This window comes from Neoroseomonas eburnea, assembly GCF_018129005.1.
GTDB classification, from domain to species: Bacteria; Pseudomonadota; Alphaproteobacteria; order Acetobacterales; family Acetobacteraceae; genus Neoroseomonas; species Neoroseomonas eburnea.
The window spans coordinates 57,672-171,424 of the sequence record NZ_JAAEDL010000006.1; the positions used below are offsets into that span (position 1 = coordinate 57,672).

The 113,753-nt window shown below is 70.9% G+C and carries 99 protein-coding genes and 1 tRNA gene (2 of these 100 cut by a window edge); 54 read left to right on the forward strand and 46 right to left on the reverse strand.

Annotation, left to right across the window (positions count from 1 at the left end; all coding sequences use genetic code 11):
- The 5 genes in view from GXW74_RS07830 to GXW74_RS07845 are tightly spaced (at most 26 nt apart) and all read left to right on the forward strand, a layout consistent with a single transcriptional unit that may run on beyond the window.
- A protein-coding gene (locus tag GXW74_RS07830; RefSeq protein WP_338148176.1) for an ABC transporter ATP-binding protein crosses the window boundary here: on the forward strand, positions 1–827 show its 3' portion. 196 nt of this gene lie to the left of the window's left edge; the window shows 827 of its 1,023 coding nt (coding positions 197–1,023); its start codon lies off the left edge, out of view; the stop codon is at positions 825–827.
- Positions 820–1,791 carry an ABC transporter ATP-binding protein gene (locus GXW74_RS07835; protein WP_211845929.1) on the forward strand — a complete coding sequence of 324 codons (972 nt, stop codon included), beginning with the start codon at positions 820–822 and terminating at the stop codon, positions 1,789–1,791. Before GXW74_RS07830 ends, GXW74_RS07835 begins: the two co-directional genes overlap by 8 nt.
- Positions 1,788–2,741, forward strand: a complete 954-nt coding sequence (locus GXW74_RS27915) for an ABC transporter permease (protein ID WP_246523052.1) — start codon at positions 1,788–1,790, stop codon at positions 2,739–2,741. Before GXW74_RS07835 ends, GXW74_RS27915 begins: the two co-directional genes overlap by 4 nt.
- Complete coding sequence (locus GXW74_RS27920) at positions 2,738–3,613, forward strand: ABC transporter permease (RefSeq protein ID WP_338148177.1); 876 nt, start codon at positions 2,738–2,740, stop codon at positions 3,611–3,613. Before GXW74_RS27915 ends, GXW74_RS27920 begins: the two co-directional genes overlap by 4 nt.
- A gap of 26 nt (positions 3,614–3,639) precedes the next feature.
- Entirely contained in the window at positions 3,640–5,265 is a 1,626-nt protein-coding gene (locus GXW74_RS07845; RefSeq protein WP_211845930.1) for a peptide ABC transporter substrate-binding protein, read from the forward strand.
- Positions 5,266–5,333: 68 nt separating this feature from the next.
- On the opposite strand, the gene GXW74_RS07850 is transcribed toward GXW74_RS07845, so the two are convergent.
- The 3 genes from GXW74_RS07850 to GXW74_RS07860 are packed head-to-tail and all read right to left on the reverse strand — an operon-like array spanning position 5,334 to position 8,690.
- Entirely contained in the window at positions 5,334–6,461 is a 1,128-nt protein-coding gene (locus tag GXW74_RS07850) for an NAD(P)/FAD-dependent oxidoreductase (protein ID WP_338148178.1), read from the reverse strand.
- Positions 6,458–7,813, reverse strand: a complete 1,356-nt coding sequence (locus GXW74_RS07855; RefSeq protein ID WP_211845931.1) for a (2Fe-2S)-binding protein — start codon at positions 7,811–7,813, stop codon at positions 6,458–6,460. Before GXW74_RS07855 ends, GXW74_RS07850 begins: the two co-directional genes overlap by 4 nt.
- A 52-nt stretch (positions 7,814–7,865) precedes the next feature.
- Positions 7,866–8,690 carry an IclR family transcriptional regulator gene (locus tag GXW74_RS07860; RefSeq protein ID WP_246523078.1) on the reverse strand — a complete coding sequence of 275 codons (825 nt, stop codon included), beginning with the start codon at positions 8,688–8,690 and terminating at the stop codon, positions 7,866–7,868.
- Between the two features lie 158 nt (positions 8,691–8,848).
- Here GXW74_RS07860 and GXW74_RS07865 point away from each other — a divergent pair, with 158 nt between their 5' ends.
- The 14 genes from GXW74_RS07865 (at position 8,849) to GXW74_RS07930 (ending at position 26,771) form a co-directional block, all read left to right on the forward strand.
- Complete coding sequence (locus tag GXW74_RS07865; protein WP_211845932.1) at positions 8,849–10,918, forward strand: hydantoinase/oxoprolinase family protein; 2,070 nt, start codon at positions 8,849–8,851, stop codon at positions 10,916–10,918.
- On the forward strand, positions 10,915–12,564 hold the full coding sequence (locus tag GXW74_RS07870) for a hydantoinase B/oxoprolinase family protein (protein ID WP_211845933.1): 1,650 nt from the start codon (positions 10,915–10,917) through the stop codon (positions 12,562–12,564). The genes GXW74_RS07865 and GXW74_RS07870 overlap by 4 nt, the downstream gene beginning before the upstream one ends.
- Positions 12,565–12,603: 39 nt before the next feature.
- The gene (locus GXW74_RS07875) at positions 12,604–14,133 is read left to right on the forward strand and encodes an ABC transporter substrate-binding protein (protein WP_211845934.1); all 1,530 of its coding nucleotides are present in this window, start codon (positions 12,604–12,606) and stop codon (positions 14,131–14,133) included.
- 4 nt (positions 14,134–14,137) lie between these two features.
- On the forward strand, positions 14,138–15,091 hold the full coding sequence (locus GXW74_RS07880) for an ABC transporter permease (RefSeq protein ID WP_338148179.1): 954 nt from the start codon (positions 14,138–14,140) through the stop codon (positions 15,089–15,091).
- Complete coding sequence (locus GXW74_RS07885) at positions 15,091–16,947, forward strand: dipeptide/oligopeptide/nickel ABC transporter permease/ATP-binding protein (RefSeq protein WP_211845935.1); 1,857 nt, start codon at positions 15,091–15,093, stop codon at positions 16,945–16,947. Before GXW74_RS07880 ends, GXW74_RS07885 begins: the two co-directional genes overlap by 1 nt.
- Positions 16,944–17,933, forward strand: coding sequence for an ABC transporter ATP-binding protein (locus tag GXW74_RS07890; protein ID WP_211845936.1), 990 nt, complete (start codon positions 16,944–16,946; stop codon positions 17,931–17,933). The genes GXW74_RS07885 and GXW74_RS07890 overlap by 4 nt, the downstream gene beginning before the upstream one ends.
- A 22-nt stretch (positions 17,934–17,955) precedes the next feature.
- A complete protein-coding gene (locus GXW74_RS07895) occupies positions 17,956–18,651 on the forward strand; it encodes an SDR family NAD(P)-dependent oxidoreductase (RefSeq protein WP_211845937.1) in 696 nt (231 codons plus the stop codon).
- Positions 18,648–18,923, forward strand: a complete 276-nt coding sequence (locus GXW74_RS07900) for a (2Fe-2S)-binding protein (protein ID WP_211845938.1) — start codon at positions 18,648–18,650, stop codon at positions 18,921–18,923. The genes GXW74_RS07895 and GXW74_RS07900 overlap by 4 nt, the downstream gene beginning before the upstream one ends.
- Complete coding sequence (locus GXW74_RS07905) at positions 18,920–20,302, forward strand: FAD-dependent oxidoreductase (protein ID WP_211845939.1); 1,383 nt, start codon at positions 18,920–18,922, stop codon at positions 20,300–20,302. Before GXW74_RS07900 ends, GXW74_RS07905 begins: the two co-directional genes overlap by 4 nt.
- Positions 20,299–21,417 carry an NAD(P)/FAD-dependent oxidoreductase gene (locus GXW74_RS07910; protein ID WP_211845940.1) on the forward strand — a complete coding sequence of 373 codons (1,119 nt, stop codon included), beginning with the start codon at positions 20,299–20,301 and terminating at the stop codon, positions 21,415–21,417. The genes GXW74_RS07905 and GXW74_RS07910 overlap by 4 nt, the downstream gene beginning before the upstream one ends.
- A 105-nt stretch (positions 21,418–21,522) precedes the next feature.
- Positions 21,523–23,082, forward strand: a complete 1,560-nt coding sequence (locus tag GXW74_RS07915) for an ABC transporter substrate-binding protein (RefSeq protein ID WP_211845941.1) — start codon at positions 21,523–21,525, stop codon at positions 23,080–23,082.
- Positions 23,083–23,140: 58 nt separating this feature from the next.
- Positions 23,141–24,079, forward strand: coding sequence for an ABC transporter permease (locus tag GXW74_RS07920; RefSeq protein ID WP_211845942.1), 939 nt, complete (start codon positions 23,141–23,143; stop codon positions 24,077–24,079).
- Positions 24,076–24,945: an ABC transporter permease gene (locus GXW74_RS07925; protein ID WP_211845943.1), complete on the forward strand. Its 870-nt coding sequence runs from the start codon at positions 24,076–24,078 to the stop codon at positions 24,943–24,945. The genes GXW74_RS07920 and GXW74_RS07925 overlap by 4 nt, the downstream gene beginning before the upstream one ends.
- Entirely contained in the window at positions 24,942–26,771 is a 1,830-nt protein-coding gene (locus tag GXW74_RS07930; RefSeq protein ID WP_211845944.1) for an ABC transporter ATP-binding protein, read from the forward strand. Before GXW74_RS07925 ends, GXW74_RS07930 begins: the two co-directional genes overlap by 4 nt.
- Before the next feature lie 29 nt (positions 26,772–26,800).
- Here GXW74_RS07930 and GXW74_RS07935 read toward each other — a convergent pair whose 3' ends face one another.
- The 5 genes from GXW74_RS07935 to GXW74_RS07955 form a co-directional block, all read right to left on the reverse strand.
- Positions 26,801–27,865, reverse strand: coding sequence for an ABC transporter ATP-binding protein (locus GXW74_RS07935; protein WP_211845945.1), 1,065 nt, complete (start codon positions 27,863–27,865; stop codon positions 26,801–26,803).
- The gene (locus tag GXW74_RS07940) at positions 27,862–28,728 is read right to left on the reverse strand and encodes a carbohydrate ABC transporter permease (protein ID WP_211845946.1); all 867 of its coding nucleotides are present in this window, start codon (positions 28,726–28,728) and stop codon (positions 27,862–27,864) included. Before GXW74_RS07940 ends, GXW74_RS07935 begins: the two co-directional genes overlap by 4 nt.
- On the reverse strand, positions 28,725–29,618 hold the full coding sequence (locus GXW74_RS07945; RefSeq protein WP_211845947.1) for a carbohydrate ABC transporter permease: 894 nt from the start codon (positions 29,616–29,618) through the stop codon (positions 28,725–28,727). Before GXW74_RS07945 ends, GXW74_RS07940 begins: the two co-directional genes overlap by 4 nt.
- A gap of 7 nt (positions 29,619–29,625) precedes the next feature.
- Positions 29,626–30,978 carry an ABC transporter substrate-binding protein gene (locus tag GXW74_RS07950; protein WP_211845948.1) on the reverse strand — a complete coding sequence of 451 codons (1,353 nt, stop codon included), beginning with the start codon at positions 30,976–30,978 and terminating at the stop codon, positions 29,626–29,628.
- A 185-nt stretch (positions 30,979–31,163) separates the two neighbouring features.
- The gene (locus tag GXW74_RS07955; RefSeq protein ID WP_211845949.1) at positions 31,164–31,361 is read right to left on the reverse strand and encodes a hypothetical protein; all 198 of its coding nucleotides are present in this window, start codon (positions 31,359–31,361) and stop codon (positions 31,164–31,166) included.
- A gap of 216 nt (positions 31,362–31,577) precedes the next feature.
- Between GXW74_RS07955 and GXW74_RS07960 the strand changes: the two genes are divergently transcribed.
- The 14 genes from GXW74_RS07960 to GXW74_RS08025 all read left to right on the forward strand — a co-directional run bounded on the left by GXW74_RS07960 (position 31,578) and on the right by GXW74_RS08025 (position 45,342).
- A complete protein-coding gene (locus GXW74_RS07960) occupies positions 31,578–33,107 on the forward strand; it encodes an ABC transporter substrate-binding protein (RefSeq protein WP_246523056.1) in 1,530 nt (509 codons plus the stop codon).
- The gene (locus tag GXW74_RS07965) at positions 33,104–34,111 is read left to right on the forward strand and encodes an ABC transporter permease (protein WP_211845951.1); all 1,008 of its coding nucleotides are present in this window, start codon (positions 33,104–33,106) and stop codon (positions 34,109–34,111) included. Before GXW74_RS07960 ends, GXW74_RS07965 begins: the two co-directional genes overlap by 4 nt.
- Complete coding sequence (locus GXW74_RS07970; RefSeq protein ID WP_211845952.1) at positions 34,108–34,998, forward strand: ABC transporter permease; 891 nt, start codon at positions 34,108–34,110, stop codon at positions 34,996–34,998. The genes GXW74_RS07965 and GXW74_RS07970 overlap by 4 nt, the downstream gene beginning before the upstream one ends.
- A complete protein-coding gene (locus GXW74_RS07975) occupies positions 34,995–36,023 on the forward strand; it encodes an ABC transporter ATP-binding protein (RefSeq protein WP_211845953.1) in 1,029 nt (342 codons plus the stop codon). Before GXW74_RS07970 ends, GXW74_RS07975 begins: the two co-directional genes overlap by 4 nt.
- Positions 36,020–37,009, forward strand: coding sequence for an ABC transporter ATP-binding protein (locus tag GXW74_RS07980; RefSeq protein WP_338148180.1), 990 nt, complete (start codon positions 36,020–36,022; stop codon positions 37,007–37,009). The genes GXW74_RS07975 and GXW74_RS07980 overlap by 4 nt, the downstream gene beginning before the upstream one ends.
- A complete protein-coding gene (locus tag GXW74_RS07985) occupies positions 37,006–38,037 on the forward strand; it encodes a C45 family autoproteolytic acyltransferase/hydolase (RefSeq protein WP_211845954.1) in 1,032 nt (343 codons plus the stop codon). Before GXW74_RS07980 ends, GXW74_RS07985 begins: the two co-directional genes overlap by 4 nt.
- Positions 38,038–38,066: 29 nt before the next feature.
- Positions 38,067–39,047 (forward strand): sigma-54 interaction domain-containing protein, encoded by a 981-nt coding sequence (locus GXW74_RS07990; protein ID WP_211845955.1) that lies wholly within the window; start codon positions 38,067–38,069, stop codon positions 39,045–39,047.
- Between the two features lie 56 nt (positions 39,048–39,103).
- The gene (locus tag GXW74_RS07995) at positions 39,104–40,492 is read left to right on the forward strand and encodes an acyclic terpene utilization AtuA family protein (RefSeq protein WP_211845956.1); all 1,389 of its coding nucleotides are present in this window, start codon (positions 39,104–39,106) and stop codon (positions 40,490–40,492) included.
- Complete coding sequence (locus GXW74_RS08000) at positions 40,492–40,818, forward strand: DUF4387 domain-containing protein (RefSeq protein ID WP_211845957.1); 327 nt, start codon at positions 40,492–40,494, stop codon at positions 40,816–40,818. Before GXW74_RS07995 ends, GXW74_RS08000 begins: the two co-directional genes overlap by 1 nt.
- A 69-nt stretch (positions 40,819–40,887) precedes the next feature.
- Positions 40,888–41,781: an ABC transporter substrate-binding protein gene (locus GXW74_RS08005; RefSeq protein WP_211845958.1), complete on the forward strand. Its 894-nt coding sequence runs from the start codon at positions 40,888–40,890 to the stop codon at positions 41,779–41,781.
- Positions 41,778–42,506 (forward strand): maleate cis-trans isomerase family protein, encoded by a 729-nt coding sequence (locus GXW74_RS08010; RefSeq protein WP_211845959.1) that lies wholly within the window; start codon positions 41,778–41,780, stop codon positions 42,504–42,506. Before GXW74_RS08005 ends, GXW74_RS08010 begins: the two co-directional genes overlap by 4 nt.
- 81 nt (positions 42,507–42,587) lie before the next feature.
- Positions 42,588–43,583, forward strand: a complete 996-nt coding sequence (locus tag GXW74_RS08015) for a TRAP transporter substrate-binding protein (protein WP_211845960.1) — start codon at positions 42,588–42,590, stop codon at positions 43,581–43,583.
- Positions 43,580–44,065 (forward strand): TRAP transporter small permease, encoded by a 486-nt coding sequence (locus GXW74_RS08020; protein WP_211845961.1) that lies wholly within the window; start codon positions 43,580–43,582, stop codon positions 44,063–44,065. Before GXW74_RS08015 ends, GXW74_RS08020 begins: the two co-directional genes overlap by 4 nt.
- On the forward strand, positions 44,062–45,342 hold the full coding sequence (locus GXW74_RS08025; protein ID WP_211845962.1) for a TRAP transporter large permease: 1,281 nt from the start codon (positions 44,062–44,064) through the stop codon (positions 45,340–45,342). Before GXW74_RS08020 ends, GXW74_RS08025 begins: the two co-directional genes overlap by 4 nt.
- Before the next feature lie 52 nt (positions 45,343–45,394).
- Here GXW74_RS08025 and GXW74_RS08030 read toward each other — a convergent pair whose 3' ends face one another.
- Positions 45,395–46,252, reverse strand: coding sequence for an amidohydrolase family protein (locus tag GXW74_RS08030; protein ID WP_211845963.1), 858 nt, complete (start codon positions 46,250–46,252; stop codon positions 45,395–45,397).
- Positions 46,249–47,298, reverse strand: a complete 1,050-nt coding sequence (locus GXW74_RS08035) for a uroporphyrinogen decarboxylase family protein (protein WP_211845964.1) — start codon at positions 47,296–47,298, stop codon at positions 46,249–46,251. Before GXW74_RS08035 ends, GXW74_RS08030 begins: the two co-directional genes overlap by 4 nt.
- 137 nt (positions 47,299–47,435) lie before the next feature.
- Between GXW74_RS08035 and GXW74_RS08040 the strand changes: the two genes are divergently transcribed.
- From GXW74_RS08040 to GXW74_RS08050, 3 genes are all read left to right on the forward strand, one after another.
- Positions 47,436–48,419, forward strand: a complete 984-nt coding sequence (locus GXW74_RS08040; protein ID WP_211845965.1) for a TRAP transporter substrate-binding protein — start codon at positions 47,436–47,438, stop codon at positions 48,417–48,419.
- A gap of 73 nt (positions 48,420–48,492) precedes the next feature.
- On the forward strand, positions 48,493–49,461 hold the full coding sequence (locus GXW74_RS08045) for a Bug family tripartite tricarboxylate transporter substrate binding protein (RefSeq protein WP_211845966.1): 969 nt from the start codon (positions 48,493–48,495) through the stop codon (positions 49,459–49,461).
- 3 nt (positions 49,462–49,464) lie between these two features.
- Positions 49,465–50,382, forward strand: coding sequence for an SMP-30/gluconolactonase/LRE family protein (locus tag GXW74_RS08050; RefSeq protein ID WP_211845967.1), 918 nt, complete (start codon positions 49,465–49,467; stop codon positions 50,380–50,382).
- A gap of 217 nt (positions 50,383–50,599) precedes the next feature.
- Here GXW74_RS08050 and GXW74_RS08055 read toward each other — a convergent pair whose 3' ends face one another.
- On the reverse strand, positions 50,600–51,379 hold the full coding sequence (locus tag GXW74_RS08055; RefSeq protein WP_211845968.1) for an SDR family NAD(P)-dependent oxidoreductase: 780 nt from the start codon (positions 51,377–51,379) through the stop codon (positions 50,600–50,602).
- Positions 51,380–51,759: 380 nt separating this feature from the next.
- On the opposite strand from GXW74_RS08055, the gene GXW74_RS08060 reads away from it, so the two are divergent.
- The 3 genes from GXW74_RS08060 (at position 51,760) to GXW74_RS08070 (ending at position 56,128) form a co-directional block, all read left to right on the forward strand.
- Entirely contained in the window at positions 51,760–53,562 is a 1,803-nt protein-coding gene (locus GXW74_RS08060; protein ID WP_211845969.1) for a monovalent cation:proton antiporter-2 (CPA2) family protein, read from the forward strand.
- A 151-nt stretch (positions 53,563–53,713) separates the two neighbouring features.
- A complete protein-coding gene (locus tag GXW74_RS08065; RefSeq protein WP_211845970.1) occupies positions 53,714–55,294 on the forward strand; it encodes an ABC transporter substrate-binding protein in 1,581 nt (526 codons plus the stop codon).
- Between the two features lie 366 nt (positions 55,295–55,660).
- Entirely contained in the window at positions 55,661–56,128 is a 468-nt protein-coding gene (locus tag GXW74_RS08070) for a YybH family protein (RefSeq protein WP_211845971.1), read from the forward strand.
- 319 nt (positions 56,129–56,447) lie between these two features.
- Here GXW74_RS08070 and GXW74_RS08075 read toward each other — a convergent pair.
- Positions 56,448–56,522, reverse strand: a tRNA-Gly gene (locus GXW74_RS08075).
- Between the two features lie 366 nt (positions 56,523–56,888).
- Here GXW74_RS08075 and metZ point away from each other — a divergent pair.
- Entirely contained in the window at positions 56,889–58,109 is a 1,221-nt protein-coding gene (gene metZ, locus GXW74_RS08080; RefSeq protein ID WP_211845972.1) for an O-succinylhomoserine sulfhydrylase, read from the forward strand.
- 7 nt (positions 58,110–58,116) lie between these two features.
- Positions 58,117–58,728: a LysE family translocator gene (locus tag GXW74_RS08085; protein ID WP_211845973.1), complete on the forward strand. Its 612-nt coding sequence runs from the start codon at positions 58,117–58,119 to the stop codon at positions 58,726–58,728.
- A 246-nt stretch (positions 58,729–58,974) separates the two neighbouring features.
- Here the strand turns inward: GXW74_RS08085 and GXW74_RS08090 are convergent, their stop codons facing one another.
- The 6 genes from GXW74_RS08090 to GXW74_RS08115 form a co-directional block, all read right to left on the reverse strand.
- Positions 58,975–59,484 (reverse strand): DUF3016 domain-containing protein, encoded by a 510-nt coding sequence (locus GXW74_RS08090; RefSeq protein ID WP_211845974.1) that lies wholly within the window; start codon positions 59,482–59,484, stop codon positions 58,975–58,977.
- A gap of 331 nt (positions 59,485–59,815) precedes the next feature.
- Entirely contained in the window at positions 59,816–60,553 is a 738-nt protein-coding gene (locus GXW74_RS08095) for an ABC transporter ATP-binding protein (protein WP_246523058.1), read from the reverse strand.
- The gene (locus GXW74_RS08100; protein ID WP_211845975.1) at positions 60,550–61,299 is read right to left on the reverse strand and encodes an ABC transporter ATP-binding protein; all 750 of its coding nucleotides are present in this window, start codon (positions 61,297–61,299) and stop codon (positions 60,550–60,552) included. The genes GXW74_RS08095 and GXW74_RS08100 overlap by 4 nt, the downstream gene beginning before the upstream one ends.
- The gene (locus tag GXW74_RS08105; protein WP_211845976.1) at positions 61,296–62,237 is read right to left on the reverse strand and encodes a branched-chain amino acid ABC transporter permease; all 942 of its coding nucleotides are present in this window, start codon (positions 62,235–62,237) and stop codon (positions 61,296–61,298) included. The genes GXW74_RS08100 and GXW74_RS08105 overlap by 4 nt, the downstream gene beginning before the upstream one ends.
- On the reverse strand, positions 62,234–63,115 hold the full coding sequence (locus tag GXW74_RS08110; protein WP_246523060.1) for a branched-chain amino acid ABC transporter permease: 882 nt from the start codon (positions 63,113–63,115) through the stop codon (positions 62,234–62,236). The genes GXW74_RS08105 and GXW74_RS08110 overlap by 4 nt, the downstream gene beginning before the upstream one ends.
- Positions 63,108–64,349 (reverse strand): ABC transporter substrate-binding protein, encoded by a 1,242-nt coding sequence (locus GXW74_RS08115; RefSeq protein ID WP_211845977.1) that lies wholly within the window; start codon positions 64,347–64,349, stop codon positions 63,108–63,110. Before GXW74_RS08115 ends, GXW74_RS08110 begins: the two co-directional genes overlap by 8 nt.
- A gap of 195 nt (positions 64,350–64,544) precedes the next feature.
- Between GXW74_RS08115 and GXW74_RS08120 the strand changes: the two genes are divergently transcribed.
- Entirely contained in the window at positions 64,545–65,645 is a 1,101-nt protein-coding gene (locus GXW74_RS08120; protein ID WP_211845978.1) for a YncE family protein, read from the forward strand.
- Positions 65,646–65,996: 351 nt separating this feature from the next.
- On the opposite strand, the gene GXW74_RS08125 is transcribed toward GXW74_RS08120, so the two are convergent.
- From GXW74_RS08125 to GXW74_RS08155, 7 genes are all read right to left on the reverse strand, one after another.
- Positions 65,997–66,641 (reverse strand): cytochrome b, encoded by a 645-nt coding sequence (locus tag GXW74_RS08125; RefSeq protein ID WP_211845979.1) that lies wholly within the window; start codon positions 66,639–66,641, stop codon positions 65,997–65,999.
- A gap of 165 nt (positions 66,642–66,806) precedes the next feature.
- On the reverse strand, positions 66,807–70,670 hold the full coding sequence (locus tag GXW74_RS08130; RefSeq protein ID WP_211845980.1) for a non-ribosomal peptide synthetase: 3,864 nt from the start codon (positions 70,668–70,670) through the stop codon (positions 66,807–66,809).
- Positions 70,663–70,926 (reverse strand): phosphopantetheine-binding protein, encoded by a 264-nt coding sequence (locus tag GXW74_RS08135; protein WP_246523061.1) that lies wholly within the window; start codon positions 70,924–70,926, stop codon positions 70,663–70,665. The genes GXW74_RS08130 and GXW74_RS08135 overlap by 8 nt, the downstream gene beginning before the upstream one ends.
- A gap of 18 nt (positions 70,927–70,944) precedes the next feature.
- On the reverse strand, positions 70,945–72,576 hold the full coding sequence (locus GXW74_RS08140) for a (2,3-dihydroxybenzoyl)adenylate synthase (protein WP_211845981.1): 1,632 nt from the start codon (positions 72,574–72,576) through the stop codon (positions 70,945–70,947).
- Between the two features lie 133 nt (positions 72,577–72,709).
- Positions 72,710–73,939 (reverse strand): MFS transporter, encoded by a 1,230-nt coding sequence (locus GXW74_RS08145; protein WP_211845982.1) that lies wholly within the window; start codon positions 73,937–73,939, stop codon positions 72,710–72,712.
- The gene (locus GXW74_RS08150) at positions 73,939–74,901 is read right to left on the reverse strand and encodes a Bug family tripartite tricarboxylate transporter substrate binding protein (protein WP_211845983.1); all 963 of its coding nucleotides are present in this window, start codon (positions 74,899–74,901) and stop codon (positions 73,939–73,941) included. The genes GXW74_RS08145 and GXW74_RS08150 overlap by 1 nt, the downstream gene beginning before the upstream one ends.
- Positions 74,898–76,115 carry a M20 aminoacylase family protein gene (locus GXW74_RS08155; protein ID WP_338148181.1) on the reverse strand — a complete coding sequence of 406 codons (1,218 nt, stop codon included), beginning with the start codon at positions 76,113–76,115 and terminating at the stop codon, positions 74,898–74,900. The genes GXW74_RS08150 and GXW74_RS08155 overlap by 4 nt, the downstream gene beginning before the upstream one ends.
- Before the next feature lie 119 nt (positions 76,116–76,234).
- Between GXW74_RS08155 and GXW74_RS08160 the strand changes: the two genes are divergently transcribed.
- From GXW74_RS08160 to GXW74_RS08170, 3 genes are all read left to right on the forward strand, one after another.
- On the forward strand, positions 76,235–77,368 hold the full coding sequence (locus GXW74_RS08160; RefSeq protein ID WP_211845985.1) for an alpha-hydroxy acid oxidase: 1,134 nt from the start codon (positions 76,235–76,237) through the stop codon (positions 77,366–77,368).
- A gap of 269 nt (positions 77,369–77,637) precedes the next feature.
- Entirely contained in the window at positions 77,638–79,869 is a 2,232-nt protein-coding gene (locus GXW74_RS08165) for a TonB-dependent receptor (protein WP_211845986.1), read from the forward strand.
- Positions 79,870–80,154: 285 nt separating this feature from the next.
- Entirely contained in the window at positions 80,155–80,832 is a 678-nt protein-coding gene (locus GXW74_RS08170) for a Fe2+-dependent dioxygenase (protein ID WP_211845987.1), read from the forward strand.
- Between the two features lie 558 nt (positions 80,833–81,390).
- On the opposite strand, the gene GXW74_RS08175 is transcribed toward GXW74_RS08170, so the two are convergent.
- The 6 genes from GXW74_RS08175 to GXW74_RS08200 all read right to left on the reverse strand — a co-directional run bounded on the left by GXW74_RS08175 (position 81,391) and on the right by GXW74_RS08200 (position 86,512).
- Entirely contained in the window at positions 81,391–82,188 is a 798-nt protein-coding gene (locus tag GXW74_RS08175) for an ABC transporter ATP-binding protein (RefSeq protein ID WP_211845988.1), read from the reverse strand.
- The gene (locus GXW74_RS08180) at positions 82,185–83,246 is read right to left on the reverse strand and encodes a FecCD family ABC transporter permease (RefSeq protein ID WP_211845989.1); all 1,062 of its coding nucleotides are present in this window, start codon (positions 83,244–83,246) and stop codon (positions 82,185–82,187) included. Before GXW74_RS08180 ends, GXW74_RS08175 begins: the two co-directional genes overlap by 4 nt.
- Positions 83,243–84,343 (reverse strand): ABC transporter substrate-binding protein, encoded by a 1,101-nt coding sequence (locus GXW74_RS08185; protein WP_211845990.1) that lies wholly within the window; start codon positions 84,341–84,343, stop codon positions 83,243–83,245. Before GXW74_RS08185 ends, GXW74_RS08180 begins: the two co-directional genes overlap by 4 nt.
- The gene (locus GXW74_RS08190) at positions 84,337–84,558 is read right to left on the reverse strand and encodes a hypothetical protein (protein WP_211845991.1); all 222 of its coding nucleotides are present in this window, start codon (positions 84,556–84,558) and stop codon (positions 84,337–84,339) included. Before GXW74_RS08190 ends, GXW74_RS08185 begins: the two co-directional genes overlap by 7 nt.
- 13 nt (positions 84,559–84,571) lie before the next feature.
- Entirely contained in the window at positions 84,572–85,417 is an 846-nt protein-coding gene (locus GXW74_RS08195; protein WP_211845992.1) for an alpha/beta hydrolase, read from the reverse strand.
- A 504-nt stretch (positions 85,418–85,921) separates the two neighbouring features.
- Complete coding sequence (locus tag GXW74_RS08200; protein ID WP_211845993.1) at positions 85,922–86,512, reverse strand: hypothetical protein; 591 nt, start codon at positions 86,510–86,512, stop codon at positions 85,922–85,924.
- Positions 86,513–86,646: 134 nt separating this feature from the next.
- Here GXW74_RS08200 and apaG point away from each other — a divergent pair, with 134 nt between their 5' ends.
- The gene (gene apaG, locus GXW74_RS08205; protein WP_211845994.1) at positions 86,647–87,060 is read left to right on the forward strand and encodes a Co2+/Mg2+ efflux protein ApaG; all 414 of its coding nucleotides are present in this window, start codon (positions 86,647–86,649) and stop codon (positions 87,058–87,060) included.
- A gap of 121 nt (positions 87,061–87,181) precedes the next feature.
- Positions 87,182–87,820 (forward strand): GTP cyclohydrolase I FolE, encoded by a 639-nt coding sequence (gene folE, locus GXW74_RS08210; protein ID WP_456306971.1) that lies wholly within the window; start codon positions 87,182–87,184, stop codon positions 87,818–87,820.
- Positions 87,821–87,935: 115 nt separating this feature from the next.
- On the opposite strand, the gene GXW74_RS08215 is transcribed toward folE, so the two are convergent.
- The 8 genes from GXW74_RS08215 to GXW74_RS08250 all read right to left on the reverse strand — a co-directional run bounded on the left by GXW74_RS08215 (position 87,936) and on the right by GXW74_RS08250 (position 94,255).
- On the reverse strand, positions 87,936–88,331 hold the full coding sequence (locus GXW74_RS08215) for a RidA family protein (RefSeq protein ID WP_211845995.1): 396 nt from the start codon (positions 88,329–88,331) through the stop codon (positions 87,936–87,938).
- Positions 88,332–88,348: 17 nt separating this feature from the next.
- Entirely contained in the window at positions 88,349–88,975 is a 627-nt protein-coding gene (locus GXW74_RS08220; RefSeq protein WP_211845996.1) for a hypothetical protein, read from the reverse strand.
- Between the two features lie 4 nt (positions 88,976–88,979).
- A complete protein-coding gene (gene hslO, locus GXW74_RS08225; RefSeq protein ID WP_338148183.1) occupies positions 88,980–89,951 on the reverse strand; it encodes an Hsp33 family molecular chaperone HslO in 972 nt (323 codons plus the stop codon).
- Positions 89,952–90,293: 342 nt separating this feature from the next.
- The gene (gene argF, locus GXW74_RS08230) at positions 90,294–91,235 is read right to left on the reverse strand and encodes an ornithine carbamoyltransferase (RefSeq protein ID WP_211846083.1); all 942 of its coding nucleotides are present in this window, start codon (positions 91,233–91,235) and stop codon (positions 90,294–90,296) included.
- Between the two features lie 5 nt (positions 91,236–91,240).
- Positions 91,241–92,443: an aspartate aminotransferase family protein gene (locus GXW74_RS08235; protein WP_211845998.1), complete on the reverse strand. Its 1,203-nt coding sequence runs from the start codon at positions 92,441–92,443 to the stop codon at positions 91,241–91,243.
- A 236-nt stretch (positions 92,444–92,679) separates the two neighbouring features.
- Positions 92,680–93,147 carry a GlcG/HbpS family heme-binding protein gene (locus GXW74_RS08240; protein WP_211845999.1) on the reverse strand — a complete coding sequence of 156 codons (468 nt, stop codon included), beginning with the start codon at positions 93,145–93,147 and terminating at the stop codon, positions 92,680–92,682.
- 42 nt (positions 93,148–93,189) lie between these two features.
- Positions 93,190–93,495 (reverse strand): excalibur calcium-binding domain-containing protein, encoded by a 306-nt coding sequence (locus GXW74_RS08245; RefSeq protein ID WP_211846000.1) that lies wholly within the window; start codon positions 93,493–93,495, stop codon positions 93,190–93,192.
- A gap of 46 nt (positions 93,496–93,541) precedes the next feature.
- Positions 93,542–94,255 (reverse strand): hypothetical protein, encoded by a 714-nt coding sequence (locus GXW74_RS08250; RefSeq protein WP_211846001.1) that lies wholly within the window; start codon positions 94,253–94,255, stop codon positions 93,542–93,544.
- A gap of 168 nt (positions 94,256–94,423) precedes the next feature.
- Here GXW74_RS08250 and GXW74_RS08255 point away from each other — a divergent pair, with 168 nt between their 5' ends.
- The 3 genes from GXW74_RS08255 to GXW74_RS08265 are packed head-to-tail and all read left to right on the forward strand — an operon-like array spanning position 94,424 to position 96,047.
- Positions 94,424–95,035: a RecX family transcriptional regulator gene (locus GXW74_RS08255; RefSeq protein WP_211846002.1), complete on the forward strand. Its 612-nt coding sequence runs from the start codon at positions 94,424–94,426 to the stop codon at positions 95,033–95,035.
- Positions 95,032–95,748 (forward strand): AzlC family ABC transporter permease, encoded by a 717-nt coding sequence (locus tag GXW74_RS08260; RefSeq protein ID WP_246523063.1) that lies wholly within the window; start codon positions 95,032–95,034, stop codon positions 95,746–95,748. Before GXW74_RS08255 ends, GXW74_RS08260 begins: the two co-directional genes overlap by 4 nt.
- Entirely contained in the window at positions 95,745–96,047 is a 303-nt protein-coding gene (locus GXW74_RS08265) for an AzlD domain-containing protein (RefSeq protein WP_246523064.1), read from the forward strand. The genes GXW74_RS08260 and GXW74_RS08265 overlap by 4 nt, the downstream gene beginning before the upstream one ends.
- 260 nt (positions 96,048–96,307) lie before the next feature.
- On the opposite strand, the gene pbpC is transcribed toward GXW74_RS08265, so the two are convergent.
- From pbpC to GXW74_RS08280, 3 genes are all read right to left on the reverse strand, one after another.
- The gene (pbpC, locus tag GXW74_RS08270; protein ID WP_211846003.1) at positions 96,308–98,323 is read right to left on the reverse strand and encodes a penicillin-binding protein 1C; all 2,016 of its coding nucleotides are present in this window, start codon (positions 98,321–98,323) and stop codon (positions 96,308–96,310) included.
- A 310-nt stretch (positions 98,324–98,633) separates the two neighbouring features.
- The gene (locus GXW74_RS08275; RefSeq protein WP_211846004.1) at positions 98,634–103,745 is read right to left on the reverse strand and encodes an alpha-2-macroglobulin family protein; all 5,112 of its coding nucleotides are present in this window, start codon (positions 103,743–103,745) and stop codon (positions 98,634–98,636) included.
- Positions 103,746–103,871: 126 nt separating this feature from the next.
- Positions 103,872–104,873, reverse strand: a complete 1,002-nt coding sequence (locus GXW74_RS08280; RefSeq protein ID WP_211846005.1) for a lysozyme inhibitor LprI family protein — start codon at positions 104,871–104,873, stop codon at positions 103,872–103,874.
- 194 nt (positions 104,874–105,067) lie between these two features.
- Between GXW74_RS08280 and GXW74_RS08285 the strand changes: the two genes are divergently transcribed.
- Positions 105,068–106,045, forward strand: a complete 978-nt coding sequence (locus tag GXW74_RS08285) for a Bug family tripartite tricarboxylate transporter substrate binding protein (RefSeq protein WP_211846006.1) — start codon at positions 105,068–105,070, stop codon at positions 106,043–106,045.
- 80 nt (positions 106,046–106,125) lie between these two features.
- On the opposite strand, the gene GXW74_RS08290 is transcribed toward GXW74_RS08285, so the two are convergent.
- Together GXW74_RS08290 and GXW74_RS08295 are read right to left on the reverse strand one after the other, a co-directional pair.
- Complete coding sequence (locus GXW74_RS08290) at positions 106,126–107,427, reverse strand: hydantoinase/carbamoylase family amidase (RefSeq protein WP_211846007.1); 1,302 nt, start codon at positions 107,425–107,427, stop codon at positions 106,126–106,128.
- Entirely contained in the window at positions 107,424–108,539 is a 1,116-nt protein-coding gene (locus GXW74_RS08295) for a CaiB/BaiF CoA transferase family protein (RefSeq protein WP_211846008.1), read from the reverse strand. The genes GXW74_RS08290 and GXW74_RS08295 overlap by 4 nt, the downstream gene beginning before the upstream one ends.
- Positions 108,540–108,609: 70 nt before the next feature.
- Here GXW74_RS08295 and GXW74_RS08300 point away from each other — a divergent pair, with 70 nt between their 5' ends.
- From GXW74_RS08300 to GXW74_RS08310, 3 genes are all read left to right on the forward strand, one after another.
- Positions 108,610–109,575, forward strand: a complete 966-nt coding sequence (locus GXW74_RS08300) for a Bug family tripartite tricarboxylate transporter substrate binding protein (protein WP_211846009.1) — start codon at positions 108,610–108,612, stop codon at positions 109,573–109,575.
- A gap of 3 nt (positions 109,576–109,578) precedes the next feature.
- Complete coding sequence (locus GXW74_RS08305) at positions 109,579–110,571, forward strand: NADPH:quinone oxidoreductase family protein (protein ID WP_211846010.1); 993 nt, start codon at positions 109,579–109,581, stop codon at positions 110,569–110,571.
- Between the two features lie 154 nt (positions 110,572–110,725).
- A complete protein-coding gene (locus tag GXW74_RS08310) occupies positions 110,726–112,111 on the forward strand; it encodes an MFS transporter (protein WP_211846011.1) in 1,386 nt (461 codons plus the stop codon).
- Positions 112,112–112,231: 120 nt separating this feature from the next.
- Here GXW74_RS08310 and GXW74_RS08315 read toward each other — a convergent pair whose 3' ends face one another.
- Positions 112,232–113,008, reverse strand: coding sequence for an ABC transporter ATP-binding protein (locus tag GXW74_RS08315; RefSeq protein ID WP_211846012.1), 777 nt, complete (start codon positions 113,006–113,008; stop codon positions 112,232–112,234).
- Positions 113,005–113,753, reverse strand: the 3' portion of a protein-coding gene (locus tag GXW74_RS08320) for an ABC transporter ATP-binding protein (RefSeq protein WP_211846013.1). 10 nt of this gene lie beyond the right edge of the window; the window shows 749 of its 759 coding nt (coding positions 11–759); its start codon lies off the right edge, out of view — the gene reads right to left on this strand; its stop codon occupies positions 113,005–113,007. The genes GXW74_RS08315 and GXW74_RS08320 overlap by 4 nt, the downstream gene beginning before the upstream one ends.

Consider the following 113,753-nt stretch of genomic DNA (forward strand, 5'->3'; position numbering starts at 1 on the left):
CAGCCCTGACGCTGATGCGGCTGCTCGAACCGCCCTTGGCGGAGATGCCGCGCGGGGAGGTGGTGCTCGAAGGCACGGACCTGATGCGGCTCTCGGAAATCGAGATGTCGGCGCTCCGTGGACGTACCGTCTCCATGGTGTTCCAGGAACCGATGACCTCGCTGAACCCGGTGATGACGGTGGGGCGGCAGATCGCGGAACCGATGGTGCGGCATCTCGGCCTGTCGACGCGCATGGCGACGATGCGGGCGGAGGAGATGCTGCGCCTGGTCGGCATCCCGGATCCGGCGCGCGTGGCGCGGGCCTATCCGCATTTGCTCTCGGGCGGGATGCGGCAGCGCGCGATGATCGCCATCGCACTCGCCTGCCGGCCTGCCCTGCTGGTGGCGGATGAGCCGACCACCGCGCTCGACGTCACGGTGCAGGCGCAGATCCTCGACCTGCTGGCCGCGATGCAGCGGGAGATCGGCAGCGCCATCCTGCTCATCACCCACGACCTCGCGGTGATCGCCGAGACCGCGCACCGCGTCGCGGTGATGTATGCCGGGCGGATCGTGGAGGAGGCGCCGGTCGCTTCGCTCTTCGCCGCGCCGCGGCATCCCTACACGCGTGGCCTGCTGGCGAGCATCCCGCGCATCGAGCGCAGGCCGGAACCGACGCTGCCCGAGATCCCGGGCATGGTGCCGGGGCCGGCGGAACGGCCCGCGGGCTGCGCCTTCGCGCCGCGCTGCGGCCGCGCCCAGCCGCGCTGCGCGGCGAAGGCGCCTGCGCTCCTGCCGCTCGCGCCCGGCCACCGCGCGGCCTGCTGGAACCCCGAAGATGGCTGAACCGCTGCTCGAGGTCGCGGGATTGCAGGTCCACTTCCCGATCCGCTCGGCGCTGCTGCGGCGGCGCATCGGCACGGTGCGCGCGGTCGATGGCGTGAACCTCTCGGTCGCGCGCGGCGAGACCCTTGCGCTGGTGGGCGAGAGCGGCTGCGGCAAGACCACCACCGGCAAGGCGATCCTGCGCCTGATCGAGCCCTCCGGCGGCAGCATCCGCTTCGGCGGCGAGGACATCGCGCGCCATAGCCAGGCGCAGCTCGCGCCGTTCCGCCGGCGCATGCAGATCGTCTTCCAGGACCCCTATGCGAGCCTCAATCCGCGCATGACGGTGGGCGGCATCCTCGCCGCGCCCTTCGAGATCCATCGCATCGGCGATGCCAGGGACCGCGCCGATCGCGTCGCCGCGCTGCTGCGCACCGTCGGCCTGCCGCCCGAGGCAGCGCGGCGCTACCCGCATGAATTCAGCGGCGGGCAGCGGCAACGCATCGGCATCGCGCGCGCGCTGGCGCTGGAACCGGAACTCGTGATCGGCGACGAGCCGGTCAGCGCGCTCGACGTCTCCATCCAGGCGCAGATCATCAACCTGATGAAACGGCTGCAGGCGGAGCTCGGTCTCGCCTATGTCATGATCTCGCATAACCTCGCGGTGGTCAGCCATGTCGCCGACCGGGTGGCGGTGATGTATCTCGGCCGGGTGGTGGAGACCGCACCGCGCGAGACGCTGTTCTTCGACGCGCGTCACCCCTACACCCAGGCATTGCTCTCGGCCGTGCCGGAACCCGTGCCCGGCCGCCGCCGTGCCCGCCAGGTGCCGCAGGGCGATGTGCCGAGCCCGGCGAGCCCGCCTTCCGGCTGCCATTTCCACCCGCGCTGCCCGCACGCCATGCCGCGCTGCGCGCAGGAAGCGCCGGCGTCGCGCATCGTCGCTTCCGGCCATGCGGTCGCCTGCCATCTGGAGGCGCCATGATCGGCTTCGTCGCGCGCCGGCTGCTGCAGGCCATTCCGCTGCTGATCGGCGTCTCGCTGATCGGCTTCGGGCTGATGCACCTGGCCCCGGGCGGGCCGCTCGCGGTCTACACGCTGAACCCGACGATCCAGGCGCAGGACATCGAGCGCATCAGGATCATCTTCGGCCTCGACCAGCCGATCCATGTGCAATACGTGAAATGGGCGACCGGCATCTTCTCGGGCAATTGGGGCTACACCTTCTTCGGCGGGCGGCCGGTGCTGGACGTCATCCTGGAACGGCTGCCGGCGACCCTGCTGCTGATGGGCAGCGCGCTGTCCGTCGCCATCCTGCTCGGCCTGTCGATCGGCGTGCTCGGCGCGGTGAAGCGCTATTCGGTCTTCGACGTGCTGGCGACCACGGGGGCGCTCTTCGCGCTGTCCTTCCCGACCTTCTGGTTCGGGCTGATGGCGATCTTCGTCTTCGCCATCGAGCTGCGCTGGCTGCCCTCCGGCGGCATGTGGGAGCTGGGGGAGGAGGGCAACATTCTCTCCCTGCTGCAGCACCTGGTCCTGCCGACGCTGGTGCTGGCGCTGGTCATCACCGCGACCTGGAGCCGCTATTCGCGCTCCGCCTTCCTCGAGGTGATGCACCAGGACTACATGCGCACCGCGCGCGCCAAGGGCGTGCCGCCGCGGGCGCGCCTGCTGCGCCACGCCTTCCCCAATGCCGCCAAGCCGCTGATCGCGCTGCTCGGCGTCGAGGTGCCCTTCCTCTTCTCCGGCGCCCTGGTGACCGAGACGATCTTCGGCTGGCCGGGCATGGGGCGGCTCTTCGTCGATGCTCTGGGCATGAAGGAATACCCCGTGCTGATGGGCATGATGATGTTCACCGCGATCTTCGTCATCCTCGGCAACCTGCTGGCCGACATCGCCATCGCGGCGATCGACCCGCGCGTGAGGCTGCGGTGAGCGCCACTGCCGCCGCGCCGGAGAGCCAGGCCGGGCGTGTCTGGGCGCGCTTCCGCCGGCACCGGCTGGCGCTGGCCGGCGGGATGGTGGTGGCATTGCTGCTGGCCTCGGCACTGTTCGCGCCCGTGCTGGCGCCGCAGGACCCGACGCTGCTCGACACCGCGCTGCGCTTTCGGGCGCCCTTCGCGGACTGGCACTTCCCGCTCGGGACGGACGAGCTTGGGCGCGACACGCTCTCCCGCCTGCTGCATGGCGGGCGCGTGTCGTTGACGGTCGGACTGGTGGCGATGGTCACCACGGTGATGACCGGGGCGCTGATCGGCATCGCTGCGGGCTATCTCGGCGGCATTGCCGACACGGTGCTGATGCGCTTCGTCGACACCATGCTCTGCTTCCCGCAGGTGTTCCTTCTGCTGGTCGTCGCGGCCTTCGTGCCGCCGACGCTGGTGTCCATCTCTCTCGTCATCGGGCTGACGTCCTGGATGGAGGTCAGCCGGATCGTGCGGGCCGAGATCCTGCATCTGAAGGAACAGGATTTCGTCGCCGCCGCACGGGCCCTCGGCGCTTCCCGCGCGCGCATCATGTTCCGGGAGCTGCTGCCCAACGCGGCCGCGCCGATCCTGGTGGCGGCGACGCTGAAGGTGGCCTCGGCGGTGCTGATGGAGAGCTACATCTCCTATCTCGGCTACGGCGTGCAGCCGCCGCTCGCCTCCTGGGGCAACATGCTCACCAACGCCCAGGGATATTTCGATACGGTGCCCTGGCTCGCCATCCTTCCCGGAGCGGCGATCACGCTGACGGTGATGGGTTTCAACTTCCTGGGCGACGGGCTGCGCGACGCGCTCGACCCGCGCCTGCGCATGGATCCGTGACAACCAACAAGAAGGAGGCTCGCGACATGACCATCAGGATCTCCCGCCGCGGCGTGCTGGCAGGTTCGGCCGGCACAGCCATGCTGCTCGCCGCCCCGACCGTCCGGGGCCAGTCCATCAACCGCGACCGCATCATCCTGGCGATGACGCAGGAGCCGGTGCAGTTCAACCCGCTGCTCTACGTCAACGCCGGGACGGAGAACGTGCCGGAAGCCTGCCTGTTCGATGCCTTGTGGGACGTGGACGACAAGGGCAATTTCATCCCGAACCTCGCCGCGCAGGTGCCGTCGCGCCAGAACGGCGGCATCTCTGCCGACGGCCTGACCTGGACCGTGAACCTGAAGCGCGGCGTGAAGTGGAGCGACGGCCAGCCCTTCACCGCGAAGGACGTCGAGTTCACCTACCAGACCATCATGAGCCCGAACGTGGCGGTGCGCAGCCGTTCGGGCTTCGACCTGATCAAGGCCTTCCGCGTGAAGGACGACCACACGGTCGAGATGGAACTCTCGCGCCCCTTCGTGCCCTTCCTCTGGGCGTGGCAGAACATGCACATCGTGCCGCACCATATCCTCTCGCGGGAGCAGAACATCCAGACCGCGGCCTTCAACAGCCAGCCGATCGGCACCGGACCGTTCCTGCTGCGCAGCCGCACCGCCGGCAGCCACATGGTCTATGAGCGCAACCCGAACTACCACCGCGGCCCGGCCAAGGTGCGACAGTTCATCCACAAGTTCGTGCCCGACCAGATGGCCGCCTACGGCCAGGCGCGGACGGGGGAGGTGGACTACCTCGCGCTCGGCGGCGTGCCGAATGACCGGTGGGCGGAGGCGCGGGCCTTCCCTGACCGTGACTTCCTGCTCTATCCGACGCCGAATGTGCAGTTCATCTACTACAATTGCGGCAAGCCCCAATTCGCCGATCCGCGCGTCCGCCGCGCGCTGACCATGGCGACGCAGATGCAGAAGTCGATCGACGACATCTATTTCGGCACCTGGCCGCGCACGCTGTCCTACCTCCAGCCGACGCACTGGGCCTACAACGGCGACCTGCGCGACTATACCAACGATGCCGCCGGCGCGGAGCGCCTGCTCGACGAGGCCGGCTGGCGCAGGGGGGCGGACGGCATCCGCGCCAAGGACGGCGTGCAGCTGAAATTCACCATGTCCACCACTGCCGGCAATGTTGCGCGACAGGGCTGCCAGGCGCTGTTCCAGCAGAATTGGAAGGCGATCGGCGTTGAGATGGAAATCCGCAACATGCCGGCCTCGGTTGTGTGGGGCGAGTACACGACACAGTCCCGCTTCGACACGCTGCTGGTCGCCTGGGATCCCACTGTGGGCCTTGATCCCGACTACACGGCGCGCTGCCATTCGAGGATGATCCCGGTGAAGCACCGGCAGGGCAGCAACTACGTGCAGTACGAGAACGCGGAGGTGGATCGCCTGCTCGAACTCGGCGTGACCCAGACCGAGCAGGCGGACCGCATCCGGACCTACCGACAGATCCAGGCCATCCTGCATGAGGAGGTACCCTTCGCCGCGCAGGGCGGTTCGGTGCAGGGGCATCTCAAGCGCAAGCAACTCCAGGGGCCGACGCCGAACCAGTACGTCACGGACATCACCTGGAACGTCTACGACTGGGCCTGGGCGTAGTCGGCCATCGAAAGGCGGCGCGTCCGGCATTGGCGCATCGAGCGCCGGCGCCGGAGGACGCCGGAGGTTCACACCGGCAGGGCGTCCCAGCCCTGCCGGCTGCGCCAGTCGAGCGGCAGATTGCCGAAGCGCGAGAGCTTCAGTTGCGACAGATCGGCGAAGTCGCAGCGCCCCTGCAGCACGAGTTGCGCCAGCGCCCGCCCCGTCGCCGGCGACAGGCCGAAGCCGACCGAGGACATACTCGCCACCACGACATTGCCCGGATCCTCGAGCCGATCGAGGATCGGCCGCCCGTCCGGCGTGTTCTCCACGATCCCACCCCAGGAGCGGATCACGCGCACATGGCCGAGGCGCGGGAACAACTCGTTCAGTCGCCGCGCCAGGCTCGCCACCACGGGGGAGTTCACCGGCCGCGGCGTCGCCTCGCCATCGAGGTCGATCCATTCATGCGGCCCGCCGCCATAGGCGAGGTTGCCGCGCAGCGTCTGCCGCCCATACAGCCCGTTGCCGTCCACGCCGCCGATGGCGACCGGCGGCAGCGGCTCGGTGACGATCATCTCCACCCGCGCCGGCGCCATCGGCACGCGATGCCCGAGCGGCGCCGCCAGCGCGGCGGTGTGCGGCCCGGCGGCGATCACCAACGCATCGCAGCCGATCTGACCGGCGCTCGTCTCCACCGCTACGGCGCGGCCGCCCTGCACGCGGATGCCGCGCGCCGCGGTGTGCTGCAGGATGCGCCCGCCGTGGCGTTCCACCGCCCAGGCATAGGCCTGACTGGTGCGCTGCGGATTGGCATGGCCGCCATATTTCCAATGGATGCCACCGACCGCATTGTCGCCGACCCAGGGCACCAGTTCGCGCAACTCGGCCCGGTCGAGCGTCGCGGCCTCGAAGCCCTGATCCGTCGCCAGCCTCGTCGACTTCCACAGACGATCGAGCTGCCCCTCGTCCAGCGCCACCTTCAGCCGGTGCGGCCGCCATTCCGTCGGATGGCCGAGCAAATCGTCCATCATCGGCCAGAGGCGCTGCTCCTCCCGGAACAGGGGCGAATAGGGATGGGTGCAGCCGCCGCCGTTGCGGCCGCTCGCCTCCCAGCCGACGATGCCCTTCTCGACCACCGTCACCGGATGGCCGTCGCGCGCAAGCCAGAAGGCGGTGGAGAGACCGGTGACGCCGCCGCCGACGATGACGATCACTTCACCACGTCCTCCGGGCTGAGGCGGCCGCCGATGTATTCGGCATCCGCGGGGGCCGGTTCCCAATGCGGCAGCCACTGTGCTGCGATGCCGAACCAACCTGTCCAGTTGGCGCGCAGCGCCGGGTCCTCCTCCAGCGCCGCGAGGACCGAGAGCGGCAGCGGCCGCACCGGGGCGCGATGCGAGGCGAGGGGCGCCGGGCCATCGTGCGAGAGCAGGGCATGCACGGCTTCCCTGCAGCGCCGCCCCTGGCACGGCCCCATGCCGGCGCGCGTCAGCCGCTTCACCTGGTCCTGATTGAGCGGCCCCAGCGCGGCCAGTCCCGCCTGCGGCCCCGGGGCGTCGAGGTAGCGCGGCGGTCGGAGCGCCCGCAGGTCGCCGGCGCCGACCTCCTCGCAGGCGCAGACCAGCGTCTCGGCTTCCTCCAGGGCCAGATCGAGCCACGCCGCCCGCGCCATCGGCGCCGTGCCCGTGGCGTCGCCCAGGATCGTCACGCCCGGCAGGCTGGCGCGACCGTCTTCGCCGAGTGCCGGCGCGAAACCGCCCCGCGCCGCATCCCAGGCGATCGCGCAGCCCAGCACATCGGGCAGATCGACCATCGGCACCGTGTCCACCGCCATTACGACAGTGTCGCAGACGGTCTCGCGCCAGGCGGCGCCATCCTGCCAGGCAATGCCGGCCACCTCCTCGCGTCCGAGGATGCGCAGGCGTGCCGGTGTCGTGCGATGCAGCGCCACATCGAGCCCCGCGGCGCGCGCCGCCGCGACCACGCCATCGGCCAATGCGCCGCCCCCGAGCACGGCAAGCCGTTGCCCGGAGAATGCGCCATAGAGACGCAGCGCCGCGTCGAAGCCGCGTGCGCCCACCACGCCCGGCAACGTCCAGCCGGGGAAGGGCAGCACGACATCGCGCGCACCGGTCGCGATCGTCAGCCGATCGAAGCCGACGAGCCAGGCCGCCTCGCGATCGGCGAGGCCAAGGAGCGGCCGCGCCATCGCGCGGCTCGTCACACCCTTCACGAAGCCGCCCCAGGCGGCGACGCCGAGCGCGACCTCGACGCCTTCCTCCATCGCCGCCAGAAGGTCCGGGCGGGCGGCGACGATGCGCTCCTCCATGCGCGCCGCATTGCGCGTCGCGGCATCGAGCCGCGCCCCGAACAGGTAGGGAATGTCGAGGCCGAAGAGCCCGGGATCGAGCGGATGTTCGTCCACCAGCAGGGTTGCCATGCCCGCGGCGGCAGCGGCGCGGGCCGCGGCGATGCCGGCCGCGCCGGCGCCGACCACGACCTGGCCGAAGGACCCGCGCAGCGGGAAGGTCTTCCCGGCGATGGAGGTCGGATCGGGGTTCGTCATGCGGCGAGCATAAGCGCCCGCTGCGCCTGTCGTCATCGGCTGGTGTGAGGCTTCAGGCGAGGCCGGCGCCCGCCATCGCCGCCCCGGCGCGGCGCAATGTCGGGTCGAAGGGATTGACGTTGGCCCCGATCGCATTCGCTTCGCGCATCAGCATCCCGGCGATCACGGCGCGGCGTTCGGGCGTCAGCCGGTCCGTCGTCGTGCCGATGCTGAGGGCTGCGACGGGGCGCCCCTCGCGGTCGAGGATCGGTGCGCCGAGCCCCGCCATGCCGGGGATGAGGCCGGTCGCGCCGCCGCAGAAGCCATCCCGTCGCACCTGCGCGAGCTCCGCGCGCAGCGAGGCTTCGTCGGGACCGCCGAAATCCCGCATGCGCGGCAGGTTGTGCCGGATGATCTCGTCCTGCTCGGCGGGCGGGAGGAAGGCGAGAATGGCGACCGAGCCCTGCCCGATGCCGAGCGGCACCCGCCCGCCGATGTCGCCGGTGAAGGAGCGGATCGGCAGCGGCCCCGCGCTGCGCTCGATGCAGACGGCGTCGTAGCCGTTGTGGACGAGGAGGAAGAGCGTTTCGCCCAGCGCCGCGGTGAGCCGCAGGAGGGTCGGTCGCGCGATGTCGCGCAGGCCGCGCACGTCGCCGGCGCGGGCCGCCAGCATGAACAACGCCAGGCCGAGCGTGTAGCGCTTGCTGCGTGCATCAAAGTCGGCGGCACCCTCGGCGACGAGCGCGCGCAGCAGCCGGTGCACCGTCGGGCGCGGCAGTTGGACGCGTGCGGCGATTTCCGTGAGCCGAGCGCCGCTGGGACCAGCTTGCCCGAGAAGCCGCAGCAGGCTGAAGGTCCGGCTGATGCCGCCGGAGGCGCCTTCGCGCTCCATTTCCATCCGATCCACCGAACCTCCCTCCATCGATCATTGAATTCTCGATGATCGAGAAAATCGACCGATTCATGTCGGCAGATGAAATTAGCGCTTGCCGGTCTTCCGAATGCAACCGGATAGTCACACCCCACGAGGCGTTCTCCGCGAAGGGATCGAGCAGCATGGCCCGTTGGCGTGTCGGCGTGGACTCCGGTGGAACCTTCACCGACGTCTGCCTGTTCGACGAGGAGGAAGGCCGGGTGGAAGTGTGGAAGGTCTCTTCCACGCCGGACGATCCTTCCCGCGGCATCGCGCAGGGCGTCGAGGAAGGCATGCGCCGCGTGGCGCCGGACGCCGCGCAGCCTGGAGCGCCGGTTGCGTATTTCGGCCATGGCACCACGGTGGCGACCAACGCGCTGATCCAGCATCGCGGCGTGAGGACGGGTCTCGTCACCACGGACGGCTTCCGCGACCTGCTCGAGATCGGCCGGCAGAAGCGCCCCGACCTCTATGACATGCAGGCGGACAAGCCGCCGACGCTGGTCTCCCGTGATCTGCGCCAGGAAGTGCCGGAACGCGTGCGCCATGACGGCCGCATCGACCTGCCGCTGGATGAGGCGCGCATGCGCGCCGCGGCGAAGGCGCTGAAGGAGGCGGGGGTGAAGGCGATCGCCGTCTCCTTCCTCTACGGCTTCATCCGCTCCGAGCACGAGAAGCGGGCCGTCGAGATCCTGCGCGAGGAGATGCCCGACGTCTTCATCAGCGCCGGCCACGAGATCGCGCCGGAATTCCGCGAGTTCGAGCGGCTCTCGACCGTGGTGCTGAACGCCTATCTCGGCCCGGTGATGCGCAACTACATCGAGCGGCTGACGCCGCGGCTGCGCGACCTCGGCATGACCGCGACGCCGCACCTGACGCAGTCGAACGGCGGCGTCATCGGCTTCGGCACGGCGGCCGAGATGCCGGTGCGCGCGGTGCTGTCCGGGCCATCGACCGGCGTCGTCGGCGCCCAGGCGATCGGCGCCGTGGCGGGCTTCGAGGACCTGATCACCTTCGACATGGGCGGCACCTCCACCGATGTGGCGCTGCTCAATGGCGGGTATTGCAAGCTGACCTCGGAGGCCATGGTGCATGGCTATCCGATCAAGGCGCCGATGCTCGACATCCACACGGTCGGCGCCGGCGGCGGGTCGATCGCATACATCGACGGCGGCGGGCTGCTGAAGGTCGGTCCGCGGAGCTGCGGCGCCGATCCCGGACCGGTCTGCTACGACCGCGGCAATGCGGAGCCGGCGACGACCGATGCGAACGTCGTGCTGCAGACCTTGAACCCGGAATACCTGCTGGGCGGCCGCATGAAGGTCCGGCAGGACCTGGCGAAGCACGCCATCGGGCGTCTCGCGCAGCAGCTCGGCCTCGGCGTGATGGAGACGGCGCAGGGCATCATCTCCGTCGTCACCGCGAACATGGCCCGCGCCATCCGCGTGATTTCGGTGCAGCGCGGCCATGACCCGCGCGACTACACGCTGATGGCCTTCGGAGGCGCCGGCCCGCTGCATGCGGCGCGGCTGGCGCGCGAGCTCGACATGAGGCGCGTGCTGGTGCCGCCCTATCCCGGCATCCTCTGCGCCATGGGGCTGCTGCTGACCGATCTGCGCGCCGATTTCGCGGCGACCAAGCTGCTGCCGGCGACGGCCGACTCGGTCGGCGAGGTCGCGGCAGCCTTCGACGGCCTGGCGTCGCGTGCCGCCGAATGGTTCGCGCAGGAGCATATTGCGGCGGCCGACCGCCACCTGACCCGCACCGCCGACATGCGCTACGCGGGACAGAACTACGAACTCGCGGTGCCGCTGCCCGACGGGCCGGTGACGGCCGCGACCATCTCGGCGCTCGCGGAGGGCTTCGCCGACGCCCACAGGCAGCGCTACGGCTTCGTCGCGGAGGGCGAGCCTGTGCAGCTCGTCACGCTGCGCCTGGAGGCCACCGGCCGCGTCCGCAAGGCGGAGCTGAAATCCTACCCGGATGCCGGCCCCGACGCCTCCGGCGCCGTCATCGGCGAACGCGAGGTGTGGTTTCCCGAGGCGGGCGCCTTCGTCCGCACGCCGATCTACGGCCGCGACAAGCTTGCTCCGGGCAACGCCTTCACAGGGCCCGCCATCGTCGAGCAGATGGACACCACCACGGTCGTGCTGCCGGGCATGCATGCCCGGGTGGATTCGTACCTCAACCTGATCCTCGAGGTGGCGGCATGAACGACGCGCCCGCGACGCACGCGCCCGTGCTCGACCCGATCACCGTCGAGGTGATCGGCGCGGCTCTCTCCTCCATCGTCGAGGAAACCGGCGAGGCGCTGATCCGCGCCTCCTACTCGACCAACATCAAGGAACGGCGGGACTGTTCCACCGCGCTGTTCGACACGGCGGGAAACACGCTCTGCCAGGCCGAGCACATCCCGATCCACCTCGGCAGCTTCATCGGCATCGTGCCGCATATCCTGAAGCTGCACCGCGTCGAGGACATGAGGCCGGGCGACGTCTTCGTCGGCAACGACGCCTATGAAGGCGGCGGCACGCACCTGCCCGACATCGTGCTGGCCGAGCCGATCTTCGTCGACGGTCGGATCGCCGCCTGGACGGTGAATCTCGCGCACCATTCGGACTTCGCCGATCGCGGCCACGCGCATATCTACCAGGAGGGCCTGCGCATCCCGCCCGTGCGCCTCTATCGCGCCGGCGAGCTGCAGAAGGACGTGCTCGACCTGATCCTGCTGAACTGCCAGGTGCCCCGCGAGCGTCTTTCCGACCTGCGCGCGCAGATGGCGGCCAACCGCGTCGGCGTGCAGCGCTTCCAGGCGCTGTGCGCGAAGTACGGCACGGCGGTGGTGATGGCCGCCGGCGCCGCGCTGCTCGATTATGCCGAACGCAAGATGCGCGCAGGCATCGCCGCCATCCCGGACGGCAGCTGGACCTTCGAGGACGTGTTCGAGAGCACCGAGGTCACGCAGCAACTTCCGCTGAAGGTGCGGGTCACGGTGCAGGGCGACACCATGTCGCTGCATTTCGACGCGCCGGACCAGCTGCGGGCCGGGCTGAACATGACCTGGACCGCGCTTGCGGCCACTGCCTACTACGTCGTGAAGTCGGTGGTGGATCCGACCATCCTGCCGAACGCCGGGCTGGCGCGGCCGTTGACGGTCACGGCACGGGAGGGCTCGGTGCTGAACTGCGTGCATCCGGCCGCCGTGAACGGTCGCGTGCAGACCTGCCAGCGCGTCTCCGACCTGATCATCGGTGCCCTCGCGCAGGCGGTGCCGGATCGCGTGACGGCCTGCTCCAATTCGGTCTGCACCGTCGCGACCTTCATCGGGCAGCGGCCGGAGGACGGCGCGATCTGGGTCTATCTCGAGACGATGGGCGGCGGCGGCGGCGCGCGCGCGACGAAGGACGGGCTGGACGGCGTGCATGTGCATGTCACCAACACCTCCAACCTGCCGGTCGAGGCGCTCGAGACCGAGTACCCGCTGACCCTTCTGCGATACGAGCTGGTGGAGGAATCCGGCGGCGTCGGCACGTATCGCGGCGGGATGGGGCTGCGCCGCGTCTATCGGGCGGACCAGGACTGCCGGGTGCGCGTCGATGTCTCCCGACTGTCCTCCCGTTCCTGGGGGCTGCTTGGCGGCGGCGCCGGGGGCCACGGCGCGGTCGAATGCGGGCCCGGCGTGGTGTTCGACAAGGACAATGCCGTGCTGAAGGCGGGCCAGTGGTTCGCCGTGGTCAGCCCCGGCGCCGGCGGCTACGGCCCGCCGGAGAAGCGCGACCGCGCCGCCGTGGCGCGCGACCTGGCCGAAGGCGTCATCGGCGAGGGCACCGCGCGCGAAGTCTACGGCTATACTGCCTGAAACAGGGTCACGTCTGGGCAACGAGAAGGAGAAGTTCGCATGGGTCCGTCCGCCTCCCGTCGCGCCGTGCTGGCCGGCGCCGCCGCCTCGGCGATGCTGCCTTTCCTCCGTGTCCCCGGCGCGCGCGCGGCAACGCCCGGCATGCTGACCTTCGGCCTTTCAAGTTTCCCGCCGAGCATCCAGCCCTGGGCAAACACCGGCACGGCGGCCGCGACGGTCAAGCTGATGATCTATCGCGGCCTCACCTCCTATGCACCGGACGGCTCGCTGCGCGGCGAGCTCGCGGATTCCTGGGACCGTGTCGGGGCTACCGGCTGGGAGTTCAGGCTGCGTGACGCCCGCTTCCAGAACGGCGAGAAGGTCACCTCCGCCGACGTGAAATGGACCATCGAGCAGATCGCCGGTGAACGCTCGACCGCCTATTTCCGCGCCGAGATGCAGGGCGTCGAACGGGTGGAGACGCCCGACGACCGCACGGTGCGCATCATCATGAAGAACCCGGTCGCGACGCTGCCGGTCTGGATGGCGTCCTACCACCTGCCGATCATCTCGCGGAACTCGCCGCGCGGCAGCTTCGTCGGCGCGGGCCCCTTCATGCTGAAGGCGCAGGAGCGCGGCGTGTCGCTGGAGCTCGAACCCTTCTCCGGCTTCCACCGTGCCGGCCTGCCCAAGCTCAAGGGAATCCGTGCCGTCGCCTATGCCGACGAGAATCTGCGCGTCGCCGCCTTGCGTTCGGGTGACGTGGACCTGATCGAATACGTGCCGTGGCAGGCGATGGACGCGATCGCCGCCGACCAGTCGCTCAAGCTGGACACGGTGGACGGCGCCTTCATGTTCCTGGTGTTCAACGGCAGCCGGCCGCCCTTCAACGATGCAAGGGTGCGCAGGGCCGTCGCGCACGCCATCAAGCGCGACGAGCTGGTGCGCGCCGCCTTCTTCGGGCGTGGCTCGCCGCTCATGCAGCTGCCGATCGCGGAATCGAGCCCCTTCTACAATCCGGAGTACAGGGAAGGCTGGAAGTATGATCCCGACCTTTCCAAGCGCCTCCTGGCCGAGGCCGGGCATGCCAATGGCCTGTCCTGCTCGCTGCTCTCCACGGCGCAGTACGGCATGCACAAGGACACGGCCGAGGTGGTGCAGCAGCACCTTGCCGCCGTCGGCATCCGCGCCGAGCTGAACCTTCCCGACTGGGCGACGCGCGTGGCGATCGGCAACCGCGGCCAATACGAGATGGCGGTGATGGGCACGGCGGCGGACAGCAACGATCCGGACGGCATCGCCAACTTCGTCGACGGTTCGCTCGCGCCGTCCTATGTGCGCAGCTACGGGTTGAAGATCGACCGAATCACCGAGCTCCTGGCCGCCGGGCGCGCCGAGTTCGACCAGGCGAAGCGCCGCGACATCTATCGGCAGATGGAAGGCGTGGCGATCGAGCAGGCGCCGATGGTCGGCCTGACCTGGCGCAGCCAGGGCTACGCCATGCGGCGACAGGTGACGGGATTCCGCAACCTGCCGGGTGCCCTGACCTTCTATTCGGGCCTGACCTTCGAAACCACCGACGTGGCCTGACTACGTGCTGGCCTATGCCGCTCGCCGCCTCGCGGTCTCGGTAGCACTGGTCTGGGTGGTCGCGTCGCTGGTCTTCCTGGTGATCCACCTGATCCCGGGCGATCCGGCGGAGCTGCTGCTGTCCCAGGGCGGCATCGCGCCGGACCCGGCCGCGGTCGAGGAGCTGCGCGAGCGGCTGGGCCTGAACCAGCCGCTCTGGACCCAGTACGTCGCCTATATGGGCGGGTTGCTGAAGGGGGATTTCGGCCTCTCCCTGCAGGATGAGCATCCGATCGCCGACGAGATCGCGCTTCGTCTGCCGCGCACGCTCGAACTCGTGGGCATGGCCGGGGCGATCTCGGTGGCCTTCGGCGTGCCGCTCGGCATGGTCGCCGCACTGCGTGCGGGCGGGCCGCTCGATCGCGCGCTTTCGGCCTGGGCGAGCTTCGCCCTCTCCGTGCCGGTCTTCGTCGTCGGCACGCTCGCGATCCTGGTCCTGGCACAGGAGCTCAGGCTGGTCTCCGCCGGAGGATACGTCCCCTTCGCGCGGGATCCCGTGCGGCACGTCGCGCTGCTGCTGGTGCCCGCCGGCACCATAGCCTTCGGCCTCGGCGCCGTGGTGTTCCGCGTGATGCGGAGTTCGGTCCTCGAAGTGCTTGAGCGGGAGCATGTGCGGGCAGCGCAGGCGCGCGGCGTCTCGCCGGCCGCCATCATCCGCCGCCATGTGGTGCGCAATGCGCTGACGCCGGTGGTCACCGTCGTCGCGCTCCACCTCGGCACGCTGCTCGGCGGCACGGTCCTTGTGGAGTTCGTGTTCAACTGGCCCGGTCTTTCGGGCTATCTGGTGCGGGCGGTCGAGGCGCGCGACTACCCGGAGGTGATGGGCATCGTGCTCGTGATCTCGTCCCTCTTCGTCCTGCTGAACTTCGTGGTCGACATGCTCTACGCGGTGATCGACCCGCGTGTCAGGCACGGCTGATGCGGCGGATCGGGCTGCGCGCCCTGGCGGTCCCGGGTCTGATCTCGCTGGCCATCCTGCTGGTCGCGGTGGCGGTGCCGCTGCTGCCTCTGGCTGACCCTGTGCGACAGGACGTCGCCAACCGGCTGGCAGGGCCGTCGGCCGCGCATTGGCTGGGGCAGGACGAATACGGGCGCGACGTGCTCTCCCGCATCCTCTGGGGTGCGCGGGTCTCGCTCTCGGTCGCCTTCGCGGCGACGGCGGTCGCCGCGGTGATCGGAACGCTGCTCGGCATCCTCGGCGGGTATTTCCGCGGCGTGGTCGAGCTCGCCACCGTGCGCGTGGCCGAGATCGTGCTGTGCTTCCCGCCGCTGCTGCTCGCGCTGCTCGTGGTGACGCTGCTCGGGCCGGGCGCGGGCACGCTGATCTTCTCGCTGTCGATCCTTTTCGCGCCCGGCTTCGCGCGCGTTGCCTATGGGGAGACGCTCTCCGCCCGCGCGCTCGACTACGTCACGGCGCAGGAGGCGCTTGGCGCGCCCACCGGGCGCATCCTCGTCCGCACCCTGCTGCCCAACATCGCGGCGCCGCTGATCGTGCAGTTCTCGCTGACTGTCGCCTCGGCGATGGTGCTGGAGAGCGGCCTCTCCTTCCTCGGCCTCGGCGTGGTGCCGCCTTCGCCTTCCTGGGGGCTGATGATCCGCGGCGCGCGCGCCACCATGGAGCAGGCGCCGCTGCTGCTGGCCTGGCCGTGCCTCGCCCTGACGCTGACGGTGCTGCTGCTGAACCTGCTGTGCGACCGGCTGCGCGATGCGCTGGATCCGCGCGGCCGAGCAGCGGGACGCCCTGGCTTCCTGCGTCGCGTCCTGGCGCTGCCTGCCGCAGCGGCGCCGGGCGCATCGGTCCCTGGCCTGCTGGCGGTGGAAGGGCTGACGTTGCAGGTGCCAGGCCCCGCCGGTCCGGTACAGGTGGTGCGCGATGTCGGCTTCAGCCTGGCTCCAGGGGAGACGCTCGCCATCGTGGGCGAAAGCGGCTCCGGCAAGACGCTCACCGGGCTTGCGATCATGGGCCTGCTGCCGCCGGCGGTCACGCCGGTCGCCGGTCGCATCCTCTTCACCGGGCGGGACGGCTCCGTGCGCGACCTGCTTCGTCTGCCGGAGCGCGAGATGCGGCGGCTGCGCGGCCGCGACCTGTCCATGATCTTCCAGGATCCGTCGAGCAGCCTGAACCCTCTCGTCCGCATCGGCGTGCAGGTCGCCGAGAGCCTGCGCGCGCATGGCGTGGCGGAAGGCGTGAAGGGCCGCGTCGTCGCGCTGCTGCGCCAGGTCGGCCTGCCCGACCCGGAGCGGCAGGCCATGGCCTATCCGCATGAGGTCTCGGGCGGCCAGCGCCAGCGCGTGATGATCGCCGCAGCCATCGCCAACCACCCACGCCTGCTGCTGGCGGACGAGCCGACAACGGCACTCGACGTCACGGTGCAGGCGCAGATCCTCGCGCTGCTGGCCGCGCTGAAGCGTGCCGAGGGCGTGATGGGCATGGTTTTCGTCACGCACAACCTGGCCGTGGTCGCCGACATCGCCGACCGCGCGGTGGTGATGTATGCGGGCGAGGTGGTGGAGGAGGGCCCGGTCGCCGAGCTCTTCGCGGCGCCGCGCCATCCCTATACCGCCGCGCTCATCGCCAGCATGCCGGAAGGAGAGGCGGACCGCCTGACCGCCATTCCAGGTGCCGTGCCGCAGCCATGGGCCATGCCGGCGGGCTGCCGCTTCGCGCCGCGCTGCGCGATGGCGATGGAAGCCTGCGGCGCGACCTCGCCCGCGCTGGCGGAGATCGCGCCGGGCCGAGCCACGCGCTGCCTGCGCTGGAAGGAGATGGCATGAGCGCCGCGCGCGAACCGCTGGTCCGGGGCGAGGGGCTGACGCGCGCCTTCCGGCGGCGCGCGGGGCTGTTCGGCCGCGGCGTGCCGGTGATGGCGCTGCGCGGTGTGGATGTCGCCGTCCATCGGGGGGAGGCGCTGGGCGTCGTCGGCGAATCCGGTTGCGGCAAGAGTACGCTCGGCCGCGTCCTGCTGCGTCTCATGCCGCCGACCGATGGGCGGGTGCTGTTCGAGGGCGAGGACCTCGCGCAGCAGACGGCGTCGCGCCTGCGCGTGCTGCGACGGCGCATGCAGATGGTCTTCCAGGATCCCTACGGCAGTCTCGATCCGCGTCGCACGGTGGGGGCGCAGATCGCGGACGGCATGGTGATCCACGGCCTCGCGCGAGGCGGAGAGGCGCGCGAGAAGGTGGCGGCGCTGCTGCGCCAGGTCGGTCTCGACCCGGATCATGCGCGGCGGCTGCCGCATGAATTCTCCGGTGGGCAGCGGCAGCGCATCGCGGTCGCGCGCGCTCTCGCGACGCAGCCCGACTTCATCGTGGCGGACGAGCCCGTCTCCGCGCTGGACGTCTCCATCCAGGCGCAGGTGGTGAACCTGCTGGCGGATCTGCGGGCTGAACTCGGCCTTGCCCTGCTCTTCATCAGCCACGATCTGCACGTGGTGCGTCACCTGTGCGACCGCGTGGTGGTGATGTATCTCGGCCATGTCATGGAGCAGGGGCCGGCGGCCGAGCTGTTTCGCGCGCCGGCGCATCCCTACACGCGCGCGCTGCTGGCCGCGACGCCGTCCCTGCGGCATCGCGGAGGAGCGGCGAATCCGTTGGTGGGCGAAGTGCCGAGCATCGCCGCGCCGCCCTCGGGTTGCGTCTTTCGCACGCGCTGCGCGATGGCGCAGCCGCGCTGCGCGGAAGGTACCCCGCCGCTGGCGCCCATGCCCGGCGCTCCCGCGCGCCAGCTCGCCTGTCATCGCGCGGCGGAACTCGCGCCATGATGGCATCAGGAGGACTGCGTCGATGATGGATCCGACCGGCCGTGTGGCCATGGTCTCCGGCGCCACGCGCGGTATCGGGCGAGCCGTGACCGAGCGCCTGTTGGCCGCCGGCTACGCTGTCAGCGCCGGCGTGCGCGATCCGGCGCGTCTCGCGCCGCACGACCGTCTGGTCGGCCATGCCTTCGATGCTGCGACCGCGGGCAGCGCCGAAGCCTGGGTCGCCCAGACCCTGGCACGACACGGCCGGATCGACGCCCTGGTGAACGCCGCAGGCATCAACACGCGCGGCACGCTGCTCGATTCCGACGAGACGGCCTTCGACGCGACGTGGACGGTCAACGCCAAGGGACCGATGCGTGTGATCCGCGCCGCCTGGCCGCACCTCGTCGCAGGCGGGGAGGGGAGGGTGGTCAACATCTCCTCCCTTTCGGGCAAGCGCGTGCGCAACGACAACCTCGCCTATGCCATGAGCAAGTTTGCCGTCATGGCGCTGACGCAGGAGGTCCGCCGGCTGGGCTGGGAGCACGGCGTCCGCGCCACCGCCGTCTGCCCCGGTTTCGTGGACACGGACATGACGGCCCATGTGACCAAGGTCTCGCGCGGCAGCATGTCGCGTCCCGAGGACATTGCCGCGCTGATCGAGGCGGTGCTGCGCCTTCCCAACACCGCGACGGTGGCGGAGCTGCTGGTCAATTGCCGGCACGAGGATACGCTGTGAAGCTGGTTCGCCTGCGCGATGCGTCCCGTCCGCGCATCTCCCTGACGCTGGAAGGCGCGCCGATCGAGGCACAGCAGGGCGATACGCTGCTGACGGCGCTGCTCGCCGCGGAGGCGGGGCATCTGCGGGTCAGCGAGTTCGGCGATGGCCCGCGCGCCGGCTTCTGCCTGATGGGTGCCTGCCAGGATTGCTGGGTGTTCGTCGAAGGCATGGGCCGCGTGCGTGCCTGCGCGACGCTCGCGCTGGAGGGCATGGAGGTCCGGCGCGGATGAGGGTCGTGGTGGTCGGTGCCGGCCCCGCCGGGGTGCGCGCCGCGGAGAAGCTGGTGGCGGCGGGCCTCTCGCCCATCTGGGTCGACGAGGCGCCCGATGGGGGCGGGCGGATCTATCAGCGACCGCCGCCCGGCCTCGAGCGGGATGCGCGCACGCTCTACGGCTTCGAGGCGAAGCGGGCGGAGGCGCTGCACGCGACGCTCGATGCGCTGAAGCCGCGCAGCGAATGGCGGCCGGAGACCTTCGTCTGGCACATCCGGCCCGGCGCGCGCGAATTGCACGTCCTGCACCGCGGGAGACAGGAGAGGATCAGCTACGACGCCGCCATCCTCTGCACCGGCGCCATGGACCGCGTCATCCCCGTGCGGGGATGGACGCTGCCTGGCGTGACGACGCTGGGGGCCGCGCAGATCGCGTTGAAGGCACAGGGCTGCGGCATTGGGCGCCGCGTGGTGTTCCTGGGTACCGGGCCGCTGCTGTGGCTGGTCGCGTACCAGTATGCGAAGGCGGGGGCCGATGTGGCTGCCGTGCTCGATACCACGAGCTTCGCGACTAAGGTTGCTGCGGTGCCTGGTCTGCTGCGCGGCGGCGCGACCTTCGCCAAGGGACTCTATTTCATCGCCTGGCTTCGGCGCCGCGGCATCCGGATCGCGGAAGGGATCACGCCGCTGGAGATCCAAGGCGATGCGAATGGCATCACGGCCGTGACATGGCGCGACGCGGCGGGAAGGGATTGCCGCGAGGTCTGCGACGCCGTCGGCATCGGCTGGGGGCTGAGGCCCGAGGCGCAGCTCGCCGACCTGGCCGGCGTGCCGTTCCGCCATGATCGGCTGCAGCAAAACTGGGTGCCCGTGCGGGACGGGGCCGGCAGGACGCCGGTCGCGGGCATCTACCTCGCCGGGGACGGCGCCGGGATCGGTGGCGCGGAAGTCGCCGAGCTCGCCGGGACACGCGCGGCCCTGGCGCTCCTGGAGGATGCCGGGCACCGGGTGGATGCGGCGGAGGCCGCGCGGCTGGAGGGCAGGCTCGCCGGTCAGGCGCGGTTCCGCGCGGCGCTGGAGCGTGCCTTTCCGTTCCCGGCTGCGCTCGCCCGCGCGCTCGCCGACGATGTTATCCTCTGCCGCTGCGAGGGTCTGCGCGTGGGCGAGCTGCGCGCTGCGGCGCGTGCGGATGCCGCCACCGGCCCGGCACCGGAGATGAACCGCGCCAAGGCCTTCACGCGTGTCGGCATGGGCCGCTGCCAGGGGCGCGTCTGCGGCGCGGCCGCCGCCGAGGTGCTCGCAGCCGAGCTCGGCTGCGATGTCGCCGAGATCGGTCGCCTGCGCGGTCAGCCGCCGGTCAAGCCCATTCCGATACCCGCCGCGGTGAACGCGCCATGACCACAGAGTGCGACGTACTGATCCAGGGCGGCGGTGGCGCGGGCTGTTCCGCCGCGCTGCACCTTGCGCAACGCCGCGCGCGGGTGGTGTTGCTGGAGCGCGGCCTGGTCGGCGGGCAGGCCTCCGGCGTCAATTATGGCGGCGTGCGGCAACAGGGCCGGCACCCGGCGGAACTGCCGATCGCGCGGCGTTCGCGGGAGATCTGGGGCCGGCTGAAGGGCCTGGTCGGCACGGATGCGGAGTTCACCGTCACCGGCCATCTGAAGCTCGCGCGTGATGAGCGGGAGGAAGCGGATCTCGTCGCCTACCTCGATATCGCGAAGGAGCACGGGCTGCCGCTGCGCATGGTGGGGCGCAACGCGATCCATCGGGAGTATCCCTGGCTTGGACCGAAGGTGCTCGCCGGCTCATTCGCGCCGGAGGACGGCGCGGCCAATCCGCGGCTCCTTGCGCCCGCGCTGGCCAATGCCGCGCGCGCCGCGGGTGCGGTGATCCGTGAGCACGCCGAGGTGGTTGCGCACCACCACGACGGCGCGCGTTTCACGCTCCGCACCAAATCCGGCGAAGCATTCTCCGCGCCGCTGCTGCTCAACATGTCCGGCTACTGGGGGGGGGCCGTCGCTGCCGCCTTCGGCGAGCCGGTGCCGGTCGCGCCGCTCGCACCGAACATGATGGTGACGGAGCCGGTGCGCTACTTCATCGAGCCAAACATCGGCGTCGTCGGCGGCAATGTCTATCTGCGCCAGATTCCGCGCGGGAACATCATCCTCGGCGGCGGGCATGCCGAATGCGACCCATCCTTGCCGTGGACGCGGCCGCTGCCCGAGGTGACGATGGAGGCGATGCAGCTCGCCGTGGAACTCGTGCCTGCGCTCGCCGGCACGCAGGTGATCCGCTCCTGGAGCGGCATCGACGGGCAGATGCCGGACCGCATTCCGGTGATCGGTCCGAGCGGCACGACGCCGGGCCTGTTCCACGCCTTCGGCTTCTCGGGCCACGGCTTCCAGCTCGGACCCGCCATCGGCGCGATCATGGCGGAGCTCGTGCTCGACGGCCGCACCGATGTTCCTCTCGAACCGTTCCGCATCGGACGCTTCACGTCCGGTTCCGGCTGATCCCGACTGCGCGTCACGCTTGCGTCGTCGTGGGGCGCGTGAAAGTATTTCTTCCGGCGTGGCGGGCCAGGAGCGATGGCGCGCCATCCACGCAGGAGAGGCAGAATGATCAAGCGTTTCGTGGCCGCGGCCGCCCTCGGTGGCGCGCTCGTTCTGGGTTTGCCGGCAGGCGCATCGGCGCAGCAGACGACGCTGAGGGTCGGCATCGCCTCGGCGGATGCGGGCGTGCTCGATCCCCACCTCAATTCCTCCACGCCGGGTCGCGGCTTCCTGCAGTGGATGTTCAACGGCCTGGTGCGCATCAAGCCCGGCGAGCTGTCGCCGGAGTTCATGGAGCCTGACCTCGCCGAGCGGTGGGAATCCTCGCAGGACGGCAAGACCTGGACCTTCCATCTGCGCCGTGGCGTGCAGTGCCATGGCGGCTTCGGCGAGTTCACCGCGGAAGACGCTGTGTTCTCGCTGAACCGCGCGGCGACGCGCGACACCTCGACCTTCTCCTCCGACTACGTCGCCTTCGACCGCGTGGAGGCGGTCGATCGCTACACCGTCCGCATCACCCTGAAGAACACCATCCCGAGCCTGCTCGGCGCGGTGATGAACTACGCGGGCGGCTTCCAGGTCTGCAAGGCTGCCGTGGAGCAGATGGGCAATGAGGGCTTCCGCCGCCGTCCGATCGGCACCGGGCCATTCGCCTTCGCGGAGTACGTGCCGCAGCAGTATGGCCGCCTGGTCGCCAACGACCAGTATTTCCGCGGCCGGCCCCAGATCCGGGAGGTGATGTACCGCTTCATTCCCTCCGACGCGGCGCGTGACCTCGCCTTCCAGTCGGGCGAGCTTGACATGATCTACGGCCGCCAGGACCAAACCTGGTTCATGCGCACGCAGCAACTGCCGAATGTCCGCGTGGTGGCGATGCAGCCGGCCGAGATGTCGGTGATCCACCTCAACATGAGCATGCCGCCGCTGAACGACATTCGCGTACGGCAGGCGATCGCGCATGCGATCAACCGGGACCAGATTGTCCAGTTGCGCGGGCCGAACACCTCCGTCACCGCGCTCTCAGTGGTGCCGCGGGGCTACCTTGGTCACAACGAGGCGGCGCCACTGCTGCCGCCTGACCCGGCGCGCGCACGTGCCCTGCTCGCCGAGGCCGGCCATCCCAACGGCATCACCATCCGCGCCATCCACACCACACTGCCCGGCATGATGAGCGTGATGGAAGGCGTGCAGGCGCAGCTCCGCCGCGCCGGCATCACGCTGGAGATCACGCCGGTCGAGCACGCCACCTTCCACCAGCAGATCCGGCAGAACCTGAGCCAGGTAGTGCATTTCCAGGCGGCGCGCTTCCCGGTGGCGGATGTCTACCTGACGCAGTTCTTCCACTCGCGCTCGATCGTCGGTACGCCGACGGCGGTGACCAATTTCTCCCATTGCCGCGTGGCTGATGCGGAGATCGACCAGGCCCGCGGCGAGACCAACCGGGAGCGCGCCATCGCTCTCTGGCGGACGGCGCAGGAGAAGATCGTACGCGAGGTCTGCGCCGTGCCGGTCTACGAGCAGATGCAGCTCTGGGCCTACCGCACGAACCTGGATTTGGGCTACGAGCTGCGCGCCTCGCTGAACCTCGCGCCGCCGCTACTCGAGACCACGCGCTTCACCCGCTGAACGTGGCCGGCTGGGACGAGTTCGGCCCCGGCCGCCGCATGTCCAAGGCTCCGCCGCCATGAGCGCCTTCATTGTCAAGCGGCTCGGCTTCGCCGTCATCACGCTCTGGGCGGTGCTGACCCTCGTCTTCTTCATCGTCCGGGTCGTGCCCGGTGATCCGGCGCAGGTCGTGCTTGGCGATCAGGCGACGGCCGATGCCATTGCGGCCATGCGCGTGCGTCTCGGCCTCGATCGACCGCTGGTGCTGCAGTACGCGGAATTCCTGTTCGGCGCGCTGCGCGGCGACTGGGGCATTTCCCTCGTGACCGGCCGCCCCGTGCTTGTCGAGGTGATGGACGTCCTTCCCTGGACGCTCGAGCTGACGGTAGCGTCGCTGTTCATCGGCGCGATCATCGGCATTCCGCTTGGCGTTTGGGCCGCTGTGAACCGCAACCGCATCCCGGATTATGTGACGCGGCTTGCCTCTCTGCTGGGGCTGTCCTTCCCGGCCTTTGTCTCCGGCATCCTGCTGCTGATCCTCTTCGCCATCCAGCTCCGGTGGTTCCCGGTGATCTCGGCACAGGCGGAGGGCGTCGGCGGCTGGCTGCGCGCCCTCGCGCTGCCGGCCTTCAACCTCGGCCTGATCATGGCGGCCTACATCACGCGCGTGACGCGCTCGGCGATGCTGGAGGTGCTGTCGGAGGACTTCGTGCGCACCGCCCGCGCCAAGGGCGTGCCATGGCGGGTCGTGGTGTGGCGACATGCGCTGCGCAACGCGCTGATCCCGGTCATCACCATCGTCGGGCTTTATCTCGGCGTGCTGATCGGCAATTCCGTGCTGACCGAGATCGTCTTCAACCGCCCGGGCCTCGGCAAGCTGATCGTGGGCGCGCTGAACCAGCGCGACTACACGATGCTGCAGGGCATGATGGTGATCTACACGCTGGTGGTGATCGTGGTGAATCTCCTGACCGACCTTGCCTATGGGGCGGCGGATCCTCGGGTGAAGCTGAAATGAGCGCCACCGCCCGGCCGCGCAATGCGGCGATCGCCGCGACGATCCGCGCCTTCAACGCGAACAAGACGTCGTGGTTCGGCCTCGGCGTCTTCATCCTGGTGGTGGCGCTGGCGATCCTCGCGCCCTGGATCGCGCCGAACGATCCGATCGAGCAGGACATCTTCTCCAAGCTGCAGGGGCCGTCCTCGACCTATCCGCTCGGCACCGACTATTTCGGGCGCTGCATCCTGTCGCGCCTGCTCTATGGCGCACGCTACTCGCTGCTGATCGGCGTGGTGTCGACCTTGGCCGCCATGCTGATCGGATCGACCATCGGTATCCTCGCCGGATGGCATGGGGGGCGCTTCGACGTCATCGTCATGCAGGCGATGGACGTCATGCTCGCCTTCCCGGCGCTGATCCTCGGCCTGATCATCGTCGCGGTGCTCGGGCCGACGTTGACGAACATCATCGTGGCGATCGCCTTCACCTCCATTCCGGCCTTTGCCCGCATCGCCCGCGCCCCGACCATCTCGGTGAAGGAGCGCGAATACGTCGAGGCCTGCCGTGCTCTCGGCTTTTCCGATGCACGCATCATGTTCCTCCACATCCTTCCCAATATCTTCGCCGAGATCCTCGTCATGTCCTCGCTCTGGCTGGCGAGCGCCATCCGCACGGAGGCGTCGCTTGCCTTCATCGGCCTCGGCCTCAAGCCGCCGACGCCGACCTGGGGCGGCATGATCCGGGAAGGCTTCGAGAACATCCTCGACAGCTACTGGCTGGCGCTGGCGCCGGGCACGGCGATCCTGGTCGTCGTCTTCGCGCTCAACCTGCTGGGTGATGGTCTGCGCGACGCGGTTGACCCCAAGCTGAAGGGCGAGCAGTGATCCCCCCTGTCCTCAGCATCCAGGGCCTGACCACGTCCTTCCGCGTGGATGGGGTGTGGCGCCCGGTGGTGGAGAATCTCTCCTTCGACGTAGGCCCGCGCGAGACGGTTGCGATCGTCGGCGAATCCGGCTCGGGCAAAAGCGTCACGGCGCTGTCCACCATGCGGCTGCTGCCGGCGGCGAATTCGCGTGTCGAGGGGCGCATCCTGCTGCAGGGCCGCGATCTGCTGGCCTTGCCCGAAGCGGAGATGCGTCAGGTGCGCGGCAACGACGTCGCGATGATCTTCCAGGAACCGATGACGAGCCTGAACCCGGTGCTCACGGTCGGCTTCCAGGTCGCCGAGGCGCTGGTCTATCACCGCGGCATGAACCAGGCGGCAGCAGAGGCGGAGGCGCTGCGGCTGTTCGAGCGCGTGCGCATCCCGGCGGCGCGGTCGCGCTTCCACGAATACCCGCATCGCTTCTCCGGCGGCATGCGTCAGCGCGTGATGATCGCCATGGCGCTGGCCTGCAAGCCGAAGCTGCTGATCGCGGACGAGCCGACCACCGCGCTCGACGTCACCATCCAGGCGCAGATCCTGGAACTCGTGAAGATGCTTCAGGAGGAGGAGGGGATGTCGGTCCTCTTCATCACCCATGACATGGGGGTGGTGGCGGAGATCGCCGACCGCACGGTGGTGATGTACAAGGGCCTCGCGGTCGAGGAAGGCCCGACCGCCGAGGTCTTCCGCGCCCCACGCGCGCCCTATACACGCGCGCTGCTCTCCGCGGTGCCGGAACTCGGTTCGATGGCGGGCCGCGCGCGCCCGATGCGCTTTCCCGTGGTGGATATCGTCACCGGTGGGTCGGACCAGCCCGTCGAGGTGCCGGATACGGTGGCCGCCGCGGAACGCCCCTTGCTCGAAGTCTCGAACCTCGTGACGCGCTTCGACATCCGTGGCGGCATCCTCTCCCGCGTGACCGGCCGCGTGCATGCGGTGGAGAGTGTCTCCTTCTCGCTCCACGCCGGAGAAACGCTCGCGCTGGTGGGTGAGTCCGGCTGCGGGAAATCAACCACGGGTCGGTCGATCCTCCGTCTCGTGCCGCCGAGTGCGGGACGGATCATGTTCGAGGGTAAGGACATCGCCTCGCTCGGCCGCACGGGGCTGCGCGCCATGCGGCGGCGCATGCAGATGATCTTCCAGGACCCCTTCGCCAGCCTCAATCCGCGCCGCACGGTCGGTGCCGCACTTGCCGAGCCGATCACCGTGCACGGACTTGCCGGCAAGGCGGAGGCACGCGAACGCGTGGCGGAGCTGCTGCGCAAGGTCGGGCTGTCCCCGGACATGGCAAGTCGCTACCCGCACGAATTCTCCGGTGGCCAGCGCCAGCGCCTGTGCATCGCGCGCGCGCTGGCTCTCGAGCCGCGGCTGATCGTGGCGGATGAGGCGGTTTCCGCACTCGACGTCTCGATCAAGGCGCAGGTGCTGAACCTGATGCTCGACCTCCAGGCCGAGCTCGGTCTCGCCTATCTCTTCATCTCCCACGACATCGCGGTGGTGGAGCGCGTCAGCCATCGGATCGCCGTCATGTACATGGGCGAGGTCGTGGAGATCGGCCCGCGCGCGGCGATCTTCGAAGCGCCGCAGCACCCCTACACGAAGCGCCTGATGGCCGCGGTGCCGGTGCCCGATCCGGCCCGCCGCGCCATGCGGCGCGGGCTGTCCAACGACGAGATCCGCAGCCCCGTCCGGGCGCCGGATTTCGTGCCACCCGTGCGGACCTATCGGGAGGTCGCTCCTGGCCACGTCGTGCAGGTCGCAGGCGAGGAATGGGACCGCGCCTAGGCGCGGCGTCCGCGCCGTGCCACCCGAGGTCAGGCGGTCAGCGCCCGTCCCGTGGATGGATCGAAGAGGTGGACATGGCCAGGGTCCGGCCGCACCGCCACCACATCATCGATCGCGGCGCGGTGGCTGGCGCGCACTTCCGCGGTGACGCGGATCTTCGGGGCGATCTCCACCTCGATCAGCCGCTCGCTGCCGATGAGCTCCACCATCCACACCTTGCCGGGGATCGCACCGGCATCACCGGGTTTTGCCATGCTCACGTCCTGTGGTCGCACGCCGAGCACCACCTCGCTCGGCGCGCCCGGCGGCAGGGGCACCGGCAGCGGCGTGCCGGCGACGGTCAGCACGTCGTCCTTCACCTGTGCCGGGATCAGGTTCATCGGTGGCGTGCCGATGAAGCCCGCGACGAAGAGGTTGGCGGGCCGGCCATAGACCTCCTCCGGCGTGCCGATCTGCTGCACCACGCCCTCGTTCATCACCACGACCAGGTCGGACATGGTCATGGCTTCGAGCTGGTCGTGCGTGACGTAGACCGTGGTGGTGCCGAGATCGAGGTGGAAGCGACGCAGCTCCCCACGCATTGCCGCGCGCAGCTTGGCATCGAGATTCGACAGTGGCTCGTCCATCAGGAAGATGTCCGGTCGCCGCGCCATGGCGCGTCCGAGCGCGACACGCTGCCGCTGCCCGCCGGAGAGCTGCTTCGGCTTGCGCAGCAGCAGGTGCGCGATTTCCAATACCTTGGCGACGGCGCCGATCTTCGCCTGCCGCTCGGCCTTCGGCGTGCGGCGCACCTCGAGCCCGTAGCCGATGTTCCTGGCGACATCCATGGTCGGGTAGAGCGCGTAGCTCTGGAACACCATGGCGATGTTGCGCTCGCCGGGCGGCAGCGTGTCCACGCGGCGTTCGCCGAAGCGGATCTCCCCGGCGGTCGCCTTCTCCAACCCCGCGATCAGCCGCAGCAGCGTCGTCTTGCCGCAGCCCGAGGGGCCGAGCAGCGTGACGAATTGCCGCGACGGCACCCGCAGGTCCAGTGCCTTGAGGACATTGTTGCTGCCGAAGGACTTGGACAGTCCCTGAACGACGACATCCGTCATCCCTTCACCGCCCCCGCGCCGAAGCCTGCCACCAGGTGGCGTTGCATGAAGCCGAACAGGATCGCCATGGGCAGCGTCATCAGCACGGACGACGCCATCATCAGTCCCCAATCCACATGCGTGCCGTCGAAGAAGTGCATCACGCCGACGGTCAGCGGCAGGTTCTCCATGGAGTTCATGAACACCCGCCCGAACAGGTAGTCGTTCCAGGACACGATGAGCGAGAAGATGCTCGCCGCGATGATCCCCGGCAGCGCCACAGGCAATACAATCTGGCGAAACACCTGCAAGCGCGATGCGCCGTCGACCAGCGCCGCCTCCTCGATCTCGATCGGCACGCCGCGGAAGAAGGCCCACATCAGCCAGAGGCAGAAGGGCAGGGTGATGCAGACATAGCCGAGGATCAGCGAGAACAGCGTGTCCGTCAGCTCCAGCGAGACCATCGTCAGGAACATCGGGAAGACGAAGATCACGCTCGGCACCATGTAGCCGAGGATGGCGATGTAGGGCACCGAACGCTGCCCCCAGAAGCGGAAGCGCGTCAGCGAGTAGGCCGCGAGCGTGGCGACGGTGATCGAGATGATGGTCGATCCGACCGAGACGATGATCGAATTGGCGAACCAGGTCAGGAAATACGCCGAGGGCGGCACGCCCGCGCCCGGCGCGCTGGCCACCGAACCGCCAAACAGAAGTTCATGGTAGCTCTCGAAGGTGATGTTCTCCGGCCACAGCGTCGGCGGCCAGCGGAAGATCTCGTCCTTCGGCTTGAGGCTGGTGGAGATCGCCCAGAGCAGCGGAAAGCAGACCACGAAGGTGATCGCCCCGAGCACGGCGTAGAGGATGGCTGCGACCCAGGGTCTCATGCCGCCTTGTCCTCCCGTCCGAAGCCCGAGACGCGGATGTACAGCATCGACCCCGCCAGCAGCAGCAGCAGCATGATCACCCCCGCCGCCGCGCCGACGCCCATGCGCAGGTTCGCGATGGACTGGTCGAAGGCGTACAGCGCCAGGTTGTAGGTCGAGGTCCCGGGTCCGCCGCGCGTCAGCAGGTAGATCTCCTCGAACTTGTTGAAGGTCCAGATGGTGCGGAAGACGATCACCACCGCCAGCACCTCGGCGAGCTGCGGCAGGGTGATGTCGCGGAAGCGGCGCAGGGCGCCGGCGCCGTCGACCTTCGCGGCGTCATACAGCTCCGTCGGGATGGTCTGCAGCCGCGCCAGCACGACGATCACGACGAAGGGCGTGTACTTCCAGACGTTCAGCAGGATCGCACTGGCCATCGCCATGCTGGGTGTCGAGAGCCAGGCGATCCGTTCGTCGATCACGCCCGCGGACATCAGCAGGTGGTTGACGATGCCGATCTCGGAATTGAACAGCCAGCGCCAGTTCAGCGCAATCACCACCGTCGGCACGATGTAGGGGAACAGCAGCAGCCCCCGGAAGGCGTTCATGCCCTTCAGCGGCTGGTGCAGCAGCAGCGCCAGCCCGACGCCGATCAGCGCCTGCAGCACGGTCGACCAGCCGGTCCAGACCAGTGCCTGATAGAAGCTCTCCCAGAAGAGCGGGTCGTCCAGCACGAACAGGTAGTTGTCCAGCCCCACGAAGGGCTGGTCGTCCGGCCGCAGCGGGTTGTAGCGGACGAAGGATAGCCGAACCGCCTCGGCGATCGGCCAGACGAGAAAGACGCCGACCGCGATGATGAGGGGGAGCATGAACAGCACCCCCACCTGACGGTCGCTGAGGCGGAACTTCACCGGGCGTCTATCCCAGCAGGCGCCGGTTCTCGCGGCGGATGTCCTCGAACTGGCGATGGCCCCATTCGACCGCGGCGCGCGGGTTCTCGTTGTTCACCAGGATGCGCTGCGCGACCTGCGACCAGACATTGCGCCCGTGCCCGATGCCGGCGAGCGGGTTGATGCCCTTCTTCACCTCCAGCCCGGAGTTGCAGGCATGCGGCACGAAGCCGGTGAAGATCACGTCCACGCTGCGCCGCTTCGCCTGGTACATCGGGTGGTTCACGATGCCCGGCGCCGAGGCCTGGTCCTTGAACACCGGCCCGACATTGGGGAAGAGGCTGGTGGAATAGCGCACCATCCATTCGGTGTTGTTCATCACATGGGCCATCGCCTCCTTCGCCTCGCGGATGAAGGGGTTGTTCTGGCGCGGCATGATGAAGCCGTTGATGTCGGTCCAGGACCAGCGCGCGCCGGTGCGCGGATGGGCCGGGTTCAGGTAGTATTCCATCTTTTCGTAGATCGGCTTCGCCTCGTCGAAGGCGCGGCCCATGGTACGGCCCCAGTAGAAGCTCGACCCGGTGCGGCCGGTGACGTGCTGGTCCACCACCTGCAGGAAGCTGAACTCCACCGCCGAGCGCGGCATGGTGCCGTAGAGCTCCTTGATGAACTCATAGGCCTCGATCGTCGCCGGGCTGTTGAAGGTGGTCTCGAAGTTGCGCGACGGGTCCCAGGTGAGCCCGCCCGCCTGCCAGATCAGCTGCTGGATGTGATAGTCGCCGCAGAGGTTGCGCCCCAGCGCCATGGTGAATCCGGCGCTGCCTTGCCGCTTCTGCTGGATGGCCTTTGCGCCGTTCAGCAGGTCGGTCCAGGTCCAGTTGGTGGGGTCCGAGAGCCCCGCCTCCTGCCGCGCATCGTCCTGCATGATGAAAAGGCAGCCCTGGTGATGCAGCGGCACCGCGTATTGCGTGCCCTTCCAGGTGCCGAAATCATCCACCGTGAATCCGTCCACCAGCCGCTCGCGCGCGCGGATCGCCTGGTTCACGTCCTGCATCGGCTCGAGCAGCCCTTCGGCCGCGAGCTGATAGGCGATCGGGCTTTCCACGCTGATCAGCGCCGGCGGACGTCGCGCCGCGAGGTCGGTCGCGAGCTTCGTATAGACCGCATCCCAGGCGATCTGCTCGGACTCGAAGCGCAGTCCCGGCGCATTGCGCTGCGCCCATTCGTTCATGCCGTTGGTGAAGACGCCGATATAGGGCCCGGGCTCGCCCCAGATCCGCGCCACGCGCTCGCGCGTCTGCGCATGGGCGGGGGCGGCGAGGGTACCGGTGGTCGCAAGCCCGGTGGCGAGGGCAGCACGACGGGTCAGGCGCAGCGTCATTGTCGTTGTTTCCTTCCCGAGGCACGGCCTGTTCGCCCCATTGTGCGGGGTCGCCGGCCGGCATTGCGCGACAGCCTAGGGATCGCAGCGCCCATCGGTCAACGGAGGCCGGCCGGCGCGTCGCGCTCGGGTAGGTGAACCGTCGTGCGGTCTTCTCTTCCGCAACTCCGTCCTGCATCTCTTCGTCATGGACGTCGCGATGCTCCCCCGCACTGGAGCAAGGCGTAGCCGTCAATGCTCGTCAGCGCTGCTTCAGGCACGGCGAGCGGATCCGCCATCAGCACCGCGAGCCCGGTGAGCGCGTCAGGTTCGGACACGTCGCGTCGGTCCTCCTCCGCTGTCAGGATGGCATCCTCATGGGCTGAGGCGCGGATGACGCGCATTGGCGGGAAATCCACGCATATCCCTTCGATCCGGCCGCGGTCGCTCCGGCGCTGGCGCACGCCGGATGCCGCCCGATCCGTGGCATGGTGCTTGCTGTCCGACCTCATGGCACGTGTGGCGAAGCCGGGGTCAAGACCAACCAGGCCGGGCGCGCCGGGAGGCTGGCGGGCATCATGGCACGCAATCGCGGGGAGGCGGGGATGTTGGATCGCAGAATGGTGCTTCTCTCGGGCGTCGGTGTCTTGGCCGCGTCGCGCGCCGCGCGGGCACAGGGCCGGGTGCGGGAGGTGCGGGTCGGCGTCTCGCAGGATGCGCTGACGCTCGACCCCGCGAACCACCGCAACCGCGAGACGCAGACCGTCATCCGCAACATCCACGATGGGCTGCTGACGCGCGACGCCGACATGCGCATCCAGCCGGAGATCGCGGACTCCTGGCGTCAGATCGATGCGACGACCTACGAGTTCCGTATCCGCCCCGGCATCCGCTTCCACTCCGGCGATGCACTGACCGCCACCGACATCAAGTTCACCTTCGACCGGCTCGTGAAGGGCAACGCCATGGGCGGCCAGACCAGCCCGCGCAAGGGCCTGCTCGGCCCGCTCGAGGACACGGTGATGGTGGACGAACGCACCGTGCGCATGGTGTTGCGCGAGCCCTGGCCCATCCTGCCCGCCATGCTCCCCTTCCAGGAGGTGGTGAACAGCCGCCACGTCGAGCGCGTCGGCCAGGAGGGCATGCAGACCCGTCCGGATGGCTGCGGTCCCTTCAAGCTGGTGGAGTGGCGCCGCGGCGAGGCGGTGATCATGGAACGCTTCGCCGAGTACTACGGCGGCAGCACGGAAATCCCGGTTGCCGGCCCGGCGCAGATCGACCGCGCCATCTTCCGCGTCATGCCGGAGAACAGCGCGCGCATCGCGGCCCTGCTGGCCGGCGAGCTCGACATCATCAGCGAGCTGCCGGCCTCTGCCATGCGGCAGGTGGAGGCGTCGCGCAACGCCCAGGTGATGAAGGTGAACGGCACGCGCACCTTCTTCGTCTCTCTGAACCTGGCGAAGAAGCCCCTCGACGATGTCCGCGTGCGCCGCGCGCTCAACCATGCGCTGGACAAGGGTGCGATCATCTCCCGCATCCTCAACAACACGGCGACGCCGCTGCGCGGGGTGATGAGCCCGGATGCCTTCGGCTTCAACCCGGAGCTGCCGGAATACGCCCACGACCTCGCACGCGCCCGCGCACTGCTGGCCGAGGCCGGCGTCGCCCAGGGCACGGAGCTGGTCATCGACACCACCGCCGCGCTGAAGGAGATCGCCGAGGCGATCGCCGCCCTGCTCTCCCGCACCGGCCTGCGCGTGCGCGCACAGATCTGGGAAGGCGCGGTGCTCGGCCCGATGTGGCAGAACGCCGAGCGGCGGCGGGACCGCGACATGTTCCTCACCTCCTGGGGCAATGGCGCGCTCGATCCCTCCGACATCATGCTCCCGACGCTGCGCAGCGGCGGCCGCGGCAACTCCGCCGGTTTCAGCAATGCCGAGGTGGATCGCCTGCTCGACGCGGCGGAGACCGAGGCCGACCAGGCGAAGCGGGCGGACATGTACAAGCGCGCCCAGGCCATCGTGACCGAACAGGCACCCTGGATCTTCCTCTGGCTGCCGCAGGACATCTACGGCGTCGCGCGCCGGGTGCAGAACTGGCGCCCGCAGGCGGACAGCCGCATCAACCTGCACCGCGTGCGCGTGGCTTGACGCTCTCCCGCCTCCTGGAGCGCCTGCTCCACACCCTGCCGGTGCTGTTCGGCGTCAGCCTGATCGTCTTCCTGATGATCACGCTGACGCCGGGCGATCCGGTCGAGATCATGCTCGCCGACAGCCGCGCCACGCCGGAGCAGGCGGCGCAGCTCCGCGCCGATCTCGGCCTCGACCGCCCCCTGGCGCAGCGTTTCCTCGTCTTTCTCGGCAACGCGGTCACCGGCGATTTCGGCATCTCCTTCTTCCATCGCCGGCCGGTCTGGGATGTGATCGCGGAGCGCCTGCCGGCGACGATCGAGCTCACGCTGGTGGCGATCCTGCTGGCCATCGCCGTTGCCATCCCGCTCGGCGTCGTCGCCGCGGTGAAGCGCGACAGCGCGATCGACCGGGCGCTGACGGCGCTCTCCCTGTTCGGCGTCTCGCTGCCGGGCTTCTGGTTCGGCATCCTGCTGATTCTGCTGTTCGCCGTGCAGTGGAGCGTCTTCCCGGTCGGCGGCCGCACGGATTTCGACCTCGAAGTGGCGCGCGTCACCGGCTTCCTGCTGCTCGACAGCCTGCTCGCCGGGCGGCCCGACGCATTCCTCGCCGGGCTGCGGCACCTGGCGCTGCCGGCGATCACCCTCGGCCTGCCGACCGCGGCGCTGCTGGCGCGCGTGGTCCGCAGCGCCATGGCGGAGGTGCTGACCTCCGACTATGTCCTCTTCGCCGAGGCCAAGGGGTTGTCGCGCCGCCGCGTGCTGCTGCGCCATGCGCTCAAGAACGCGCTGATCCCGGTGGTGACGGTCGCGGCCATCGAGACCGGCTCGCTGCTCGGCGGCAACATGATCGTCGAGACGGTGTTCGGCTGGCCCGGCCTCGGCCGATTGGTGGTGGAGAGCATCTTCGCCCGCAACTACCCGCTCGTGCAGGCGGCGGTGCTGCTCTACGCGGTCACCTACGTGATGCTGAACTTCACGGCGGATCTCCTCTACACCGCGCTCAACCCGAAGGTGCGGCTGTGAGCGCGACGCTCACCGAAGAAGCCCCGGTCTCGCCGCTGCGGCTCGGGCTGGAACGCTTCGCGCGCCACCGCACGGCACTTGTCGCTGCCCTGCTGATCCTGATCTTCGTGATCGCGGCGCTCGCTGCGCCCCTGATCGCGCCGCACGACCCCGCCGAGGCGGATCTCTTCCGCCGCCTGCAGCCGCCTGCCTGGCAGGAGGGCGGCGAATGGGCCTTCCCCCTCGGCTGCGATGCGCTCGGCCGCGACATCCTTTCGCGCCTGCTGTATGGCGCGCGCGTCTCGCTGCTGGTCGCCGCGCTGGTCATTGGCATCGCCGCGGTGATCGGCACGCTGGCGGGGCTCGCCGCCGGCTATCTGCGCGGCTGGACGGACACCGTCATCTCCCGCCTGGTCGATACGCTGCTCGGCTTTCCCTACCTGGTCTTCGCCATCGGCCTGATGGCGATGATGGGCCCGGGCCTGCACAACATCGTCCTCGTGCTGATCTACAAGGAATGGGTCTTCTCCTGCCGCGTCGTGCGCGGGGAGACGCTGGCGGCGCGGGAGCAGGACTACGTCGAGGCCGCCCGCGCCCTGGGCTGCGGCACGCGCCACATCATGCTGCGGGAGATCCTGCCCAACGTGCTCTCCCCCGTGCTGGTCGTCGCCACCTTCCGCATGGCCTACGTCATCATCATGGAGGCCTCGCTCTCCTTTCTCGGCCTCGGCGTGCAGCCGCCGACGCCGTCCTGGGGATCGATGGTCGCCGACGGCCGCGACTTCCTGGTGGATGCCTGGTGGGTCTCGACGCTCCCTGGCCTCGCCATCCTCGCGCTCGTGCTGTCCATCAACCTGGCGAGCCAGGGCCTGCGCGACGCCTTCGACCCGCGGCTGCACCACGCATGAGAGCGACCGATGATCGGGGCGCCGAAGGGCGCGGCGAGCTGAATCGGCCGCGCCAGCCGAACGCGCCGCTGCTCCGCGTGCGCGGCCTGCGCACCGTCTTCCCGACGCGCCGCGGCCCGGTCGTCGCCGCCGACGGGGTGGACCTTGAGATCGCGGCCGGCGAGGCGCTCGGCGTCGTCGGCGAAAGCGGTTCGGGCAAGAGCGTCACCTTCCTCTCGGTGCTCGGCCTGCTGCGCCCGCCCGGGCGGATCGAGGGCGGCGAGATCCTGTTCGACGGCCGCGACCTGCGGCGCCTGCCGATGCGCGAGCTTCGCGCGCTGCGCGGACGACAGATGGCGCTTGCCATGCAGGATGCGCTTTCCGCGCTGAACCCTGCCTTCACGATCGGCCAGCAACTTATCGAGACGCTGGAGGCGCATGGCCTGGCGAAGGATGCCCGCGTCCAGGCCGCGGCGCTGCTGACGCGCGTCGGCATTCCCTCCGCCGCCGAACGGCTGGACGACTACCCGCACCAGTTCTCCGGCGGCATGCGGCAGCGGGCGATGATCGCGATCTCGCTGGCCGCGCGGCCCCGGCTGCTGGTGGCGGACGAGCCCACCACCGCACTCGACGTCACCCTGCGCGCGCAGGTGCTCGACCTGCTCGACGAGCTCCGCGAGCAGGACGGCCTGGCGCTGGCGCTGATCACCCATGACCTCGCGGTGGTGGCGGAACGCTGCCCGCGCGTCATGGTCATGTATGCCGGCCAGGTGGTGGAAAGCGGCCCGACCGCGGAGGTCGTCGTCCGCCCGCGCCACCCCTACACGCGCGGCCTGCTGGAAAGCCTGCCGAGGCTGGAAGACCCCGACCGCCCCTTGCACCCCATTCCCGGCCAGGTGCCGGACCTGGCGCGGCTCGATGCCGGCTGCCGCTTCCGCAACCGCTGCTCGATGGCGGTTGCCGCCTGCGCGGGACCGACGCCGCTCGTCGATCTCGGCGACGGCCGTGCCTCCCGCTGCCTGCGCGCCGTCGAGGTGACGCCGTGACGCCGCTTCTTGAGGCCCGCGGCATCCAACGCCGCTTCGATATCCCGCCCGGCTTCCTCGATCGCCTGCGCGGACGCCCCGGGCGCATGGTGCGCGCCGTCTCCGGCGTGGATGTCGCGCTGGCGCGTGGGGAAACGCTCGGCCTGATCGGTGAGAGCGGCTGCGGCAAATCCACTCTCGGCCGCCTGCTGCTGCGGCTGCACGCGCCGACCGGCGGGCGGGTGGTGTTCGACGGCCAGGACATCACGCACCTGCCGGAACCCGCACTGCGCCCGCTGCGCCGGCGCATGCAGATCATCTTCCAGGACCCCTATGCCTCGCTCAACCCGCGGCGGACGGTGCGGGAGATCCTCGCCCTGCCGCTCGCCCTGCACGAGCGCCTGAAAGGCGCGGCGGCGGAGGCGCGCATCCTGCCGATGCTCGACCGCGTCGGCCTGGCGCGGCAGCACCTCGACCGCTACCCGCACCAGTTCTCCGGCGGTCAGCGGCAGCGCATCGGCATCGCCCGAGCGCTGATCCTGAAGCCGGACTTCGTGGTCTGCGACGAACCTGTCTCGGCGCTCGATGTCTCGGTGCAGGCGCAGGTGCTGGCGCTGCTGCGCGAATTGCGGGACGAGCTCGGCCTGACGATGCTCTTCATCTCTCATGACCTTGCGGTGGTGGCGCATCTCGCGGGCCGCGTCGCGGTGATGTATCTCGGGCGGGTGGTGGAGGAAGGGTCGCGCGACGCCGTGGTGAACCACGCGGCGCATCCCTATACGCGCGCGCTGCTTGCCGCCGTGCCGCGGATCGGCACGGCGGGTGCGAAGGGCGCCCGCGCAGCGGCGGGCGACCTGCCGTCGCCGCTCGCGCCACCGCCCGGCTGCGCCTTCCATCCGCGCTGCCCGCTCGCCGGGCCGCGCTGTTCGCGGGAGGCGCCGCGGCTGATGAACCTCACCGGCGCGCATCGCGCCGCCTGCCACCTGCACGACGGAGGCGTCGCGTGACGCTGCTCGTCACACTGCGCGGCGATGCGCGCGCGCGCGGTCGCGGCCAGGCCGAAGCCTGCCCTGATCAGGCGGAGGCCGTGCGCGTCGCCATTCGTGGCCGGCTCGCGCAGGCCCCGGCGTGCACCCCGCGCATGGCGCGCTTCCTCGACGCGCAATGGGATGCGACGCTGCGGTACACGCCGGAAGCGCTCGAGGAGATCGCCGGCATTGCCGAGGGCTTCTCCCTGCCGCCGGAGGAGGTCTTCGACTTCCTCCATCTCGGCTGCCTCGCCGACCTTGCCGCCGCGCCGGCCGACACGGATGGCTGTTCGGCCTTCGTGGCGAACGGCGTGGTGGCGAAGAATCGCGACTTCCGGCCGGAGCATGCCGGCCTCCAGCGCGTCTTCCAGCACGAGGACCCGACCTGGGGTGGTCGGCGCGTGCTCTGCCTCGGTTCGCTTGGCGCGCCGGGCGCGTGGTCCTCGGGGATGAACAGCGACGGGCTGGCGCTGGCCGACACGCAGATCCCGACCGCCGACCATGGCCCCGGCGTGCTGCGCTACTTCCTGATGACCCGCCTGCTCTTCGCCTGCGGCACCGTCGAGCAGGCACTGACGGCCATCGCGTCTCTGCCGCACGCTGGCGGCGGCAGCCTGGTGCTGGGCGACGCCACCGGGGGCGCCGCCGCGGTGGAGCTGCGCCATGGGCGCGTGGATGTCGTGCGCGGCGCGTGGGTCGCGCGCACCAACCACTACACCGCCGCGCCCGATCCCCTGCCGCCGGTCGCGCATTCCGAAGCGCGGCTCACCCTGCTGCGCGCCGCGCTGGGCGGTGACCCCACGCAGGACCCGCATGCGCTGCTCGCGACCCACGCGCCGGTCGCGCTCTGCCGCCATGCACCCGACCCTTCCCCGACGCTCGCCGGCGCCGTGTGGGACTGCGTCGCACGCAGCGCGGCCATCGCGGCCGGCGCACCCTGCTCCACCGCCTGGGTGCGGTTCCTGCCCGACGAGGCGGGATGGCGCGAATTCCACGCCTCGGCGTAAACTCCACGCCAGTGGAGGCGCCGACGCCCATGGCCTATGCCGACCTGCTGGGGGAGCACGAGAGCATCCGCGCGGTGCGCGACCTCATTGCGCGCATCGCGAGAAGCCCCGCGCGCACCGTCCTGCTCTATGGCGAGACCGGCACCGGCAAGGGTCTGGTCGCCCGCCTGCTGCACCGGCTCTCCGCCCGCGCGGCGAAGCCCTTCGTCGACGTGAACTGCGCGGCCATCCCGGCAAGCCTGATGGAGAGCGAACTCTTCGGCCATGAGCGCGGCGCCTTCACCGGTGCGGCCGGCGCCAAGCCGGGGCTGATCGAAGCGGCGGATGGCGGCACCTTGTTCCTTGACGAGATCCGGGAGATGGACCTGCAGCTCCAGGCCAAGCTCTTGACCATGCTGGACACCCAGCGCTTCCGCCGGCTCGGCGCGGTGAAGCAGACCGCGGCGGATGTGCGCTTCGTCGCCTCGACCAACCGCATCCTGCTCTCCGAGGTGAAGGCGGGGCGGTTCAGGGATGATCTCTATTGGCGGCTCCAGGTCGTGCCGGTGAACATTCCGCCGCTGCGCGCGCGCGGCGACGACGTGCTGCTGCTGGCCGAATCCTTCCTGCGCCACCACGGCGAGCGCTGTGGCCGCGTCATCCGCGGCCTGGAACCGCGCGTGGCCGAGGTGTTCCGACGCTATTCCTGGCCGGGCAATGTCCGCGAGCTCGAGAACCTGATCGAGCGCATCGCCATCCTCGAGACCGAGGAGCAGGTGCTGGTGAACCACCTGCCCGACCGCATCCTGCGCGAGGTGGAGGGCCGCACCGCGCCCGAAGCGACGGAAGGAGAGGGCGCGACCTTCGACCTGCGCTTTCACGAGGCCACCGACCGCTTCCAGAAATCGCTGATCGAGAAGGCCCTGCGCGAAGCCGGCGGCCGCCACGGGCGCGCGGCGGTGCGGCTCGGCCTCTCGCGTCATGCGCTGCGCCACCAGATGCAGAAACTGGGCATGGCGGTGCCCGCCTGATCTGGCACGCGTTGTGCAACGTTGGCGCGAAAGGGCGCCAGCGAAGGCCAGACCACATGACAGAGATCACCATCCTTTGCCCCACCGGGCATCTCGGCTTCACGCCGCTCGAGAAGGACTCCTTCCTCGCGGGCTGCGAATTGAAGCCGGATGTCATCATCGCCGATTCCGGCTCCTGCGACATCGGGCCTTATCCGCTCGGTGCCGACGGCCAGGCGAGCCCGCCGGCCTGGCAGCGCCACGACCTCGAGGTGATGCTGCTCGCCGCGCGGCGTCTCGGCGTGCCGATGATCATCGGCTCGGCCTCAGACACCGGCACGGATCGCGGCGTCGCGCAGTATGTCGCGCTGATCGAGGAGATCGCCGCGCAGCACGGCCTGGCGCCCTTCCGCCTGGCGGCAATCGAATCCGAGATCAAGCCCGAGGCGCTGCGCGCGATGATGGCCGCCGGCACGCCGGTTCGCGGCCTCGACGGGCGCCCGGATGCCGATGAGGCGCTGATCGCCCGCACCGACCGCGTCGTCGCGGTGATGGGCGCCGAGCCGATCGCCGCCGCGTTGCAGGACGGCGCCGATGTCGTCATCGCCGGGCGCGCCAGCGACTGCGCGCTCTTCGCCGCGCCGATCCTCAATGCCGGCATGTCGCCGGCCACGGCGTACTACGCCGGCAAGCTGATGGAATGCGCCTCCTTCTGCTGCGAGCCCTTCATGGGCAAGGAGAGCATCTTCGGCCGCATCCGCGAGGACGATATCCGCGTCACCGCCATGCATCCGGGCCAGCGCTGCACGCCGGCCTCGCTCGCCTCCCACGCCATGTACGAACGCCGCGACCCGTTCCGCGAATACGTCGTCAGCGGCTACGTCGACATGAGCGAGTGCCGCTACGAGCAGGTGGATGAGAAGACGACCCGCGCCAGTGGCGCCCGCTTCGTCGCCTCCCCCACGCCGATGGTGAAGCTGGAAGGCGCGGGCAAGGTGGGCGAGCGGCGCCTCGCCGTGGTCGGCATGCGCGACCCCTACATGATCGCCAATATCGACAAGGCGATCGCCTGGGCGCGCGCGCGCCTCACCGAGCGCTTCGGCGCGCCGGAGGAAGCCGGCTGGCAGGTCTTCTACCACCTCTATGGCCGCAACGGCGTGATGGGTCCGATGGACCCGACAGCGCCGACGCAGCCGCACGAGATCGGCGTGGTGGTGGAAACGCTCTGCCAGGACGGCAGGCGCGGGGAGGAGATCTGCGCCCTCGCCGCCCGCAACCTGTTCTATGCCCGCCTGCCCGAGGTGAAGGGCACCGCCGGTGCCGCCGCGCTGATGTCGGACGAGGTGCTGACCGGCAAGCCCGGCTACGAATGGACGCTCAACCACGTCATGCCGGTGAAGGAGGCGAGCGAGCTGTTCCGCACGCGCCTGCTCACCGTGGACGGCACCGCCCGGAGGGCCGCGTGATGGACCGCCGCAACATGCCGACGCTGCGCGACCTGGCCTCGACCATCCGCAGCAAGAACGCCGGCGTCGACCACATCACCTTCGACATCATCTTCAAGGAGCGCGCGAACTTCGAGAAGGTGCGCGATGCGAAGGTGCTCTCTCCGGCGATCGTCGCCGGGCTGCTGCGCATCCCCGAGAACCGCGTGACCGACTTCGTGGTCTTCGAACCTGCCAACGCGATCAAGTTCACCATCCGGCGCGAACGCCCCTCGGGCAGCCCGGGGGAGCGGGACGTCTTCGGCTCCCAGCAATACGCGCCGCTGTTCGACGTCGAGGTGCCCTGACCCCAGGGGCGCGCGGGGGCTTGCCTTCGCGCGCCGCCGGGGCTCGCATGCGGGGCAGGAGGAACGTCCATGACCCCGCTCACGCTTGCCGTCGTCTCGCGCAACTACTTCAACATGCCGGCCTGGCTCGGCCTGCATGCGGGGCTGTTCGCCGCCGAGGGCATCGTCCTGACCATCGACCACATCGAGGGCATCGAGGAGGTCAACGATCGCCTGCGCTCCGGCCGGGCGCAGCTCGCCTACGGCGTGACCGAACACGTCGTCCTCGATGCCGAATCCGGCGGCCACCAGGCGATCATCGGCGGCAATGTGAACCGGCTGCCCTTCTCCCTCATCGCGCGGCCGGGGATCGAGGGGCTGAAGGGGCTGCGCGGCAAGCGCATCGGCGTCTCCTCGCTGCGCGCCGGCTCGTCCTCGCTGATCATGCGGCTGCTTGCGGAGGAGGGCCTGCACTGGCCGGGCGACTACGAGCTGGTGCCCTGCGGACCGATCCTCGCGCGCTGGGAATTGCTGCGCAGCGGCGGCATCGATGCCGGGCTGCAGGGGGCGCCGCTCAACCACATCGCGCTGGACCAGGGCTTCGTCTCGCTCTGCGAGCCGCGGCAGGATTTCCAGTTCACCAGCCTCGACGTGGACACGCGCTGGGCGGAGGCGAACCGCGACCTGCTGCTGCGCTTCCTGCGCGGCTTCCTGCGCGCACATGAGCGCTTCCACACGGACCGCGACTTCGCCCGCGACGTGGCGGTGATGGAGAGCGGCATCGAGCCGCGCTACGCCGACCGCGCCTGGGACGAATACACGCGTGACGAGATCTTCCCGCGCGACGGGGAAGCGAGCGAGGCCGGCGTGCAGGCCCTGATCGAGACCAGCGCGCTGATCCGCGACCTGCCCGCCCGCGCGCGTACCCACGCCGCCGACTACATCGACCGGCGCTGGCTCGCCGAGGCGAGGGCCTCGCTGTGAGCGCGATCGACTATGGGGACCGCGCCCGCATCGGGTTGATGGTCCCCTCCGGCAACCAGGTCTGCGAGGCGGAGGTCCACGCCATGCTGCCCGCCGGCGTGGCGGCGCTGGTCACTCGCCTCGAACTGCGCGGCAGCTCGGAGCAGGAACTTCTGCGCATGCTGGACTCGCTCGAGAACGCGGCCAGGCTGCTCGCGGATGCGCGGCCGCACCTGATCGGCTTCCACTGCACCGCGGTCTCCACCTTCGCCCCCGCCATGGCGGAGGGCATCGTGCGCCGGATCGAGGACGCCACCGGCCGCCCGGCGACGGCAACCGCCGACGCGATCCTGGCGGCGCTCGGCGTGCTCGGCACGCGCCGCGTGCTGCTGGTCACCCCCTACATTGCTCCGGTGCATGAACGGGAGATCGCCTTCCTGGCCGCGCACGGCGTCACGGTGACCGGCGGCGCGATGTTGGGGCTCAACACCAATGCCGAGATGGCTGAACTGTCCCCGGCCGAAATCGCGGTACGCACCCGTGCCGCCGCCGCCGCGGCACCCGGCGCCGAGGCCTGTTTCATCTCCTGCACCGCGATTCGCTCCGCAGGCCTGGTCGCGCCGCTGGAGGCCGAGCTCGGCATGCCCGTCATCACCAGCAACCAGGTCATGGCCTGGCACATGTTGCGCCGCTGCGGCATCGCCGAGGCGGCGCTTGGCTTCGGACGGCTGATGGCGCTCGGCTGACCCGGTCTTGCCGCGCCGTTGCGACCGCCTATCATCGCGATGACTCGTCCGGACCCAACCGGAGGTCGGAGGAAACGCCCGATGACACGTCTCACCCGCCGCGCCCTCGCGGGCGCCACCTTCGCCCTTGCCGCGGCGCCGGCCGTCCTTCGCGCGCAGGGCCGCACGGTGCTGCGCATAGGCTGGACCAGCGGCGATGGTGCGCAGGACCCTTACGCGAACGGCGCGCGGCTGTTCAAGCAGGCGCTGGAACGGCGCGTCGGCGAGCGCGTGGACGTGCAGCTCTTCCCCAACCGCGCCCTCGGCGACGAACGTCCGATGCTGGACGGCATGCGGCTCGGCACGGTGGACATGGGCGTCATCACCAACGCGGTGATCGCGCAGGTCGAGCCGGCCTTCCAGGTCAATGACATGCCGTTCCTGTTCTCCAGCGAGGAACAGGCGCATCGCGTGCTCGACGGCCAGGTCGGGCAGGCGCTGAAGACGCGCCTCGAAGCCCGCGGCGTCGTGCCGCTCGGCTACATGGAAGGCGGCTTCCGCCACATGATCAACAACATCCGGCCGATCGCGCGGCCGGAAGACCTTCGCGGCATCAAGTTCCGCGTGCTGCAGAGCCCGATCTACATTGAGATGTTCCGCAGCCTCGGCGGCAACGCCGTGCCGATGGCCTGGGGCGAGACCTTCACCGCCGTGCAGCAGGGTGCCATCGACGGGTTGGAGATCCCGCTCGGGATCATCGACCAGAACAAGTACTACGAGGTCACGAAGTACCTCTCGCTGACCGGCCACATCTACTCGATGATCGGCCTGCTGATGGCCAAGCGCAGCTTCGACCGCCTGCCCGCCGAGCTGAAGGGCCCGGTCACCGAGGCCGCAGCCGAGGCGACGCGCGCCCAGCGCACCGCCAATGCCGCCGCCAATACCGGCTTCCTCGAAAGCCTCCGCCGCCACGGCATGCAGATCAACGAGGTCGCGGACAAGGCCGCCTTCCGCCGCGGCGTGCTGCCGATGTACGAGAGCTTCCGCGGCCAGATCGGCGCGGACATCGTGCGGGACGCGCTGGCCGCGGTGCAGTGACCGCGCTCGGCTCGATCACCCGCACGGTGGCGGGGGCGACGCGCGTCTCCATCGCGCTTGCCGCCGCCGGCATGCTCGGCTGCATCACCTACCAGGTGGTGATGCGATACGTGGTCGGCGCTGCCTCCTCCTGGAGCGAGGAGGCGGCGGTGCTGCTGTTTTCCTGGAGCGTGCTGGGCGGACTTGCCCTCGGCGTGCATGAAGGCTTCCACGTGCGCCTGACCCTGCTGCCGGACAGGCTGCCACGTGACGCGCGGATCCCCGCGGAGCGCTTGCTGGATGCCGTCACGGCAGCGCTCGGCGCCTTCCTCGTCTGGTCCGCCTGGCGGTTCCTCGACATCACCTCGGGTTCCGTCTCGGCGGCGATCGGCTACCCGACCGAGATCCTCAATGCGCTCGGCATCGCCTGCGGCGCGCTGATGGCGCTTTTCGGCCTGGAACGAGCGCTGCGGCCCGGCGGCACGGTGGACGGCGCCGCATGACCGAGATCGCCTGGTTCCTCACCGCCGGCTTCGGCCTGATGGTCGTGCTCGGCGTACCCTTCGCCATCGCCATCGCACTGGCCGTCACCGGCGCATTGATCGCCGCCGACATCGAACCCGCCTTCCTGGCGCAATCCGTCATCAGCGGTTCGCAGCAGTTCAGCCTGCTTGCCATCCCGCTCTTCATGCTGGCCGGGGAGTTGATGTCCGCGGGCGGCCTGTCCCAGAGACTGGTGGACGTCGCCTCCACCCTTGTGCGTCACCTGCGCGGCGGGCTGGCGATGGTCACGGTGCTGGCGGCGCTGGTGTTCTCGGCCATTTCCGGTTCGGCACCCGCCACCACGGCGGCGATCGGCGCCATCATGATCCCGGCCATGGCGAAGGCCGGCTACGACAAGGCCTTCGCGGCGTCGATCGCCGTCAGCGCCGGCGTGCTCGGGCCGCTCATCCCGCCCTCCATCGCCTTCGTCATCTGGGGCATCGTGGCGGAGCAATCGATCGGCCGGCTGTTCCTGTCCGGCATCGTGCCCGGCATCGTGCTGGCGCTCGGGCTGCTGGTGATCTGCTGGGTGCATGCCTGGCGCAACGACGTGCCTCGCCTGCCGCGCGCCAGCCTGAAGGAGGCAGCCATCGCCTTCGCACGGGGGCGCTGGGCGCTCGCCTCGCCGCTGGTGGTGCTGGGCGGAATCTACGGTGGCATCTTCACGCCGACCGAGGCGGCGGCCGTCTCCTGCGTCTATGCGCTACTGGTCGGGCTCTTCGTGGAGCGGCAGCTCGACTGGCGGGAATTGCCGAAGATCTTCGCCAGCGCCATGCGCACCAGCGCGATCGTCTGCGCCATCATCGCCGTCTCGGCGGGCTTCGGCATCCTGGTGGCGCAGGAGCAGATCGCGACGCGCTTCGCCACCTGGCTGGCGGCGAACGTCAGCGAGAAATGGATGGCGCTCGCCGCGCTGAACATCGCCTTCTTCCTGCTGGCGGCGGTGATGGACGAGATCGCCATCATGGTGATCCTCGGGCCCATGCTGATCGCCATCGCCAATCGCTTCGGCGTGGACCCGATCCACTTCGGCGCCATCATCGTGACGAATGTCTCGATCGGCATGGCGGCGCCGCCGATCGGCTATTGCCTGTTCATCGGCATGGCGATCAGCGGGCTGTCGCTGATGCGCATCAGCCGGGCGATCTGGCCGCAGATCCTGTGGATGCTGGTGGTGCTGTTCCTCACCACCTACATCCCGGGCTTCGCGCTGATGTTCCAACCGCCGGTGCGGTAGGCGCCGCCAAGCGAAACGCGCCGCGCGAAGGTCTTCCTTCGCGCGGTCGAGATCAGAAGCCGTAGAGCCGTGCCGGGTTGTCCACCAGCACCCGGCGCCGCTCGGCAGCGGAGGGCGCCCATTCGCCGAAGCGGTCGAGCAGCGCCCCGTCCTCAGGCATCCACTCCGCCAGCGAGGGGTGTGGCCAATCCGTGCCCCAGACGCAGCGATCCGGCGCAACATCCAGCAGGGCGCGCGCGAAGGGCGCGACATCGGCGAAGGGCGGCCCGGCCGAGGAAATCCGGTAGCCGCACAGCTTCACCCAGGCCCGCCCGCTGCCGACCAGCCGCAGCAGCGCCTGGAAGCCTGGCGCGTTCAGCCCTTCCGCCGTGCGCACGCCGCCCATGTGGTCCACCACCACCTCCACCGGCAGGTCGGCGAGGCGCGGCGCCAGTTCCGGCAATTGGTGCCCCTCCGCGTAGAGCTGCAGGTGCCAGCTCAGCGGCGCGATCCGCCGCGCCAGCGCCTCGAGCTGATCGAGCGGCGTGCCGTTGCCGCTCACCGCGTTGAAGCGAACGCCCCGCGTGCCGCGCGCGTGAAGGTCGCGCAGCGCCGCCTCGTCGAAGCTGTCGTCCACCACCGCGACGACCCGCGCGCGGTCCAACCCGAAGCGCGCCGCCGCATCCAGGGAACACGCATTGTCCGTGCCGTAGACGGAAGGCTGCACGATCACCATCCGCTCGATGCCGAGCGCCTCCGCCATGCGCAGATAGGCCGGGATCAGTGCCGCCGCCGGGTCGTAGTGCCGCCCCGCATCCAGCGGAAAGCGGTCATAGGGCCCGAAGATGTGGAAGTGGCAGTCGCAGGACAGCGCGGGTGCGCGCCAGGACGGCTTCGGGACGACGTCGAGCGGCGGCAGGGACGGCTTCATCGCGCTGCCCCCGTCAGTTCGCGCCGCACGATCGCGGCGCCTTCGACCATGGCGCGCATCTTCCCGTCCGCGACCTCGCGCGGCAGGTACTTCATGCCGCAATCGGGTGCGACGATCACCCGCGCCGGATCGACATGCGGCAACGCGCGGCGGATGCGCGCCGCCACCGTCTCCGCGCTTTCCACCTTCAGCTCCGCCAGGTCGATGACGCCGAGGATGATGGTCTGCTCCGGCAGCCCCTTCAGCACCGAGGTGTCGAGATTGGACTGCGCCGTCTCGATCGAAATCTGCCGCACCCGGCAGTTGCACAGCTCGGGCAGGAATGAATAGCCGTGCGGCCGCTCGTGGATGATGGCGGCGTAGCCGAAGCAGATGTGCAGCGCCGTCATGCCCTCGATGCCGTCGAGCGCGCGGTTCACGGCGTCCAGGCCGTATTGCCGCGCCTTCTCCGGTCGCGCCTGCATGTATGGCTCGTCGATCTGCACGATATCGGCGCCGGCGGCGAAGAGGTCGCGGATCTCCTCATTGACGGCGGCGGCGTAGTCCATCGCCATCTCCGCCTCGTCCTCGTAGAAATCGTTCTGCGCCTGCTGGGCCATGGTGAAGGGGCCGGGCACCGTGATCTTGATGACGCGGTCGGTGTTGGCGCGCAGGAACTGCACGTCGCGCGCTTCCACCGCATGGCGCCGACGGATGCGCCCCACCACGCGAGGCACCGGGTTCGGATGGCCGCTGCGGTCGAGCGCAGACCCCGGATTGTCGATGTCCACCCCGTCCAGCGCCGTGGCGAAGCGGTTGGAGTAGCTCTCGCGCCGCATCTCGCCATCCGTGATGATGTCGAGCCCCGCCTTCTCCTGCGCGCGGATCGCCAGCAGCGTCGCGTCGTCCTGCGCCTGGTCGAGGAATTCCGGCGCGACGCGCCACAGCTCGCGGGCCCGCACCCGCGGCGGGAAGCGGCCGGCCAGCCGCTTGCGGTCGATCAGCCAGTCAGGCTGGGGGTAGGAGCCGACGAGCGAGGTCGGCAGCAGCGGCAGCGCACGGGCCATGATGTTTCCTCCGTGCGGGAAGGCTAGCGCCACCTCCGCGGCCAGACCAGGGGCGCCCGGGCTTGCAGGACCGGGAGGGCGAGGAAAGAATGATGCCACGGCGACGGATGATCGCCGGCGATCCAGGGAGGATACCGATGCTGTTGCGCAGGTCAGTTCTGGCCGCCGCGATGCTGGCCATGGGGTGCGGCGGCGCGTTGGCGCAGACGCGCTGGACCATGGCGACCGCCTACGCCGAGGGCAACTTCCACACCCGCAACATCCGCGCCTTCGCCGAGGAGGTGGAGCGCGGCACCGAGGGCCGCCTTTCCATCCAGCTCCATCCTGGCGCTTCGTTGCTGCAGATGCCGAGCATCAAGCGGGGAGTGCAGACCGGCCAGATCCAGATGGGCGAGGTGTTGCTCTCGGTACACGGCAATGAGGACCCGTTCTTTGAGGTGGACAGCGTTCCCTTCCTCGCGGACACCTGGGATGCGACCGCCGCGCTCGACCGCACGAGCATGCCTTTCATCCGCGCGCGACTGGAGCGCCAGGGCATCGTCCCGCTCTACGCCGTTCCCTGGCCGAGCCAGGCCTTCTACACGCGCACCGAGATCCGTGCCGTCGAGGACCTGCGCGGCCTGCGCTTCCGCACCTACAACGTGCTGACGACGCGCATGGCGGAACTGCTCGGCGCCGCGCCCGTCACGGTGCAGGTGGCGGAGATCCCGCAAGCCTTTGCCACCGGCGTCATCGCGGCGATGTTCACCTCGGCGCAGACCGGTGTCGACACCAGCGCCTGGGACTACGCGCGCTACTTCACCGATGTCGGCGGCATGCGGGCGCGCAACTTCATCATCGTCAATGCGCGTGCCTTCCGTGCGCTCGACGAGGCAACGCGCGACGTGCTGACCCAGGCCGCCGAGCGCGCGGCCGCGCGCGGCCTGGATGCCGCCAAGGCAGCGGAGACAGAGATGGTCGAGCGCCTGCGCGCACGCGGCATGCAGGTCGGCACACCCTCGCCGCAGTTCCTGGCGCAGTTGCGCGAGATCGGCGTCCGGCAGACCCGGGAATGGGCGCAGCGCGCCGGACCGGAAGGGACGCAGCTCCTTGCGGCCTATCGCGCCGCTATCCCTCGATGAGATGGCGCCGCGGCCCCTGGTGACGGGCGGCGGCGCAGGTTCCCGCCTGTCCGCAAGAACGGAGGATACGACCATGCCATTCGACCGGCGCGCCCTGCTGGGCGCCGCGCTGGTGCCAGCCTTCCCGCGCATCGCCCGCGCGCAGGCCTTCCCGGCGCAGCCCATCCGTATCATTCCCCCTTACCCGCCGGGCGGCGGCACCGACACGGTGGCGCGGCTGCTCCAGCCGCATCTCGCGGCACAGCTCGGCCAGAGCGTCGTGATCGAGAACCGCGGCGGAGCGGGTGGGTCGATCGGCGCCGCCGAGGTCGCGCGCGCACCGAAGGATGGACACACGCTTCTGCTCGACAGCATGGGCCATGTCGTGAACCCGACGCTGATGCAGGGGCTTTCCTTCGACTACGCCTCCGCCTTCGCGCCCATCACGCAGCTCACCTGGCAGCCGCAGATGCTGGTGGTGCCCGTGGCATCGCCCTTCCGCAGCATCGCGGACCTGGTGGCGGCCGCGAAGGCGCGGCCGGGCACCTTGTCCTACGCCTCCTCCGGAAACGGCACGGGCGCGCATCTCGCCATGGTGGAGTTCTCCCGCATGGCCGGGATCGAGGTGATGCATGTGCCCTATCGTGGCGGCGGTCCCGCCATGACCGACCTGGTGGCCGGCAATGTCGCCATGGCCTTCGCCTCCGCCTCCGCCGCGACGGCGCATGTCCAGGGCGGGCGCCTGCGCGGTCTCGGCGCCGCCGGGCTGCGCCGCATCGGCGCCCTGCCGGACATGCCGACGATTGCCGACCAGGGCTTTCCGGGCTTCGACTTCGACGAATGGAACGGCCTTTGGACCGTGGCCGGATCGCCGCCGGCGGCGATCACGCGCCTGCACGCCGCGGCGGTCTTCGCCCTCGCACAGCCAGACGTCCGCGCGCGCATGGCGCAGATCGGCATCGTGCCGGTCGGCAACGGTCCGGATGAATTCGCGGCCTTCGTCGTCGCGCAGCGCGAACGCGCCGCGCGGCTCATCCGTGATGCCAACATCACCCTGGGCTGAGACATGTACCCCGCACCCCCTTCGATCACCGCCGAGATTCATGCCGAAATTCCCGAGGCGCTGCGCATCCGCGGCCGTACGAGCGAGTGGCTCTATGGTCGCGGGGGCGCGACACCGCATTCCTTCCTCGAAGGGCCGTCTTTCGATCGTGCCGGGGATCTCTGGCTCACGGACATCGTCTTCGGGCGGATCTTCCGCGTGACGCCCGGCGGCGAATGGTCCGTCGTCGCGGAATACGACGGCGAGCCGAACGGCCTTGCCTTCCATCGCGACGGCTGGGCCGCGATCACCGACGCGAAGCGCGGGCTGATGCGGCTCGATCCCGCCACGGGTAGCGTCACGCCGCTCTTGCCGCGGGCGCGGCGGGAGGGCTTCCGCGGCGTGAACGACTGCACTTTCGCGATGAACGGGGACCTCTATTTCACCGACCAGGGGCAGACCGGGCTCCACGATCCGGCGGGGCGCGCCTATCGCCTGCGCGCGGGGGCGGAGCAGGCCGATGCGCTGGTCTCCAACATCCCGAGCCCGAACGGCCTGGTGCTGACGCCGGACGGGCACACGCTCTATGTCGCCGCGACGCGCGACAACGCGATCTGGCGCGTGCCGGTGATGCAGGATGGCGGCGTCATCCGCGTCGGGCGCTTCATTGCCATGTCGGGCGGGCTCGCCGGGCCCGATGGAATGGCGATGGACGTGCAGGGCAACATCGCGGTCGCGCATGCGGGGATGGGGACGGTATGGGTCTTCTCGCGCCTTGGTGAGCCGCTGCTGCGCATCCGGTCGCCACGCGGGCTCGGGACCACCAATGTCTGCTTCGGCGGGCCGGAGAACCGCGACCTCTTCATCACCGAGAGCGAGAGCGGCAGCGTGCTGCGGGCACGGTGGGAACACCCGGGGCAGCCGTTGTTCAGTCATGCCTAGGGGCGGTTCCGAGAGGGGCCCTGCCCCTCTCGGGCTCACCCCGCCAAAGGCCGCAGGGCCTTTGGAAACCATGACTCATACCAGCGGCCGCTATTCGCGGCCTCGGCACGAGTCAAGAACTCGTGCCGCTCGTATCAAGGATCCGCGGGTGCAGGGGACCGTGTCCCCTGCTGGGGGAGCTTGAGGGGGCAAAGCCCCCTCAATCGGCCGACCCTATTCAGAGATTCCTGCGCTCCGCCCGCAGCGTCGGCAGCCCGATCCCCGTCGCCTCGAATCCGCCGTCCACGGCGATCACCTGCCCCGTGAGATAGCTCGCGCGGTCGCTGCACAGGAAGAAGATCGCCTCGGCGAGTTCTTCCTCCAGCCCGTAGCGGTTGAGCGGAATGGTATCGTGGTAGTCGCGCCGGATCTCCGGCGTGTGCACCGCCTTGGCCATCGCCGTGTCCACCGGCCCGGGCGCCACAGCGTTGACGCGGATGCCGAATGCCGCGAGTTCCACCGCCTGCTGCTTCGTCAGATGCGCCAGCCCGGCCTTGCTGGTGCCGTAGGCGACCCGCAGTGTTGAGGCACGCAGCCCCGAGATGGAGGTGATGTTCACCACCGCCCCGCCGCCGGTCTCGGCCATCAGCGGGGCGGCCGCCTGGGTGGTGAGGAAGGGGCCGGAGAGGTTCACCGCGAGCACGCGGGCCCATTCCTCCGGCGTCGTCTCGAGGATCGGCTTGAACACCGCCACGCCGGCGTTGTTCACCAGCGCGTCGAGCCGGCCGAAATGTGCCGCCGCCCGTTGGACGGCGGCGTGCACGCCGGCGGCGTCGGCAACGTCGCAATGGAGCGCGAGCGTCGCCTCGGGCGCGGCGAGGCTTGCCATCGCCGTGCCGAGCAGCTCCGCATCGATGTCGAGCAGGGCGACGCGCCAGCCCTCGGCGCGGAAGCGGCGGGCAGTGGCAAGGCCGATACCGCGCCCCGCGCCCGTGACCAGGGCGACCTTGGAGGTCATGGGCCCACCCCTGGCCGCGTGGTGCCGACTGAGGAAGTCATCATCCTGGCGTCTCCGTCCCTCATGGCCGGCATGTTTCCACGCTTCGGGGCCGCGTCCCAGCCGCATGGCGGGGCGGAGCGCAGGAAGCCGGGGAAGGCGGCAATGAGGATCAGATCCATGGCATTGGCATGGAATTCAAATGACCTGTCCGAAAGCCGTTCCTCCCGGCAGCGCTCGGCGGCAGACCGGCGCGGCACCCGGGATGCCGATGAGGAACCCGGCCAGCGCGGCGCGTCGCCGACCTGCGCGTTGCGCCGAGCCGGTCCGCGCGTCAGCATTCCGCTCCAGCAACCGGGGATTCAGCATGACCTTCCAACCTTGGCAGCGGGGCGGCGCCGGTGGCCGCTGAGGCGCACGGCCCCGACCTCGTCAGCGTCGTGGCGCTGCTCGGCGCGGCCGTGGTGGCAGTGCCGCTGTTCAAGCGGCTCGGCCTTGGCTCGGTGCTCGGCTACCTGGTCGCCGGGCTGGTGATCGGCCCCTATGGCTTCGCCCTGTTCAACGATGCGCAGTCCATCCTGCATGTCGCCGAGCTCGGCGTGGTGATGTTCCTCTTCATCATCGGGCTGGAGATGGAACCGTCGCGGCTGTGGGGCATGCGGCGGCAGATCTTCGGGCTGGGCGTGGCGCAGGTGGCGGTGTGCATCCTGCTGCTCTCCGGCGTGGGTCTGGCGATGGGCTTTCCGCCGACGGTCGCTTTCGTGGCGGGAACCGGCTTCGTGCTGACTTCCACCGCCATCGTGATGCAGATGCTCGAGGAGCGGCGGATGGTCGGCATCCGGGCGGGGCAGCGGATCATCGCCGTCCTGTTGCTGGAGGATCTCGCCATCGTGCCGCTGCTCGCCCTTGTCGCCTTCCTCGCACCGGGCGGGGTGGAGATGACGGCAGGGGCGCGGTGGCAGGCGGTGGGGATCGGGCTTGCTTCGATCGCCGCTCTGGTGGCGGCGGGGCTGTGGTTGCTGAACCCGATGTTCCGGCTGCTTGCCGAGGCGCGAGCACGGGAGGTGATGACCGCGGCCGCGCTGCTGGTGGTGCTCGGCTCCGCGCTGGCGATGCAGCTTGGTGGGCTTTCCATGGCGATGGGCGCCTTCCTCGCCGGCGTGCTGCTGTCGGAAAGCGCCTTCAAGCATCAGCTCGAGGCGGATGTGGAACCGTTCCGCGGCATCCTGCTCGGGCTGTTCTTCCTGGCGGTCGGCATGGCGCTCGACCTTGCGGTGATCGCGGCGAACTGGTCGGTCGTCGCTGTCGGCGTGGTTGCCTACATGATGTTCAAGGCGCTCGCCATCTATGGGATAGCGCGGCTGGGGCACGCCGATCACCGCGAGGCGCTGGAGCGCGCCGTGCTGATGGCCCAGGGCGGCGAATTCGCCTTCGTGCTCTACGCGGCCGCGGCGGCGGTCGGGATCATCGATGCCCCGACGAATGCGGTGCTGACCGCCGCGGTCATCGTCTCCATGGTGCTGACGCCGGTGATGATCATGCTGCATGACCGCCTGATGCCGCCGGAGATGCCCTCCCTCGATGGGGTCGAGGCACCGGACCACAACTCGGCGAGCGTGCTGATCATCGGCTTCGGGCGCTTCGGCCAGATGGTGGGCAGTTCGATGCTGACGCGGAACTGCTCCATCTCGGTGATCGACACCGACCCCGAGATGGTGCGGGAGGCCAATGCCTATGGCTTCAGGGTGCATTACGGTGACGGAACGCGGCTCGACATCCTGCACGCGGCCGGGGCGGGACGCGCCCGGCTGATCATCTGCTGCGTGGACGACCGCGAGACGGCGCTGCGCATTGTCCATCTGGTGAAGGACGAGTTCGGCGGCATTCCGGTGCTGGCCCGCGCCTTCGACCGCGAGCATGCGATCCGCCTGGTGGAGGCCGGCGCCGACCATCAGGTGCGCGAGACCTTCGAATCCGCCCTGGCGATGGGGCGGGAAGCACTGATCCGTCTGGGCAATGCGGATGAGGAGGCGGATGAGGTGATCGCCACCCTGCGCCGGCGCGACACGGAGCGATTCGCGATGGAGATGTCGCAGGGGATGGAGGCGGGCCGCCGCCTGCTGCTTTCGCATCGGGCGGACTGGCTCGCGGCGCATGAGGGGATGGAGAGCGAACCGCAGCAGGGCGGCGCAGGCACCCCTTGAGCAGGCGCCGGCGCCGGGTCTGATCCCGCCATCGCCCGGCACGTTGCGGGACTTTGCCTGCGGGGCCTTGCGAAGGCCTGCGAAGCCCTGCTTTGCTCGCGGCGGGAGATCGCAGGTCACCGGCGGCAATGTCGCTGGGAAGGCCTGAGCCATGCTTCGACGTCATCTTCTGACCGCCACGGGCGCGGGACTGCTCGCGCGTCCCGCTTTCGCCCAGCCGGCCGCCGCACGAACCTTGCGCTACGTGCCGCAGACGGATCTCACGGTCCTCGATCCCGTGTTCACCACCGCCTACATCACGCGCCACCACGCGCTGATGATCTATGACCAGCTTTTCGGGCTGGACTCGCAGCTTCGGCCCCAGCCGCAGATGGTCGAGGCCTATGAGGCCGATGGCGACGGCCTGACCTGGCGCTTTCGCCTGCGCGAAGGCCTGCTGTTCCACGACGGCGAACCGGTGCGCGGCCGCGACTGCATCGCCTCCATCCGCCGCTGGGCGCAGCGCGACGCGCTTGGCCAGGTGATGCTCTCGCGCGTCGTGGAGATGACGGCGCCGGACGATCGCAGCTTCGTCATCCGCCTGAGCCGCCCTTTCGGTCCGATGCTGGACGCGCTCGCCAAGATCGGCCCGCCCGCGCTCTTCATCATGCCGGAGCGCATCGCCGCGGCGGATGCCAACACCCGGATCCAGGAGACGATCGGCAGCGGTCCCTTCCGCTTCGTCGCGAATGAGCGGCTCGTCGGCTCGCGCGTGGTCTATGAACGCAATCCGGCCTACCGCCCACGCGAGAGTGGCACGGTGAGTTGGGCCGCCGGGCCGAAGCGCGTGCATCTGGACCGTGTCGAGTGGCACGTGATGCCCGATCCGGGCACCTCCGCCGCCGCCATCCGCAACGGCGAGGTGGATTGGTGGGAGAATCCGCCGAACGACCTGGTCCCCGTGCTGCGCCGCGCGCGCGACGTGACGCTGAAGCGCTCGAGCCCGCTCGGCACCTTCGGCACCGGCGTCTTCAACTGCCTGCATGCGCCCTTCGACAAGCCGGCGGTGCGCCGCGCCGTGCTGCGCGCCATGTCGCAGCAGGATTTCATGACCGCGGCCGCCGGCGTCGATCCCTCCCTGTGGAACGCGGAGGTGGGCGTGTTCACGCCGGGCTCGCCGCTCGCCAATGCCGCGGGGATCGAGGCCATCACCGGCCCGCGGGATATCGAACGCTCGAAGCGGGAACTGCGCGAGGCGGGATATCGCGGCGAGACCATCGTCATGCTGGCGCCCTCCGATCAGCCGGTGCTGATGGCGTTGGCGGAGGTCGGGCGGGATCTGTTCGTGCGCCTCGGCATGGAGGTGGACTACCGCGTCTCCGACTGGGGCACGCTGGTGCAGCGCCGAGCCAGCCGGGAGCCGCCGGCGAATGGCGGCTGGAACTTCTTCCACACCACATGGAACGGGCTGGACGGCATCAATCCCGGCGTCATGCAGTTCCTGCGCGCCAACGGCGCGCAGGCCTGGTTCGGCTGGCCGACCGTGCCGCGCCTCGATGCCCTGCGCCAGGCGTGGTTCGACGCGCCGGACCTCGCCGCCCAGCGCAGCGCGGCCGAGGAGATCCAGCGCGTGGTGTTCGAGGAAGCGCCCTATCTGCCCTCCGGCCAGTACTTCGCCAACACCGCCTTCCGCCGCTCGATCACCGAGCCGATCTCGGAAGTCTTCGCCTTCTGGGAGGTGCGGCGTAGCTGAACGGGGTCCTTGCGGAGGCGGCGGAAGGCGTGGCGCCGCCCATTGTGCGCCCGGCGCCGCGCCTCCGCCATGTGCCGGCTTCCTGTCGGCGGGACGGACGGCCCGATCGCCTGCGCCGCCGCCTGCGAGTGCCTGGGTGAGTGGGTATCAGGCATCGCGCAATCGGTGTCGCCGTCCGGCTTCTCCCGCGATCCCCGCTGCGGAGGTCACGGGGCCATCGGTGCCGCCGCCCGCGGCACCGCGCGGGCGATATGGCCGGCGATGGCCCGGATCGGCATTGGTCCGGAGGAAGTGCCGGGGGCTGCGCCATTGACCGATCCGCTGCCAGGCCCTGTGCTGGCCTGATCCAGTGAGAGCACACCAAACATGACAAACCTTCCCGTCCCCGAGGCATCTGCGGCGACCAGGGCCGAAATCCTGGACTGGCTCGAACGATTCGCGGCCTGCGTGCGCGAGGTGGATTTCCGCAGTGCCTATCCCTTCTGGCACGACGACATCGTGATCTTCGGCACCTACCAGGAGCTGGTGCGCAGCCGGGAGGCCTGGACCGACACGCAGTGGTCGAATGTCTGGCCGCGCACCAAGGACTTCGCGATCGACGCCGTGAACACGCTGGTGCTGTCCTCCGAGGACGGGAAGACCGCCGTGGCGGTCGTTCCCTGGACCAGCACGGGCTTCCATCCCGACGGCACCGAGTTCCCGCGTCCGGGACGCGCGACCATCGTGCTGCAGAAGCAGCCGGACGGGCGCTGGGTCGGCGTGCACAGCCATATGTCGCTCGGTCGCGGCGTGCCCCAGGATAGCCATGGGAACCGTCCCATCAAGGCGCGGTGAGGGGCCGTCCGGGGCAGGCGACAGGGGAGGGCCGCCCTTCCAGGCCGGTTTTCCGCGGCGAGGCGCGACCTGGAGGGCTGGTGCGGCGAGTTGCGCGTTGGGGAGGGGCGGCTGGGCGGCGAACAGTCTTCCCCGCGAAGTCGCCGCATCAGCGGCGGACAGAACAGATATGCCGACCACTGAGTGCAGAGGCCGGGGGGAGCCGTGCAGGAAGTCCCGGAGACTACCGAAGCAGGGCAACTTCGTCGGCGCGAGCGGGTCGGCGTTCGCTGCAACCGGTGCAAGAGCCCGGATCGCTGGATTTTCGAGGGGGGGGTGCTGGAGCGGGCGATGGGAATCGAACCCACGACATTCAGCTTGGGAAGCTGACGTTCTACCTCTGAACTACGCCCGCAGCCCTCCCTCTATAGGCGGGGCGTGCCGTGTCGGGCAAGCTACCCCGAAGGGCGTCGGCGGCGGCCGTGCCGCGTCGCATCGGCCAGCACCCCGGCCTGCCGCGGCATCAGGTTGCCGCCTGCAAGACCTCCGACCGCCGCCACCGCTTGACCGCCGGCCCCCGCCGGGCGTAACGACAGGATCGGCGGAAACGCCCCTCGCGATTTGTCCGGCCAGCTTGCGGCGAGGTTCCTTCGGGGTCCCCATCAATGCCGCGCAGCGGCGCGGTGGGGGAAAACAAGCGCGCTAAACGGCCGTGGGGATGCCGCGCATTCCTACCCCCGTGCAGGGGCCGGACGCCGTTCTTCCGTGAAGGTGTCGCCCCATGGCCAAGTCCCGTCCCGACCATCCGCTCCGCCCCGCCACGCTGCTCGTGCGCGGCGGGCAGATGCGCTCCGGCTTCGACGAGACCGCCGAGGCGATGTTCCTCACCTCCGGCTTCGTCTACGACAGCGCAGCCCAGGCCGAGGCGACCTTCGCCGGCACGGTCCAGCACTACCAGTATTCCCGCTTCGGCAACCCCACCGTCGGCATGCTGGAGGACCGCATCGCCGCCCTCGAAGGGGCCGAGGCCTGCCGCTGCACCGCCACCGGCATGGCCGCGGTGCACGCCGCGATGCTTTCCCACCTCAAGACCGGGGACCGTGTCGTTGCCTCGCGCGCGCTGTTCGGGTCCTGCCACTGGATCGTCTCGACCCTGCTGCCGCGCTTCGGCATCGCGACGGAATTCGTCGACGGCGCAGACCTGGCGCAGTGGGAAGCAGCGCTGTCGAGGCCCGCGAACCTCGTGCTGCTCGAAACGCCGTCCAACCCGATGCTCGAGATCGTCGACCTGCGCGCGGTCTGCACGCTGGCGCACAGGGCCGGCGCGATCGTCGTGGTGGACAATGTCTTCGCCACCCCGCTGCTGCAGAAGCCGATGCAGTTCGGCGCCGACGTCGTGGTCTATTCCGCGACCAAGCATTTCGACGGCCAGGGCCGCGTGCTCGGCGGCGCCGTGCTGGGCTCGAAGAAGTGGGTGGAGGACACGCTGCAGCCCTTCATCCGCAACACCGGCCCGTCGATCAGCCCGTTCAACGCCTGGGTGATCCTCAAGGGGCTGGAGACGCTGCACCTGCGCGTGCCCGCCATGTGCCGCGCCGCCGCCGCGGTCGCCGACATGCTGGCCGAACGGGCCGAGGTGGAGCGCGTATTCTACCCCTTCCGCGCCGACCATCCGCAGCAGAAGCTCGCCATGGCTCAGATGTCGGCCGGCGGCACGCTGGTCAGCTTCGACCTCAAGGGCGGCAAGGAGGCGTGCTTCCGCTTCATGGACGCGCTGCAGCTGATCGACATCTCCAACAATCTCGGGGATTCGAAGTCGCTGGCGACGCACCCGGCCACGACGACGCATATGCGCGTGGGGGCGGAGGAGCGCGCGCGCCTCGGCATCGCGGAAGGCACGGTGCGCCTCTCGGTCGGGCTCGAGGATGTCGAGGACATCATCGACGACCTGTCCCAGGCGCTCGACGCGGCCGCCGCGCCGGCGGCGCGTGCGGCGGAGTGACGGCACGATGACCTTGGATGCCTGGCTCGCCTTCCTGGCCGCGACCGCGGTGATGCTGGCGATACCCGGGCCGACCATCCTGCTGGTGATCGGCCAGTCGCTCGGCGCCGGCCGGCGGGCGGCGCTGCCGCTGGTCGCCGGCGTTGCGCTCGGCGACCTGACGGCGATGACGCTGTCCCTGGCCGGGCTCGGCGCATTGATGGCGGCCTCGGCGACGCTGTTCACGATGCTGAAGTTCGCCGGCGCGGCCTACCTGGTCTGGCTCGGCCTGAAGCTCTGGCGGGCGCCGGTGGAGGAGGGGGCGATGCCCCCCGTCACCGCCCGCCGCGCCTTCCGCGACGCCTATGTGGTGACGGCACTGAACCCCAAGAGCATCGCCTTCTTCGTTGCCTTCGTGCCGCTCTTCGTCGATGCCACGGCGCCCTTTCTGCCGCAGGCGGTGGTTCTGGTGGCCAGCTTCGTGACGCTCGCGGCGCTGAATGCAGGCCTCTACGCCCTGCTCGCGGTACGCCTGTCGGGCGCGGTGCGCCGGCCTGGTGTCCGCCGGGCCTTCAACCGCGGTGGCGGCGCAGTGCTCATCGGCGCCGGCCTGGCCACGGCGGCGATGCGCCGTGCCTGATGCCCGCGACGCCGCCCTCGCACGCGGGCGGCGTCCCGGAAGAAGCTGGGGTTCCGGGCTCATGCCCCGCATGCCGCCCGGCCAGGACAGACCGCGGGCAGCCGATCCCTCGGACCAGGCCCTCGATCGTCCGCGCCGCCGCACCAGGACCACGTTCGGCCGCCTGAAGCACTGGAGGCGCATCGCAACTCGCTATGACCGATGCGCCACAAACCTCCTCGGCGGCACGATCCTCGCAGCGCCTGCCTAACGCCGCGTCAGACGCCCTGCGGTGCCGAAGCGATCGGCGAACCAATCGAGCAGCATGGGCTCCTCAAAGCGCAGAGGGGCGCCCGATCGAACGGCTTCCGGCCTTTGCAGATAGGTCATGTCCGTCAGAGTCTCCTCGCCGCTGGCCACGACGCGACCCTCCTGCGAGAGCGAGTACCGCAACCTGATGCGCGGCCACGTCGTCGGCTCCATGACCCGGATGCTGGGGTTCGGGACCTGCCAGGGCGGAAAGTAGCCCGCGAGATCAACGTCGAGGACTTCGATGAGGAGGACCTGGCCTGGCGGCAGGTCCTGCCCGATGCGCTCGAATATCCGGCGCAGCCCGACGAGCGTCGGCGAAGTCTGATCGGCAGGCCTCGCCGCGTAGAGATTGGCGTCGGCGAACGACTGCGGGTTGACGAAAGTCACCCGCACTTCCGCCTGCGCCGGACCTGCGGCCACCAGCCCCGCAATGCCTGTCGCGGCTATCGAGAGAACGGCACGCATGGCTGCATCCTCCTGGTCCGCTTTGCGCCTGCACATGCAACGCGCGCATCATATAGGGGGGTGCGCCGGAAGCGGTTGCAGATAGTCAAGCCTGCCGTGCCTGGCAGGAACGTCATTCGGGCGACAGCCTCACCCGCCGCGAGCGCCGCTCCGGCCACTTCGCCTCGCCTCGATCCGCCCAAGGTTCTGCCAGGCATGAGAAAGGGCTCTGACGGTGCCGGCTCCGGCTGGCCCGGCTCGCGAACAACGGGTCAAGCGGCGGGGCGATTGCGACATGGCATCTACGCAAGCCCGGCCCGCAGGATCCGGAATTGTCACGAAGCGACCCGGCCTACACGCCAAGGTGATCGGCCAGCATCCCGCCCGCCGCCAGAAGGTCCGAGGACGCGCCATCGAAGACGATCCTTCCGCCGGCAAGGATGACTGCGCGTTCGCATGACCGCAGCGCCAGGGACAGGTTCTGTTCCACCAGAAGCACCGTTTTCCCCTCGCCGGCCAAGCTGCGCAGGGTGTTCACGATGACCTCCTCTGCCACCGATGGCGCGAGCCCCTCGCTCGGTTCGTCGAGCACGAGCAGCGAGGCCTGGGTCAGCAAAGCGCGCCCGATCGCCAGCATCTGCCTCTCGCCGCCGCTCAGCGCGTTGCTCGGCGTGGCGCGCCGTTCGGCCAGGCGCGGAAAGAGCTCGAACACCCGTTCGAGCGACCAGGCGCCGGGCCGGCCGCGAAGCGTCGCCAGGCGCAGGTTCTCGACGACGGTCAGATCCGGGAAGGCTCCCCGCCCCTGCGGGACCAGCGCGATGCCCAGCCGGGCGATGCGGTAGGTCGGCCAGCCGGCGACCTCCCGCCCCATCACTTGCACGGACCCGCCGACCTGCGGTCCGAGGTTGAAAACAGCCTGCACCAGCGTGGTCTTGCCGGTCCCGTTACGGCCCAGCACCGCGACGCGCTCTCCGGGGCGCAGCACCAGGGACACATGCTCCAGCACGGCTGCCCCGCCATAGCCCGCCGAGACGCCGGACAGGGCCAGCACCGGCTCATGCGGCATCGGATCGGCCGCGCGCATCATCATCCACCCGTCGAGCCGAGATAGGCGCGGCGCACCTCCGCGTCCTCGCGCACCTCGGCCGGCGTGCCGCTGCCGATCACCCGGCCGAGTTCCATCACCACCACGCGGTCGCAATGGCCGAACACGATGTCGATGTCGTGCGCCACCAGCAGCAGCGCCGTGTCCGCGTGGTTGCGGCGCAGGATACCGAGCAGCCTGTCGGATTCCGCGCGCGTGAGTCCGGCCGTGGGTTCGTCCAGCAGCAGCAGCCGGGGCGACAGCGCGAGTGACATCAGCGCATCGACGATGCGGCGTTCGCCGTGGGACATGTCGCGCAACGGCGTCTCCGCGCGGTGCGCGAGACCGGCATCCCCCAGCAGCCGCACCGCGATCTCGGCCGCCGCCGAGGCAGCACGGGCCCCGCCGAACCAGCGCAGACCGTCACCGGCATGCTGCCGCACCGCCATGGCAATGTTCTCCCGTGCGGTCAGTCCCGGAAAGACCATCGCCGTCTGGAAGGTGCGCGCCAGGCCGCGCGCCACCCGTTGGGCCGGGGCCATCCCGTCGATCGACTGCCCGGCAAGGCGGATGCTGCCCTCATCGGGGCGCAGGAAGCCCGTGATGACGTTGAACAACGTCGTCTTGCCGGCGCCGTTCGGACCGATCAGCCCGACGGTTTCCCTCTCGCCGACATCGAACGCGACGTCGCGGAGCGCGCTGAAGGCACCGAAGCGCTTTCCGACGCCACGCAGCTCGAGAATGGCCGTCATGCGCCGCGCCGGCGCAACCGGTCCCGCAGGATGCGCAACCCGCTCGCGATGCCGTTCGGCAGCAGCAGCACCGTCAGCACGAAGACCAGCCCGACGCAGAGCTGCCAGCGGTCGGTGTAGGCACTGAGGTAGGTCTGGATGCCGAGATAGACCGCGCTGCCGATGAAGGCGCCCCACAGGGAGCCGATGCCGCCGATCACCAGCATGATCACCATCGCCGCCGACTGCGTCCAATGCACGCTCTGCGGGCCGACATAAAGGTTGACGAAGGGAAACAGCGCCCCGGCCGCCCCGGCCAGGGCGCCGGCGAGGACCAGCGCGCGGAAGCGCACGGCAAACAGGCTGTAGCCCAGCGCCGCCATGCGGATCGGCTCCTCGCGCGTGCCGACCAGCGCGCGGCCGATCGGCGCCGCCACGAAGGAGCGCCCAACGACAAATGCGACGGCCGCCAGCAGCGCGGCGAGCAGGAACAGCGCACGCGCGGTGGACAGCGTCCAGGGACCGAGGGACAGCGCCGGCAGGCCGCGCAACCCGTCCGCACCGCCCGTCACCTCACGCCAATGGAACGCCACTTCCCAGACCATCTGCCCCATCAGCAGCGTCAGGATCAGCAGGAAGAGATGGCCGCTGCGCAGGACCACCACGCCCATCAGCGCGGCCAGCACCATGCCCGTGGCGATGCCGCTGCCGAGCACGAGCGCGACGTCGCCGCCCCACTGCCGCGCCGCGATCGCCGCCGCATAGGCGGCTCCGCCGAACAGCGCGGCATGGCCGAGCGACATCAGCCCGCCGAAGCCGATCAGGATATCGAGGCTCATCACAGCGATGCCGAACAGCAGGATCTCGGCGAGGAAACGGAGCACGAAATCATCCGCCAGCAGGGCGGCGGCCGCCGCTGCCGCGGCGGGCAGCGCCACCATCGCGATGTTGCGCTTCATAGCCGCCGCAGGGGCGGCGCCACCAGCCCGGCCGGGCGGAGCAGCAGCAACAGGGCGAGGGCGGCGAAGGCCGCGAGATTGGCGAATTCCGGAAACCACACCTTGCTGAAGGTCAGCGCGAAGCCGACCACCAGGGCGCCGGCCACCGTGCCCCCGAAACTGCCGAGCCCGCCGACCACCACCGTGACCAGCGCCAGCAGCAGCACCTCCTCGTCCAGGCCCGGATAGGCGGCGAGCATCCCCGCGCCGAGCGCGCCGCTGAGACCGCCGAGGCCCGCCGAGAGCACCAGGACCACGGTGAAGACGCGGCGCGTGTCGATGCCCAGTGTCTCGACGATGCCGCGATCCGTCACCGCGGCGCGCAGCACGGCGCCCCAGATCGTGCGATCGAGCAGCAGCCACAGCAGCAGCCCCAGCGCCACCCCTGCCGCGATGAGGAACAGGCGAAAGACGGGAAACGGCATGTCGAGGATGAAGACGACGCCCTGCAGCGCCCCGGGCAGTTCGGGCAGCAGGATCTGCGCGCCGATGCCCCAGCGCATCAGGTCGGCGAAGATCAGCGACAGCCCATAGGTCAGCAGCACCTGCATCAGGTGCGGCCGCGCGTAGAAGTGCCGGAAGGGAAAGCGTTCGAGCAGCGCGCCGGCGAGGCCCGCGGCGAGGAAGGCGGCCGGGAAGGCCAGCCACCAGGGGGCGCCGGTGCCGAGCCAGAAGATCGCGACATAGCTACCCATCAGGAAGAAGGAGCCATGGGCGAGGTTCACGAAGTTCATCAGGCTGAGCACGACCGAGAGGCCAAGCCCGTTGAGCAGCAGCAGGGCGGAAAAGGACAGCGCGTTCAGCGTCTGGATCGCGGCGTAGCCCAGGAAATCAGGCATTGGGCCCGGGATCGCGGAGCTGCGGATAGGTATGCACGACCGTGTTGATCACCCCGCCCGGGGCCGAGCGGACCTCATGCACATGGATGTCGAGGATCGCCTGCCCGTTGCGCGGATCGAAAGGCATGCGGCCGAAGGCGGTGTCCACCGGCGCATCGAACAGGGCCTGGCGCGTCCGCGCCCAATCGGTCGGGTCGCCGCCCGTCCGTTCGGTGGCGGCGCGGAGTACCTGGCCACAGGCATAGCCGGTCGTGCTGAACTCCCCGGGAAGGCCCTTGCCGCTGGTGCGATAGGCCTCGACGAAGGCGGCGCTAGCCGGCGCGGTCGGCGACTGGTGGAAGGTATTGACCGCACCGAGGGCGGCATCGCCCACCGCAGGCAGCACGTCTTCCTGGTCGAAGCAGGCGCCGGTACCGGTCAGCCGGATACGCCCGGCGAGGCGATACTCCTTCCATTGCCGCAGGAAACGCACCGCGTCGCTGCCGGCGAAGAAGACGTAGACGGAGTCCGGCCGCTCGGCGGCGATGGCGGTGAGCAGCGGGCCGAAATCGGCGCTGCCCAGCGGCGTCCAGAACTGGCGGCCGATCCGCCCGCCGAACTCCTGATAGGTCTGCACGAAGTCGCCGACGAATTCGCGCCCCGCCGCATAGTCCGACGCCGCGGTGACCACCCGCGCGCCGGGGTGCGTCTCATGGGACCGGCGCGCCGCGGTGCTGCCGAGCATCCAGTTGGTCTTGGTCGGCCGCAGGATGTACGGGCTGACGGCCTTGCGCGCGAGGTCGTTGGCCGAGCCCAGCAGAAAGGTCGGCATCTGCGCTTCCGTCACCACGTCGCGCAGCGCCAGTGCGACGCCGGAGTGGATGACACCGCACAGCAGATCGACGCGGTCCTGGCCGATCAGTTTGCGCGCCTTGCGCACGCCGTCATCGGGGCGGGCCTGGTCGTCCTCGACGATCAGTTCGACCGGACGGTCGGCGAAGCGTTCCCCCGACTGCGCCAGCAGCAGGCGCATCCCGGCGCGCATGCTCTCGCCAAGGGCGGCGAAGGGGCCGGAGAGGGACGTCACCATCCCGATCCGCAGGGGGCGCGCCTGAGCCAGCGCCGGCGTGGCCAGCGGCGCGAGGGCGCCGGCCGTGGCGCCGACGAGCAGCAAGCGCCGCGTTGCGGCAGCCGACGCGGCGGCGCGCGCCGAGGCGCTGGACGCGCGGCCCTCGTGATCGGTGGCGTTGGGCATTGTCGGTTGCTCCGTGGCGGCGCGTCGGCGGCCGCGCAAATGCGACTAAGTCGCATTACTCTTGGCAGAGCTGCCCACCACCGGCAAGGTGGCTTCCCACATGGGGAAGAGCACGGCTCCTTGCCGGACGTGGCCTATCAATGATAATGCGAAGCATTATTAATTATCCGCCCTCGCATCCAAGGTAGGCTGCAAATGCCCCATCCCACCGTCAGCGCGGCCCTCGCCCGCCCGGCCGTCTCGCGTCGCCATCTCCTGGCGCTGCTCGGCGCCGGTGCGGCGGTCAGCGCCATGCGTCCCGCCGCGGTCAGCGCCGCGCCGGTCATCGAGAAGACCGTCAGGGTTCCGTCGGGGCTCTACGAACTCGCCGTCAGCACCACCAGCAATCTCGTGCATGTGGCTGCGGTCGGCGCACGCGGCCAGAACGCCGCGAAGATCATCGGGCTCGACCTGCGCACCCTGGAGACGCGCTCGACCATCGAACTCGGCGAGGATTCGGCATTCGGCCTCACGGTGAACGACCGCCGCGGCCTGTTGCTCGCCACCGGCACGCGACAGGGCGCCTTCAAGATCCTCGACGTGCGCACCGGCACCCTGCGGGCGAGGCTGACCCAGGGCGAGGGCTCCCATCTCCGACAGGTGGTGGCGGATGAGGCGCGCGACCGCGCCTTCGCAACCTCCTTCGGGGCGCGCGACCGGCCCAGCGCCATCTGGGTCGTGGACACCGCCGCCGACCGGATCGCCACGATCATCACCGAAGGGCTCGAAGGCGGCATTGCCGGCCTGGCGCACGATCCGGCCGGAGACCGGCTCTTCGTCACGGCGCTGACATCGAACGAGATCGTGGAGGTCAGCCTGGCCCGCAACGCCGGCATCCGCCGCTTTCCCTCCGGTGGCGAGGGGGCGATCAACGTCGCCTTCGACCCCGCCAGCGGCCGGCTTTTCTGCGCCAACCAGAGGAGCGGGACGCTGACGGTGCTGAACGCCGCGTCGGGCGAGGTGGCGAAGGTGCTGGAGACCGGGGCGGGGGCGCTCGGCGTCACCCTGTCCGCCGATGGCGCCATCGCCTACATCGCCAACCGCCAGGCCGGCACGGTCAGCGTCGTCGACACCCGTGCACTGACGGTGCTGGGCAGCCTCGCCACCGGCACGCATCCGAACACGGTCGCGGTCGATCGGCGCAGCGGGCTCGCCTATGTCACCAACAAGGCGCGTGGCCTGCCGCGCGGCGCCCCGCGCGACCAGGCGCCGCCCGAGGATCCCAACGGCGACACGGTCAGCATCATCCGCCTCTGAGCGGCCGATCGCCGGCGGCCGCTCCGCCGGCGCGCGTGCAGGTCCCTGTCAGGCGCATCGTCACCCGATCAGGTCATTCCGCCCGATCGGGATCTGCACCGGCGTGCTGTCCGCTTCGTTCGCTGAAGTGCCGGCGGACGAAGCGGTTCGGCAGGCCGCTGGAGACAAGGGCGCAAGGCCGGGAAACGACGGTCGCAGGCGTCGGAAGCGGAACTCATGCCGTTGGGCCTTGCCGATGAGGTCGTCGGCAAGGCCCATCGGCATTGCGCGCGCGGTTCGTGGGATGGCCGTGCGCAAGACCAGGATGTTGGTCCCGCGTCAGCCAGGAGTCCGGCCGGCTTCAGCACTGCATCAGCCGCCACGTCGCGCTGAAGTGGTCGGCGGACCGGCCCGGCAGCCTGGGCTCTTCGAGGCGTGGACGGGCGGCCGACCGTCAGCCGGCCGCCGGGCGCCGCGCCCGCCCATCCGCATCAGCACGCCGTCACGCCAGACCACATGGTGGACCAGCGCCATCGCCGCATGGCCGAGGATCAGCGCCATCAGCAGCCAGGCGAGCTTCGAATGCAGCAGGTCCGCCGGCCCCGCCATCCATTCGATGCGCTGGCCGGTCCGTTCGACCACCTGGTGGCCGAAGAAGGCGAAGCCTCTGCCCGAGCCGAGGGCGCGCAGCAAGGCCAGGGCCGGAACAACGAGCAGCAGCGCATACAATGCCAGCTGGCCGACGAGCGCCGCCCTGCCGATCCCGCTCCGGTCGTGCCCGGGACGGCGCTTGCGATTCGCCCATGCCCAGAGGAGGCGCAGCACGATCAGCATCAGAAGCACCGAGCCGATCGACTGGTGCGTGCCGACCCAGAAGGCCATCAACGGCGTGCGTCCGAGAACCAGCCGCAGGATCATGCCGGTGAACTGCCACAGCAGGATCAACGCCATCGTCCAGTGCAGCAGCCGCGTCACCAGGCCGTAGCTTTCGGGCGTATCCCGCCATTGCAGCGCCATCTTGCATCTCCCGCTCGCCATGCCAGGCCATCAGCGGTCCACTGCGGCCATCAGAAATCGACAGTGAGGATCAGCCGGGTAGCAGAGGGGCCGGGGAGGTCAAGCAACCGCAGCGTGACCAACGCTTGCGGGCTTGCGTCGCCCTTGCCGAGGTCGGCGCCGCTGCTACAGGCGCAGCAACAGCGCCGGCGCGATCACCGCCGTCGCCGCATCGCCCATCATCTCGCCATGCAGGGCAGGGACGTCGATCACCTCGACCCGCGCCGCATGCGACGTCCACATCGCAGGCGAGAGGTCGCGCCCCGCATGGTCGCGCGCTGCGCGGAAATGCGTCAGCGTACCGTCGAAGCGACGGTGGTGGTGGCCGCGCACCAGGCGGTTGTTCCCCTCCACCACGCGCACCACGCCATCGAGCGCCGCTTCCGGCAGCCGACCGAGCGGCATGCCGCCGCGGCGCAGGAAGTCGATCACCGCGCCGCGCTCCATCGGCAACTCCGGGTGCTGCGCCGGGTCATGCCCCGCGATGGCAAGCAGCGCACCATAGATCGCCGCATCGTCGGGTTCCGGCGCGGCGCGCCAGACCTCGGCCGGATAGGCATCGAGCAGCGCAAGCACGCCCACCTCCCTGCCGAGGTCGCGCAGCCGCACCGCCATGGCCTGGGCGATGATCCCGCCCACCGACCAGCCGGCGAGATGGATCGGACCTGCCGAGGCAGCCGCCAGCACGCGGTCGGCGTAGTCGGCCGCCAGGGCCTCCAGGCTTTCCATCGGCGGCACCGCGGCGTCGAGCGACGGCGCCTGCAGGCCAAGCACCGGAACCTCCGGTGCCAGCGCGCGGGCGAGACCGCCATAGCACCACGCAATGCCGCCCGCCGGATGCACGACGAAGAGCGGCGGCCGGTCCGGAGCCCCGCGTCCCAGCACGATCAGCGGCCGCAGGCCATCATCCGTGGGCGGCAGCGCGGTGGAATCGAGCAACGCCGCCAGGCGCTCGACCGTCGGATGTTCGAACAGCGCGCCGAGGCCAGGATCGCGGCCGAATTCCTCCTGCACGCGCAGCATCAGGTCGACCGCGAGCAGCGAATGGCCGCCCAGGGCGAAGAAGTCGTCCTCCGCACCGACGGCCGGGACGTCGAGCGTCTCGGCGAACAGCGCGGCGACGCGGCGTTCCGTCTCCGTCGCCGGTGCGCGGCCTTCGCTCTGCGGAAGGTCCGGTGCGGGCAGCGCGCTGCGGTCCAGCTTGCCGCTGCTGTTCACCGGCAGCGCCGCGAGCGTCACGAAGGCCGAGGGCACCATGTGGTCCGGCACGCGCGCCGCGACATGGGCGCGCAGCGCGGCAGCGTCGTAGCCCGGCCCGGGCACGACATAGGCGACGAGCCGCTTGTCGCCCGGCCGGTCCTCCCGTGCGATGACGCGGCTCTGCTGCGCCAGGGAGGATGACGCGATGGCGGCCTCGATCTCGCCGAGTTCGACGCGGAAGCCGCGCAGCTTCACCTGGCCGTCGGCGCGACCGAGATAGAGGATCGCACCATCCGGGCGGAACCGTGCCAGGTCGCCGGTGCGGTACATGCGCTCGCCGGGGTGGAAGGGGTCGGGGATGAAGGCGCGCTCCGTCAGGTCGGGCTGGCCGAGATAGCCGCGCGCAAGCTGCACCCCGGCGATGAACAATTCCCCGGTGACGCCGGGCGGCAGCGGCCGCAGCTCGGCATCGAGCACATAGAGCCGCGTGTTCCACACCGGAAAGCCGATCGGCATCGGCCGGCTGTGGTCGCCGCGCGAGGCATCCCAGTAGCTGACATCCACTGCCGCCTCGGTCGGGCCGTAGAGGTTGTGCAACTCGGCCGCCATCGTGTCGTGGAAGCGGTCGCGCAGGTCTGTGGTCAGCGCCTCCCCCGAACAGAAGACACGCGCCATGGCGAGCCCGGCGGAATCGGGATGGGCGAGGAAGGCGGCGAGCATCGACGGCACGAAATGCGCCGTGGTGACGCGCTGCTCGCGGATCAGGCGTGCGATGGCGGCCGGGTCGCGATGCGCGCCGGGCGAAGCGACGACCAGGGTCGCACCCGCGATCAGCGGCAGGAAGAACTCCCAGACCGAGACATCGAAGGTCGCCGGCGTCTTTTGCAGGATGCGGTCCCCGGCGGCGATGCCGTAATGCGCACGCATCCATTCCAGCCGGTTGACGATCGCGCGGTGCTCGATGACCGCGCCCTTCGGCTCGCCGGTGGAGCCCGAGGTGTAGATGGCATAGGCCGCATCGCCGGGTGCGGGGCCGTTGGGCGCCTGCCCGTCCAGCGGCCAGTCGGCGGGCGGCAGGATGGCGCCGCCGCCGGGCAGCGCCGCCGTTGCCAGGGTGAGGCGCGGCGCCGCGGCCGCCATGATGCGGGCGATGCGGTCCGCCGGATGTGTGGCATCGAGCGGCAGGTAAGCCGCGCCTGCGCGGAGCACGCCGACGAGAGCGACGATGAGCTCGAAGGACCGGTCGAGCGCGACGGCGACCAGGTCGTCCGGCCCGATGCCGCGCGCGGCGAGTTCCGATGCCAGCGCGGCGCTGCGCCGGTCGAGCTCGCCATAGCTCATCGAGCGGCCTTCGAAGACCAGCGCCTCGGCCTCGGGGCGCGCTGCCATGGCTGTCTCGATCAGCCGTGCCAGCGTGGTGTCGTGCACCGGATGCCTGGTGTCGTTCACGGCATGCACGAAGTGCTGCGCTTCCTGCGGCGTTGCGGTCGCGACGGCAGCGAGGCCGCCTGCCTCCAGCGCGGCCGCGATGAACCGCGCAGCGCGCGTCGCATGGGCGGCCGTCGCCTCGGCGGTGTGGAGATTCGGGTTCGCCTCGACGTCCAGGCGCAACACATGGGCGGTGGGGTCGCCGCGCAGGTCGAAGGTGATGTCGTCCACCGGCCCGGTGCCGAGCAGGTGCAGTTCCGCCGTCAGCCCCGGGAAGGTCGGCACCTCGTGATAGGGTTGGATGTTGACGATGGGCCCGTGCAGCCGCCGCCCCGCACCGACGCGGCCGAGGTCGCGGCGGATCTGCTCGCCGCGATAGCGCCCGTGGCGACGCAGCGCGGCAAGCTGCGTCGCGACATCCTCGACCCCTTCCTGCAGTGGCCGCGCCTCGTCGAAGCGGATGCGCAGCGGCAGCACGTTCATCAGCGTCGCCGGCGTGCGCGCCGCCGCGCTGCCGAAGCGATTCATGAAGGTGACGCCGACGAGGGTCTCCGCCTCGCCGGTCAGGCGACGGACATAGGCGCCGAGCAGCGCCGTCATCACATCCGGCCAGGCGAGATCATGCGCCGCGGCGAAGCGGCGCAGCGCCGCGGCATCCTCGGCGGGGATCGCCGCCTGGGCGCGATGGGTCGATCGCGCGGTCAGGGCGACGCCCTGCCCGATGCCGGTGACATCCGGCGCATCCGCCAGGGCCTGCCGCCAGAAGGCGGCATCCCTGGCGCGGCGTGGCGCCGCGCGATAGGCGGCATCCTCCGCCGTCGCCGCGTCGAAGGGCGCCAGCGGCGGGCCGGCATCGCCACCCGCGACTCGCGCGGCATAGAGCGCGGCTGCGCGGCGCATCAGCAACTCGGTGCCGAAGCCGTCGAGCACCAGGTGGTGCGCGCGATGGTACCAGAGGTGATGCGTGGCCGAGAGGCGGTAGAGCCGCTCCGCCGCGAGGGGCCCGCGCGCGGGATCGACCGGCCGCGCCATGTCGCGTGCCATCGCTGCCTGCGCCGCGGCGAGGGGGTCTGCCTCAGCCGAGAGATCGACGACCTCCAGCCAGGGCCGCAGCGCGGTGTCGGGGCGCTGGGTCACGCCCGCCGGCCCGTCCCCGATGCGGAAGGCCAGCGAATCCGCTTCCGCCACCATGCCGTTCACCGCGTCGCGGAAGGCGTCGGTGTCGAGCACGCCGCGCAGCGCGAGATAGTGCCCGGTGTTGAACACCGGGTTTCCGGGATCGAGGCGTTGCGCGTACCACAACCCCTCCTGCGCTTCGGTCAGCCTCACGCCCGGCGCGGCGAAACCGCCGCCGTCAACCATCGCCACGCACCGCCAGGGCGCGTTCGGCGAGCGCCCACCAGGCGCCCAGCGTCACCTTTTCCGCCACGGCGGCGAGGTCGAGTTCCACCCCCTGCTCCGACCAGCGGGTCAGCAGCGCCATGGCGCGCATGGAATCGAGACCGAGGTCGATCAGGTCGTCGTCGTCCTCGAGTTCCTCCGGCGCCATGCGCAGAAGCCGCGCGAGGTCGGCGCGCATCTGCTCCCGCGTCATCGGCGGCATCCCTTCCGCGGCCATGCCACTGGTCTTCCCGTCCTAGCGTTCCGCTTCTTCCGCCAGCAGCCGCGCGCGCAGGCGGGCACGCAGCTCCTTGCGGCTGATCTTGCCGGCGGCGGTGGTCTCGAAGCTCTCCACCAGCACCACCTGGTCCGGCACCTTGAACTCGGCGATGTTGCGGGTGCGCATCCAGGCCTTGAGCGCCACGGCGCGCGGCTTCTCGCCGCGCGGGATGATGAAGGCGCAGCTCCGCTCGCCGAGATACTCGTCCGGCACCGAGACCACCGCCGCGTCGAAGACGTTGGGATGAGCGAGGAGGTGGTCCTCGATCTCCTCGGCCGAGATCTTCTCGCCGGCGCGGTTGATGTGGTCGCCCGCGCGGCCCTGCACGACCAGGTAGCCCTGTGGGGTGCGGCAGACGATGTCGCCGGTGCGGTAGTAGCCGTCCGGGGTGAACGACCGCGCATTGGCGGTCTCGTCGTTGTGGTAGGCGCGGATGGTGTAGGGGCCGCGCGTCAGCAGGTTGCCGGGTTCGCCCTCGGGCACCGGGTTGCCGAGATCGTCGAGGATCAGCACCTCGTCATCGGGGCTGATCGGGCGGCCCTGCGTCTCCAGCACGATCGGGTCCGGATCGTCGAGCCGCGTGTAGTTCACCAGTCCCTCGGCCATGCCGAAGACCTGCTGCAGCCGGCAGGCGGGCAACGAATCCTGCACCCTTCGCGCCGCTTCCGGCGTCAGCTTGGCGCCGCCGACCAGCAGCACCTTGAGGCTCGACAGGTCGTGCTTCGACGCGGGCGCCGACTGCGCCCAGAGCAGCGCCAGCGGCGGCACCAGGCCGGTGATGGTGACGCCCTCGCGCGCGATGATCGGAAAGGCGACATCAGGGCTGGGGGAGGGGCTCAGCACCACCCGTGCTCCGGCATACAGCGCGCCCATATGCCCGGGCGAACTCATCGGGAAGTTGTGCGCGGCGGGCAGCGCGACGAGGAAGGCGCTGTCCGGCGATACGCCGCAGATCTCGTTGCTCGCCCTGAAACTGTAGATGTAGTCGTCATGGGTGCGCGGGATCAGCTTGGACAGCCCGGTGGTGCCGCCCGATATCTGCAGGAAGGCGACGGCGGAAGGATCGGGGTCGCCCGGCAGCGCGCCACGGTCGCCATCGAGGCCCGCAAAGGGCGTGAATTCCTCGGCCTCGCCCACCACGATCACGTGGCGCAGGCGGGCCTCGCTCTCGCGCGCCTGCCGCGCCAGCACGCGGTAGTCGAAGCCGTCCGCGCCGCGATCGGCGCAGACATAGGCGGCGGCTTCGGATTTGCGGAGGAAATGCGTGATCTCGGTCAGGCGGTGTCCCGGCAGGGCATAGACCGGCACCATCCGGGCGCGGAACAGGCCGAAGACGACGGCGAAGAATTCCGGGATGTTGCCGAGCTGGACCACCACCCGGTCGCCCGGCCGCAGACCGATCGCGAGGAAGCCGGCCGCCGCCGCCTCGGCCCGCGCCCAAAGCCCGGCATAGGTCCAGCGCCGGTCGCCGGCGATGATGGCCGGCGCATCCGGGCGCTCGGCGGCGCGTGCGCGCAGGAAGCCGGGGAAGGTCTCGCCGCGCCAGTAGCCCGCCGCGCGGTAGCGGGCGGCGAATTCGTCGGGCCAGACCTGTCGGAGGGGGAGCACTGAGGGAATCCGTTCCATCGGCGCCGCCGCGGTCAGCCGACCGGGTCCGGAGGTGGCGCCTTCGCTTCTTGAGAATGCTTATCACTAGCGCCAAGCCCGGGGCGCGACAAGCGCGTGGCGCCGGTCGGGTGCATCACGGTGCTGCCCGGCCCGGCGCGCGCCCCGCCCCGAGCCACAGCGGCAGCGCGACCGTCAGCAGCAGCGCGCTGGCCAGCGCATAGGGCAGGGCCGGCGCCAAGGCATAGAGCAGCGTTCCCGCCACCGGCCCGACCACCATGCCGAGCCCCTGCGCCGCACCCGCCGCGCCCGCCGCCGCACCCTGCTCATCCGGAGCGACGGCATTGGCCGCCATCGCGGAGAAGGCAGGGAACACCCAGCCCATGCCGAGCGCCGCGACGAAATAGCTGGCGGCCAGCATCCAGCTCCGATCCGCCAGGACGACGCTGCCGAAGCCCAGCGCCGCCACCAGCGTGCCGGACCGGATCATCCCTTCGGGCGCGATCTGCAGCCGCGCCGCCACGGCCTGCGAGAGCACGAGCGCGACGCCGACCAGCATCAGCGCGGTGCCCGCGGCCTGCGCCGCGGCCTCGGGCGACAGGCCGAGACGATCCATCGCGAAGAAGCCGATGCTGACCTGGGCGATGGCGACGCTGAACATGGCCGCGAAGCCGATCGAGAGCGGGCGGCGCAGACGGGGATCGGAGAGTGTCAGCCGGCGCCGCACCGGGCTCGGCCGCGGTGGCGTGCGCGGCACCTGCCACCACAAGGCGAGGCAGGCCAGCAGCGGCAGCGCGGCGGTCGCGATCAGCGGCACGCTCAAGCCGTGGGGCACCAGCAGCGCGGCCAGTGCCGGCCCGGCCACCAGCCCGGCGCCGCTGCCGGTGCCGAGCTGCGCCATGGCCTGGGCGCGGCGCGCCGGCTCCACCCGATCGGCGATCAGCGCCATGCCGGCGGCCGGGATCGCGGCATAGGCGCCGCCCACCAGGCCACGCAGCAGCACCAGGCCGAGAAAGGCCGGCATCGCCGGGATCTGCCAGCGCAGCAGAGCATCGATGAAAAGGCAGAGTGCCCAGTAGGCCAGGGTGAAGCCGGCCGCGCCCGCGAGCAGGACGGCGCGGCGCCCGAGCCGGTCGCTCGCCGATCCCCAGGGCCGCGCGGCCAGCATCCACATGACGCCGGAAGCGGTCACGGCGAGACCGGCCTGCCAGGGCGGCAGCCCGGCGGAGCGGGCGACCGGCCCGACCAGCGCCACGAAGGCCATCATCGCCAGGCTGCCCGAGAAGACCGCCGCCATCAGCGCGAGGAGCACCGGATCGCGCGGGGCGGTGCCCGCCGCGGCGGCTGCGCCAGCCGGCTCCGTCATCATTCGACCGTCACGTTGGCGGCACGCATCAGCGGCGCCCAGCGCGCCCGCTCCTCCGCCAGCATGCGGGCGAAGGACGCCGGGTCCTTCACCGCCGGCTCGGTCGCCTGCTGATGGAAGCGCGCGACGATCCCGGGCTCGGCGAGCGCCGCGGCGGCCGCTTCATGCAGCCTGTCGATCACCGCAGCCGGCGTGCCCGCCGGGGCGATCAGGCCGACCCAGGATCGCAGATCGTAGCCCGGCACGGCATCGGCCATCGGCGGAACATCGGGCAGCACGGGGGACCGCTCATTCTGCGCGACGCCAAGAATGCGGATGCGCCCCGCCCGCGCCAGCGGCACCAGCACCGGCGCGGTGCCGACCGTGGCGTCGAGCTTCCCGGACAGGAAGTCGGCCATCATCGGGCCGCCGCCGCTGTAGGGCACCTCCAGAACCTCGATGCCGGTCAGCGAGCGCAGCAGCACGATACCCACATGGCTGCCGGAGCCGACGCCGGAGTGCGAGACATTGAGTTCGCCGGGCCTGGCCCGCGCCGCCGCGAGAAACTCCGATGTGCTCTGCCAGGGCCGCGCCGCCGGCACCGCCAGCACGTCGAGGATCACGCCGAGCTGCGCGACGGGGGCGAAGCTGCGCTCCGGATCGAAGGGCAGGCGGCGATGGATCGAGGGATTGACGGTCAGCGGCCCCGGCGTGGCGAGCATCAGGGTATGGCCGTCCGGCGCCGCGTTCGCCAGCACCTCGGCGGCAATGTTGCCGCCGGCGCCGCCGCGGTTCTCCACCACCACCGGCTGGCCGAGCCGGGCCGCGAGTGCAGGCGCCAGCAGCCGTGCCACGATGTCGTTCGCCCCGCCCGGCGCGAAGCCGACCAGCAGCCGGATCGGCCGGCCTGGCCAGGGGGCTTGCGCCTGCGCGGTGCCGGCGAGCGCCGGCCACGCGAGCAAGGTGCGGCGGGGCAGCCTCATGCCGGGTCTCCAGGCCGGGCGGCATCCGCCTCGCCGAGCGCGTGATCGACCAGGCTGACCCAGTACGCCGCGCCGAGCGCCAGCAGCCCGTCGTTGAAATCGAAGCGCGGCGTATGGACATGGTGGAAGGTGCCGTCCGGCGCCACGCCGTTGCCCGCCAGCATGAAGGCGCCCGGGCGCTGCTGCAGCATGTAGGCGAAATCCTCGCCGGCGGTGATGGGTGGATAGTCGGAATCGACGGCCTCGGCGCCGACCAGCGCGGCGGCGGCGCGGGCGGCGAGCGCCACCTCCTCGGCCGTGTTCACCAGCGCCGGGTAGTCGTGACGATAGACGATCCCGGCGGTGCAGCCATGGGCGGCGGCGGCGGCGGAGGCGAGGTCGCGCAGGCGGCGTTCCATCACCTCCCGCACCGCGGGCAGGAAGGACCGGCCGGTGCCGGACAACACCACTTCGGCCGGAATGACATTGGGCGCGCGGGCATCGCCGCCGGCGACATGGCCGACACTGAGCACGGCGGTCTGGCCGGGCGGGACGTTGCGGCCGATCACGCTCTGCAGCGTGCCGACGAACTGCGCCATCGCCTGGGTCGGGTCGGTGGCGCGGTGCGGCACCGCGCCATGGCCGCCGCTGCCGCGGAAGGAAACCGACCAGGTGTCCACATTGGCGAGCATCGGCCCGGCGCGCAGGCCGAACCGGCCGAGCGGCAGGCCGGGTTCGTTGTGCATGCCGAAGACGGCATCGGCGGGGAAACGGTCGAACAGACCTTCCTCGACCATCACGCGGCCGCCGCCGAGCCCTTCCTCGGCCGGCTGGAAGATGAAATGGACCGTGCCTTCGAAATCGGGATGTTCCGCGAGGTGCCGTGCCGCGCCGAGCAGCATCGTCGTGTGCCCGTCATGCCCGCAGGCATGCATCACCCCCGGATTGGCGGAAGCGTAGGGCACGCCCGTGGCCTCCTGGATCGGCAGGGCGTCCATGTCCGCGCGCAGCGCGATGGCGCGCGACCCGCCGCGCCGGCCACGCAGCGTGCCGACGACCCCGGTGCGCGCGATGCCCTCGGCGACCTCGATTCCCCAGCCGCGCAGCGCCTGCGCGACCACCCCGGCGGTGCGGCCCTCCTGGAAGCCGAGCTCGGGATGGCGGTGCAGGTCATGACGGATCGCGATCAGCTCGGCCTCATGGCGTCGGAGCAGGCGAAGCAGGTGGGCGGACACGGCGATCTCGCTGAATGGATTGCGAATGATTGCTACTTGCAGTCGCTGCGCGGGGCAAGCAGAAGGGCGCATCGATCCGCCGGTACGTCGGGCCGGCGGCCCAATTGACGGGATGAACGATGTCTGACGCCTTCAGCATTCCTCCGGATATCGTCTGCCTCGCCGACTATGAGCGCCATGCGCGCGGCCGGCTGTCCGAAGGGGCCTGGGCCTATGTCGCCGGCGGCGCGGCGGACGAGACAACGCTTCGGCGCAACCGTGAAGCGTTCGACGCGATCCTGCTCAAGGGACGCGTGCTCGGGGATCTTGGCGGCGGCAACACGCGGCTCGTTCTGTTCGGGGAGACCTACGAGCACCCGATCATGCTCGCACCCGTGGCGCATCACGGGCTTGCCTGCCCCGCGGCCGAGATCGCAACGGCGGTGGGCGCGGTGGGCGCGCGCGCGGGATTCGTCATCAGCACGGAGGCGGACACGGCGATCGAGGAGATCGCCGCGGCGGCAACGGGCGGGAACTTCTGGTTCCAGCTCTATATCCAGCACGACCGGGACTTCACCCACGCGCTGGTCGAGCGCGCGACGCGGGCGGGGGCGAAGGCCATCGTCCTGACCGCCGACGCCCCGGTGAGCGGCGTGCGCGACCGCGAGAGGCGGGCCGGCGTGACCCCGGCAATCCTTCGCGCGCCGGTGAATCTGCGCGATGCGCGGCCCGGGCCGGTGCCGCGCGCGGGTCTCGGCGAAAGCCTGATCTTCAACGGCTTCATCGACAGCGCCGCACGCTGGGAGGATTTCGCAAGGCTGCGCGCCGCGACGCGCCTGCCGCTGCTGATCAAGGGGATCATGGCACCCGAGGATGCGGATCGCGCGATCGGGGAGGGCGCCGACGGGATCGTCGTCTCCAATCACGGCGGGCGCGTGCTCGATACGCTGCCGGCGACCATGGAGGCGCTGCCGGTGATTGCCTCGGCCGTCGCGGGGCGTGTGCCCGTGCTGGTGGACGGCGGCATCAGGCGGGGGACCGATGTGCTGAAGGCGCTCGCTTGTGGTGCGAGCGCAGTGATGATCGGGCGCCCCTACATCCATGCGCTGGCGGTGGCGGGCCCTGCGGGAGTCGCCCATGCGGTGCAGATGCTCCGCGGGGAGTTCGAGGTCGCGATGGCGCTGACCGGTTGCCGGACCTTGCGGGACGTTTCGCCCCGGGTGCTGTGGGAGGCGACCCGGTCCGGGCAAGCGGGCTCTTCTCGCGAGGCGTGAAGGAAGGCCGGCGGAGAAGCCTGCGCGTCAGAGGGAGAGGCGCGGCGCCCTTGGTTGAGAAGACCGGATGCTTCCCTGCGTCCGCCCCGCGGGACCGCGCATCCGGCCGGCCTATTGTTGCCGCGAAGTCACAGGAGCCGCCGGCGCATAGCCGGAGCGAGGCAAAATTTCGGCAAACCTACTTGATAACGACTCGCATTCGCAGCACGGTAGGGGCCATCGCGCTCCACCTGGAGGCGCCTCGGATCCGGGAGAACTAGCAGGTGACCATGACCTCTTCCCTACGGACGGCGGTCCGTTCGACCATGTTCGGCAGCGGCCTCGCGGCCGGCATGGTGTTCGTCGGCGGCGCGCCGGCCGACGCCCAGACCACGGAGCCCGCGCCGTCTGACGGGGTGAACCTGCCGCAGATCAGCGTCCAGGGCGCACAGCCCGACAACACGCTGCAGGGCACCACCGGCCTCGGCCGTCTCCCGGGCCGCATCCAGGACCAGCCGCAGACGATCCAGGTCGTCCCTCGGGAGATCATGCAGCAGCAGGGCGTCACCACGCTGCAGGAAGCGCTGCGCAACGTCCCCGGCATCACCTCCTCGATCGGTGAGGGCAATGGCGGCGTCAACGGCGACCAGCTGCGCATCCGCGGGTTCAACTCGCAGAACGACCTCTATGTGGACGGCTTGCGCGACTTCGGCAGCTTCCGCCGCGACGCCTTCACCTTCGAGGAAGTGCAGGCGCTGCTCGGCCCGTCGGGCGTGAACTTCGGATCCGGCGCGGCGGGCGGTGTCGTCAACATCACCAGCCGCACCCCGCACCTGGGCAACTCCTTCAGCGCCGACGTGACCGGCGGCATGGACTTCTTCCTGCGCGCCACCGCGGACGCGAACTACCAGTTCAGCGACACTGGCGCCTTCCGCCTCAACATCATGGGGCAGACCGGGCGCACCGTGGACCGCGACCTGCCCCGCGGCGAGCGCTGGGGCATCGCGCCCTCGCTGGCCTTCGGCCTCGGCACCGACACCACGGTGACACTGGAATACCTGTACTACCGCTATGACGAGCCCGCCGATGCCGGCGTGCCGATCGTGACGCGGCCGGGCACCACGGTCGGCCGCCCGGTGACGGAATTCGGGGTTCCCCGGGGTACCTGGTACGGCAGCAACGACACCGATCGCGACCAGGCCACCGTCAACCGCCTGACCGCGCGCCTGCAGCATCGCGCCTCCGACTGGCTTACGCTGTACAACGACACCCGGCTCGGCTTCGCGGACAAGTTCTACAGCTTCTCCGTGGTGTCCTGCGATGCGACCTGCGTATCCCGCCTGTTCAGTGGCAGTGGCACGCCGCAGTACAGCCTGAGCGGCGGCGGCTCGCCCTACACCACGCAGACCTGGGGCATCCAGAACATCTCCACGGCGGTGGCGCGCTTCAACACATGGTCGCTGCGGCATGAGGCGACTCTCGGCGTCGACCTCTGGTACGAGGATTTCCAGCGGACGACCTACACCTACAGCTCCAGCCGCACCGCCTTCCGCGGCAATCTCTTCGCGCCCGACAACGACGTGAACTTCCTCTACAGCGTGAGCACCGGCGCCACGGCCCAGCGGCAGAACGAGACGACCCAGGCGGCGATCTTCGCCAGCGACCGGATCTGGTTCACCCCGGAAATCTCGGTCCTGGCCGGCCTGCGCTGGACCCGCCAGCAGTCCGACTACACATCCTACGGCGGCACCAACCCGGTCAGCACGCTCAACGCCGACAACAGCTTCCTCGATCCGCGCGTGTCGCTCATCTGGGAGCCGACGCCGCAGTACACCCTTTACGCCTCCTACGCGCAGTCCACCTTCGCGCCGGGGTCGAACTGGGCGACGCAGCCGGGCCAAGCGAGCGCCAACAACTCTCGGCTGGAACCCGAGCGGAGCACGATCTACGAGATCGGCGGGCGGGCGAGCATTCTCGATGACCGCCTCGGCCTGAGCGCATCGGTCTATCAGATCGAGAAGGACAATGCGACGGAGACGGATCCGTCGAGCGGCACCGTCTTCTCCTCGGGTGACCAGCAGCGCATCCGTGGCCTCGACCTCGGCGTCTCTGGCCGCATCACGCCCGCCTGGAGGGTCAATGCGCGCTACAGCTACATGAACAGCGAGACCACCAGTTCGCTCACCGCCGCCAATGTCGGCAAGCGCGTCGTCTATGTGCCCGAGCACGCCGCCTCGCTCTGGACAAGCTATGAGATCGCCCAGGGTACGCCGTGGAACGTCACCGTCGGTGGCGGCTTCACCTGGCAGACCGACGTCTACACGAATGCGGCGAACACCGCGGAAGTGCCCTATGCCTTCTCGCTCGACGCCTTCGTCTCGCACAGGATCAACGACCAGCTGACGGTGCGGATCAACGGGTACAATCTGACCGACAATCGGAACTACGTGCAGGTCTTCGGCAACCGCGCCGTGATGGGGCCGGGCCGCGCCGTGACCGCGACGGTCGGGGTGAGCTTCTGAACGTCGGATCCGGCCGGGCAACACCGCGCGGCCGGATCCAGGGACCGAAGGGGCCGTCCGGGCTGCGATGTCCGGGCGGCTCATTGCTTTGCCGCCGGCATCGGGGCTGAGAGGCCGCTTGGAAAGTCCGTCACCGGCCCGCACCCACATCCGGCCACCCATTCCAGGATACTGCCGTGGGTGGCCGGGTGGGGGTGCGGGCTGGTGACGGAGTCGGAAACGCGCCGCGAGGCGCGTTTCCAAACGGGCTCTGAGGCATGACGGCGCGGGCGAAGGAGAATTGCCATGCTGGTTCACATCCCCAATGTCCTGACGGCCGAAGAGGTCGCGCTGTGCAGGCAAAGGCTGGAGGCGGCAGAGTGGGTGGACGGGCGCGTCACCGCCGGCGACCAGTCGGCCAAGGTGAAGCACAATCTGCAGGTACCCGAGAATTCGCCGACGGCGCGCGAACTCGGCGACATCGTCCTGCGGGCGCTCGCGCGCAGCCCGATCTTCGCCTCGGCGGCGCTGCCGCTTCACGTCTATCCGCCGATGTTCAACCGCTATGACGTCGGCATGACCTTCAACACCCATGTCGACAACGCCATCCGCAACGTCTCCGGCAGGCGCATGCGGACGGACGTGTCCTCGACGCTCTTCCTCAGCGCACCCGAGGAGTACGACGGCGGCGAGCTGGTGATCGAGGACACCTACGGCGCCCAGGCGGTGAAGCTGCCGGCCGGCGACATGATCGTCTATCCGGCGACCAGCCTGCACCGCGTCAACGCCGTCACCCGAGGCAGCCGCTGGGCGTCCTTCTTCTGGACCCAGTCGATGATCGAGGACGATCGTCAGCGCCGCCTGCTGTTCGAGATGGACATGTCCATCATCCAGATGCGCACGGTCGTGCCGGACGACCATGCCAGCGTGCTTGGGCTCACGTCCTGCTATCACAACCTCATGCGCATGTGGTGCAAGATGTGATGTCAACGGCTGCCGTCAGCATCTGCTGAAAGTGGCCGTTTTGTCCTTGCCACGTCTCCCGCGGATGGCGGCGACCGGCATCCGGATCGCGCGATCGTGTTGCCTTGCTGCGGGGATGGGCAGCATTCGGGGGCGTTGCCTCCGCTCCCTGCACCGCTGCATCGGCGCCGGCCCATCGTCCGGGCGCGATCCGCAGGGCAGGTGACGACACGCCGCCGAACGGCGACGCAACCTGGTGTCCCGAGGCCGGAGCTCTGCGGACTTCGCTCGCCGGCCATCAGCCCTTGTTTTCAGAGGCCTGCTTGGCCGCTTCGCTCGCTGGAGATCCGGCGAACGAAGCGGGCAGGGCGCTAGAGCAGATCCCGATCAGGTGGAATCACCTGATCGGGCAAAGATGCTCGCGAAAACAAGAGGCTGGAGCGGTTGCCGTGAGCCAAGGCGAACGGAAACCGCTCTAGAGCAGATCCCGATCAGGTGGAATCACCTGATCGGGTAAGGATGCTCGCGAAAACGAGAGGCTGGAGTGGCTGCCGTGAGCCGGGGCGAAGGGAAACCGCCCTAGGGCGGCGGCGCTCGCCGGCTGACGCCATCGATCAGCAAGGTGCGGCGACCCTGCGAACAGGGTTCGATGCGCGCCTCCACGCCGTACACGTCGTCGAGCATCCCGGGCGTCAGGACCGTCTCCGATGGGCCGAAGCCGTGTGCTTCGCCGTGATCCATCACCAGCAGGCAGTCGGCCCACCGGGCAGCCAGGGCAAGGTCGTGCAGCACGACGATGACGGTCCGCCCCTCGCGCGCCAGCTCGCCGAGAAGACCCATCACTTCGAGTTGCCGCCGCAGGTCGAGCGCGCTTGTCGGCTCGTCGAGCAGCAGCAGCGGCGGATCGCGGATGATCGCCTGGGCAAGTGCCACCATCTGGCGTTGCCCGCCCGAAAGCGACTGCAGCTGCGCCATGCCGAGATCGCCGAGGCCGAGCCGGTCCAGCACCTTCCCCACGCGGTCGAGCAGCGCGGCCTCGCTGCCCCAGCTCGCGCCGTCCGGCAGCGCGCGCCAGGCGCCGAGCAGCGCCTCGATCACCGAAAGCGCGGTGTCCTGCGGCAGGGCCTGGGGCATGAAGGCCAGGTGGTGCGCACGCTCGCGTGCCGACATGCCGATCAGCTCGCGGTCGCCGAAGCGGATGGAGCCCTTCGCCCGCACGAGCCCGGCGATGGCGCGCAGCAGCGTGGACTTGCCCGCCGCATTCGGACCGACCAATGCGGTGACGCGGCCATGGGGGATGGGGCCGCAGGACAGGCCACGCAGCACGGGGCGCCCGGCATAGCCGGCCGTGACGCCTGACAGCAGAAGCTCGCTCATCGGCGCCTCCGCCCGCCGAGGATCAGCATCATGAAGACCGGCAGCCCCACGAGCGCGGTGACGATGCCGAGCGGCAGCACCGCGCCGCGCACCAGCATCTCGCTTGCCGTAGCGGCGAGCGACATGATCGCCGCGCCGCAGAGCAGGCTGCCAGGCAGCAGGAAGCGGTGATCCTCCCCCAGCAGCAGCCGGGCGACATGCGGCGCGACCAGGCCGATGAAGCCGATGGTGCCCACCATGGCGACCGCCGCGGCCGCCAGCAGGCTGATGCGCAGCAGCGCGGCGAAGCGCAGCGCCCCGACATCGACGCCGAGGCCGCGCGCGCGTTCCTCGCCCAGCCGCAGCACGGTGAGGCGCCAGGCCGCGCGCCAGGAGAACGGGATCACCAGCACCAGAACGACCGCGACCAGCACGATGCCGTCCCACTGGGTGCGGCCCAGGCTGCCCAGCGTCCAGAACACCAGTTGCTGCAGCGCGTCCTGGCTGGCGACGAACTGGATCAGCGCCACGATGGCGTTGAAGGTGAAGACCAGCGCGATGCCCAGCAGCACCAGCGTCTCCACCCCCGCACCGCGCCAGCGGATGACGAGTTGCAGCAGCGCCACCGAGGCGAAGGCGAACAGGAAGGCGTTGCCCGACACGGCCCACCGCGCCGGCAGCCCGGGAATGGCGAGGCCAAGCACGATGGCCAGCGCCGCCCCGCAGGCCGCCGCCGAGGAGATGCCGAGGGTGAAGGGGCTCGCGAGCGGGTTGTTCAGGATGGTCTGCATCTCCGCCCCCGCGGCGGCGAGCGCCATGCCGACCAGCACCGCCATCACCGATGGCGGCAGCCGCGCCTGCCACACCACGGTCCGTGCGAGCGGACTGGCCGAGGAGGGGTCGAACAGCGCCCGCAGCGCCTCGGATGCCGGCAGCGGGGAAGGGCCGACGGCGATATCCGCCAGGAAGGCGACGACAGCGATGGCGGCGAGCAGCGCCAGCAGCAGTCTCCGTCGGTGCAGGCTGGCCCGATAGGCGGCGATCGCCGTCGCGGAGCCACCGGAGACGATGGCGCTCACCGCAGGTCGATCCAGTAGGTGCCCTGCATCTTGATGGACAGGAAGCGGCTGTTGAGTTCGGCGAGCGAGGCTTCGGGGTCGATGCCGCGCATCCGGTCGGGGTGCAGCCAGCGGGCCAGTGCCTCGATGGCGAGGTAGTGCGCGGGCGTGTCGTTGAAGCCGTGCCACAGCGCATGGGCGCGGCCCTCGCGCACCGCCGAAAGGCCGCCCAACCCCTGGGACTGCACCACCCGGGCCAGGCTGTCCCTGGCTTCCTGCGCCGTCGCGCCGGTGCCCATGGTGACGCCGCCGCGCGCGCCGCCGAAGGGCCCGCCCGTTGCGACATAGGCATAGGGATCGGCGGACAGGATGAACTCCAGGCTCAACTGGCCCATCTGGGCGGACAGGATGTCGGTCGCGATGTTGTGCCCGCCCGCCGCGCGGATCATGCCGTTGAAGATGCCCGTGCCGGCCGAGAAGCAGCAGGCGGTGCCGCCGGCATGCGCATGCACGAGGATGGAGCGCTTCGGTTCCGCGCCGTCCATGCGCGTGGCGACCTCATCCATCCTGCGGCGGTAATAGGCGTTGAAGGCCGCCGCCTGCTCCGCGCGCCCGATCAGCGCGCCGAGCACGGCGATGCTCCGTTCGGAATCCACCAGCGGATCGGCGAAGAAGTCGATCACGGCGCAGGGGATGCCGGCGGCGTCCAGTCGCCGCGCCAGCCCGCCATCGGGCCCCCCCGTGGTGAAGCGGCTGAGCAGCACCAGGTCCGGCTGCAGGGCGAGGATGTTCTCGAACGAGATGGTATCCACCGGGCCGCGGCCGATCACCGGGATCTGGTCCACCGTCGGCGTCTGCGAGCGGAGCCGCGCATATTCCGGCGCATTGGCCTGGCGCAGGTCCGAGGACCAGCCTGCGATCAGACCCAGCGGGTCGGGATGCAGCAGGGCGAGCACCGGCAGGTGGCGGCCCTGCGTCAGCACGATGCGCCGCGCGGGGCGCGCCAGCCGGACTTCGCGGCCGACCAGGTCGGTGACCACCACCACGCCCTGGGCGTGCACAAGGGCGGGTGCCGCGAGCGGCGCGAGCAGCAGGGGCAGGGCGCGGCGCTTCAGCACTCCGGCGTCCCCTTCGCGGCATCTTGGCAAGCGGCATCGCGATCATCGTCGTGCCGGTCATGGTGTTCTGTTTCGTTCATGCCTCGTTTCCAGAATCCGATGGCGAGGTGCTGGCCGCGCTCGATGCCGCGCCCGTCCCGGACATAGGCAGGCAGCCGACGGACGCTGCGGAAGCGCCGCACCCAGGGGGCCACCTCGGCGGGCTGCGCGATCATGCCGGTCTCCATGTCAGGGGACCGCCGGCAACGCGAAGCGGAGCGCCGGGCCGAGAGCCGCATGGACCGCCGAGCCGTGGTTCTCCCCGGGGAGGATCCGGAACACCTCCGCCGGGAGCCGGTCGGCGAAGGCACGGGCATTGGTGATGAGGCGATGGGCACGGCGCCGGGCGGCGTGGGGATCCTCGCCAGGCGTCTCGGGCGGTTCCTCCTCGCCGCCCACCGCCAGCATCACGCGCGCACGGGTGGCGGGCAGCGAGGCGTGCCGCACATCGAGCTCGCGGAGCAGCGACCCGCCATTCCACCAGAGCGACGGGCTGACGGCGACGATCCGCGCGAAGGCGCAGGGGCGGGCCAATAGCGTGTGCAGCGCGAACAGCCCGCCCAGGGAGTGGCCGAACAGCGCCTGACGCGCCGGATCGACCGGGGCGAGGCCGGCGACCATCGGCTTCACTCGGGCCTCCAGGACCTCGAGAAAGGCCTCGGCCCCGCCTGTCGGCGACCATTCCCCGCCATCGGGGCGCTCACCGAGCGTGGCGGGATCGGCGGGCGGCGTGTAGTCCAGCGTCCGCCGCAGCCGATCGAACGGGCCATCGACGGCATAGCCGATGCCGACGATGATCCCTGGCCCGACCCCGGTTGCGAGGCCGCGCGCGCCCTGGATGCGCAGCGCCTCGACCATGCTGGCGAAGACCGCATTGCCGTCGAGGTGATACAGCACCGGAAATCCCGCAGCGGGCGGAGGACCTTCCGGCACCGCGATCATGACGCGATAGACGCCGCCATTGTCGCGCGGGACATCGAAGCAATGCGCCCCCGGGACGACGACGGGCATCGCGCCAGCGGCGGGACGCAGCACCGCGCGGTTCATCGCCGCGGCGCCGCGGCGAGGGACGGCGCCACGCGCGGCGCCTGTCGCAATGGCAGGCCGTGCTTGCGGCGCAAGGGGGCGCCTGCGCTGCACGGCGCCCGGCATCGATCCGCGCTGCGAAGGTGAAGGCGCCGGATGCCGCGTTGGCCCGGCGGATACCATTGCCGGTCCGAAATGGCGTCGGTCATCAGCCCAATGGTCCGGGTCGTCCGGCGGCGCGGACGCGTCACCAGCATGGCGCGGCCGGGGCTCCGACAAGGCACGGCACGGCGCGGCAAACGGGACGATGCGGAGACGTTGCGCCGGCAGCGACACCCCCGGGGGCAGGTTCAACCAGGCCCGTCGCGACGCCGCAGGCCACCGGCAGCGCACCGGCGTTGTCGTCGTCCATGCTCTCGAAGGTGGTCGGGGCTGTGCGCATCGACATGCCGGGTAAACTGAATGCCGCGATGGCTGCGGCGCATGGGCCGAACGCGGAGATGAGAGAAATTCTCAACTGGCCTCATGTAGCGGAAAGAGAGCCGGCCGGTCCAGCCATCGTCGTGGCGATGCCGGGAGTGCATCGCGTGACTGGCGCGGCGCCCAGCCGGCGAAGGGCTCCAGCGGTGCGCGCACATGGCCGGGCGGGATGCCGACCTCGACGAAGGCCGCGCTGCCGGTCAGGCGCGACCGCCAAGGCGTGCCGGACTCGGCCGACTGGCGCAGCGCATCGGCGGGGAAGGTGGGCCGCAGCGCCTCCACGAAGAGGCAACCGCCGGCGCTGCCGCATCGGGTTTCCTGTGCCAGCACCTGCACCGGGACGCCGTCTCCGCGCCGGGTGGTGGCGCGCGCGAATCTGGCTTGGCTCAGCGCATGGCTGGCGATGACCATGGCGCGACAGGCGGTCGTTCCGTCCGCTCGCTGCCGCTCCGCGCCGAAGCTGGTCACGATCATCGGAAGGCCGCCCGGGGATCCGGTCTGCAGCCGCGGCGGGACCGCGTAGAGGATCGCGGGGCCGGCCGGATTTGCCTGCACCCGGATCGAGGCCGGCCGCACGGCGGCGCTCGGCCCGACAGGCGCCACCCTCGGCACATGCCTCTCCATCCAGTTCTCTCGTTCGGAGCCATGGAGGAGCTTGGGGGGCGTTCATCCTTCGACCCTGCTTTCCGTTGCGCCGTCGGGTGTGGACAAGCGCCCCCCGGCGGCGCTTCAAATAGGCTGTGGGAGTGGTTGCCAGCATGGCCAGGCAGGACGAGTTCAGCGCAACGACACGCGGCATCCGCGTTTCCGTCCGCGCCTTCTTCCTGGCCGACCAGTCGGAGCCCGAACGGGGCCAGTATGTCTGGGCCTACCGCGTGGAGATCGCCAATGTCGGGCGGGAGACGGTGCAGCTTCTGCGCCGGACCTGGCACATCACCGACGGGCTCGGCCGCACCCAGACGGTGCACGGCGCCGGCGTGATCGGGGAGCAGCCGGTGCTCGAACCGGGCGGGCGGTTCGAATACACCTCCGGCACGCCGCTCGCGACCGCCTCCGGCTTCATGCAGGGCGCCTATCATATGGTCGTGACCGGCAGCGGGGAGGCCTTCGACGTCGCCATCCCCGCCTTCAGCCTGGACAGTCCGCACCAGCCCTCCGGCCGCCTGCATTGAGGTGCGGGTTGCGCCCCCTGAACCCGCCACCATCTAGCCGGGTAAGGAAGGCGCCGCGACGCGCCGGCATGGATACGCGACCGGCGCATGGCGCCCCTTGAAAGACACCGAACCCGTGAACATCCATCTGACCGCCCCCCGCAGCGAGGACGACAAGGCCACGACCTTGCCGCGCCCGACCCAGGAAGAGGCCGAGGAGGCGATCCGCACCCTGCTGCGCTGGGCCGGGGACGACCCGAACCGTGAAGGGCTGCTCGACACGCCGCAGAGGGTCGCCAAGGCCTATCGGGAATGGTTCTGCGGCTACGAGGAGGATCCGGTCGAACTGCTCGCCCGGTCCTTCGAGGAGGTCGAGGGGTACGACGAGATGGTCGTGCTGCGCGACATCCGGCTCGAGAGCATGTGCGAGCACCACATGTGCCCGATCATCGGCAAGGCGCATGTCGCCTATCTGCCGAAGGGGCGCGTGGTCGGCATCAGCAAGCTCGCCCGCGTCGTCGAGGCCTACGGCAAGCGCCTGCAGATCCAGGAGAAGATGACGGCGCAGATCGCCAATACGCTGCTGGACGTGCTGCAGCCGAAGGGTGTCGCGGTGGTGATCGAGGCCGTGCACCAGTGCATGACGACGCGTGGCGTGCACAAGACGGGCGTGTCGATGGTGACCAGCCGCATGCTCGGCGCCTTCCGGCATGACCCGTCGACGCGGCGGGAGTTCCTGTCGATCATCCAGGGGAGCCGCGGCCTGGGCGGGGAGGGCTGATGCCACTGATGCCGGAGCGGCTGCCGTTCGCCTCGGCTCACGGCAACCGCCCCAGTCTTTTGTTTTCGCGAGCATCTTTGCCCGATCAGGTGATTCCACCTGATCGGGATCTGCCCTAGGAGGAGGCGACCGCCTCGGCCTCCACCTCGACCTTGAAATCCGGCGTGGCAAGGCCGGCCACGATCAGCAGCGTGCTGGTCGGGGCATGGCCCTGCAGGAACGCGTCGCGCCGCGCCCGCCAGGCGCCCACCAGGCCGGGATCGGTCAGGAACACCGTCATCTTCACGATGTCGCCCGGCCCCATGCCGTGCGCCCCCAGCACGGCGCCGAGATTGGCGAGGGACTGGTCGATCTGGTCCACCGGCCCCGGCACGAGGCTGCCATCCGGCCGTAGTCCGACCTGGCCCGAGATCACCAGGCGACGCCCCTCGCCCTCGATCAGCGCCGCCTGGGAGTAGCGCGACTGCGGCTGCGGCGCGCCGGGCGGGCTGGAGTAGGTGATGCGGGCCATGATGGCGGGTCCTCCGGTCAGGAGCGGGGCAGGGGGGCGGCCTCGACGGGCTCGGGCGTGGCCTCTCCCGGGCGGGCGGGGGCCTGGATCAGGGCACGCAGGTTGCGGCGGAGCTGGTACTCGAACTCCACATTGAGATCGTTGCCCGCGAGGCGGACGATCTCCTCCGCCGCGCGGGCGCGCTCGGCCGGGCTGCCGGCGGGCCGCACGGCGACGCGGCGCACCTCGGCCTCGGCGAAGCCGGCGGGGCTGTCGTCCTCGCCCACGACATCGAGCCGGCAGCGCATGGTGCAGGTCAGCCGCTCCGTCGCGGTGGTGAACATGCCGCCCGCAGCGGCGGGTTCGCGCGTCAGCGTGGCGACCTGCACGCGGAAGCGCGCATTGGCGCTGCCACCGCCGGCCGAGAGCCGGTCCCGCGCCATGGTCAGCACGACGTCGGAGGGCACCAGCGGGGCAGGCGGCATGGTGCGCGTCGCGGCCGGGTCGGTCGCCGAGATCACGTCGATCCGCCCGACCGCCAGGCGCAGCGGCGTGAGATGGGAATAGGAGGGCGGAGCGGCCCGCGCCGGGGCCGGCTCCGGTGCGCTGCCGCAGGCGGCGACGGCGAGCGTGGCGGAGAGCGCCGCGCGGCGGGACAGCGCCACCGGCTCAGCCCTGGGCGCCGCGCAGCTCGGCGCGGTCGAAGCGGAAGCCGAGGTTGCAGAACTCGCAGGTCATGGTGATCGTCCCGTCCTCCGCCATGTGGTCGAGGTCCTCCTCGCCGAATCCGGCCAGCACGCCGGCGAGCTTCGCGCGCGAGCAGCGGCAGCCGTAGGAGAGGGCGCGGGCACGGTCGAGGGCAAGGCCCTCCAGTGCGAAAAGTCGATGAAGGAGGCGTTCGCCGGGCAATGTGTCGTCCAGAAGTTCCGCATCCGTCAGCGTGGCCGCAAGGGCGACGGCCGTGCGCCAGGCCTCGTCCTGCGCTTCCGCGTCCATGTCGGCGTCGATGCCGCCTTCGCCGGCGACGCGTTCGAGGATCAGCGCGGCCGCGCGCCAGCCCAGCGGCGTCTGCGCGCAGGCGAGATGGACATGGGTCTGGATCTGCTCGGACGTGCGGAAATAGGCGCCCGTCATCTCCGTGATCGAATCGCCCTCGATGGCGACGATGCCCTGGTAGCGGTCCATGTCCGGACCCTGGTCGCAGGTGAAGGCGAGGTAGCCCTGGCCGAGCAGCGCGCTGGCGGACGGCGCGGTGTCCTCCGCCAGGAGTTCCGCGAGCCGCTCGTCATTGGCCCGGGCGTAGCCGCGCAGCGCGCCCCCATCGGTGCAGTCGGCCAGCAGCATCGGCACCGGGCCGTCGCCCTTGGCCTGCAGGCTGAAGGAGCCGCGGAACTTCAGCGCCGCGGCGAGCCCGGCGGTCAGCGCCAGCGCCTGGCCGGCGAGCATGGTGACGGCCGGGTGGTTGTCGTGCCGCGTCAGCAGCGCGTCGGCGAGCGGGCCGAGCCGCACCAGGCGGCCGCGCACCGGGCGCCGGTGCAGATGGAAGCGCTGCACGCCGCGCGGCACCACCAGGTCGGGCACCGGCGGGCGGTCGTGGTTGAGGAAGTCGGGCGTGGCGGAGGGATCGGTGGGGCTGGACACCGCGCCTAGATAGGGCGGCAGGGCCGCCGCGTCCAAGCCGGTACGGCACTTTCGGATTTTCGGGCCTTTGCCCTTCATCGGGGGCCGTGCGGGCGCGGATACACGGGCAGAATAAGACAATCTTCCCAATTCAATTGTTGAAGCGGGAGCAAGGACGGAGGATGCCGCGTCGCGAGAGGGGCTTTGCCCCCCTCGCACTCCCCCCACCAAAGGCCGAAAGGCCTTTGGAAACCAACAATTGGGGCTGATCCTGACCGTTGTGGCCGGAGCCAGGTCATGGTTTTCAAAGGCCTTTCGGCCTTTGGCGGGGTGGTCTGGAGGGGCGGCGCCCCTCCAGGGCCGTCACCCGCCGCCGAGCGCCCACAGCAGCACGCCCTTCTGCGCGTGCAGCCGGTTCTCGGCCTCGTCGAACACCACGGACTGCGGCCCGTCCATCACCTCGTCGGTGATTTCCTCCCCGCGATGCGCCGGCAGGCAGTGCATCACGATGGCGTCCGTCGCCGCATGCTTCAGCAGTTCGGCATTGAGCTGATACGGCGCGAGCAGGTTGTGCCGCGCCGGCGCGCGGCCTTCCTTCTCGTCCGACATCGACACCCAGGCGTCGGTGACGACGCAGCGCGCGCCCTTCACCGCTTCGACGGGGTCGTTGGTCAGCTCGATCCTCGCCCCTTCCTTGCGCGCCCAGTCGAGCAGCGCGCGCGGTGGCGCGAGTTCCGGCGGCGTCGCGATGCGCAGCACGAAGCCGAAGCGCGCCGCCGCCTGGATGAAGGACTGCGCGACGTTGTTGCCATCCCCCGTCCAGGCCACGACCTGGCCGGCGATCGACCCGCGATGTTCCTCGAAGGTCATCACGTCGGCCATGATCTGGCAGGGATGGGAGACGTCGGTCAGGCCGTTGATCACGGGGACGGTGGCGTACTCGGCAAGCTCCCGGATCTTCCGCACGTCGTCGGTGCGCAGCATGATCGCATCGACATAGCGCGAGAGCACGCGTGCGGTGTCCTTGGGCGTCTCCCCGCGGCCCATCTGCATGTCCCTGCTGGACAGCACGACGACTTCGCCGCCGAGCTGGCGCACGCCGACCTCGAAGGAGACGCGGGTGCGGGTCGAGGGCTTCTCGAACAGCAGGGCCACGGTCTTGCCGGCGAGCGGCTTGCCCGTGACCTCCCCGCGCTTGGCCTTCTCCCCGAGATCGAGCATCCGCCGCAGCGAGGCCGCGTCGAAATCCATGATCTCCAGGAAGTGGCGGGGGGCCTGGGGCCCCCCGTCGATCGGCTTCAGCATCGCGCTCACTGCGCAGCCGCCTGGGAGGCGGAGGGCGTCATGCGGCGGCAGGCGCGGTCGAGCAGCGCGACCGCCTCGTCCGCCTCGGCCTCGGTGATGATGAGCGGCGGCGCGAGCCGCAGCACGTTCATCCCCGCCGCCACGGTCAGCAGGCCTTCCGCCACCGCGGCGGCCTGCATGTCGCCATTGTTGATCTCGGGCTTCAGCTTGATGCCGACGAGCAGACCCGCGCCGCGGACCTCCTCGATCACGGCAGGATGCTTCGCCGCGAGTTCGACCAGGCCCTTCCAGAGGTGCCGCGCGACGCGGTCCACGCCGTCCAGGAATCCGGGCGCCATGATGACGTCCATGACGGCGAGACCGGCCGCGCAGGCCAGCGGATTGCCGCCATAGGTCGTCCCGTGGGTGCCCGGCTTCAGGTGCTTGGCCACGTGTTCCTTCGCCAGCACCGCGCCGAGCGGGAAGCCGCCGCCGATGCCCTTCGCGGAGGACATGACGTCGGGTTCGATCCCCGCCCACTGGTGCGCCCAGAGCTTGCCCGAGCGCCCCATGCCGGTCTGTACCTCATCGAGGGCGAGCAGCAGCCCGTACTCGTCGCAGACGGCGCGGAGTTCGCGCAGGAAGCGGATCGGCGCGGGTCGCACGCCGCCTTCGCCCTGGATGGGCTCGATCATGATGCCCGCGGTGTGCTCGTTGATGGCCGAGCGCACGGCGTTCATGTTGTCGAAGGGGACATGCTCGAAGCCCTGCACCGGCGGGCCGAAGCCGGCGAGGTACTTCTCGTTGCCGGTGGCCGACAGCATCGCGAGCGTGCGGCCGTGGAAGGCGCCCTCGAAGCAGATCATGTGGAACCGCTCGGGGTTGCCGTTCTCGGCGTGGTACTTGCGCACCGCCTTCACCATGCCCTCGTTCGCCTCGGCGCCCGAATTGCAGAAGAAGACGCTGTCCGCGAAGGACGCCGCGACATGGCGCGCGGCGAGCTCCTCGGCCTGCGGCACGCGGTAGAGGTTCGAGACGTGCATCACCTTCGCGGCCTGCTCGGCGATCGCCTTCGTCAGGTGCGGGTGGCCGTGGCCGAGGCTGGTGGTGGCGATGCCGGCGCCGAAATCCAGGAATCGTCGCCCATCCACCGTCCACAGGCGCGCACCCTCGCCCCGCTCGAAAGCAAGGTCGGCACGGTTGTAGGTCGGCATAAGGGCGGGGATCACTGAATCCACTCTCCGCTCATTTCCCCTGCGCTGCATGCGCGACCATCGCGATGCTGGCGCCGGAGAAAGGGCGGAGGATGCCGTAAACGACGCGGGGAAAAAAGGTCGGGGGAATGAATTCCCCCGAATCCCCCTTCTTTTTTGTCGATATGGGCGGCCGGACCGCCTTCTTCGGTCAGTACCTCCTCCGCGGCGACCGACGCAGCCCGGCGGCGCGGCCGGATCGGGGGCTGCGATCAGGCGGGGTCGCCGGTGTCGGCCGCCAGGCCCGCCGCCTCGATCCCCGCGATGCAGCATTCCTCGTCCTTCGCCGAGGCGTCGCCGCTGATGCCGACAGCGCCGAGCAGGGTGTGCGCCGCATCCCGCACCAGCACGCCGCCTTGCACCGGCACGGCCTTGCCGCCCGTCAGGTCCGACAGCGCATTGGTGAAGCCCGGCACGGCCTGGGCGCGGCGCGCCAGCTCCCGCGTGCCGAAGCCCATGGCGAGCGCGCCGAAGGCCTTGCCGGTGGCGATCTCGGGCCGGAGGATCGAGGCGCCGTCCTCCCGCTTCGCGACCTTGAGCTGGCCGCCGGCATCGAGCACGACGACGCAGAGCGGCAGCAGGCCGAGGGCACGGCCCTTGGCCAGCGCGGCATCGGCGATCGTCTCCGCCTGGGCGAGGGTGAGGCCGTTGACAGCGGCGGGATGGGCGGGCTGGGGCATGGCATGGGCCTCGTCTTGGACGGAAGCCCGGGCGATAGGCGGTCAGCGCCGCCGTGTCGAGCCGCCCCGGCTACCCTGGCCGCACAGCCTCTCGCAAGGCACGCCGTCCCGGTCGCCGTCAAGCCGCGTCAGGCCGCATTGCTGGAAGTGGAACATCGCCTCGGCGCAGCTCGTCATCTCGGTGCAGTAGCGCTTGGTGCCGCAGGTGAAGGCCTGCGTGGAGCGGGCCGGCGGGTCGCGCGGCGGCCAGGTCTGCGCCATGGCCCCGCCCGGCGACAGCAGCAGGATCAGCGCGGACAGGCGCGCCATCCAGCGCGCGTTGCCGGGCCAATGCTCGGCAGCGACCATCCTTCTCCTCCCCCGAGGGGGCAAGGCCCCCTCGATCGGCTCGCCGCTACCCTGGCAGGTCGCAACCGTCGAGCGAGACGAAGGCCCAGGTCGCGCCCCTCAGGTTGGGGCGCGATTCGAGGACCCGCACGCATTGCCCGACGCTGATGAGCCCCCGCACCGGGTTCTCGCTGCCGGTGGTGACCTCGGCGTTCGCGCGCAGGTTCACGCTCCATCGCGCCGACATGCGCGTGCCGACCGGGATCCCGCCGTCCCGGGTGAATCCGGCGCCCTGGAGCAGGTCGAAATTCAGGTCCGCATAGCGGGTCGTGTTCGGCCGCCCGACGGAAACCCAGCCGTCGCCGCGCGGGCCGGTAGCCGGCCCGCTGGTCGGCGCGATGGTCGCCGCGATGGGCGGAAGGCGGGTCCCGGGCGTGATGCGCTGCGCATCGTCGTCGAGGCCGACCTCCATGAAGATGCCGATGGCGACAGGGTCGAGCTGCACCCGGGCATAGGCGTTGTAGGTGGCGATCCAGTGCGCGCGGAAGGTCCTGATCTCCTCGCGCTGGGGGACGCGTCCGAACACCCGCTCCTGCTCCCGGCCCTCGAACAGCACGGTCATGGCGCGGCCGAGCATGACCTGGTTCACCTTCTCCTGTTCGAGCACCAGCTTGTCCCGTTCGACCGCGTTGGAAATGAGCCACCCTGCCCCGGCGAGGGCGAGGGGCATGGCCGATTTCTCGATCAGGAACGCGATCCAACCGCCGATGCCTTCGGGCATGCCGACCTCGCTGTGATGATGGGCAGGCAGGATCGATTGGAAATTGTAACAAACGGCGCGCCGCGGAGGTGTGAGGGGAATCACACGCTTCGGTCACGATGGGGGCTTCGGTGCCGGCGTCTCGTCGCGCCTTGGGAACCGCCTGGGGTCGTGCCAGAAGGGCGCCGGATGTCCGACACCGAGCGCCCCGGCCGCCGCGCCCCGCGCCCTGCCGGCCCGCCGCCCACCGCGGCGCGGCTGCGGGAAGCCGCGCTGGCTCATCTCGCCCGCTTCGCCGCCACCGAGGCGGCGCTGCGCCGCGTGCTGGAACGCCGCGTCGACCGCTGGGCCCGCAGTGCCGAAGCCGAGGGCCAGCCGCGCGAGGCGATTGTCGCCGCCGCCGCCGCCGCCCGCGCCGCTGCGGCCGAGGTCGCCAAGGCCATGGTGGCTGCCGGCGCCGTGGACGACGCCGCCTTCGCCGAAAGCCGTGCCCGCCGGCTCGCCCGAACCGGGCGGTCGCGCCGCGCCATCGCCGCGCATCTCGCCGCCAAGGGCGTGGACGCGGACACCGCCGCCGCCGCGATCCCGGAGGGCGAGGAGGCGGAACTCGATGCGGCGCTGGCCTTCTGCCGCCGCCGCCGCATCGGCCCCTTCGCCCGCGCGGCCGAGGATTTGGAGGCTCGTCGCAAGGCCCTGGCCGCGCTCGCCCGGGGCGGCTTCGCCCATGGTGTTGCACGCAGGGCGCTGACGATGTCGCCGGCGGACGCCGAGGACCGGCTGCTCGCCGCGCGGCGCGGATGAGCGGCAGCACCGAACCGCGCGTGACCTTCACCCGGCATGGCATATGGCGCGGCGTGCGCCAGGCCATGCCGCTGGTGATCGGCACCTTTCCCTTCGGCCTAGTGGTCGGGATCCTCTCCGACGCCAAGGGTCTCTCGCTGCTCGAGACGCTGGTGATGTCGGGCCTGGTCTTCGCCGGCTCCTCGCAGCTCCTGGCTCTGGAGCTCTGGTCCGACCCGGCGCCGATCCTGGCGGCGACGCTGGCGGCGCTGGTGGTGAACATGCGCCTGGCGCCGATGGGGGCGGCGCTGGCGCCATGGCTCGACCGGCTGCGCGGCTGGCGGCTGTGGGGGACGCTGGCCACGCTGGTCGACCATTCCTACGCGCTCTCCGCCGCGGATCAGCGGCGGGGCGGGCGGGATGCGGGCTTCCTGCTCGGCGTCGGGCTGGCGCTGTGGCTGTTCTGGATGGTTGCGGTGGCGATCGGGCATGTCTTCGGCGCGACGGTGCGGCTGCCGCCGGGGCATCCTCTCTACTTCGCGGCGGTGGCGACCTTCTGCGCCATCCTCGTGCCGGTCTGGCAGGGGCTGCGGCGGGACCTGCTGCCCTGGGCGCTGGCAGCGGCGATGGCGCTGGCGGCGTGGCGGGCGGGGCTCGGCGCACCGTGGCCACTGCTGGCGGGAGCGCTGTCCGGTGCGGCGCTCGGCGCCTGGCTGGAACTGCGCCGGCGATGACACTGCGGCTTGACGTTCTGCTGGCGATCATCGGCATGGCGCTGGCGACCTATCTCTGCCGGGCCGGCGGCTATGCGCTGTTCCGCGCGCTGCGGCCGCCGCGCTTCGTGGAGGTGACGCTGCAGCACCTGCCGGGGCCGATCTTCGTCGCCTATGTCGCGCCGGCGTTGGCGGCGCAGGGCGCGAAGGGCTTCGCGGCGGCGGCCGTGGTGGTCGCGGCGCAGGCGGCGACGCGCAATCTGGCGGCCGCCATCGCAGCCGGGGTGGGCGCGATGTGGTTACTGGGCTTGGCGGCGTAGGGCGCGTCCCATCGGGTGGGGTCACCTCATCGGGTGATGCCGGCGGCACGAGTTCTTGACTCGTGCCGAGGCCACGAATGCGGCCCGCCGGTGGTTCGGCGAAGCCAAGCAGACCGGAGGTTTGCGCCCGGCGTCTGAGGGCAGGAAAAGCCTCATGCCAGCGGTCGCGAATGGCGGCCGCTGGTATGAGGACGCACGCGACGACACAGGGCCGGAGCGGTTGCCGCGGGCCGAGGCGGTGGAAACCGTTCCGGCGCGCCTCAACGGGCCGAGATGGGCACCAGGGTGATGGTCGAGCCCGGCGTGGCGGCGGCCTCCGGCGCGCGCACCCGGACGGGGACGGAGACGGCGGCGCCCTCGGCGTCGAGCACCGTGACGCGGTAGAAGCCGGGGCCGGGCGGCACCCAGGCGGCTTCGCGGCGGGCCGCCTCGTGCGGGATGGGCGCGCCGTCCACCAGGAAGGCGAGGGGCCGGCGGCCACCCGCGGCGCGCAGCGTGACGGGGCCGCCGCCTTCCGCCAGTGCCGCGCCGGGCGGCGGGAACAGCAGCCGCAGCCGGTCCGCCGGGACCTGCTGGCGCGGCGCATCGGCCATGACGCGCAGCCGTTCGCGCGGCGCGTCCGGCAGCAGGGCGAAGACGCGGGCGAGCACCGGCAGCGCTGCCTGCCGGCCCGTCGCGCCCGGCATGGCGGTGCCGTCCGGCCGGCCGATCCAGACGCCGGCGACATGCCGCCGGTCGAAGCCCATCGCCCAGGAATCGCGCCCGCCCCAGGAGGTGCCGGTCTTCCACGCCACGCCGGCGGGGCCGCCGCCGGGAAAGTTCTGCACCAGGATGGCGGCGACGGTGTCGGCCGCGCGCCGTTCCACCGCCTGCTGCGCCTCGCCCGCCGGGCCGGGCCTCAGGCGCAGCGGCAGCGAGCGGCCATGATCGGCGATGGTGGCGTAGAGCGCCGTCATCTCCCGCAGCGTCGTTCCCGCGCCGCCGAGGGTGAGCGGCAGCGACGCATCCGCCCCGCGCGGCAGCCTCGGCGCCGCGCCGGCCGCCTTCAGCGCCGAGGCGAAGCGCAGCGCGCCGATCTGGTCCAGCAGCGCCACCGCCGGCAGGTTGAGCGACATGCGCAGCGCCTCCGCCGCGGTGACGCGGCCGGCGAAGTCGCGGGAAAAGTTCTCCGGCGCATAGGCACCGAAATGGCGCGGCAGGTCGGCGATCAGCGTGCCCGGCTGCACGATGCCGCGCTCGAAGGCCATGGCGTAGAGGAAGGGCTTCAGCGCCGATCCCGGGGACCTCACCGCGCGCGTCAGGTCCAGCGCGCCGGCGCGGGATTCCGCGCCCCATTCGCCGCCGATCAGGGCGCGGACTTCGCGGGTCTCGATATCCGCCACCACGATGGCGAGGGCGGCGCGGTCGGGCAGCGTCGGCAGGATGTCGGCGGCGAGGCGCTCGGTCGCGCGCTGCAGCGGGGCGTCGAGGGTCAGCGTCACCGGCGCCGTCGCGCCGCGCGCCATCTCCCGCGACAGGTGCGGCGCGAGGCGCGGCATGGCGCGGCGACGCTCCGGCATGGCGGCGGCGAGCGCGAGTTCCCGGTCCGGCGCCGAAAGCCCCGCCGCCGGGCCGCCGCGCCGCGCCAGCACGGCGTCGCGCGCGGCGCGGGCGGCATCGGGGTGGCGGTCAGGGCGCAGGGTCGCGGGGCGCCGGGCGAGGGCCACCAGCAGTGCCGATTCCGCCGCGTCGAGCCGCGCCGCCGGTCGCCCGAACCAGGCCAGGCTGCCGGCGCGGATGCCCTCGATGTTGCCGCTCTGCGGCGCGAGGGTGAGCCAGATGCCGAGGATCTCATCCTTGCTGAAGCGCGCTTCGAGCTGGAAGGCGCGGAAGATCTCGATGACCTTCGAGCGCAGCGTGCGCGGCCGTGGTTCGAGCAGGCGGGCCGCCTGCATGGTCAGCGTCGATCCGCCGGAGACGACGCGACCGGCACGGATCCACTGCAGCGCCGCGCGCGACAGCGCCACCGGATCGACGCCAGGATGGCTGCGAAAGCGGCGATCCTCGGCGGCGATCAGCAGGTCGGTCAGCGTCGGCGGCACGTCCGCCGTGGTGGTGCGCAGCCGCCAGGTGCCGCCCGGGGCGGGCAGGACGGACAGGGTGCGGCCTTCGCGGTCGAGTACCTCGACGCCCGTGGCGGTCAGGCGCGAGAGGTCGGGCGGATAGGCACGGTCGAGCGCAAAAGGCGCGGCGACGACGGCAAGCGCGAGTGCTGCGAGTGCGAGGCGCTTGATCATGGGACGCGACCGGAGGGGCCCCGCCCCATGCGCGCGAACATGGGGTGGAGGCGGATCGGAGAAGGGTCTTGCCCCTTTCCGGGCCTCTCCCCAGCAATGGCCGAAAGGCCCTTGCGAACGAATACCTGGCGCCTTGCCCCGCTGCCGGCGCCAGCACCGAGACCGGGCGATGGGTACCGGTCGCGCTCAGGGGGTGCAATGCCCGTGTGGCGCCCGGCACCAGGTGACGGTTCCCAAAGGCCTTTCGGCCTTTGGCGGGGTGGTCCGGAGGGGCGGCGCCCCTCCGGTTCCTCTGCCGTGCCGCGCGTCATCAGTTCCCCGGCAGCACCGTGATCCGCGCCGTGTTCTGCCGTGCGAAGATCCCCGGCCGGTACATGTCCTGCGCCTCCCCGCCCGGCAGCTCGAACGCCCCGGCCGTCACCGCCCGCAGCCGCACCGCGAGGCGTGCGAAGGGCCGCTGCGGCGTCAGCGTCACCGCCGCCGCGTAGCGGTCGTCGAGTGCCGGCTGGCTGTCCACCTCGGTCAGCGTGCCGAGCCAGGGCATGCCGGCGATGTCGCCCGCCGGCAGGCGGGAGGCGATTTCCCACCCCGCCGGAAGGCCGTGGATCACCATCGCCTCGTGCCGTTCGTTGGTTTCCGCGCGCAGCTCGATCAGCAGCACGAAGGAGGTGTTCTGCGTCAGCCGGTCGAGGTCCAGCGGCTGCCCGTCCAGCGCGAAGAAGCGGCGTGTCACGCGGAAGCCCTCGCGCGCCGCGGGCAGCGGGTCGCGCGGGATGCCGTTGATCGAGACCGACTGCCACACCGGCGCGCTGCCGAGGTTGCGCGCGACCCCCGGGCCGGAGATCGGCGTCGCCACCACCGGCCGCGGCGGCAGCGCGCTGCCGTTGACCGCGACGGTCGCCGCCCGCATGCCCTGGCCGAGCACCTGCGCCGCCAGCACCGCCCAGGCCTGTTCCTGGGTGCTGCTGCGCAGCGGCGTGAACGCGGCGCCCGGCAGGGTGTTGAGCACCTGGCTCAGGCGGTCGGGCATCAGCCCGCTCTCGCGCAGCAGCAGCGCGGTGGCGAGCGCATCGCGCGGGGCGCTGCCGTAGTCGTAATACCAGAAGCGCCGGCCGGTGGCGGCGAGCGCCGCGGCGAAGGCCTGCTCCGCCCGCACGGTATCGCCGCCGCGCGCGAAGGTGGCGGCGAGCTGCGCGCGGGAGAGCTGCGTCGGCAGCTCGTTCAGGTTCTCCATCAGCCGCCGTGCGGCACCGAGGCGCGGCTGGCCGGCCAGCGCCAGGGCGTGCAGGCGATAGGCCTGGGCGGCGCGTTCCTCCGGCGTGTCGGCGCTGGTGTCCTCGATGGCGTCGTCAAGGAAGCGCAGCGCCTCGCGCAGCGCGCCCTCGGGCACGGTGGCGCCGGCGGTGCGGGCGCGGACCAGCGCCTCCACCGCATAGGGCGTCAGCCATTGCTGTGCCTCGCCGCTCGCGCTCCACATGGAGAAGGAGCCATCGAAGCGCTGGCGGTCGAGGATGGCATCCACCGCGCGCTGCAGGCGGATGGCACGATCGGGGTCGCCTTCCTCGGTGATGCCGGCCGACAGCGCGAGCGCGCGGGAGGCCGACTGCTCGAGGCAATAGAGCGGGAAGTCCTCCACCGCCCTCAGCATGCCGGAGACGTCATAGCGCACGGCCGCGCCGAAGGAGGCGGTGGCGCGCCAGGCGTTCTGCACGAAGCGGGAGATCGGCGGGTTGAACGGCAGCTCGACGCCGGGCGGCAACTCGACGCCCGCCACTTCGGTCACGCGGGCGCGGGAGGACCGGATGGTGATCCGGCTCTCGCGGTCCACGCGGAAGCCGTTCGGGCCGGTGACGGCGAGGCGCAGCACGCCCTCGCCGCCTTCCGTCGCGCGCAGCGTGGTGAAGGGCTGCGCCCGCGCGCCGGTGGCCAGCGCCGCCGCCAGCCGCGTCGGGCCGGCGATGGCCAGGCCGCCGGTCGCGGTGAGCTCAGCGGCGATCTCGCCCTGCGGCAGTTCGATGTTGTGCAGCAGGACGGAAAGGCGGGCCTCGTCGCCGGGGGCGAGGAAGCGCGGCAGCAGCGCTTCCGCCACCACCTGGTCGCGCACGGTGACGGGCTTCGCCGCCGCGCCGACGCGCGTGCCTTCCCAGGCGACCACCATCAGGCGGAGCTCGCCGGCGAAGTCGGGGATGTCGAGCGGCACCATGGCGACGCCGTCCGGCCCCGCACGCACCACGCCGGAGAACAGCGAAACCAAGCGCTGCGGCGGCTGGATGGCGTCCGCCGCGGCATCCTCGTCGCCGCCCTGGCGCAGCAGGGCGAGCTCGCCCTCGGCCGGCGCGATCAGGCGGCCGTAATCGTCGCGGATATCGACGCCGAGCCGCCGGCGGCCGAGCAGATGCGCGGCCGGGTCGGGGTTGGCGAAGCTGGTCAGGCGCAGGATGCCCTCGTCCACCGCGGCCAGCGTCAGCAGCACCGGGCCGCCGGCATTGGCGACGCGCACCGGCACCTCGGCGCGCTGACGCGGCCGCAGCAGCGGCGGCGTGTCGATGGTGACGGCGAGGGTGCGCGGCGCCGGGTCGATGCCGACCCAGGCGAGGCCGAGGCCACGGCCCGGCTGGCCGGACCGCGTCTCACCCGGGCGGAAGACGGTGACCGCCACATAGGCGCCGGGGCCCCAGGCGGCGTCGACCGGCACGTCGACATCGGTGCCGCCTTCGGCGACCTCGATCTCGCGCAGGGAGACGAGCCGGTCGGTCAGCACGGCAACCGAGGCTCGGCCGGCGAAGGGCGGCGTGATGCGGATGCGTGCCGCCTCGCCAGGCGCATAGGCGCGGCGGTCGGCGGCGACGTCGACGCGGTCGGGGATCTCGGCGCTCTCGACGCCCGCCCAGCCGGAGCGGAAGCGGATGGAGGTGATGCCGAGGCCACCGGCGTCGCTCACCTCCAGCCGGTAGCGGCCGAAGGGCAGGGTGCGGGCGAAGCGCATGGGCTGCTGCGCGGTGACGCGGATCTCCTGCGCGTCCACCGGCTCGTCGCGCCACACCGTCTCCCAGCGCGCGATGGAGCCGCGCACGACGATGCGCCAGTTCGGGCGTTCGCGCACCAGCCGCACGCGCAGCGTCGCCGGCACGGCGCGGCCTTCCGGCGAGACGGCGGCGATGTCGAAGGCGGCTTCGGCGCCGGCGTCGATGGCGTCGTTCTCGAAGGCGGGCTTCACCGCGACCAGCGTGCCGCGCGCGCGGACGGGGACGGCGAAGCGCGTGCGCGTCTCGCGCCCGCCGGGTTCGCTGACGGAAACGGTCACCTCGCCGCGCACCGGGCGCGTTGTGTCCGGCGCCTGCGGCAGGGCGAGGGTGAGCGTGGTGCGGCCCTGGTCGTCGGTCTCAGGAACCTCGAAGGTGATCAGGTCCGGGGCGAACTGTTCCTGCGCCAGGCCGAAGCGCCAGCCGCGCCAGGCCTCGAAGGGTTCGGGGTCGTGCAGCAGGCGCATCTCCGCCTGGCCCGACAGGCCGGAGCCCGGCGCGCCGTAGAGGAAGCGGGCGGTCACCGGCACCGCGAGCCCGCGCGCGCCCGGCACCAGCGGGCCGGGCACGGGGCCCGCCGTCACCTCCAGCCGCTCCGGCACGAAGGCATCGACGCGGAAGGTGGTGCGGCCGACCGGCGGGGCGTCGGGGTCGGTCAGCGCCTCCAGCGTCCACAGGCCGAAGGGCGCGCCGGCGGATAGCCGCAGCGGCCAGTAGATGGCGCCGCCATCCTGCCGTGGCGGCACGATCTCCTGCGCGATCTGGCCGTTGGGGCGGCGCAACCGCAGGCGGATCGGCAGGTCGAGCGGCCGGCCGGCGGGGTCGCGGATCAGCGCGGCGGCGTTCACCGTCTCGCCGGGGCGGAAGATGCCGCGGTCGAGCCAGAGGAAGGCATCGACCGGCCCGGGATGCGGCTGCCCGGTGGCGCCGCGGTCGGACAGGTCGAAGGAGGCCGCCTCCAGTGACAGCGCGGCGATGTCGTCCGCCGTCTCGGCATGCACGGCGACCGGGGCGAGCGGTCCCGTGCCGCGCAGCAGCGCGACGGGGAAGCGCGCGAGCCCGTCCGCGCCGGTGCGCGTCTCGGCGAGGATCTCGTTGTTGCGCGCCATCAGCATGACGCGCAGGTCGCCGGTCGCGGTGGCGGATTGCAGGCTGCGCGCCTGCACCGCGAGGCCATCCGCGCCGCGCCAGGCGGTCAGGCCGATATCGGTGACGAAGAACGGAAGCGCGGCGGTACGGCTTTCGCCGCGCCGGCTGTCGTCCTGGCGTAGCACCAGCAGGTAGGCCCCGGGTCCGGCGCTGCGCAGCACGTCGGGCAGCGGCAGGATGGAACGGTGGGTGCGGTTGGGCTCGACGCGCTGAAGCTCGGCGCGGCCTTCCCACAGGATGCGGCCCATATCCTCGCTGATCGAGGAGGCGGACCAGGATTCCAGCGCCTCGCCCGGCGTCCAGTCGCGGCGCAGCGGCACCAGGTTGCGCTCGGCGACGCGCACCAGGCGCATCGTCATGTTGGTGACGTTGACGGTGGCGACGCCGATCCGCGCCTCCTGCCCGCGCGGCAGGATGAAGGCGCGGGTGTCGAAGGCGATGTTGGCGTCGCGGTTCGGCATGGCGATGGCGACGGCGGTCTCCTGGCGCAGGTTCTGCCGGTCCTCGCCGGGCAGGCCGGCGCGCAGGATCAGGCGCGTGGAGGCGCCCCAGGGCAGGCCGGCGACGCAGAGGAGGTCGCCCTCGCGCTCGATGGCGAGGGAGGGGATCGGCGGGTCGGCGCGGATCCAGTCGCCCGGCTGCCAGTCGGTGCGGCGCGCCGGCGCATTGGTGAAGGCGAGGCAGGCGCGGGCCGGATCAGCGTCAGGTTCGGTGGTGACGCGGCGGACCAGCATGCCGGCGGCACGGCGCGCGGTTTCCAGCCGCTGCCGATGCTCGGGGCTGTCCATGCGCTCGAGGATCGCTTCCAGCGCCTCGATCTGCTGCACCGGGCGGTCCATGCGGCGCAGCGCCTCGGCGATCACGAGAAGCGGGGCGATCTCGGGTTCGCCGTAGGGGGCGAGCTGGAAGGCGCGCCAGGCGGCCTGCAGGGCGCGCTGGTTGTTCGGCGGGGTGCGGTTGAGCTGCGCCTGCGCCAGCGCCAGCCAGTGGTCGCCGTTCGGCTGGCCGAGGCCGATCCGTTCCTCCCAGGCGGCGGCCGCGGCGGCGTAGTCGCGCCGCCCCTCCGCCTGGCCGGCCCGCTGCTCGGCCGCGAGGCGCTGCTGCGGATTGCCGCCGGCGGGGAAGCGGCGCTGCATCTCCTGCTGATAGGCGCTGGTGTCGCGCCCGAGTCCCGGCAGGTCGAAGGTTTGTGCCGCGGCGAGGCCCGGAAGGGCGAAGGCCAGCAGGAGCAGCAGGCGGATCAGTCGCATGGCGGGCGTTCCGGTCGTTTCGCGCGGGGGAGGATCATGGCACGCGACGGGGTGGCGCGCACCGGCGGAGGCGGGCCCGCCGGGGCGAGGGCGTGAGGCGTGTCACGCTCCGGCCCCGGCGCGGCATCACCGTTGCGGCGGGTTCTGCTGACCCGGGCGAAGGGCGACGTCCCGCAGCACCAGGCGTTCGCCTTCGAGGGCGAGCCGCGCCTCGGCGCGACCGCCGGTCGGGCAGCAATCCCGGTCGTCCTCGCGCCACAGCCGGAAGGCGACGGTCAGCCGCTCCGGGTCGAGGGCGACCACGCCGCGGACTTCCAGGCCGGCGGGCAGCCGCTGCTCCAGCGTCGACCGCCAGCCTTCCGCCTCGATCTCCTGCCAGATGCGGAAGGAGGCCGGGCCGGCGCGGCGGTAGAGCAGCGGAATCGCGCCGCCGGCGGTGCCGGTCTCCGCGCAGGGCAGGTAGAGCAGGCTGTCCTGGCCGTGGCGGACGAGGCGCGGGCGCATGCAGTTCGCCTCGGTCAGGCGTTCGGCGATGTCCACCGTCCATTCGCCGGGCTGGCCGGCGGAGAGCACCAGGATCGCCGTCTCGTTCGCGAGGTCGCCGGTGGGGTCGGGCGGGTACTCGTAGAGCGCGAAGGCGAACCGGCGGCCATCGACGGTGCCGAGGCTGCCGAATTCCGCCACGCGGCAGCGGCGCCGCTGTGCCGCCGCGCCTTCCGAGGAGGGCAGCGCCAGGCAGGTGGTGCGCAGCCGGCGTTCCGGTGCTTCCTCGAGGCCATGGGAGGAGAACCACTCGTTCTCCTCCCGCAGCGCGGCGAGGCGGGCCTGCAGGCCGCGGCGGATCGCCGCGGGGTCCCGGGCGCTGTCGTTGCGCAGTGCGGCCATGGCGGCGTCGTGGCGTTCGCGCAGGCCACGGCGCCAGGGGATGCCCGCCATGTCGCGGCGGTAGGTCGCGACCTCGCCTTCCAGGGCGGAGAGGGCGGGGTCGGCGCAGACGGTGCGCTGGAAGGCGTCGGCCGGGGCGCGGCAGTCGAAGCTGGCGGCGCCGGCCGTGGAGGGCAGCAGCGCCGTCAGGCCGAGGAGGGTGGCGCAGGCAGTCCGGCGCGCCAGGGAGGCAAGGGAGATCACGATCGGCAGGACCCTTCGTCGCAGTGACATGCACGGGGGCGCGGAGTTGGCCCGGGCGTGGCACGCCTGTCCATGAAACCCTGCACGCGGAGCGATGACATCGCGGCGACACGGCGAAAACGTTCCGGTTGCAAGGGGGGCTGATCTAGCATGACGCCAACTCCGCGGATCAGGGCGGGGAGAGGGAGGACGCCATGTCGATCACCATGCCCATGCGGCGGCGGCCGTTGCTGGCTGCCGCCGGCGGCGCGCTCATCGCGCCGCGCAGCTTGCAGGCCCAGGGAGCCTGGCCGAACCGGCCCATCACCATGGTCGCGCCCTATCCGCCAGGCGGCACCACCGACCTTTCCATCCGGCCGATCGCGGAACCGCTCGGGCGGCTGCTCGGGCAGCCGATCGTCATCGAGAACCGCGCCGGGGCGGGCGGGACGATCGGCGCCCAATACGTGGCGCAGGCGCGGGACGGGCACACTTTCCTTGCCTTCCCGGTCGCGGTGATGACCATCGCGCAGCACGTGATGCAGCTCTCCTTCGATCCGGCAACCGCGCTGGTGCCGGTGGCGATGACCTCGATCGCCTACAACGTGATCTCGGCGAATCCGTCAGTGCCCTACCGCGACGTCGCGGGGCTGATCGCATACGCCAAGGCCAATCCCGGTGCGCTGCGCTTCGGCTCGGCGGGCAACGGCACCATCACGCAGCTTTCCGGGGAACTCTTCGCCGAGGCCACCGGCATCCGGCTGGAGCACGTGCCCTATCGCGGCTCCGCCCCGTCGCTGACGGATCTGCTCGGCGGGCGGCTGCAACTGCTGTTCGATCCGGTGGCGCTGCCGGCGATCAAGGACGGCCGGCTGATCGCCCTCGCCACCCTGGCGGAACGCCGCAACCCGGACCTGCCGGAGGTGCCGACGCTGGCGGAACTCGGCCATCCGCGCGCGCTTGCGGTGCCCTGGTACGGCGTCGCGGCGCCGGCCGGCACGCCGCCCGAGGTGGTCGATCGCCTGGCGGGCGCGATCGGGGAGGCGCTGGCCATGCCGGCGGCGGCGGCCGGCATGGCGCCGATGGGCATGGCGCCGGTCTTCGAGCGCGGCGAGGTCTTCGCCAGCCGCGTGGCGCGGGAGCGGGAGACCTTTGGCGCGCTGGTGCGCAGGCTCGGCGTGCGGCCGTCCTGACGGTGCTTGGAGCGGTTTCCGTTCGCCTTGGCTCAAGGCAACCGCTCCAGCCCATTGTTGTCGCGAGCATCCTTGTCCGATCAGCTGATTCCAACCGATCGGGATCTGCTCCAGCCCGCCGCTTCCGCGCGCAGCCACTCGGCGAAGGTGGCGGTGGCGGCCATCAGGTCGGGAATCTCCATCGCCTCGCGCGGATTGTGGCTGCCATTGGCGTTGCGGATCAGCAGCAACCCGGTCGGGATGCCGGCGGCGGCGAAGTTCGCCGCATCATGGGACGCGGGGGAGCCGAGCGGCATGGTCGCGATGCCCATGCGCGCCGCCGCCGCAGCAAGGCCCGCCCGGAGCGCCGGGTCGCAGGGCCCGACCGGCGCGGCATTGCGCGGGCCGAGCTCGATGCCGACGCCGCGGCGCGCGGCGACCTCGGCGACGATGGCGTGCAGGCGCTGCTCCAGCGCGGCGAGGTGCGCGGCGTCATAGGCGCGCAGGTCGAGCGAGAAGGTGAAGTCGCCGGCAACCACCGTCAGCTCGTGCGTCGACGTGTCGGTGTGGAAGCGGCCGATGGTGAAGGCCATGGCGCGGCCGGCCTCCTCCTCCTCCGCCCACAGCGCATCGAGGGCGGTGAAGATATCCGCCCCCGCCAGCGCGGCGTCGCGGCGGAAGCGGCGCGGCAGGCCGACATGCGCGTCCTCGCCGGCGATGCGGATGGCGGCGTGGCGGATATTGCCCGGGATGCCGGTGGCGATGGCGAGCGGCAGGCCGGCCTCGATCAGGCTCGGCGCCTGTTCGATATGCGCTTCCAGGAAGCAGCGGATGGGGCCCACCGGCAGCAGGCGCGTACCGGGGACGATGGCATCGGGATCACCGCCGCAGCGGGTGATGTGGTCGGCGAGCGTCAGGCCGGTGTCGGCGCGGCGGCGGTCCAGCGCCTCGCGCGGCAGCAGGCCGAGCGCGGCGCGGCTGCCGATCAGGCCGAGGCCGAACCACACCGCTTCCTCGCAGCGGAAGGCGGCGATGGTGATGTCGGCGCGCGGCGTGAAGCCGGTGGCGCGCAATGCCGAGACGGCAGCGAGCGCCGCGACCACGCCCGCCGCGCCGTCGAAATTGCCGCCGTGCCGCACGCTGTCGAAGTGGGAGCCGAGCAGCACGCGGGGCGCCGACCGGCCCGCGCCCGGCCAGGTGAGGTAGAGGTTGCATGCGGCATCGCGCGCGACCTGGAGGCCGAGGCGCCCGGCCTCCACGACGGCGAGCGCATGGGCGGCGTTCTCACGCTCGTCGAAGGCGTGGCGCGTGATGCCGGGTGGATCGGCGCCGATCGCCGCCAGGCGGTCGAGCAGGGCGGCGACGCGCGGCTGCTCCTCCGCCACGGCGGCGGCCAGCGTCACGCGCCGATCTCCGCCAGGATCTCGGCCGTGTGCTCGCCGAGGCCGGGGGCGATCGCGTCCCAATGGCCGAGGCCCGGCAGCATCGGCAGCGGCACCTCGCCGAGCTGCGGCTGCTTGATACGCGAGGCGGCGCCGTAGGCGACGACATGCTCGTTCGCCAGCCAGTCGAGCGGCGTATTGACGCGATCCGCAAGCAGGCGCGCACCCTGCAGGCGCTGCACCCAATCCGCCGAGGACCGCTTCGCTAAGGCGGCGCGGACGATGGCGTAGAGCGCGTCCCGGTTCTCCCAGCGCCGCGCGAAATCGGCGAAGCGCGGGTCGCGCGCCGTCTCCTGGATCTCGAGCACCTCGCAGATGGCGAGCCATTCGGCCTCGCGCACCAGCGTGATCATCACCCAGGCGCCGTCCGCGGCCTGGTAGGCGCCGGCGGGCACGTTGGGCGGCGCGGCGGCCTTGCCCTGCATGCCCCATTCGCCGATCTGGTGCGTCAGCAGGTTCGACGTCGCCGCCATCAGCGACATGTCGATGACGCGGCGGCGCGGCGCGGTGTCCTGCGCGCGCGCGGCGAGCGCCACCTGCACGGCGGAGAAGGCGTAGATGCCCGTCGCCATGTCGGCGACGAAGGGGCTCGCCTTGTGCGGCGCGCCGTCGGCGCCGGCATTCAGTGCGACGAAGCCGGAGAAGGCCTGCGCGACGGAATCCGTGCAGGGACGTTCCGCATAGGGGCCGGTCTGGCCGAAGCCGGAGATCGACAGGCAGACCGCATCCGCCTTCGCATTCTCGGGCCCGAGGCCGATGCGCGCGGCGACACCGGGACGGAAGGCCTCGATCAGCACGTCGGCGCGGGCGGCCAGCGCGGCGGCGGCGCGCTTGCCGTCCTCGGATTTCAGGTCGAGCACGACGCTGCGCTTGCCGCGGTTGAAGCACACGGTCATCACCGAGACCTTGTCCTTCGCGGTGCCGAGGCCGCGCGACCAGTCGCCTTCCGCCGGTTCCAGCTTGATGACATCCGCGCCGCAGGCGGCGAGCATCATGCCGCAATAAGGGCCGGCGATGCCCTGTCCGGCATCCAGCACGCGAAGGCCCCTGTAGGGCCGCATCGCCTCGTCCATCGCATTTCCTCCTTGGCGGACCGGGCCTATCCTGACGCGAAGCGACAAGATGGGAAGAGGATCTCCGAGAATGTGGACGACACGACGCGCGGCGCTGGCCGCGACAATGCTGCCGATGGCCGCGCATGCCCAGGCGCCGTCCTGGCCCACCCGTCCGGTGCGCTTCATCGTGCCCTATCCGCCCGGCGGACCGACCGACATCATGGGGCGGATCGTCGCGCAGGCGGTGCAGGGGCCGCTCGGCCAGCCCTTCGTGGTGGAGAACCGCGCCGGGGCCAACGGCATCATCGGCAGCGAGCAGGTGGCGCGCGCCGCGCCCGACGGAGCCACCTTCCTGGTCAATGCCTCCGCCCACACCATCGTGCCGCATCTGACGCGGCAGATGCCCTTTGACGTCATCAACGACTTCCTGCCGGTGACGAACATCGCCGCGGTGCCGCTGATGGTGGTGGTGAATCCGTCGCTGCCGGTGCGTTCGATCGCGGAGCTGATCGCCTATGCGAAGGCGAATCCCGGGCGGCTGGCCTATGCATCGTCGTCGCAGGGCGGGGCGCCGCACCTGGCGGCCGAGCTGTTCAAGCTGATGGCCGGCGTGGACATGACGCACGTGCCCTATCGCGGCAGCGGGCCGGCGGTGCAGGACATGATCGCCGGCACGGTGCAGGTGATGATCGATTCCATGCCGAGTAGCGCCGGCGCGGTCCGCGACGGGCGGCTGCGGGCACTTGCCGTCACCACGCCGGCGCGGGTGCCGGCCTTCCCCGACCTGCCGACGGTCGCCGAGGCCGGCCTGCCCGGCTACGAGATCGCCACCTGGTACGGCATCTGGGCGCCGCGCGGCACGCCGCAGCCGATCGTGGACCGTTTGCAGCAGGCGACGGCGGCGGCGGTGGCGACGCCGGAGGTGCGTGCGCGGCTCGATGCGCTGGGCGCGCAGCCGGTGGCCGATACGCCCGCCGCGTTTGCGCGCTTCGTCAGGTCGGAATACGAGCGTTGGGGCAGGCTGGTGCATGACGCCAGCATCAGGATGGACTGAACGATGCGCGCGCTTGTCTGCGAATCCTGGCGTCCCTTCGACGAACTCGAACTGAAGGAGGTCGCGCCGCCGCCCATGCGACCGCGCGGCGTGCGCATCCGCGTTGAGGCCGCGGGCGTATCCTTCGCCACGCAGCTCGTGGTGGAGGGCAAGTATCAGCGCAAGCCGCCATTGCCCTTCACCCCGGGCACCGAGGTGGTCGGCACCATCATCGAGGCCGCGCCCGACGCCGAGGCCCCGCCGCCCGGCACCCGCGTCTTCGCCGTGCTCGACTGGGGCGGCCTGGCGGAGGAGGCGATCGCCGACGACATCCATGTCATCCCGATCCCGGAGGGGCTGCCGGCGGATCCGGCGGTGGCCTTCCCGATCTCCTACCCCACCGCCGGCGCCGGCCTGCTGTGGCGCGCGCGGATCGCACCCGGCGACTGGGTGCTGGTGCACGGCGCCGCGGGCGGCGTGGGCCTGGCGGGGGTGGAGATCGCGCATGCCATGGGCGCACGGGTGATCGCGCGGGCGGGTGCGACCAAGCACGCGCTGCTCGCGGCGCGCGGGGCGGAGGTGGTGCTCGACAGCGCGGCACCCTTCCGCGACGCGGTGCGCGCGGCGACGGGCGGGCAGGGGGTGGCCTGCGTGCTCGACACCATCGGCGGCGACGCCTTCGACGATTCGCTGCGCTGCCTCGGCGATGGCGGGATGCTGGTGGTGATCGGCTTCGCCGGCGGCGGCATTCCGACCGTCGCGGCGAATATCCTGCTGCTGAAGAACATCGCCGTGGCCGGGGTGAACTGGGGGACCTATGTCGGCTGGTCACCGGGCGACAATCGCCGGCTGCACGCGCCGCGCGCGCGGGAGCTGTGGGGCAAGCTGATGGGCTGGTGGCAGGAGGGGAAGCTGAAGCCCGAGGTGCACGCTTCCTTTCCGCTCGGGCAGTTCCGCGAGGCGATGGCGGAGGTGCGGGCGCGGCGCAGCGCGGGACGGGTGGTGTTGAAGCCGTGAGGAGGAGGAAGAAGTCGCGGGGGAGGGGAACCTCCCCCGCCCCCCCTCCCTTCTTTGTCTATTTGGCACCGGCCTTGGCTGTCAGTTCCCAAAGGTCAAAGAAGGTTGAGGGGGCGCGGGGGAGAAGTTCTCTTCTCCCCCGCATCCTGGCCGCATGAGCGACCACCGCGGCATCGCGCTGATCGTCGCCTCCGCGCTCTTCATGCAGAATCTGGACAGCGCGGTGCTGGCGACGGCGCTGCCGGCCATGGCGCGCGACCTGAACGAGGACCCGGCGCGGCTCGGCGCGGCCATCACCTCCTACCTGGTGGCGCTGACCGTCTTCATCCCCTTCTCCTCCTGGATCGCGGACCGCTTCGGCGCGAAGCGGATCTTCATGTCCGCGATCCTGGTCTTCGTCGGCGCATCGGCCCTGTGCGGCCAGTCGCAGGGGCTTGGCGAGCTGATCGCCTTCCGCGTCCTGCAGGGATTCGGCGGGGCGATGATGGTGCCGGTCGGGCGGCTGCTGCTGCTGCGCGGCGTGGCGAAGAAGGACATGCTCTCGGCCATGGCCTGGCTGACCATGCCGGCGCTGCTGGGGCCGGTGACGGGACCGCCGCTCGGCGGCGTGCTGACGGATCTGTGGTCCTGGCGCGCGGTGTTCTGGATCAACGTGCCGATCGGGCTGCTCGGCTTCCTGCTGGTGGCGTGGAAGATCCCGCATGTGCCGCCTGCAAGGCCCGGGCCGCCGGACCTGGTGGGTCTCGCGCTGACCGGCGGCGCGCTCGCCCTGGTCATGTTCGCGCTGGAGACGGTGGGTCGGCATGTCGTGCCGGCACCGCTCACCTGGGGCGCGCTGCTGCTCGGCCTGCTGGCGGGCGTGCTCGCCATCCGGCATTGCCGGCGGGTGGCGCGGCCGGCGGTGGATCTCTCGCTCTTCTCCATCGCGACCTTCCGCGACCCGGCGGTGGCCGGCAGCCTGTTCCGCACCGGTGCAGGCGCGGTGCCGTTCCTGATCCCGGTCATGCTCCAGATCGGCTTCGGCATGAGCGCCTCCCAGAGCGGCTTCGTCTCCTTCGCCACGGCGCTCGGCGCCTTCGCGATGAAGCCGCTGGTGCGGCCGCTGCTGAAGCGGACCGGGTTCCGCGCGACGTTGATGGTCAATGGCGTGGTCGCGGCGGCCGGCATCGCGGCGCTGGCGCTGGTGACGCCGGCCTGGCCGTCGCTCGCGATCTTCCTGCTGCTGGCGGCCGGGGGCCTGGCGCGCAGCCTGCAGTTCACCTCGCTCAATACGCTGGCCTTCGCCGACGTGCCGACCGAACGGATGTCGGCGGCGACGGCGCTGTACGGGACCTTGCAGCAGCTCACGCCGGCGCTGGGGGTGGTGCTGGCGACGGCGTCGCTCGAAATGTCGCTTGCGCTGGCGGGGCGCAGCGCGCTCGTGGCCGTGGATTTCTCCTGGGGCTTCGTCGTCGCGGCACTGGTGGTGCTGGCGTCCGTGCCGTTGCATGCGCGGCTGCCGGCCGACGCGGGCGAGGAAGTGTCGGGGCATCGGCGGTAGCGCGGCTGGGAGGGCGCGCGCCGCCGCGCACCCCGCCCGCCGAGGGCGCTTGGAAGCCGTGGCGTCGGGCGGCTTTCGGCCCTGGGCAGGGAGAACGGCGGCCCCGCTCCCTGCTGCGCGTCAGAACAATTCCATCAGCCGCGCATGGTCGTCGAGGTCGCTCGGCGCGCCATCGAAGATGAACTTGCCGGAGCGCATCACCAGCACGCGATCGGAGACGGCGAAGGCTTCGCGTACGTTCTGCTCCACCAGAAGGATCGCCATGCCGCGGGTGTCGCGCAGCGCCGCGATCGGCCGGATCAGGTCCTGGAACAGCTTCGGTGCGAGGCCGATCGAGGGCTCGTCCAGCAGCAGTGCCCGCGGGCGCGTCAGCAGCGCACGGCCGATCGAGACCATCTGCTGCTGCCCGCCGGAGAGCGTACCGGCGCGCCGCGTGCGGAATTCCTTGATGCGCGGCAGCACCTCGAGGACTTCCTCGACGCGTTCGCGCTGGCCCGATTTCGGCACTCCGGCCGACCACAGGGCGAGCCCGAAGATCTCCTCCACCGTCAGGTCGGGGAAAACCCCGCGGCCTTCCGGCACCAGGGCCACGCCCGCCGCGCCGAGAGCCGCCGGCGTGTGCTGCGCCGGCACTTCCCCGAACACCTTCATGCTGCCGGCCGAAGGCCGGTGCAGGCCGAAGAGCACCCGCAGCAGCGTGGATTTGCCGGCGCCGTTGTGGCCGATGAGGCAGAGGATCTCGCCGGCGTTCAGAGTCAGCGAGACGTCCTGCAGCACTTCCCGCCCGCCATAGCCGGCGGAGAGGCCGAGGGCCTTGATCGCCGGCGCGGGGTCCTCGCGGCGAGGCGGCGCCGCGCCGCCAGGCCCTTCGGTGCTCCGTCGATTGGAAAGGCTCATGCGGCCTCCTGCGGCCGGTCGCCGAAATAGATGGCGGCGAGTGCGGGGTCCTTGAGAATGGTCCCGGGGTCACCCTCGGCGAGGACGCGGCCCTGGTCGAGGAAAGCGATGCGGTTGGACAGTTCCACCACCACGTCGAGATTGTGCTCTATCAGGCAGATGGCGACGCCGCGCGCCTGCGCGTTCTTCAGCAATTCGCCGAAGCGGAGGCGCGAGGCGAGGTCGAGGCCGGAGGCGGGTTCGTCGAGCAGCCAGATATCGGCCTCGGCGGCGAGGATGCGCGCCATCGAGAGGAATTTCCGTTCGGCATAGGCGAGGTCGACGGCGCGGGCATCGGCGAGCGCCGCCAGGCCCGTGGCTTCCAGCGCGGCCTCTGCGCGTTCCTGCCGGCGCAGGCGGGCGCGGCTGCCGCCCGGTTGCCAGAACCAGGACGCCGTCTCGGTCGCCGCGAACACGTTCTCCCGCACCGTCATGTGGGTGAAGAGGCGGAGATCCTGGAAGGAACGCGCGACGCCGAGCCGTGCCACCTGCCACGGCTTCAGCCCCATGATCGGCCTGCCGCGGATCTGTGCCGTGCCGGAATCCGCGCGCAGGTTGCCGGTGATGAGGTTGAAGGTCGTCGTCTTGCCGGCGCCGTTCGGCCCGACCAGCGCCGTCACCTGGCCCGCGTAGAGGGAGAGCGACACGCCCGCCACCGCCTGCAGCCCGCCGAAGGCGCGCGCGAGGTTCTCGGATCTCAGCAGCA

What these genes read in the sequence shown, in the direction of transcription:
- GXW74_RS07835 (WP_211845929.1), top strand. Translation starts at nt 820, where the DNA reads ATGGCTGAACCGCTGCTCGAGGTCGCGGGATTGCAGGTCCACTTCCCG.
- GXW74_RS27915 (WP_246523052.1), top strand. Translation starts at nt 1,788, where the DNA reads ATGATCGGCTTCGTCGCGCGCCGGCTGCTGCAGGCCATTCCGCTGCTG.
- GXW74_RS07845 (WP_211845930.1), top strand. Translation starts at nt 3,640, where the DNA reads ATGACCATCAGGATCTCCCGCCGCGGCGTGCTGGCAGGTTCGGCCGGC.
- GXW74_RS07855 (WP_211845931.1), bottom strand. Translation starts at nt 7,813, where the DNA reads ATGACGAACCCCGATCCGACCTCCATCGCCGGGAAGACCTTCCCGCTG.
- GXW74_RS07860 (WP_246523078.1), bottom strand. Translation starts at nt 8,690, where the DNA reads ATGGAAATGGAGCGCGAAGGCGCCTCCGGCGGCATCAGCCGGACCTTC.
- GXW74_RS07865 (WP_211845932.1), top strand. Translation starts at nt 8,849, where the DNA reads ATGGCCCGTTGGCGTGTCGGCGTGGACTCCGGTGGAACCTTCACCGAC.
- GXW74_RS07870 (WP_211845933.1), top strand. Translation starts at nt 10,915, where the DNA reads ATGAACGACGCGCCCGCGACGCACGCGCCCGTGCTCGACCCGATCACC.
- GXW74_RS07875 (WP_211845934.1), top strand. Translation starts at nt 12,604, where the DNA reads ATGGGTCCGTCCGCCTCCCGTCGCGCCGTGCTGGCCGGCGCCGCCGCC.
- GXW74_RS07885 (WP_211845935.1), top strand. Translation starts at nt 15,091, where the DNA reads ATGCGGCGGATCGGGCTGCGCGCCCTGGCGGTCCCGGGTCTGATCTCG.
- GXW74_RS07890 (WP_211845936.1), top strand. Translation starts at nt 16,944, where the DNA reads ATGAGCGCCGCGCGCGAACCGCTGGTCCGGGGCGAGGGGCTGACGCGC.
- GXW74_RS07895 (WP_211845937.1), top strand. Translation starts at nt 17,956, where the DNA reads ATGATGGATCCGACCGGCCGTGTGGCCATGGTCTCCGGCGCCACGCGC.
- GXW74_RS07905 (WP_211845939.1), top strand. Translation starts at nt 18,920, where the DNA reads ATGAGGGTCGTGGTGGTCGGTGCCGGCCCCGCCGGGGTGCGCGCCGCG.
- GXW74_RS07910 (WP_211845940.1), top strand. Translation starts at nt 20,299, where the DNA reads ATGACCACAGAGTGCGACGTACTGATCCAGGGCGGCGGTGGCGCGGGC.
- GXW74_RS07915 (WP_211845941.1), top strand. Translation starts at nt 21,523, where the DNA reads ATGATCAAGCGTTTCGTGGCCGCGGCCGCCCTCGGTGGCGCGCTCGTT.
- GXW74_RS07920 (WP_211845942.1), top strand. Translation starts at nt 23,141, where the DNA reads ATGAGCGCCTTCATTGTCAAGCGGCTCGGCTTCGCCGTCATCACGCTC.
- GXW74_RS07925 (WP_211845943.1), top strand. Translation starts at nt 24,076, where the DNA reads ATGAGCGCCACCGCCCGGCCGCGCAATGCGGCGATCGCCGCGACGATC.
- GXW74_RS07935 (WP_211845945.1), bottom strand. Translation starts at nt 27,865, where the DNA reads ATGACGGATGTCGTCGTTCAGGGACTGTCCAAGTCCTTCGGCAGCAAC.
- GXW74_RS07940 (WP_211845946.1), bottom strand. Translation starts at nt 28,728, where the DNA reads ATGAGACCCTGGGTCGCAGCCATCCTCTACGCCGTGCTCGGGGCGATC.
- GXW74_RS07950 (WP_211845948.1), bottom strand. Translation starts at nt 30,978, where the DNA reads ATGACGCTGCGCCTGACCCGTCGTGCTGCCCTCGCCACCGGGCTTGCG.
- GXW74_RS07955 (WP_211845949.1), bottom strand. Translation starts at nt 31,361, where the DNA reads ATGCGCGTCATCCGCGCCTCAGCCCATGAGGATGCCATCCTGACAGCG.
- GXW74_RS07960 (WP_246523056.1), top strand. Translation starts at nt 31,578, where the DNA reads ATGGTGCTTCTCTCGGGCGTCGGTGTCTTGGCCGCGTCGCGCGCCGCG.
- GXW74_RS07975 (WP_211845953.1), top strand. Translation starts at nt 34,995, where the DNA reads ATGAGAGCGACCGATGATCGGGGCGCCGAAGGGCGCGGCGAGCTGAAT.
- GXW74_RS07990 (WP_211845955.1), top strand. Translation starts at nt 38,067, where the DNA reads ATGGCCTATGCCGACCTGCTGGGGGAGCACGAGAGCATCCGCGCGGTG.
- GXW74_RS07995 (WP_211845956.1), top strand. Translation starts at nt 39,104, where the DNA reads ATGACAGAGATCACCATCCTTTGCCCCACCGGGCATCTCGGCTTCACG.
- GXW74_RS08000 (WP_211845957.1), top strand. Translation starts at nt 40,492, where the DNA reads ATGGACCGCCGCAACATGCCGACGCTGCGCGACCTGGCCTCGACCATC.
- GXW74_RS08005 (WP_211845958.1), top strand. Translation starts at nt 40,888, where the DNA reads ATGACCCCGCTCACGCTTGCCGTCGTCTCGCGCAACTACTTCAACATG.
- GXW74_RS08015 (WP_211845960.1), top strand. Translation starts at nt 42,588, where the DNA reads ATGACACGTCTCACCCGCCGCGCCCTCGCGGGCGCCACCTTCGCCCTT.
- GXW74_RS08025 (WP_211845962.1), top strand. Translation starts at nt 44,062, where the DNA reads ATGACCGAGATCGCCTGGTTCCTCACCGCCGGCTTCGGCCTGATGGTC.
- GXW74_RS08030 (WP_211845963.1), bottom strand. Translation starts at nt 46,252, where the DNA reads ATGAAGCCGTCCCTGCCGCCGCTCGACGTCGTCCCGAAGCCGTCCTGG.
- GXW74_RS08035 (WP_211845964.1), bottom strand. Translation starts at nt 47,298, where the DNA reads ATGGCCCGTGCGCTGCCGCTGCTGCCGACCTCGCTCGTCGGCTCCTAC.
- GXW74_RS08040 (WP_211845965.1), top strand. Translation starts at nt 47,436, where the DNA reads ATGCTGTTGCGCAGGTCAGTTCTGGCCGCCGCGATGCTGGCCATGGGG.
- GXW74_RS08045 (WP_211845966.1), top strand. Translation starts at nt 48,493, where the DNA reads ATGCCATTCGACCGGCGCGCCCTGCTGGGCGCCGCGCTGGTGCCAGCC.
- GXW74_RS08050 (WP_211845967.1), top strand. Translation starts at nt 49,465, where the DNA reads ATGTACCCCGCACCCCCTTCGATCACCGCCGAGATTCATGCCGAAATT.
- GXW74_RS08055 (WP_211845968.1), bottom strand. Translation starts at nt 51,379, where the DNA reads ATGACCTCCAAGGTCGCCCTGGTCACGGGCGCGGGGCGCGGTATCGGC.
- GXW74_RS08065 (WP_211845970.1), top strand. Translation starts at nt 53,714, where the DNA reads ATGCTTCGACGTCATCTTCTGACCGCCACGGGCGCGGGACTGCTCGCG.
- GXW74_RS08070 (WP_211845971.1), top strand. Translation starts at nt 55,661, where the DNA reads ATGACAAACCTTCCCGTCCCCGAGGCATCTGCGGCGACCAGGGCCGAA.
- metZ (WP_211845972.1), top strand. Translation starts at nt 56,889, where the DNA reads ATGGCCAAGTCCCGTCCCGACCATCCGCTCCGCCCCGCCACGCTGCTC.
- GXW74_RS08085 (WP_211845973.1), top strand. Translation starts at nt 58,117, where the DNA reads ATGACCTTGGATGCCTGGCTCGCCTTCCTGGCCGCGACCGCGGTGATG.
- GXW74_RS08090 (WP_211845974.1), bottom strand. Translation starts at nt 59,484, where the DNA reads ATGCGTGCCGTTCTCTCGATAGCCGCGACAGGCATTGCGGGGCTGGTG.
- GXW74_RS08095 (WP_246523058.1), bottom strand. Translation starts at nt 60,553, where the DNA reads ATGATGATGCGCGCGGCCGATCCGATGCCGCATGAGCCGGTGCTGGCC.
- GXW74_RS08100 (WP_211845975.1), bottom strand. Translation starts at nt 61,299, where the DNA reads ATGACGGCCATTCTCGAGCTGCGTGGCGTCGGAAAGCGCTTCGGTGCC.
- GXW74_RS08105 (WP_211845976.1), bottom strand. Translation starts at nt 62,237, where the DNA reads ATGAAGCGCAACATCGCGATGGTGGCGCTGCCCGCCGCGGCAGCGGCG.
- GXW74_RS08110 (WP_246523060.1), bottom strand. Translation starts at nt 63,115, where the DNA reads ATGCCTGATTTCCTGGGCTACGCCGCGATCCAGACGCTGAACGCGCTG.
- GXW74_RS08115 (WP_211845977.1), bottom strand. Translation starts at nt 64,349, where the DNA reads ATGCCCAACGCCACCGATCACGAGGGCCGCGCGTCCAGCGCCTCGGCG.
- GXW74_RS08120 (WP_211845978.1), top strand. Translation starts at nt 64,545, where the DNA reads ATGCCCCATCCCACCGTCAGCGCGGCCCTCGCCCGCCCGGCCGTCTCG.
- GXW74_RS08125 (WP_211845979.1), bottom strand. Translation starts at nt 66,641, where the DNA reads ATGGCGCTGCAATGGCGGGATACGCCCGAAAGCTACGGCCTGGTGACG.
- GXW74_RS08130 (WP_211845980.1), bottom strand. Translation starts at nt 70,670, where the DNA reads ATGGTTGACGGCGGCGGTTTCGCCGCGCCGGGCGTGAGGCTGACCGAA.
- GXW74_RS08135 (WP_246523061.1), bottom strand. Translation starts at nt 70,926, where the DNA reads ATGGCCGCGGAAGGGATGCCGCCGATGACGCGGGAGCAGATGCGCGCC.
- GXW74_RS08145 (WP_211845982.1), bottom strand. Translation starts at nt 73,939, where the DNA reads ATGACGGAGCCGGCTGGCGCAGCCGCCGCGGCGGGCACCGCCCCGCGC.
- GXW74_RS08150 (WP_211845983.1), bottom strand. Translation starts at nt 74,901, where the DNA reads ATGAGGCTGCCCCGCCGCACCTTGCTCGCGTGGCCGGCGCTCGCCGGC.
- GXW74_RS08160 (WP_211845985.1), top strand. Translation starts at nt 76,235, where the DNA reads ATGTCTGACGCCTTCAGCATTCCTCCGGATATCGTCTGCCTCGCCGAC.
- GXW74_RS08165 (WP_211845986.1), top strand. Translation starts at nt 77,638, where the DNA reads ATGACCTCTTCCCTACGGACGGCGGTCCGTTCGACCATGTTCGGCAGC.
- GXW74_RS08170 (WP_211845987.1), top strand. Translation starts at nt 80,155, where the DNA reads ATGCTGGTTCACATCCCCAATGTCCTGACGGCCGAAGAGGTCGCGCTG.
- GXW74_RS08175 (WP_211845988.1), bottom strand. Translation starts at nt 82,188, where the DNA reads ATGAGCGAGCTTCTGCTGTCAGGCGTCACGGCCGGCTATGCCGGGCGC.
- GXW74_RS08190 (WP_211845991.1), bottom strand. Translation starts at nt 84,558, where the DNA reads ATGATCGCGCAGCCCGCCGAGGTGGCCCCCTGGGTGCGGCGCTTCCGC.
- GXW74_RS08200 (WP_211845993.1), bottom strand. Translation starts at nt 86,512, where the DNA reads ATGGAGAGGCATGTGCCGAGGGTGGCGCCTGTCGGGCCGAGCGCCGCC.
- apaG (WP_211845994.1), top strand. Translation starts at nt 86,647, where the DNA reads ATGGCCAGGCAGGACGAGTTCAGCGCAACGACACGCGGCATCCGCGTT.
- GXW74_RS08215 (WP_211845995.1), bottom strand. Translation starts at nt 88,331, where the DNA reads ATGGCCCGCATCACCTACTCCAGCCCGCCCGGCGCGCCGCAGCCGCAG.
- argF (WP_211846083.1), bottom strand. Translation starts at nt 91,235, where the DNA reads ATGCTGAAGCCGATCGACGGGGGGCCCCAGGCCCCCCGCCACTTCCTG.
- GXW74_RS08240 (WP_211845999.1), bottom strand. Translation starts at nt 93,147, where the DNA reads ATGCCCCAGCCCGCCCATCCCGCCGCTGTCAACGGCCTCACCCTCGCC.
- GXW74_RS08245 (WP_211846000.1), bottom strand. Translation starts at nt 93,495, where the DNA reads ATGGTCGCTGCCGAGCATTGGCCCGGCAACGCGCGCTGGATGGCGCGC.
- GXW74_RS08250 (WP_211846001.1), bottom strand. Translation starts at nt 94,255, where the DNA reads ATGCCCGAAGGCATCGGCGGTTGGATCGCGTTCCTGATCGAGAAATCG.
- GXW74_RS08255 (WP_211846002.1), top strand. Translation starts at nt 94,424, where the DNA reads ATGTCCGACACCGAGCGCCCCGGCCGCCGCGCCCCGCGCCCTGCCGGC.
- GXW74_RS08260 (WP_246523063.1), top strand. Translation starts at nt 95,032, where the DNA reads ATGAGCGGCAGCACCGAACCGCGCGTGACCTTCACCCGGCATGGCATA.
- GXW74_RS08265 (WP_246523064.1), top strand. Translation starts at nt 95,745, where the DNA reads ATGACACTGCGGCTTGACGTTCTGCTGGCGATCATCGGCATGGCGCTG.
- pbpC (WP_211846003.1), bottom strand. Translation starts at nt 98,323, where the DNA reads ATGATCAAGCGCCTCGCACTCGCAGCACTCGCGCTTGCCGTCGTCGCC.
- GXW74_RS08275 (WP_211846004.1), bottom strand. Translation starts at nt 103,745, where the DNA reads ATGCGACTGATCCGCCTGCTGCTCCTGCTGGCCTTCGCCCTTCCGGGC.
- GXW74_RS08285 (WP_211846006.1), top strand. Translation starts at nt 105,068, where the DNA reads ATGTCGATCACCATGCCCATGCGGCGGCGGCCGTTGCTGGCTGCCGCC.
- GXW74_RS08295 (WP_211846008.1), bottom strand. Translation starts at nt 108,539, where the DNA reads ATGGACGAGGCGATGCGGCCCTACAGGGGCCTTCGCGTGCTGGATGCC.
- GXW74_RS08300 (WP_211846009.1), top strand. Translation starts at nt 108,610, where the DNA reads ATGTGGACGACACGACGCGCGGCGCTGGCCGCGACAATGCTGCCGATG.
- GXW74_RS08305 (WP_211846010.1), top strand. Translation starts at nt 109,579, where the DNA reads ATGCGCGCGCTTGTCTGCGAATCCTGGCGTCCCTTCGACGAACTCGAA.
- GXW74_RS08310 (WP_211846011.1), top strand. Translation starts at nt 110,726, where the DNA reads ATGAGCGACCACCGCGGCATCGCGCTGATCGTCGCCTCCGCGCTCTTC.
- GXW74_RS08315 (WP_211846012.1), bottom strand. Translation starts at nt 113,008, where the DNA reads ATGAGCCTTTCCAATCGACGGAGCACCGAAGGGCCTGGCGGCGCGGCG.